Annotated in this window: 93 protein-coding genes and 2 tRNA genes (2 of these 95 running past the window's edge); 46 read left to right on the forward strand and 49 right to left on the reverse strand. The window is 71.4% G+C overall.

What is annotated here, in order from left to right; genetic code table 11:
• From FXF68_RS01995 to FXF68_RS02010, 4 genes are all read left to right on the forward strand, one after another.
• On the forward strand, positions 1–260 hold the 3' end of the coding sequence (locus FXF68_RS01995; protein ID WP_246178414.1) for an aminotransferase class V-fold PLP-dependent enzyme. The gene continues 1,012 nt to the left of window position 1, outside the view; only the last 260 of its 1,272 coding nucleotides appear in the window; the start codon falls outside the window, past its left edge; its stop codon occupies positions 258–260.
• Between the two features lie 101 nt (positions 261–361).
• Positions 362–4,156 carry an SseB family protein gene (locus tag FXF68_RS02000; protein ID WP_148757145.1) on the forward strand — a complete coding sequence of 1,265 codons (3,795 nt, stop codon included), beginning with the start codon at positions 362–364 and terminating at the stop codon, positions 4,154–4,156.
• Complete coding sequence (locus FXF68_RS02005; RefSeq protein ID WP_067898136.1) at positions 4,153–4,521, forward strand: hypothetical protein; 369 nt, start codon at positions 4,153–4,155, stop codon at positions 4,519–4,521. Before FXF68_RS02000 ends, FXF68_RS02005 begins: the two co-directional genes overlap by 4 nt.
• Before the next feature lie 132 nt (positions 4,522–4,653).
• Positions 4,654–5,676 carry a hypothetical protein gene (locus tag FXF68_RS02010; RefSeq protein WP_187437798.1) on the forward strand — a complete coding sequence of 341 codons (1,023 nt, stop codon included), beginning with the start codon at positions 4,654–4,656 and terminating at the stop codon, positions 5,674–5,676.
• A 25-nt stretch (positions 5,677–5,701) separates the two neighbouring features.
• On the opposite strand, the gene FXF68_RS02015 is transcribed toward FXF68_RS02010, so the two are convergent.
• Positions 5,702–6,526, reverse strand: coding sequence for a TrmH family RNA methyltransferase (locus FXF68_RS02015; RefSeq protein WP_148757148.1), 825 nt, complete (start codon positions 6,524–6,526; stop codon positions 5,702–5,704).
• Between the two features lie 685 nt (positions 6,527–7,211).
• Between FXF68_RS02015 and FXF68_RS02020 the strand changes: the two genes are divergently transcribed.
• The 3 genes from FXF68_RS02020 (at position 7,212) to FXF68_RS02030 (ending at position 13,240) form a co-directional block, all read left to right on the forward strand.
• Positions 7,212–9,656, forward strand: coding sequence for a substrate-binding domain-containing protein (locus FXF68_RS02020; RefSeq protein WP_148757150.1), 2,445 nt, complete (start codon positions 7,212–7,214; stop codon positions 9,654–9,656).
• Positions 9,657–10,050: 394 nt separating this feature from the next.
• Positions 10,051–11,562 (forward strand): RNA polymerase sigma factor, encoded by a 1,512-nt coding sequence (locus tag FXF68_RS44355; RefSeq protein WP_187437665.1) that lies wholly within the window; start codon positions 10,051–10,053, stop codon positions 11,560–11,562.
• A gap of 214 nt (positions 11,563–11,776) precedes the next feature.
• Positions 11,777–13,240 carry an RNA polymerase sigma factor gene (locus FXF68_RS02030; RefSeq protein WP_148757154.1) on the forward strand — a complete coding sequence of 488 codons (1,464 nt, stop codon included), beginning with the start codon at positions 11,777–11,779 and terminating at the stop codon, positions 13,238–13,240.
• A gap of 57 nt (positions 13,241–13,297) precedes the next feature.
• Here FXF68_RS02030 and FXF68_RS02035 read toward each other — a convergent pair whose 3' ends face one another.
• Positions 13,298–14,410 (reverse strand): phosphotransferase family protein, encoded by a 1,113-nt coding sequence (locus FXF68_RS02035; RefSeq protein ID WP_148757156.1) that lies wholly within the window; start codon positions 14,408–14,410, stop codon positions 13,298–13,300.
• 526 nt (positions 14,411–14,936) lie between these two features.
• Between FXF68_RS02035 and FXF68_RS02040 the strand changes: the two genes are divergently transcribed.
• Positions 14,937–15,521 (forward strand): hypothetical protein, encoded by a 585-nt coding sequence (locus FXF68_RS02040; protein WP_246178186.1) that lies wholly within the window; start codon positions 14,937–14,939, stop codon positions 15,519–15,521.
• 2 nt (positions 15,522–15,523) lie between these two features.
• On the opposite strand, the gene pdxR is transcribed toward FXF68_RS02040, so the two are convergent.
• Entirely contained in the window at positions 15,524–16,900 is a 1,377-nt protein-coding gene (pdxR, locus tag FXF68_RS02045; RefSeq protein ID WP_342787091.1) for a MocR-like pyridoxine biosynthesis transcription factor PdxR, read from the reverse strand.
• Positions 16,901–16,969: 69 nt separating this feature from the next.
• Between pdxR and FXF68_RS02050 the strand changes: the two genes are divergently transcribed.
• From FXF68_RS02050 to FXF68_RS02060, 3 genes are all read left to right on the forward strand, one after another.
• Positions 16,970–17,620: a pyridoxamine 5'-phosphate oxidase family protein gene (locus FXF68_RS02050; RefSeq protein ID WP_148757158.1), complete on the forward strand. Its 651-nt coding sequence runs from the start codon at positions 16,970–16,972 to the stop codon at positions 17,618–17,620.
• Between the two features lie 52 nt (positions 17,621–17,672).
• Positions 17,673–18,269 (forward strand): oligoribonuclease, encoded by a 597-nt coding sequence (orn, locus tag FXF68_RS02055; protein ID WP_148757160.1) that lies wholly within the window; start codon positions 17,673–17,675, stop codon positions 18,267–18,269.
• A 54-nt stretch (positions 18,270–18,323) separates the two neighbouring features.
• A tRNA-His gene (locus FXF68_RS02060) sits at positions 18,324–18,399 on the forward strand.
• 579 nt (positions 18,400–18,978) lie between these two features.
• Here the strand turns inward: FXF68_RS02060 and FXF68_RS02070 are convergent.
• Positions 18,979–19,524 (reverse strand): TetR/AcrR family transcriptional regulator, encoded by a 546-nt coding sequence (locus FXF68_RS02070; RefSeq protein WP_148757163.1) that lies wholly within the window; start codon positions 19,522–19,524, stop codon positions 18,979–18,981.
• 14 nt (positions 19,525–19,538) lie between these two features.
• Positions 19,539–20,039 (reverse strand): SRPBCC domain-containing protein, encoded by a 501-nt coding sequence (locus tag FXF68_RS02075; protein ID WP_246178190.1) that lies wholly within the window; start codon positions 20,037–20,039, stop codon positions 19,539–19,541.
• Between the two features lie 542 nt (positions 20,040–20,581).
• On the opposite strand from FXF68_RS02075, the gene FXF68_RS02080 reads away from it, so the two are divergent.
• From FXF68_RS02080 to FXF68_RS02095, 4 genes are all read left to right on the forward strand, one after another.
• The gene (locus FXF68_RS02080) at positions 20,582–21,916 is read left to right on the forward strand and encodes a sensor histidine kinase (RefSeq protein WP_187437666.1); all 1,335 of its coding nucleotides are present in this window, start codon (positions 20,582–20,584) and stop codon (positions 21,914–21,916) included.
• Positions 21,913–22,587, forward strand: coding sequence for a response regulator transcription factor (locus FXF68_RS02085; protein ID WP_187437667.1), 675 nt, complete (start codon positions 21,913–21,915; stop codon positions 22,585–22,587). Before FXF68_RS02080 ends, FXF68_RS02085 begins: the two co-directional genes overlap by 4 nt.
• 96 nt (positions 22,588–22,683) lie before the next feature.
• On the forward strand, positions 22,684–23,457 hold the full coding sequence (locus FXF68_RS02090; protein WP_148757168.1) for a hypothetical protein: 774 nt from the start codon (positions 22,684–22,686) through the stop codon (positions 23,455–23,457).
• 281 nt (positions 23,458–23,738) lie between these two features.
• Positions 23,739–24,737, forward strand: coding sequence for a hypothetical protein (locus FXF68_RS02095; RefSeq protein WP_148757170.1), 999 nt, complete (start codon positions 23,739–23,741; stop codon positions 24,735–24,737).
• Positions 24,738–24,941: 204 nt separating this feature from the next.
• On the opposite strand, the gene FXF68_RS02100 is transcribed toward FXF68_RS02095, so the two are convergent.
• The 7 genes from FXF68_RS02100 to FXF68_RS02130 all read right to left on the reverse strand — a co-directional run bounded on the left by FXF68_RS02100 (position 24,942) and on the right by FXF68_RS02130 (position 31,409).
• Positions 24,942–26,435, reverse strand: coding sequence for a CYTH and CHAD domain-containing protein (locus FXF68_RS02100; RefSeq protein ID WP_148757172.1), 1,494 nt, complete (start codon positions 26,433–26,435; stop codon positions 24,942–24,944).
• 395 nt (positions 26,436–26,830) lie between these two features.
• Positions 26,831–27,061 (reverse strand): hypothetical protein, encoded by a 231-nt coding sequence (locus tag FXF68_RS02105; RefSeq protein ID WP_148757174.1) that lies wholly within the window; start codon positions 27,059–27,061, stop codon positions 26,831–26,833.
• A gap of 12 nt (positions 27,062–27,073) precedes the next feature.
• Complete coding sequence (locus tag FXF68_RS02110) at positions 27,074–28,210, reverse strand: inorganic phosphate transporter (protein WP_148757175.1); 1,137 nt, start codon at positions 28,208–28,210, stop codon at positions 27,074–27,076.
• A gap of 709 nt (positions 28,211–28,919) precedes the next feature.
• On the reverse strand, positions 28,920–29,564 hold the full coding sequence (locus tag FXF68_RS02115) for a hypothetical protein (protein ID WP_187437668.1): 645 nt from the start codon (positions 29,562–29,564) through the stop codon (positions 28,920–28,922).
• Positions 29,565–29,937: 373 nt separating this feature from the next.
• On the reverse strand, positions 29,938–30,558 hold the full coding sequence (locus FXF68_RS02120) for a dihydrofolate reductase family protein (RefSeq protein ID WP_148757179.1): 621 nt from the start codon (positions 30,556–30,558) through the stop codon (positions 29,938–29,940).
• Entirely contained in the window at positions 30,558–31,064 is a 507-nt protein-coding gene (locus FXF68_RS02125) for an SRPBCC family protein (RefSeq protein WP_148757181.1), read from the reverse strand. The genes FXF68_RS02120 and FXF68_RS02125 overlap by 1 nt, the downstream gene beginning before the upstream one ends.
• Positions 31,065–31,067: 3 nt before the next feature.
• On the reverse strand, positions 31,068–31,409 hold the full coding sequence (locus FXF68_RS02130) for an ArsR/SmtB family transcription factor (protein ID WP_148348796.1): 342 nt from the start codon (positions 31,407–31,409) through the stop codon (positions 31,068–31,070).
• Positions 31,410–31,556: 147 nt separating this feature from the next.
• On the opposite strand from FXF68_RS02130, the gene FXF68_RS02135 reads away from it, so the two are divergent.
• Positions 31,557–32,387, forward strand: coding sequence for a hypothetical protein (locus FXF68_RS02135; protein WP_148757183.1), 831 nt, complete (start codon positions 31,557–31,559; stop codon positions 32,385–32,387).
• A 5-nt stretch (positions 32,388–32,392) separates the two neighbouring features.
• Here the strand turns inward: FXF68_RS02135 and FXF68_RS02140 are convergent, their stop codons facing one another.
• Positions 32,393–35,740, reverse strand: coding sequence for an ATP-binding protein (locus tag FXF68_RS02140; protein ID WP_148757185.1), 3,348 nt, complete (start codon positions 35,738–35,740; stop codon positions 32,393–32,395).
• A 216-nt stretch (positions 35,741–35,956) separates the two neighbouring features.
• On the opposite strand from FXF68_RS02140, the gene FXF68_RS02145 reads away from it, so the two are divergent.
• On the forward strand, positions 35,957–37,345 hold the full coding sequence (locus tag FXF68_RS02145; RefSeq protein WP_148758154.1) for an FAD-binding oxidoreductase: 1,389 nt from the start codon (positions 35,957–35,959) through the stop codon (positions 37,343–37,345).
• Positions 37,346–37,417: 72 nt separating this feature from the next.
• Here the strand turns inward: FXF68_RS02145 and cas2 are convergent, their stop codons facing one another.
• The 15 genes from cas2 to FXF68_RS02220 form a co-directional block, all read right to left on the reverse strand.
• A complete protein-coding gene (gene cas2 / locus FXF68_RS02150) occupies positions 37,418–37,681 on the reverse strand; it encodes a CRISPR-associated endonuclease Cas2 (protein ID WP_148757187.1) in 264 nt (87 codons plus the stop codon).
• 10 nt (positions 37,682–37,691) lie between these two features.
• Positions 37,692–38,672, reverse strand: coding sequence for a CRISPR-associated endonuclease Cas1 (gene cas1 / locus FXF68_RS02155; RefSeq protein WP_148757189.1), 981 nt, complete (start codon positions 38,670–38,672; stop codon positions 37,692–37,694).
• A 1-nt stretch (position 38,673) separates the two neighbouring features.
• Entirely contained in the window at positions 38,674–39,171 is a 498-nt protein-coding gene (locus FXF68_RS02160; protein ID WP_222869773.1) for a CRISPR-associated protein Cas4, read from the reverse strand.
• Entirely contained in the window at positions 39,168–41,582 is a 2,415-nt protein-coding gene (cas3, locus tag FXF68_RS02165; protein ID WP_222869774.1) for a CRISPR-associated helicase Cas3', read from the reverse strand. Before cas3 ends, FXF68_RS02160 begins: the two co-directional genes overlap by 4 nt.
• 16 nt (positions 41,583–41,598) lie before the next feature.
• Positions 41,599–42,252, reverse strand: a complete 654-nt coding sequence (cas5, locus tag FXF68_RS02170; protein ID WP_148757193.1) for a CRISPR-associated protein Cas5 — start codon at positions 42,250–42,252, stop codon at positions 41,599–41,601.
• Between the two features lie 55 nt (positions 42,253–42,307).
• Positions 42,308–43,363: a type I-B CRISPR-associated protein Cas7/Cst2/DevR gene (cas7i, locus tag FXF68_RS02175; RefSeq protein ID WP_148757195.1), complete on the reverse strand. Its 1,056-nt coding sequence runs from the start codon at positions 43,361–43,363 to the stop codon at positions 42,308–42,310.
• Entirely contained in the window at positions 43,360–44,781 is a 1,422-nt protein-coding gene (locus FXF68_RS02180; RefSeq protein ID WP_148757197.1) for a hypothetical protein, read from the reverse strand. Before FXF68_RS02180 ends, cas7i begins: the two co-directional genes overlap by 4 nt.
• Before the next feature lie 40 nt (positions 44,782–44,821).
• Positions 44,822–45,559, reverse strand: coding sequence for a CRISPR-associated endoribonuclease Cas6 (locus FXF68_RS02185; RefSeq protein WP_148757199.1), 738 nt, complete (start codon positions 45,557–45,559; stop codon positions 44,822–44,824).
• Between the two features lie 434 nt (positions 45,560–45,993).
• Positions 45,994–46,368, reverse strand: coding sequence for a hypothetical protein (locus tag FXF68_RS02190; RefSeq protein WP_148757201.1), 375 nt, complete (start codon positions 46,366–46,368; stop codon positions 45,994–45,996).
• Between the two features lie 19 nt (positions 46,369–46,387).
• A complete protein-coding gene (locus FXF68_RS02195) occupies positions 46,388–46,765 on the reverse strand; it encodes a hypothetical protein (protein ID WP_148757203.1) in 378 nt (125 codons plus the stop codon).
• 25 nt (positions 46,766–46,790) lie between these two features.
• The gene (locus FXF68_RS02200; RefSeq protein ID WP_148757205.1) at positions 46,791–47,216 is read right to left on the reverse strand and encodes a hypothetical protein; all 426 of its coding nucleotides are present in this window, start codon (positions 47,214–47,216) and stop codon (positions 46,791–46,793) included.
• Positions 47,217–47,520: 304 nt separating this feature from the next.
• Positions 47,521–47,931 (reverse strand): hypothetical protein, encoded by a 411-nt coding sequence (locus FXF68_RS02205; protein ID WP_148757206.1) that lies wholly within the window; start codon positions 47,929–47,931, stop codon positions 47,521–47,523.
• Positions 47,932–48,022: 91 nt separating this feature from the next.
• Entirely contained in the window at positions 48,023–48,334 is a 312-nt protein-coding gene (locus tag FXF68_RS02210) for a hypothetical protein (protein ID WP_148757207.1), read from the reverse strand.
• Positions 48,335–48,431: 97 nt separating this feature from the next.
• The gene (locus FXF68_RS02215) at positions 48,432–48,713 is read right to left on the reverse strand and encodes a hypothetical protein (RefSeq protein ID WP_148757208.1); all 282 of its coding nucleotides are present in this window, start codon (positions 48,711–48,713) and stop codon (positions 48,432–48,434) included.
• The gene (locus FXF68_RS02220) at positions 48,710–49,171 is read right to left on the reverse strand and encodes a hypothetical protein (RefSeq protein WP_148757209.1); all 462 of its coding nucleotides are present in this window, start codon (positions 49,169–49,171) and stop codon (positions 48,710–48,712) included. The genes FXF68_RS02215 and FXF68_RS02220 overlap by 4 nt, the downstream gene beginning before the upstream one ends.
• A 198-nt stretch (positions 49,172–49,369) precedes the next feature.
• Between FXF68_RS02220 and FXF68_RS02225 the strand changes: the two genes are divergently transcribed.
• A complete protein-coding gene (locus FXF68_RS02225) occupies positions 49,370–50,752 on the forward strand; it encodes an NsdA family TPR-like regulatory protein (RefSeq protein ID WP_148757210.1) in 1,383 nt (460 codons plus the stop codon).
• Between the two features lie 652 nt (positions 50,753–51,404).
• Here the strand turns inward: FXF68_RS02225 and FXF68_RS02230 are convergent.
• The gene (locus FXF68_RS02230) at positions 51,405–51,902 is read right to left on the reverse strand and encodes an AAA family ATPase (protein ID WP_148757211.1); all 498 of its coding nucleotides are present in this window, start codon (positions 51,900–51,902) and stop codon (positions 51,405–51,407) included.
• Positions 51,903–52,162: 260 nt separating this feature from the next.
• On the reverse strand, positions 52,163–53,233 hold the full coding sequence (locus FXF68_RS02235; RefSeq protein WP_148757212.1) for an SAVED domain-containing protein: 1,071 nt from the start codon (positions 53,231–53,233) through the stop codon (positions 52,163–52,165).
• 227 nt (positions 53,234–53,460) lie between these two features.
• Here FXF68_RS02235 and FXF68_RS02240 point away from each other — a divergent pair, with 227 nt between their 5' ends.
• The 7 genes from FXF68_RS02240 (at position 53,461) to FXF68_RS02270 (ending at position 65,380) form a co-directional block, all read left to right on the forward strand.
• Positions 53,461–55,077, forward strand: coding sequence for a Cas10/Cmr2 second palm domain-containing protein (locus FXF68_RS02240; RefSeq protein ID WP_148757213.1), 1,617 nt, complete (start codon positions 53,461–53,463; stop codon positions 55,075–55,077).
• Positions 55,074–57,404: an RAMP superfamily CRISPR-associated protein gene (locus FXF68_RS02245; RefSeq protein ID WP_187437669.1), complete on the forward strand. Its 2,331-nt coding sequence runs from the start codon at positions 55,074–55,076 to the stop codon at positions 57,402–57,404. The genes FXF68_RS02240 and FXF68_RS02245 overlap by 4 nt, the downstream gene beginning before the upstream one ends.
• A complete protein-coding gene (locus tag FXF68_RS02250; protein WP_148757215.1) occupies positions 57,401–59,044 on the forward strand; it encodes an RAMP superfamily CRISPR-associated protein in 1,644 nt (547 codons plus the stop codon). The genes FXF68_RS02245 and FXF68_RS02250 overlap by 4 nt, the downstream gene beginning before the upstream one ends.
• Positions 59,041–59,580 carry a type III-D CRISPR-associated protein Csx19 gene (gene csx19, locus FXF68_RS02255; protein ID WP_148757216.1) on the forward strand — a complete coding sequence of 180 codons (540 nt, stop codon included), beginning with the start codon at positions 59,041–59,043 and terminating at the stop codon, positions 59,578–59,580. Before FXF68_RS02250 ends, csx19 begins: the two co-directional genes overlap by 4 nt.
• Positions 59,577–61,769 carry a TIGR03986 family type III CRISPR-associated RAMP protein gene (locus FXF68_RS02260; protein WP_148757217.1) on the forward strand — a complete coding sequence of 731 codons (2,193 nt, stop codon included), beginning with the start codon at positions 59,577–59,579 and terminating at the stop codon, positions 61,767–61,769. Before csx19 ends, FXF68_RS02260 begins: the two co-directional genes overlap by 4 nt.
• Positions 61,738–64,056, forward strand: a complete 2,319-nt coding sequence (locus FXF68_RS02265; RefSeq protein ID WP_148757218.1) for a hypothetical protein — start codon at positions 61,738–61,740, stop codon at positions 64,054–64,056. The genes FXF68_RS02260 and FXF68_RS02265 overlap by 32 nt, the downstream gene beginning before the upstream one ends.
• Positions 64,057–64,306: 250 nt before the next feature.
• A complete protein-coding gene (locus FXF68_RS02270; RefSeq protein ID WP_148757219.1) occupies positions 64,307–65,380 on the forward strand; it encodes a hypothetical protein in 1,074 nt (357 codons plus the stop codon).
• Between the two features lie 13 nt (positions 65,381–65,393).
• Here FXF68_RS02270 and FXF68_RS02275 read toward each other — a convergent pair whose 3' ends face one another.
• Positions 65,394–65,822, reverse strand: a complete 429-nt coding sequence (locus FXF68_RS02275; RefSeq protein ID WP_187437670.1) for a hypothetical protein — start codon at positions 65,820–65,822, stop codon at positions 65,394–65,396.
• 1,157 nt (positions 65,823–66,979) lie between these two features.
• Between FXF68_RS02275 and FXF68_RS02280 the strand changes: the two genes are divergently transcribed.
• Positions 66,980–70,807, forward strand: a complete 3,828-nt coding sequence (locus tag FXF68_RS02280) for an NACHT domain-containing protein (protein WP_246178417.1) — start codon at positions 66,980–66,982, stop codon at positions 70,805–70,807.
• A gap of 25 nt (positions 70,808–70,832) precedes the next feature.
• On the opposite strand, the gene FXF68_RS02285 is transcribed toward FXF68_RS02280, so the two are convergent.
• Together FXF68_RS02285 and FXF68_RS02290 are read right to left on the reverse strand one after the other, a co-directional pair.
• Entirely contained in the window at positions 70,833–71,597 is a 765-nt protein-coding gene (locus FXF68_RS02285) for an ABC transporter permease (RefSeq protein ID WP_148757222.1), read from the reverse strand.
• The gene (locus FXF68_RS02290) at positions 71,594–72,310 is read right to left on the reverse strand and encodes an ABC transporter ATP-binding protein (protein ID WP_148757223.1); all 717 of its coding nucleotides are present in this window, start codon (positions 72,308–72,310) and stop codon (positions 71,594–71,596) included. The genes FXF68_RS02285 and FXF68_RS02290 overlap by 4 nt, the downstream gene beginning before the upstream one ends.
• A 164-nt stretch (positions 72,311–72,474) precedes the next feature.
• On the opposite strand from FXF68_RS02290, the gene FXF68_RS02295 reads away from it, so the two are divergent.
• Both FXF68_RS02295 and FXF68_RS02300 read left to right on the forward strand, forming a co-directional pair.
• Positions 72,475–73,632: a sensor histidine kinase gene (locus tag FXF68_RS02295; RefSeq protein ID WP_148757224.1), complete on the forward strand. Its 1,158-nt coding sequence runs from the start codon at positions 72,475–72,477 to the stop codon at positions 73,630–73,632.
• Positions 73,629–74,258 carry a response regulator gene (locus tag FXF68_RS02300; RefSeq protein ID WP_148757225.1) on the forward strand — a complete coding sequence of 210 codons (630 nt, stop codon included), beginning with the start codon at positions 73,629–73,631 and terminating at the stop codon, positions 74,256–74,258. Before FXF68_RS02295 ends, FXF68_RS02300 begins: the two co-directional genes overlap by 4 nt.
• A 29-nt stretch (positions 74,259–74,287) precedes the next feature.
• Here FXF68_RS02300 and FXF68_RS02305 read toward each other — a convergent pair whose 3' ends face one another.
• The gene (locus tag FXF68_RS02305) at positions 74,288–74,968 is read right to left on the reverse strand and encodes a hypothetical protein (RefSeq protein WP_187437672.1); all 681 of its coding nucleotides are present in this window, start codon (positions 74,966–74,968) and stop codon (positions 74,288–74,290) included.
• Positions 74,969–75,252: 284 nt separating this feature from the next.
• Here FXF68_RS02305 and FXF68_RS02310 point away from each other — a divergent pair, with 284 nt between their 5' ends.
• Positions 75,253–75,840, forward strand: a complete 588-nt coding sequence (locus FXF68_RS02310; protein WP_148758157.1) for an SAM-dependent methyltransferase — start codon at positions 75,253–75,255, stop codon at positions 75,838–75,840.
• 26 nt (positions 75,841–75,866) lie between these two features.
• Here the strand turns inward: FXF68_RS02310 and FXF68_RS02315 are convergent, their stop codons facing one another.
• Entirely contained in the window at positions 75,867–76,814 is a 948-nt protein-coding gene (locus FXF68_RS02315) for an RNA polymerase sigma-70 factor (protein WP_148757226.1), read from the reverse strand.
• 213 nt (positions 76,815–77,027) lie between these two features.
• On the opposite strand from FXF68_RS02315, the gene FXF68_RS02320 reads away from it, so the two are divergent.
• The 5 genes from FXF68_RS02320 to FXF68_RS02340 all read left to right on the forward strand — a co-directional run bounded on the left by FXF68_RS02320 (position 77,028) and on the right by FXF68_RS02340 (position 80,880).
• The gene (locus tag FXF68_RS02320) at positions 77,028–78,638 is read left to right on the forward strand and encodes an MFS transporter (protein ID WP_148757227.1); all 1,611 of its coding nucleotides are present in this window, start codon (positions 77,028–77,030) and stop codon (positions 78,636–78,638) included.
• A 285-nt stretch (positions 78,639–78,923) separates the two neighbouring features.
• The gene (locus tag FXF68_RS02325) at positions 78,924–79,709 is read left to right on the forward strand and encodes a GTPase family protein (RefSeq protein ID WP_148757228.1); all 786 of its coding nucleotides are present in this window, start codon (positions 78,924–78,926) and stop codon (positions 79,707–79,709) included.
• A 64-nt stretch (positions 79,710–79,773) separates the two neighbouring features.
• Positions 79,774–79,971: a hypothetical protein gene (locus FXF68_RS02330; protein ID WP_148757229.1), complete on the forward strand. Its 198-nt coding sequence runs from the start codon at positions 79,774–79,776 to the stop codon at positions 79,969–79,971.
• A gap of 192 nt (positions 79,972–80,163) precedes the next feature.
• The gene (locus tag FXF68_RS02335) at positions 80,164–80,733 is read left to right on the forward strand and encodes a response regulator transcription factor (protein WP_148757230.1); all 570 of its coding nucleotides are present in this window, start codon (positions 80,164–80,166) and stop codon (positions 80,731–80,733) included.
• A 74-nt stretch (positions 80,734–80,807) separates the two neighbouring features.
• Positions 80,808–80,880: transfer RNA gene (locus FXF68_RS02340), tRNA-Lys, on the forward strand.
• Positions 80,881–81,007: 127 nt separating this feature from the next.
• Here FXF68_RS02340 and FXF68_RS02345 read toward each other — a convergent pair.
• From FXF68_RS02345 to FXF68_RS02375, 7 genes are all read right to left on the reverse strand, one after another.
• The gene (locus FXF68_RS02345; RefSeq protein WP_148757231.1) at positions 81,008–81,532 is read right to left on the reverse strand and encodes an RICIN domain-containing protein; all 525 of its coding nucleotides are present in this window, start codon (positions 81,530–81,532) and stop codon (positions 81,008–81,010) included.
• A gap of 240 nt (positions 81,533–81,772) precedes the next feature.
• Positions 81,773–83,485, reverse strand: a complete 1,713-nt coding sequence (gene cydC / locus FXF68_RS02350) for a thiol reductant ABC exporter subunit CydC (protein WP_148757232.1) — start codon at positions 83,483–83,485, stop codon at positions 81,773–81,775.
• Positions 83,482–85,107 carry a thiol reductant ABC exporter subunit CydD gene (cydD, locus tag FXF68_RS02355; RefSeq protein ID WP_148757233.1) on the reverse strand — a complete coding sequence of 542 codons (1,626 nt, stop codon included), beginning with the start codon at positions 85,105–85,107 and terminating at the stop codon, positions 83,482–83,484. Before cydD ends, cydC begins: the two co-directional genes overlap by 4 nt.
• Positions 85,108–85,114: 7 nt before the next feature.
• Positions 85,115–86,227 (reverse strand): cytochrome d ubiquinol oxidase subunit II, encoded by a 1,113-nt coding sequence (gene cydB, locus FXF68_RS02360; RefSeq protein ID WP_148757234.1) that lies wholly within the window; start codon positions 86,225–86,227, stop codon positions 85,115–85,117.
• A gap of 21 nt (positions 86,228–86,248) precedes the next feature.
• Complete coding sequence (locus tag FXF68_RS02365) at positions 86,249–87,646, reverse strand: cytochrome ubiquinol oxidase subunit I (RefSeq protein ID WP_148757235.1); 1,398 nt, start codon at positions 87,644–87,646, stop codon at positions 86,249–86,251.
• Between the two features lie 209 nt (positions 87,647–87,855).
• Complete coding sequence (locus FXF68_RS02370) at positions 87,856–88,200, reverse strand: DUF1801 domain-containing protein (RefSeq protein WP_148757236.1); 345 nt, start codon at positions 88,198–88,200, stop codon at positions 87,856–87,858.
• A 10-nt stretch (positions 88,201–88,210) separates the two neighbouring features.
• Positions 88,211–89,479 carry an SGNH/GDSL hydrolase family protein gene (locus FXF68_RS02375; protein ID WP_148757237.1) on the reverse strand — a complete coding sequence of 423 codons (1,269 nt, stop codon included), beginning with the start codon at positions 89,477–89,479 and terminating at the stop codon, positions 88,211–88,213.
• Positions 89,480–89,584: 105 nt separating this feature from the next.
• Here FXF68_RS02375 and FXF68_RS02380 point away from each other — a divergent pair, with 105 nt between their 5' ends.
• From FXF68_RS02380 to FXF68_RS02390, 3 genes are all read left to right on the forward strand, one after another.
• Positions 89,585–92,833: an ATP-binding protein gene (locus tag FXF68_RS02380; RefSeq protein WP_148757238.1), complete on the forward strand. Its 3,249-nt coding sequence runs from the start codon at positions 89,585–89,587 to the stop codon at positions 92,831–92,833.
• Between the two features lie 64 nt (positions 92,834–92,897).
• Positions 92,898–93,323, forward strand: coding sequence for a VOC family protein (locus FXF68_RS02385; protein WP_148757239.1), 426 nt, complete (start codon positions 92,898–92,900; stop codon positions 93,321–93,323).
• A gap of 30 nt (positions 93,324–93,353) precedes the next feature.
• Positions 93,354–93,743 (forward strand): RidA family protein, encoded by a 390-nt coding sequence (locus FXF68_RS02390; RefSeq protein ID WP_148757240.1) that lies wholly within the window; start codon positions 93,354–93,356, stop codon positions 93,741–93,743.
• Positions 93,744–93,753: 10 nt separating this feature from the next.
• On the opposite strand, the gene FXF68_RS02395 is transcribed toward FXF68_RS02390, so the two are convergent.
• From FXF68_RS02395 to FXF68_RS02405, 4 genes are all read right to left on the reverse strand, one after another.
• Complete coding sequence (locus tag FXF68_RS02395) at positions 93,754–95,019, reverse strand: (R)-citramalate synthase (protein ID WP_148757241.1); 1,266 nt, start codon at positions 95,017–95,019, stop codon at positions 93,754–93,756.
• A 129-nt stretch (positions 95,020–95,148) separates the two neighbouring features.
• The gene (locus FXF68_RS02400) at positions 95,149–96,102 is read right to left on the reverse strand and encodes an LLM class flavin-dependent oxidoreductase (protein ID WP_187437673.1); all 954 of its coding nucleotides are present in this window, start codon (positions 96,100–96,102) and stop codon (positions 95,149–95,151) included.
• A 14-nt stretch (positions 96,103–96,116) separates the two neighbouring features.
• The gene (locus FXF68_RS42015; RefSeq protein ID WP_187437674.1) at positions 96,117–96,428 is read right to left on the reverse strand and encodes a hypothetical protein; all 312 of its coding nucleotides are present in this window, start codon (positions 96,426–96,428) and stop codon (positions 96,117–96,119) included.
• A 349-nt stretch (positions 96,429–96,777) separates the two neighbouring features.
• On the reverse strand, positions 96,778–97,410 hold the full coding sequence (locus FXF68_RS02405) for a hypothetical protein (RefSeq protein WP_148757243.1): 633 nt from the start codon (positions 97,408–97,410) through the stop codon (positions 96,778–96,780).
• A 197-nt stretch (positions 97,411–97,607) separates the two neighbouring features.
• Here FXF68_RS02405 and FXF68_RS02410 point away from each other — a divergent pair, with 197 nt between their 5' ends.
• The 3 genes from FXF68_RS02410 to FXF68_RS02420 are packed head-to-tail and all read left to right on the forward strand — an operon-like array spanning position 97,608 to position 100,806.
• A complete protein-coding gene (locus FXF68_RS02410; RefSeq protein WP_148757244.1) occupies positions 97,608–99,731 on the forward strand; it encodes a sensor histidine kinase in 2,124 nt (707 codons plus the stop codon).
• Entirely contained in the window at positions 99,728–100,375 is a 648-nt protein-coding gene (locus FXF68_RS02415) for a response regulator transcription factor (RefSeq protein ID WP_148757245.1), read from the forward strand. The genes FXF68_RS02410 and FXF68_RS02415 overlap by 4 nt, the downstream gene beginning before the upstream one ends.
• A gap of 59 nt (positions 100,376–100,434) precedes the next feature.
• Positions 100,435–100,806, forward strand: a complete 372-nt coding sequence (locus tag FXF68_RS02420) for a nuclear transport factor 2 family protein (RefSeq protein WP_148757246.1) — start codon at positions 100,435–100,437, stop codon at positions 100,804–100,806.
• 31 nt (positions 100,807–100,837) lie between these two features.
• On the opposite strand, the gene FXF68_RS02425 is transcribed toward FXF68_RS02420, so the two are convergent.
• Positions 100,838–101,815 carry a zinc-binding dehydrogenase gene (locus FXF68_RS02425; protein WP_148757247.1) on the reverse strand — a complete coding sequence of 326 codons (978 nt, stop codon included), beginning with the start codon at positions 101,813–101,815 and terminating at the stop codon, positions 100,838–100,840.
• A gap of 32 nt (positions 101,816–101,847) precedes the next feature.
• Between FXF68_RS02425 and FXF68_RS02430 the strand changes: the two genes are divergently transcribed.
• From FXF68_RS02430 to FXF68_RS02440, 3 genes are all read left to right on the forward strand, one after another.
• A complete protein-coding gene (locus FXF68_RS02430) occupies positions 101,848–102,318 on the forward strand; it encodes a hypothetical protein (RefSeq protein ID WP_148757248.1) in 471 nt (156 codons plus the stop codon).
• 202 nt (positions 102,319–102,520) lie between these two features.
• Entirely contained in the window at positions 102,521–103,348 is an 828-nt protein-coding gene (locus FXF68_RS02435; protein ID WP_246178193.1) for an SAM-dependent methyltransferase, read from the forward strand.
• A 119-nt stretch (positions 103,349–103,467) separates the two neighbouring features.
• Positions 103,468–103,899 (forward strand): universal stress protein, encoded by a 432-nt coding sequence (locus FXF68_RS02440; protein ID WP_187437675.1) that lies wholly within the window; start codon positions 103,468–103,470, stop codon positions 103,897–103,899.
• Here FXF68_RS02440 and FXF68_RS02445 read toward each other — a convergent pair.
• On the reverse strand, positions 103,896–104,540 hold the full coding sequence (locus tag FXF68_RS02445) for a LuxR C-terminal-related transcriptional regulator (protein ID WP_148757251.1): 645 nt from the start codon (positions 104,538–104,540) through the stop codon (positions 103,896–103,898). The two genes, FXF68_RS02440 and FXF68_RS02445, sit on opposite strands and share 4 nt — an antisense overlap.
• A gap of 199 nt (positions 104,541–104,739) precedes the next feature.
• On the opposite strand from FXF68_RS02445, the gene FXF68_RS02450 reads away from it, so the two are divergent.
• Together FXF68_RS02450 and FXF68_RS42020 are read left to right on the forward strand one after the other, a co-directional pair.
• Positions 104,740–107,340: a protein kinase domain-containing protein gene (locus tag FXF68_RS02450; protein ID WP_148757252.1), complete on the forward strand. Its 2,601-nt coding sequence runs from the start codon at positions 104,740–104,742 to the stop codon at positions 107,338–107,340.
• A gap of 38 nt (positions 107,341–107,378) precedes the next feature.
• A complete protein-coding gene (locus FXF68_RS42020; protein WP_187437676.1) occupies positions 107,379–108,761 on the forward strand; it encodes a serine/threonine-protein kinase in 1,383 nt (460 codons plus the stop codon).
• Here FXF68_RS42020 and FXF68_RS02460 read toward each other — a convergent pair.
• Entirely contained in the window at positions 108,743–110,584 is a 1,842-nt protein-coding gene (locus FXF68_RS02460) for a sensor histidine kinase (protein WP_148757253.1), read from the reverse strand. The genes FXF68_RS42020 and FXF68_RS02460 overlap by 19 nt on opposite strands.
• A gap of 519 nt (positions 110,585–111,103) precedes the next feature.
• On the opposite strand from FXF68_RS02460, the gene FXF68_RS02465 reads away from it, so the two are divergent.
• Positions 111,104–115,343, forward strand: partial view of a SpvB/TcaC N-terminal domain-containing protein gene (locus tag FXF68_RS02465; RefSeq protein WP_222869775.1) — the 5' portion only. Its footprint extends 3,518 nt past the window's final position; only the first 4,240 of its 7,758 coding nucleotides appear in the window; its start codon is at positions 111,104–111,106; its stop codon lies beyond the right edge, outside the window.

The raw sequence follows: 115,343 nt of genomic DNA on the forward strand, positions 1-115,343 counted from the left end.
TGTCGTTCATCGTGGACGGCTGGAACGCGTCGGACGTGGCGCTTACGCTGTCCGAGGAGTACGGCGTCGGCGTCCGGGACGGGAGGTTCTGCGCCCACCCCCTCGTCCGGCACCTGCTGGACGGGGACGGGCGGGGAGACCGGGCGGGGTGCTCGGCAGGGGGCCGGGACACCGCCGTCCGCGCCAGCCTCGGCATCGGCACGAGCGAGGAGCACGTCGATCGGCTCCTCGCCGCCCTCGCCGGACTGACGGGACGCTGACCAGCGCGCTCACCCGTACTGTCAGGTGATGGTGCGCTTTGGTGCTGTTCGCCCATGTAGCGTAGGCAGACGCGCGGGGACGAGCACGGAGGAAACAGGGGGTGGCGACCGTGGCCGACGCGTGGCGTCCCACGTCGGAACTGGAGCGCCGGCTCCAGGAGACCGTCCGGGCCGGGGACCAGGAGAGCTATTTCCGCCTCCTCGCGGACAGCGAGCTCGTCGTCCCCGTGCCCCCCGACATCGCGGAGGGGATGCTCGCGGGCGAGGCGCAGCCGTCCTGGCCGACCCAGGAGGAGGACGGCCGCGTCCACGTGCTCGCGTACACGTCGGCGTCGGCGATGCGCGCCTGCCTCGGGCCGTCCTACCGGCACTTCGTGACCGTCCGGTTCGGCGACATCGCTGAGACGTGGCCGGACGACCGCTGGTGGCTCGCCGTCGACGCGCCCGCCCGCGGCGCCACGGCGGCGCTGCCGATCGAGTCGCGGCTGCCCGCCTGGTTCGTCCGGCAGGTCGCGGCCGGCGACGGCCGCCCGCCGCAGGTCGGCCGCGCGTCCCCGCCCTGGGAGGAGCTGCGCGGCCAGCACCGCGGGCTCCCCCGCGAACCGGCCGCCGCACCCGCCGCACCCGCCGCCGAGCCCGGACCTGTTGTCGAGCCCGCACCCGAGCCCGCGCCCGAGGCGGCGTCCGAGCCGACGCTCGGGCAGGCTCCCGAGCCGGGGCCCCTGCCCGAGCAGGTGCCGGATCCGGTCGCCGAGCAGGCCGACGCGGCGCGGGGCGGAACGGCGCGGGCGGAGTTCCAGCCCGCCAACGACGTGGAGCGCGAGCTGCTCCGCGCCGCCGCCAACAACGACCACGACCTCTTCCTGCAGACGCTCGCGGCGACGGACGTGCTGCTGCCCATCCCGGACGACATCGACTACGCGCTGCGTCCGGGCCGTCCTGGGTTCCCCTGGCAGACGCGGGAGGTGGACGGTTCGACCGTCGTCCCCGTCTTCACCTCGCCCGAGCGCCTCATCGAGGCCGCCCACGCCGCCGGGACCGGCACCGAGTACATCAGGCTGCCGTTCACCGTCGTCCTGCGCTACTGGCCCGACCACGGCTGGCTGCTCGCCATCAACTCCGGGTCGCCGGCGGGCGGCACGGTCCTCGCGCAGCAGTTGCCCGGCCTCGCCGCCTGGGCCGACCAGCGCGCCGCGCAGCGCATGACCGCGGACTTCGAGCCGCAGAACGACATCGAGCAACGCCTGTTCGACGCGGCGCGCCGCCGCGACACCGACGCCTTCTACTCGATCCTGCTCGGCGCGCAGGTGCTCGTCCCCGCCGACCCGGACACCCCGTGGGGCATCGACCCGGCCGATCCCGGGTTCCCGTGGCGGCCGGTGTCCGTGCACGGGCGGACGTCCATCCAGATCTTCACGTCGTTGAAGTGGATGAACGAGGCGATCGGCTCGTCCCGGTTCGTGATGCCGACGCTGGTCGACGTCGTCGCGGCGTGGCCGGAGACGGGGTGGAACCTCGTCCTCAACCCGGGGACGCCGATCGACGCGACCCTGCCGGGCGACCAGGTCCGCGCGCTGCGCGGCCCGGACACCCCGGCCGCGTCGCCCGCCGCCGCTCCGGCCGCCGCGACTCCGCCGCCCCCGGAGGCGCCCGCGGTCCCGGTGGCGCCCCCCGTTCCGGCGACCGCCGCACCGTCGTCCGCCCCGTCGCCCGCCGTCCCGGCCGAGCCGGAGGCGGCCGTGCCGAGCGCGCCCGCCGAGGAGCCCGCGGGGGACGCTCCCGATCCCACCGCGCCGCGAACGCCCGGACGGCACGCCGCCGCCGTCCCGGCCGCCGACCCGGGTGAGACGTCGCAGGACGTCCCCGAGCCGTCCGCGCTGCCGAACGTGCCCGAACCGCACGACGAGCGCATCGAGCCGCGGGACGCGGAGAGCCCGGCGCCCGCCGTCTCCGAGGAGACCGCCGCCGCGCGGGACGACGTCCGGCCGCCGCCCCCCGTCCCGGAGCCCGAGCCCGCGTTCGAGCCCGGAAACCGGATCGACCAGGAGTTGTACGAGGCGGCGTCCGGCGGCGACTCCGACGGGTTCCTGCGGGTGCTGCTCAACGCCAACGTGCTGGTGCCGATCCCGGACGACGCCCCCCTCGAAGTCACGCCGATCCAGCGCGACTTCCGCTGGGACGCGGCGCTGCGCACCGAGTCGGCGGTGCAGGTGTTCACCTCGCTGGTGCGGCTGCGCGAGGTGCTGCCGCAGTCGCGGTTCGTGTACGCCGACTTCCGCGAGCTGATCAGCGGCTGGCCCCGCGACGACTGGACGATGCTCCTCAACCCGGGCACACACATCGGCGCGTCCCTGCGCGGCGACCAGGTGAGGGAACTCAGCCAATGGGCGGCCCGCGTGGGCCTCGCCATCACCCACCCAGAGGTCCCGCCCCACCCCGAGTCCGCCGGACGATCCGAGGTCCCGCCCCACCTCGACACTCCGGCACGCCCGGAGAGCCCGGCTCACCCCGAGACCCCCGCCCGATCCGACGCTCTGGTCCGACCAGAGGCCCCCGGCCCCTCCGGAGTCCCGTCCCTCTCCGAACTCCCGGCGAATCCCGAGGTCCCGACCCGGGCCGACGCTCTGGCCCGGCCGGAGGCCGCCGAGCACCCCGGGGTCTCGGCCCGATCCGATCTACCGGCCCAGCCGGAGGTTCCGGCCCGGCCCGAACTTCCGGCCCGGTCCGAAATCCCGAGCCACTCCGAGGCTCCGAGCGGACCGGAGGTTTCGGGCGGCTCCGAAGTCCCGACGCGACCGGAGGTCACCGGCCGACCCGAGCCTTTGGCGCGTCCGGAAGCCTTGGGCTCAGCATCCGGCGCGCAGCCGGACGTCTCGTCTCCGCAGCCCGAGGTCCCGACCCGACCCGAGGTCCCAGGTGGGCCGGAGGTTTCGGGCCGCTCCGAAGTCCCGACACGACCGGAGATCCCTGGCCAGTCCGAAACCTTGGCGCGTCCAGACGCCTCGGGCTCGGTGGCGGGCGCGGAGCCGGACGTCTCGTCTCCGCAGGCTGAGGTCCCGACCCGACCCGAGGTTCCGGAGAGTCCGCCCGAGGTCCAGAGCCGACCCGAGGTTCCGGGTAGGCCGGAGGTGGGCGGGCGGTCCGAGGTCCCGGCGCAAGCGGCGGACCATGGCCTTCCCGGGGTTTCGAGCGAGCCGGTGGTTCCGGATCGGCCGGACGTCCACGACCGGTCCGAGGCTTTGGCGCGTCCTGAGGTTCCGGCTCCGGCGCTGCCCGAGCCCGAACCCGAGTTCGTGTCCGAGCCGGGGTTCGCGTCCCAGCGTGGGCACGTTCCCGAGCCGCACCCGGCGGCCGATCTCGACGACCGGGTCGCGTCCCCGACGATCATGCAGAAGGTCGTGCCGCACGGGCACGTCGCCTGGTACCTGGAGCAGGGCTACGACAGGGTGGGCGGGTTCGTCCACTCGACGAACGACGTCGGCGAGTTGCAGACGCCCGTCCAGTTGTACGAGGCGCTGGGGCTGCTCTACGAGGGGTCGCCGTTCTCGCCCGGCGACGAGGGCGTGTACGTGATCCGCTGGCCCGCGTACTGCCCCGACCTCTACCGGATCCCCTTCGGCGGACGGAACGAGGAGGAGATGGCGTCCTGGGGCGAGGCGGGCTGGGTCATCGAACGGCCGCCGTTCCTCGGCACGGGTTTCGCGCCGGGCAGCGCCGGGTCCATCCGCGAGTACAAGGTGGACAGCGTTCGGCTCCCCTACGGTGCGGAGATGTACTACCTCGCGGGCGACCGGACCGAGCGGTTCGTGGCCATGTACGACCCGGACCGGCTCGCCTGGCTGCGGCCGGACGCGAACGCCCAGTCGTGGAACGGACGGACGGAGGCCGCGGAGTGATCCGGGACGGCTACGTCGCGCGCTGGCTCGGCCGCGACTTCGAGGCGGCGCCCGGCGCGGACGGCGAGGTCAGGCTGTACGCGCCCGCGCCGACCGACGGCTTCGAGGAGATCCGCGCCGGACGGTTCCGGCGGATCGTCCCCGCGTCCGAGGTGGAGGAGCTGCGCTACGTCCGCACCACGTGCCGCTGGCGCGGTGAGCGGTTCGTCATCGTCGGTGAGCACGAGACCTGGTTGCGCGTCGAATTCGCGGGCGGACGCGCCACGGTCGCCGAGGGCCTCGGGCTCGACCGAGTCGACCTGGGAGTCTGGCAATCCTGGGCGCCGAGGTCAGAAGTCGAAGACGTCCGGGAAGAGATGATCTAATCCTGAACGGGGTTGATTTGGTCCATTGATCCGTGTTCGCATGGCTCCCGAGGCGAACCCTCGACCGAGAACGGCGCATGCGTACAACGGCGACGCGACGGAGGTGCTGCGGCAGTGATCTGCCGACCAGCGGTGAAACCGATCTTTGTGGGGCTCGGCACGGCCGCCATCCTGGCCACGGGCGGCGCGTCCGCCATCGCCGTCACCGACTCCCCCACGACGTCGCCCCCCGCCACAGACCCGTCCTCGCTCCCCGCCCAGCCGACCACCCTCAAGGTGAAGGTCGACGTGGACGCCACGAGCGCCAAGGCGGGCGACTGGATAACCGTCACGACCACGGTCCAGACCGACGCGGGTGAGATGAGGGGCGTCAAGGTCACGGCGATCGACCTGACGGTGTCGCCGAAGACGGAGCTCGAATACAAGGGAGCATGCCCACCGCCGCCGAAGGCCGCGAGTTGCACGCTGGGGACCGTGGGCACGGAGCCCGAGGCGATCACCACGTTGGTCCGCGCCCCCCAGGAGACGAAGTCCAAGGTGACGCTGATCTACAAGGTGACCCTGTCGGGAACCGCCTCGGAGGGCAAGTCCCTGGCGGGCGTCAACGAGTCCCCTCTGCTCACGTTCACTCCCTCCGCGAAGACGCCGCCGCCGAAGACGCCGACGAAGAAACCCACGAAGAAGCCCCCGAAGCCGACCAAGAAGCCGACGAAGTCGCCGTCGCACAATGGGGGCGGCTCCGGGGGCGGCGGCTCCAGTGGCGGGTCGGGAGGGACCGGGGGCGGCGGGACCGGGAACAGCGGGTCCGGGACGGGGGGTGTGCTGCCGCCCGCGCCGAACTCGTCGTTCGACCCGCGGAACCCGCAGGTGGCGCTGCCGCCGATCGCGAGTCCCGTCCCGCAGAACCCGTCCGTGGCGCCGAGTCCGGCGCTGGCGCCGCAGAGCCGGTTGCAGGGCAACAACGCGCCCGTCGCGCAGGACCTCACGTTCGAGCGGATCGCGAGCACGCAGATCGCGTGGCTCGCGGCGCTGATGGTGGCGTTCTCGCTGCTGCTGACGCAGGTGCGGCTGGGCCGCCGGCGGCAGCCCGCCGAGGATCCGAAGCGCCTCAAGGGGACGCACCGCCGTCCGCGCAAGGGCGTCTTCGGCAAGTGACCGGCGCCTGAGCCCGGACGAGGGGTCAGGACGGAATGTCGCGGACGAGCGCGTGGCAGGCGATCGCGGCCGCCGCGGTGACGTTGAGCGAGTCGACGCCGTTCGCCATGGCCCGCGCGCTCATCGGGACGCACACGCGCTGGTCGGCCTCGTCCAGCCAGCGGGACGAGAGGCCGTCGCCCTCCGAGCCGAGCATGAGGGCGACGCGGCCGCCGGTCGCCGCGCCGTCCAGGGGCGTGGCCGCCTGGTCGGGGGTGAGCGCCAGCAGCGTGAACCCGGTGGCGCGCAGTTTGGCCAGGTCGCCGTGCCGGTCGGTCATGCGGGCGTAGGGGATCGCGAACACCGCTCCCATGGAGACCTTGATCGCGCGGCGGTACAGCGGGTCGGCGCACCTCGGGGACAGGACGATCGCGTCGATGCCGAGCGCGGCGGCGCACCGGTATATGGAGCCGACGTTGGCGTGGTCGACGAGGTCCTCCAGGACGAGGACGCGCCGAGCCTCCGCGACGACGGCGTCCACGCCCGGCAGCGGGAGCCGTTCGAGGGACGCGAGCGCGCCCCGGTGGACCTGGAAGCCGGTGATCGCCTCCAGGGCCGCGTCGTCGGCGACGTAGACGGGGGCGTCGACGCCGTCCAGGAGGTCGGCGAGCGGCTCGAACCAGCGGCGGGCCATCAGCACCGACCGGACGGGGTGCCCCGCGGCGACCGCGCGCCGGATGACCTTCTCGCCCTCGGCGATGAACAGGCCGTGCTCGGCCTCCAGGCTCTTGCGCAGGTTCACGTCGCGGAGCCGCACGTAGTCGGCGAGGCGCGGGTCTGCGGGGTCGGTGACGGGAACCAGGCTGGCCATCCCCCAAGTCTGCCAACCCGCGTCCGCCGGCCCCGCCTCGACCACCCGCAACAGCGGCCCCACTCGCACGACCGGATTTCGCCGCCGTCCGTTGTCGGAATCTGCGGGAAAGAGTGTCGCATTCCGTCGAATGTGATGGATGAGGCCCCTGATGCCTCCGCCTAGAGGTGCCCTCCTGGGGACGGGCCGACCGTCGCGGACGTGGCCGCGGCACAACGGATCGGCGCCGCGGCCGTACCCTCGCGAATGGCGTGACGGGCACGTTCCAGAACCAGAATCAGAAGGTCATCGAAGCGAATGGAACGCCATTACCAGAACGGCCGACGCCACGCGCCGCACGGCCGAGAATGGCCATTTCACGGCATGGCATTTCCATGGTCGCCGCCCAACCGGCCGTCACTCGTCCCATGTGATCGCACACGGACGGTATCGGCGCGCCGCCGCACACCTTATATATGTGGACCGTTGCGATCACCTCCGGACGGGCGGTGACCGTTCCGCGCGGCACGCCACCGTCCGCACCCCCGTGCTCGCGGACCGTCACCGCTCTGACCAGCAACGGGAACGTCGAGACAGGCGCTGATGACCTGCGTCATTATCACTTTTGAGTTCTTTGTAACCTCTGGTTCGTACTACTACAGTGCCGGGGAACATCGGCGGGTTTCTGGTGAATCGAGGGCAGGCCATGAGCGGACGTCATCGCAATGACTTCCCCGATGGGACGGGGGGCGGCGGGTACGACCCGTCCACCCCCGTCTTCGGGCCGGCCAACGACGGCTCTGCGGACTGGTTCGGAACCCGCGACAGCGGTCCGCTCGCCCAGCCGCCCCTTCAGCCGCCCGCGCAACCGCAAGCCGCCCCGCCCCCCGGCCCGCAGAGCCCGCAGAGTCCGCAGGGCCCGCCGCCGGGGGCGTCCGGCGAGACGCCCCAGTGGTTCACGCCGCGCCAGTCCGGCGAGCAGCCCGTGTACGGAACCGGTGAGCAGCCCGTCTACGGCTCCGGCGACTACGGAACGGGCGCGGGCGCGTCCCAAACCGGGCCGTACGGCCAACCGAGCGAGTACAACCAACCCAGCGAATACGGCCCATCCAGCGAGTACAGCCCGCCGAGCGAGTACAGCCCGCCGAGCGAGTACGGCTCGACGGGCGGGTACGGCTCGACGGGCGGGTACGGGGAGCCGGGCGCGCCGTCCGAGAGCTCCCGCTCGCCGCTCGCCGGGACCGGGTACAGCGAGTACGACTCGATCCGCAGCTCGGACGGGGGCCCGTCCGGCTACTTCGGCGGCGGGACGGGCGGCGGCGACTCCGGCGGGCCCGGCGACTCCGGCGGCTACGGAGGGCCGGGCGGGTCCGGCTCCTACGGCGGCGGGTCCGGCGGTCACGAGTACGGCAGGCGCAGGCGCAAACGCAGCGCGACCGCGCTGATCGGGCCGATGGCGGGCGCCGCGGGCCTCGCGCTCCTGCTCGGCGTCGGCGTGTACGCGTTCGCCGAGAGCGGCGGCTGCTCCGGCGACGGCGCGATGAACCTCACGGTCGCGGTCGCGCCGGACATCGCGCCGGTAGTGGAGAAGGCGGCCGGACGGTTCAACGACGCCAAGCACAAGTCCGGCGGCAAGTGCGTCCGGGCCACCGTGAAGAAGACGGAGCCCGCGTCGGTGTCGACGCTGCTGTCCGGGCAGGCGGTGACGGACCCGGCCAACGAGCGGCCGGACGTGTGGATCCCCGACTCGTCGCTGTGGACGGCCCTCGCCCAGTCCGCGAGCGGCGGCGGCATCGGCAGGGGCGGCATCACCCCCACGAAGACGTCCGTCGCGACGAGCCCGATCGTGGTCGGGCTGCCGCAGTCGCTCGCGCAGCAGCTCAAGCAGCAGGGCATCACGGCGGCCCCGTCCTGGGACAACCTGCTCAAGGCGGCGGGCGGCGTCGCGGGCGGCGCGGTGACCAAGAACCAGATGATCCCGGCGGGCACGGTGCGGCTGATCGTGCCGGACCCGACGAAGAACGCGGCGGGCATGGGCTCGCTGATGATCACCAGCACGCTGCTGGCGAACGACCCGAACCGCGACACGATCTTCACCGGCATCGTGCGGACGGTGCGGGAGAGCACCGTCCCGACCGTGGCGGCCGAGTTCGAGCAGTTCCGCAAGGGACGGGCGGGCAAGCAGCCGATCTCGCTGTCGTCCGAGCAGGCCCTCTGGCAGTACAACCAGACGAAGCCGGGCGAGCCCGCGGTCGCGCTGTACCCGCTCGAAGGCACGCTGTCGATGGACTACCCGTTCACCATCACCGCCAAGGACGACGCCAAGGCGGAGGGCGCGCGCCTGCTGGAGAAGGCGATGAGCACGGAGGCCACCCGCGGCGACGCCCTCGCGCTGGGCTTCCGCGCGCCGGACGGCAAGGCCCCCGGCGGGTTCGACCAGAAGGCGGGCGTCAGCCCGGCCCGGCCGCGCCAGCTCCCCGCGCCGCAGACCGAGGCCGTCGCGAAGACCATGCAGGCGTGGGCGAAGCTGACGCTCGGGCTGCGCATGCTGACGCTGATCGACGTGTCCGGCTCGATGGCGGAGCAGGTCGGGCCGAGCCTGAACCGGCTCCAGGCCATCGCGCAGGTGTCGCAGAGCGGGCTGAGCATGATGTCGAACGACACCGAGCTCGGCCAGTGGCTCTTCTCGACGGACATGAACGGCTCCACGCCGTACAAGGAGACGATCTCGATCGGTCCGCTCGGCGAGCGGGTCGGGTCGACCACGCGGCGCGGCCTGTTCCTCTCGGCGCTCAACCAGATGCAGCCGAAGCCGAACGGCGACACCGGCCTCTACCGGACGCTGCTCGCCGCCTACAAGACGATGAACAAGACCTACAAGCCCGAGTTCGGCAACTCGATCCTGCTGCTCACGGACGGCAAGAACGACGACCCGGGCGGCCCGTCGCTGCAGGACACACTGAAGCAGCTCAAGGGCATGCAGGACCCGAACAAGCCGATCCAGGTCAACATGATCGGGTTCGGCAAGGGCGTGGACCGGAACGAGCTCCAGCAGATCGCGAACGTCACGTACGGCAACGTGGAGATCGCGATGACCCCGGACGAGATCAAGAAGATCTTCCTGAAGATGCTCGCCAGGCGCATCGAGTGAGCGTCCCTCACCCTCGGCAGCGTCGCGCAGGTCAGGTCGCCGGGGCCGGGCCGGAGAGGATCCAATGAGAATTGCACGACTCTCCGCACTCGGTGATCATGTGAATGCGCCTGGTAGTTCCCGGTTTTTTCCGGCGATTCGTGTCAACCTGGCGCCTCCGTCGATCGTCAATTCATGTGGAGGCCCGACGGGGAGCGGGGCCGTCGGGCCTCCGACCCGCTCTCCCTCCCCGACCCGTGACGGGGGGCGGAGCCGCACCTGACGAGGCGGCTCAGGGGCCGCCGGCCGGGAGGCCGGGCCCAGGGAGAGCGCATTCGCTCCCCAAATGATCTTCAGTCCGGTCCGCGCGTCGCGGGCGCGGACTTTCGTATCCCCCAGCCCGCGGGAGGACCCTGTGTCCGGATGGCCCAATCTCGACCGCGCTGACGACGAACGTCTCGCCCGGTCGCTGGCGGCTGGCGATCCCAGCGCCCTCATCCAGGTCATGGATCGCTACGCGGCCCGCCTGTACGACTACTGCCACGCGCTGCTCCGCGACCAGGAGCAGGCGGCGGGCGCCCTGCACGACGCGCTCATCGCCGCGTACGCGCACGTGTCCGTCGTCCGCGAGCCGGACCGGTTCCGCGGCTGGCTGTACGCGCTGGTGCGCAACGAGTGCATGCGGCGGCTGCGCGATCCCGCCCGTCCGGCCGAGCGGCACGAGGCGCCCGAGGTCGAGGACGTCTTCCTCAACGGCGCCGACGTCGCGAACCGCGAGGAGGCCCGCCGCCTCATCCACAGCGCGCTCGCCGCGCTGCGCGGGCGCGAGCGCGAGGCGCTCGACCTCAACCTCCGGCACGGCCTGGACCCGGTGGAGGTCGGCGGCGTCCTCGGCCTGGACGCGCAGGAGGCCGCCGACGTGACCGGCGCCGCGCGCGCCCGCCTCGACGACGCGCTCGCCGCCGCCCACCTCGCCCGGCACGGGCGCGACTGCCCGAGCGTCGCCGCCCTCTCCGACGACGGCCCGCAGCCGCTGCCGCCGCCGGTCGTGCGGAAGCTCGTCCACCACATCGAGACGTGCCCGACCTGCATCCCGCGCCGCGACCGGACGATCTCCGCGGCCCGGCTCCTGCAGGTGCTGCCCGTCGCGATGATGCCGACCGACCTGCGCGGGCTCGTCATGGCGACGGCCACCGACCCGTCCCTCGCCCCCGACCTGGCCGAGATCGCGCACCGGGCCGAGCCGTTCGACGCCTGGGGCTGGCCCGTGACCGTCGACCGCGCGGAGCCGCCGTCCGGCGGGGGCCGGCGCGGCGCGCCCCGCGCGCTCTGGCCGGTGCTCGCCGCCGTCGCCGCCGTGGTCGTGATCGTCGCCGGGGCGTTCTTCATCATGCCGGGCCCGTCCGGCGGGTCGGCCGCGCAGGACAAGCCGACCGGGCAGGCCTCGGTCGCGCCGGACTCGGCCGAGCCGAGCGAGAGCGAGGAGCCGTCGGAGACCCCGACGCCCACCGAGACTGCGACCCCAACGCCCACGACGACGTCCCCCACGCCGACCCCGACGCGGACGCGCCGTCCGTCCCGCACCCCCACCCCGACTCCGACCCGCACCAAGCCCAGGACAGGGACGTTGCAGGTCGGCGGCGGCTGCACCATCAACGGGGTCGGGAACAGCTGCTCGATCCCGGTGCGCGCGGTCGGCGGCTCGGTGACCTGGTCCGTGTCGGGCGGGGGCCCGGTGAGCGGGGGCGGCGGCAGCACGCTCGCCCCGGGGCAGGGCAGCGCCGCCACGTTCACGCTGGGCTCCTGTGCCGATCCCTCAGGGTCCACCACGGTCACCTTCTCCCCCGGCGGCGAGAGCCGGCAGGTCTCCTGGGAGTGCGGAGGCGGCGGAGGCGGTGGGGGCGGTGGGGGCGGAGGGGGCAACTGACGTCAACGTGGCTCAGATCACATTTTTGTGGTCCAAGGGGCTATTCACTAGGCGAGACGGCCACGGGGCGTACCTAATCCGTCACTGAAATCCGCTCATAAGGGAGAAATCTCAGAGACTTGGTGGCAAGATCTGGCAACCAGAGTCGGCCGACGGACGTCGGGGCTCGCCGGGGGCACGATCAAGAACACCGAACTCGACTGGGAGGATTCCCGTGGCCGGTGAGCCAGGGCCCGGGCAGGAAGACGACCTCAGGCTGGCGAACTCGCTGCGAGCCGGGGACGTCATCGCCCTGACCGAGGTGTACGACACCTACGCGCCGTTCCTCTACGACTACTGCCACGGCCTGCTCCGTGACCGCGTCGAGGCCGCGGGGGCCCTGCGCAACGTCGTCATCCAGGCCCGCGAGCACATCGACCGGCTCACCGAGCCGGACCGGCTGCGCGGCTGGCTGTACGCGATCGCCCGCAAGGAGTGCATGCGGCGCCGCGACAGCCCGAACCGGCACACCGGCCAGGAGGCGCCGGAGGCCGACGACGACCTGACCGACGAGCAGCTCGCCCGCCGCGAGGAGCGCCGGCTGCTCGCGCACAGCGCGCTCGCCGCGCTGAACGGCCGCCAGCGCGAGGCGATCGACCTGTCGGTGCGGCACGAGCTGGACGAGGTCGACCTCTCCGGCATCTTCGGGATGCCGCTGGAGGAGACGCTCGCGCTCGTCGAGAAGTCCCGCGAGGACCTCGGCGCCGCGCTGCACGCCGCCCTCATCGCGCAGAACCACTGGAAGGAATGCCCGAGCGTCTCCGCGCTGACCGAGTCGTGGCCGCTGTCGCCGCAGGCGGCGACGTCGCTCGTCCGGCACGTCGCGAGCTGCCCGGTGTGCGGCGAGCGGGAGACGCCGCCGCTGCAGACCGACCGGCTGCTGTCGGTCCTGCCGATCGCGGCGATCCCCGGCGACCTGCGGCTGGACGTCCTCACCGCCGCCACCGCCGAGGACCGCAGCGCCAACCGCCGCGCCATCGCCGCCTGGACGGAGCCGTTCGACGAGTACGGCTGGCCGCTCCCCTACGAGCCGTCGCCCGCGCGGTCCCGCGACCGGTCGCCGCGCCGCCGCGGCCCGCTGATAGCCGCCGTCGCGGTGGCGGTCGGCGCGGTGGTGCTGCTGGTCGGCGCGATGTCCTGGCTCGGCGGCGGCGACGGCACCGGCGCGGCGGCGGGCGGTCCGGCGACCGGCGGCAGCGGCTCCCCGGGCGGCGAGTCGGGCGACCCCGACCCGTCGCCGAGCGGCCTCGACCCGTCGGTGACGTCGCCGTCCCCGACCGCGTCGAAGTCGCCGTCGAAGTCGCCTTCGCCGTCCAAGACCCCGGCGAAGACGCCCTCGAAGACGCCGTCCCCGCCGAACCGGCCGGAACCGCCGCGCGCCGGACGCCTGTCGGTGCAGGGCTGCAGCATGGGCGGCCAGGACTCCTGCGTCATCCGGATCACCGCCGTCGGCGGCCCGGTGAACTGGCGCGTGACCGGGACGTCCGGTCCCGTCGCGGCGGGCGGCGCGGGCCATCTCGAAGCGGGGCAGAGCGGCGGCGTGCGGGTGTCGCGCGACATCGGCCTCTGCCTGGGACGCCAGTCCGGCAGCGTCACCGTCTCGCCGGGCGGCACCGCGTCGGTGTCCTACTGGTGCTGACCGGAACGTCCTGTCGGCGCTGACCGGGATGCCCGCGCCCAGCGGGCGTCCCCGCCCCTACCAGGGTGAGCGTGTGTCGAGGACGCGGTGCGCGCGTTCCAGCAGGAGCGGGACGGCGTCCCCGATCTGGTCGAACCCCTGCCCGACCGTCGCCTTCTGCAGGTAGCGGGCGTGGATGCCCTCCAGGATGACGGCGAGCTTGAAGCACGCGAACGCCACGTAGAAGTCGAGGTCGGCGAGGTCGAAGCCGGTCAGCGCGGCGTACCGGTCGGTGAACTCGCGGCGGGTGAAGAACCCGGGCGCGGCGGTGATCGTGGCGCCGACGGGCAGTTCCTCGGCGTCCGCCGCCTCGGCCCAGTAGACGAGCGTCAGCCCGAGGTCGGACAGCGGGTCCCCGAGCGTCGACATCTCCCAGTCGACCACGGCCGCGATCTCCGGCCGCGGCTCCAGCCTGGCGAGCGCGTTGTCGAGCCGGAAGTCGCCGTGGACGAGCCGCGCCCGCTCCCCCCGCGCGGCGGCGTCCGCCGGGAGCCGCTCGGCGAGCCGCGCGGCGAGCCGGTCGTACTCGGGCAGGGCGCGGTCGGTGCCGGTCGCGCGGATCGCCTCCCGCGACCCGTCCCACTGCTTGCCCCACCGCTTGAGCTGGCGTTCCATGTAGCCGGCCGGGCGTCCGAAGTCGTCCAGGCCGACGGCCGCCACGTCGACGGTGTGGATCGCCCCGAGCGCGGCGGCCAGTGCCTCGCTGAGGCCGCGCGCCTGCTCCGGGGTGAGGCCGGCGGCGTCCTCGCGGGTGCGCAGGACGCGGCCGTCGACGAAGTCCATGAGGTAGAAGGGCGCGCCCAGCACGGACGGGTCGGCGCAGAACGCCAGCGTGCGCGGCACGGGCACGCCCGTCCCGCCGCCGAGCGCGGTCAGCACCCGGTGCTCGCGGCCCATGTCGTGGGCCGTCGGCTGGACGTGCCCGAGCGGCGGCCTGCGCAGCACGACGCGGCGGCCGCCGTCCAGGGTGATCCCGTAGGTGAGGTTGGAGCGCCCTCCGGCTATCAGGTCGATCGCCCCGATGCGGCCAGAGCCGGGCAGCTCGCGGGCCAGCCAGGCCGCGAGCCGGGGCACGTCGATGCCCGGGACGTCGGGCGGCGGCCCCGCCGGAGACTCTGCGTCAAGGGTCATGGCGCCCTATTAGAACGCGGCTCGGTTCGGCGCGCGAACCCGCCCCCCTACCAGTCCGCGGCCCTGCCTTCCCGGCCACTTCCGGCCGACTTCCAGCCAGGCTTCACCCAACCTTCAGCATGGCCTCTGACCTGCGATAACGCTAAGATGACCGATATCGGACGATTGTCCAACCAGCGGGACTACAGGAACTTGAGGGACGCAAGGTGGATTCATCGGACACCCGGGGTACGCATCTGCACCGACACCCGAGCAGAGTGGTCGCTACCCGGCGCGGAGGTCGATAGCCGCCATTTCCGGCCCATGGCGGCGGGTTGGACCACAGGTCCCGCCGGGCCATGAGACGAGGACTAGACCATTCGGGGGCTAGACCACCCGATTGGGGGGACGCACCGTGGCAGACGCATGGCTGCCGGGAGCCGGACGCATGCCGGCCCGTAAGGACGGCGGGGCTCTGCGAGGGGGGGCGCCGAGGGCCGTGTGGTGCGCCGGCGAGCACGACCCGCGCACCGTCTCAGCCCGTTCGGTGGCCGCGGACCTCATCAAGGAGGACCGGCCGCCGCACCTGGTGTGGCATCCCGGCACCGGCGAGATCGTCCAGCTGGTGCCGGTCACCCGCGCCGCCCGGCTGCTCGGCGACCGCATCGGCCACGAGGGCCGCGTCTGCGTGCAGATCATGGTGATCGGGCAGTCCAGGGCGCCGTTCACCGGCGCGCTGCTCGCCGGGCTGGACGCGATCGTCCAGTGGCTCGACTCGTGGGGCGTCGCGCGGCGCTGGCCCGCCGGGCCGCCGCTCCCGTCGCCGCAGTCCTACCACGCGCGGCGCAGCCGCCGGGACTGGGCGCACGGCGGGCACTACGGGGCGTCCCAGGTGCCGATGGCCGAGCGCCCCGACCCGGGCGGCATCGACATCCGGCGCATCACCGGGCCCGACACCCCGGTCGCGCCGATCCCGCGCCCGCGCGCCCCGCTCGGCGACGCCGGGCCGCCGCGGCGGGTGCCGCGGAACGCGCGGTCGGCCGAGCCCGTCCTGCCGCCGCAGAGCGACCCGGCGCGGCCGCGTCCGACGTCCGAACCGGTGCGGGTGGGCCAGTCGGCCATGTCCAACTGACGTCATCGGCGGGTGGTGACCAGCTCCCGGACGATCTCGCAGCCCGCGCGCAGCTCCGCCGGGTTCGCCGCGGCGCCGTAGCCGATCACCAGGCCGGGCGCGCCGAGCGGTCCCGCGTGGTGGTGCCGCAGCGTCTCCACGAGGACGCCGCGCTCCGCCGCCGCCCGCTCCACCCCGGCGGCCACGGGCGCCGGGACGTCCACGACGAGGTGCATCCCCGCCGTGTCGCCGCGCAGGACCAGGCCGTCCAGGGCGCGGACGACCACGTCCCGCCGCCGCGCGTACTCACCGCGCATCCGCCGGACGTGCCGGTCGAGGTCGCCGCGTTCCAGCAGCAGGCGCAGCGCGTCCTGCGGGACGACGGCCGTCCGGTCGTTCAGCTCCTCCCGGCGCAGCGCGATCTCCCGGACCAGCGCGGGACGCCCCGCGAGCCAGCCCACCCCCATGTCCGCCGTGAGGATCTTCGCGGTCGTGCCGAGGTAGACGACCACGTCCGGGTCGAGGCCGTAGAGGGCGGGCAGCGGCGCGACGTCGTAGCGGAACTCGCCGTCGTAGTCGTCCTCGGCGACGAGCGCGCCGTTCCGCCGCGCCCACGCGAGCAGCGCCTGCCGCCGCGGCACGGGCAGCACCCCGCCCATCGGGAACTGGTGCGACGGCGTCGTGTGGACGAGCCGGAGACCGTCCGGGAGGCCGTCCACGATCAGGCCGTGCTCGTCGACCGGGCACGGCACCACCTCGGCGCCGCGCCCGGCGAGGACGGCGCGGGCGCGCCGGTAGCCGGGCTCCTCGACCCCGACGCGGTCCCCCGGCCGCAGCACGGTCGCGGCGAGCAGGTCGAGCCCGTTCGTCGCGCCGCGCGTGATCAGGAGGCCGTCCACCGGGCACGCGACGCCGCGGCTGCGCCGGACGTAGTCGGCGAGGGCGGCGCGCAGCCCCGGCAGGCCGTGCGGATCCTGCCGCTGCTGCGGCGCCATCCCGGACGCGAGCCGCCAGGCCCGCCGCCACGCGGGCGTGTCCAGCGCCCCGACCCAGGGCAGCCCAGCCCGGAGGTCGATCTCGTGCGGGGCGGCGGCCCGCTTCACCGACCTCGCCTCCACCGGGCGCGGTTTCGGCATGGGCGGCGCGGCGACGCCCTCCGTGACGTACGTCCCGGACCCGTGCCGCCCTTCGAGCCAGCCCTCCGCGTAGAGCTGCTCGTACGCCTCCGTCACGACGGTCCGGCTCACGCCGAGCAGGGCCGCGAGAGCCCTGCTGGCCGGGAGCCGCTCCCCCGCCGCGAGCCGTCCCTCCCCCATGGCCGTCCGCAGCTGGCCGACGAGCTGGGCGCTCATCGGCTCGGCCGCGTCCCGGTCCACGGCGAGAGGCAGGTCGATCGACAAAGTGGTCTCCCGCTTTACGCTTCGAGTGGCACTACCGACCAGGCCACTCGACTTCTAGCGTAAACGGCCATGAACCCACTCTCGTCGACCGCCCGGACACGCCTCGGCAGGCTTCCGGAGCGTTCCACCGAGGACCGCTCCGTCCTCCACGAGATCCTCGACGCCGGCATGATCTGCCACCTCGGCGTCGTCGTGGACGGCTCGCCCCGCGTCATCCCCACCGCCTACGGTCGCCTCGGCGACACCCTCTACGTCCACGGGTCCAGTGGCGCGAGCAGCCTCCGGGCGGGGCCGTCCCAGGAGGTCTGCGTAACGGTGACCCACCTGGACGGGCTCGTCATCGCCCGGTCCCTGTTCCACCACTCCATCAATTACCGCAGCGCCGTCATCTACGGGACGCCACGCCTCGTCACCGATCCCGACGAGAAACTCACCGGACTCCGCGTCGTCACCGAGAACCTGACCACCGGCCAATGGGACGTGGCCCGCAAGCCCACCCGCAAGGAAATGGCCGCCGTCTCCGTACTGGCCCTTTCCCTGGACGAGGCGTCCGTCAAGGTCCGCGAGGGCGGCCCCAGCGACGACGACGAGGACTACGCCCTGGGCGTCTGGGCGGGCGTCGTCCCGATCTACCAGACGTTCGGTTCTCCCGACCCCGATCCTGCGCTGCGTGCGGGAATCCCCGTCCCAGCTCACATCACGCGGCGCGTGACCTCCTAATTCGTTCCAACTCAATGCCCCGCGCAGTCGCTCATGGTCGTAGGGTGAATCCATGAACGAGCGGCTTGTGTGGGTGGATTGCGAGATGACGGGCCTCGACCTGCGGAACGACGCGCTGATCGAGATAGCCGCACTGGTCACCGACAGCGAGCTGAACATCCTCGACCGCGGCGTCGACGTCGTGATCAAACCCCCGCCCGAGTCGCTCACCCAGATGAAGCAGGTCGTCCGCGACATGCACACCGTGTCCGGCCTGCTGGAGGCCCTCCCGTCCGGCGTCACCCTCGCCGAGGCCGAGGACATCGTCCTCAAGTACGTCAAGAGCCACGTCAAGGAGCCGAACAAGGCCCCCCTCTGCGGCAACTCCATCGCCACCGACCGCTCGTTCCTCGCCCGCGACATGCCGGCCCTCGACGGTCACCTCCACTACCGAATGGTGGACGTCTCGTCCATCAAGGAACTGGCCCGCCGCTGGTACCCGCGCGTCTACTTCGCCAGCCCGGAGAAGAAGGGCGGCCACCGCGCCCTCGCCGACATCACCGAGAGCATCCAGGAACTGCGCTACTACCGCGCGGCGGTCTTCGTCCCGCAGCCCGGCCCCGACTCCGAGACGGCCCGCGCCGTCGCCGCCCGCGTGGCCGCGGGCTGACCCACACCACGGGAACCGCTACACTACTGGGAGCCGGGCACGTTCCCGGCCACGGTGGGTGTAGCTCAGCTGGCAGAGCACTTGGTTGTGGTCCAAGATGTCGGGGGTTCAAGTCCCCTCACTCACCCCAAGGTCAGGCCCCCTTTCGGGGCTTGGCATGAAGGGCAGAGACACTCTCTGTGGGAATTCCGTGGGACGATCTTCGGATCGTCCCTTTTCCTTTGCCCGCCCGACGGGCCGGAGGGCTTCGTCCAGAGCGGCCACCGGCGATCGCGGCGACAACGCGAGTGCCGAAGCCCGTGCGGAGCAAGGCCCCGCGCGATCGGTGTCCAGGACGCCCGCGCGCGGCCTTGCGAGTTACGTCCCGCAACGAGCGTCCGGGGTCGTTGAGGACGTTGGACACAGTGCCGATGCCCACGCAGGCGCGCCTGGCAACGTCCGCCGCCTTCACCTCGCCACGCACGGCAGCCGAGTCCCGGGTGGTGTTGTTGTGGGACTCGGTCCGCGGTCGGGTGGTGTGAGCGACGGCGCATGGCGGCGCGGTCGGTCATTGCGATCACCTGCTCCTGCCTCCCACCTGCCGCAGCACCCGTAGCGGCTGGTCGGGGCCGCTCGGGGGCGACGTGATGTGCGCGGTCGTCCGGCCCGGCCGACGTCGCGGGCTCCGCCGCGCCGGGCCCTCCGGCCGGCGCGCCGCCTGCCTGGCTCGTCATCGGCGGGTCCGGACGAGCTCGAAGGCGCGGGCGGCCTCCGCCCAGGTCCGGTCGAGGTCGGAGCCCGGCGGGTAGCGTCCGTCCAGTTCCAGGATCGTGATGCCGTGCGCGGTCGAGAAGAGTGCCTGCGCGGTGTACGGCTCGCCCATCACCAGGAAGAACGGGGTGCCCGCCCAGTCCTCCAGGCCCGGCGCGAGACTTGCCCGGTCCAGCGGGCCCTGCGTCGCGAGCCGGTACAGGTGCGGGCCGGCCAGAGCCGCGGTGCGGTAGGCCCGCAGCAGCGCCGACACCGGCTCCGGCTCCTCGACGGCCCGGTACAGCTCGGTGCCGAGCTCGGCCATGCCCAGCTCGATCAGCGCCGATTCGACGGCGGCCTTGCTGGTGAAGTGCTTGTAGAGCGAGGGCGCGCGGATGTTCAGCCGCGCGGCCAGGGCTCGCATCGTGAGGGCGTCGCGGCCCTCTTCTTCGAGCAGTTCCCGCGCGACCGAGACGATCTGGGTCGCGCGGGAGCTCAGGACACTGAGTTCAGGCCGGCCGCTCACGGTGAGATCTTCTCTCAGTACGCGGCCTCGGCGCGCTTTTTGAGCGCGGCGTTCATGGCGGCGAAGTTGTCCTGGACGTCGATCACGCTGCCGACGAAGGGCACCAGGAAGCCGGTGAAGTTCTCCCCCTGGGTCAGCTTGACGCGCCCGGGGCCCGTCTCCTCGATGAGGAAGTAGTGCTCGCCGTCGACCACGCCCGGGACGCCGAACCGGCCGATCCAGCGCAGTTCGTGCCCGGGGTCGGCGACCAGGACGGTCGGCTTGAAGGTCATCGTCTTCCCGCCGTCCTTGCCGGCCAGCTTGTTGACCAGCTTGGCGCCCTTCTTCGGCTCCCCGACGGCGCTGAGGATGAACGGGTTCCACTCGGGATAGGCCTGGAAGTCGGTGAGCACCTGCCAGACCCGGGCGGCGGAGGCGTTGACCTCGATCTCGGCGCGAAGCTTGTGCGGGTGGATCCGGGTCCAGCCGTACAGGCTCCCGGCGACGACGACGAGTGCGACGACCAAGATCCCCACAATACGCACGATGCGGACAACCATGACGGCCTCTTCCCTCTCGGCTAACGCTGTTAGCCACACCATAAGCTAACTAAGTTAGCCGCGCAACCCCGCTTGCCGTCCCTCCGCTCCAGGGCTCAAGCAGCGATACGCGGCCGAGAGCGCCGCCAGGACCTCCGTGCATCGGCCGGGAGGACGCGTCCAAGACGTCTGGCGGGGACGTCTTGGGCCCTCACAACCGTCATCAAGGACGTCCTGAGGGACGGCACCAGCCATCTCACGGGCGTCCAAGACATCCTCGATCGCGTCGAACAACCTGTTCAGCTCGCGAAAATATGGTGGGCGTGATGATCGGCGCACTGCCGCTATGAGCCAGCCCGGCCCCTGCGTCGCCCCTGTGAGATCGAGGCCCCAAGCCGAACTGCGGGATGGCTTGTCAGCGTTCGGCTGTTGACCGGTTCGGCGGTCGTCGCGTAGACAGGGCCGGACGGCCCGGCGTGCCGGGGACTGCCATACCTTCAGTGGACGGCGGCGATGCGTCTCTCGGTACCGGTTCGGTCATGAGGGGTACGTGCGCGTTGGCGGCGCTGGTGGTCGCGGCCTCGGTGGCGCTGGTGCTCGGTGTGCCGGTCGCGATGGCCGCGCGTGATCTGGCCGCCGATGGTGAGATGGTCGCCGCGCAGCGGGAGATGGCCGCGGTGGCGTTCGTGGTGGCGAGGGCTCCCGATCCGGTCGCCGTGGATGCGGCGTTCGCGCCCGGCGGCGGGCTGGCCGAGAGCGCGAGCGGCCGCCGGATCGTCGTGATCATGCCGGACGGGCGCAGGTCGGGGCCCCGCTCGGCGGTGCTGTCCGCCCCACGCGTCCGGGACGGTGATCTGGCGCGGGCCCGGGCGCAGACCGCGGCCGTGGAGACCGTGGGCGACGGCGTGGCGATCGTCTTGCAGCCGGCACCGGCGGCGGACGGCAGAACGGCGGTGATCGAGCATTGGGCGCCGGCGACCCGGGTCCTGCCGGATGCGCGGACCCTCTGGTCGTGGCTCGCGCTGGCCGCGGTCGCGGTCGCGGCGCTGGCCGGTCACCGTTTCGGCGCCCGTGGCGCCCGGCTCATCGGACGGTTCGGGCGCGCCGCCGCCGCGGTTCGCACCGGGGATGTGGCGGTGCGGATCGAGCCGGACGGGCCGAAGGAGCTTCGGGATGCCGCCAAGGCCTTCAACGCGATGTCGGAGCGGGTGGCCGAAAGGTTGCGCGCCGAGCGTCGTCTGGCGGGGGACCTGCCCCACCGGCTGCGGACGCCGCTGGCCGCGCTGCGGCTGCGTCTCGACCGGCTTGCGACCGGGCCGCGGGAGGACGCGGCGCGGGCGGCGCTGGTCCGGCTGGAGCAGGAGGTCGACGTGCTGATCCAGGTGTCCAGGCTGCCCGGCGGCGGTGTGCTGGAGGACGGGCGGGCCGGCTGTGACGCGGCGGAGGTGGTGGCGGAGCGGGGCAGGTTCTGGTCCGCGCTGGCCGAGGACCAGGGCAGGCGGTGGCGGCTGTCGTACCCGGAACGCCCGGTCCCCGTGCGGGTGGACCGCGACCAGCTCGCGACCGCGCTGGACGCGCTGATCGGCAACGTCTTCCACCACACGCCCGAAGGCACCGCGTTCGACGTCGCGCTCGAACCCGGCGCGGACGGCGCGGTGATCGTGATCTCCGATGCCGGGCCCGGCATCGCCGACCCGGACGCGGCCGTCCGGCGTGGTGGCAGTGACGGCGGCTCTACCGGGCTGGGCTTGGACATCGCCCGCCGCGTCGCCGAGTCCGGCGGCGGCGGGCTGCGGATCGGACGGTCCGCGCTCGGCGGCGCCAGGATCGTGTTATGGGCTCGCATCGATGATGTCGCGGATGAGGGCTCATGATCCGGGTGCTGGTCGTGGAGGACGACGCGGACGTGCGTTCGGCGCTGGTCGAGGAGCTGACGGACCGCGGGTACTCGGTGCGCGCGACCGGGGAGGCGTGGGCGGCGCTGCGTGAGGTGGCCGACGCCTGTCCGCGGGTCGTGGTGCTCGACCTGGGCCTCCCGGACATGGACGGCCGTGAGCTGCTGAAGCTGATCCGGGCGGTGTCGGACGCGGCGATCGTGGTGATCACCGCCCGGGACGCGGAGGAGGAGATCGTCGCGATCTTGCGCGGCGGGGCCGACGACTACATGGTCAAGCCGTTCCGGGCGGGCGAGTTGGACGCGCGGATCGGTGCGGTGCTGCGCCGGATGGCCGGCCGGCCGACCGCGGTGATCGAGGTGGGCGGGCTGCGGCTGGACCTGCGGCGACACGAAGCGTGGCTGGACGGCGCCGTCCTGGATCTCACACCGCGCGAGTTCGAGCTGCTGGCCTATCTGGCGTCCCGTCCCGGCGAGGTGATCTCGCGGGCTGAACTGCGCCGGGAGGTGTGGCGGCAGCCCTACGGCGGCGACCAGACCGTCGATGTGCATCTGTCGTGGCTGCGCCGCAAACTCGGGGAGACCGCCGCCGCGCCCCGTTTCCTGAGCACCGTCCGGGGCGTCGGCGTGCGTTTCGACGTTCCCATCTGACTTCCTGCCGTCCACCACGGCGAAGTGAACCGTACGGCGCACAGGCGTTTACTTGCCCGCCACCGCGAATTCGACTGATGGTGTCAAGATCGTCTGGTGAGCGATGAGAACCGTGGCCCGTTCGAAGGGAGCCGTCCACCCGTGCGCATCTCGGGCCCGGCGCATCGCCGCGTCCGCGCGCCGTGGTGGACGGTCTTGCGATTAAGGCGAAGGCACCTCGCGGCGTGGGTCGTCGTCGGGGCGGCGCTGATCGCTGTGGTCGGCCAGTGGGTCGCCTCCGGCATCCTGGACCGCCCCGCCAGGAACTCCGGCGAATGGGCCGGCCCGCCGCCGTATTCGTTGCCGTCCGGCCCGACCGTGAAGGGCGGATCGCCGTCGCCCACACCCTCGCCCACACCGTCGCCGTCCAAGGTCACGGCGCCGAAGCCGCAGCGCCGCTCCCCGGCGCAGGCCGAACCCCGGAGTTCGCGCAGGAGTCCGGCCGGGCCGCCCACCGCGCGGATCACCGCCCCGTCGCAGGGTGCCAGGGTGACGGGCATGATCGGTGTCCTGATGCGAGGAACCGCCGCCGACCTGGGGGGCCGGCAACTGCGGATCTTCGATTTCGCCCCCAACGGGGCCTATTACCTGTCCGACGAGGGGCCGATCCCCGTGTCCGGGGGGCAGTGGTCGTTCCGCAACGGAACGATCGGCGACGGCACGCGGGACGTGGGCAAGTCCTTCGTGCTCACCGTCGTGATCGCTGACCAGAGCTGCCAGGCGTTGATCGGCTCGACTCCCCGTGACGCCCAGAACAACATCTCGTTCCGGACGCTCCCGGCCGGTTGCCGCGAGGCCGACGGCGTGCGGATCACCAAGACCGCCCCCTGAGAAGCGCGACGCGGGAACGGATCCGCCGCGGGAACGGACCCGCCGTACCGCGCGGCATATGACGATCGGTTCGCGGACGCGGTGGGCCGAGACCGGCGTCTGAGTGCGGGCCGTCGAACCCGCTGGAAAAAACGGTCGCATCCCATCCCGAATCGGCCGAATATCGTCGCTCAGCGAAACGAAGCCTAACAATCATTATTGTCACCTTTATGTTCTCTTAATAAATCGGGGTGCTTTCCTTCTCCTGCGTCCGCGTTCCATGTCCGGACGAGAGGAGAAAAATGATCAAGATAGGTAGGCATCAGGTGGTGGCGGTGGCGGTGGCCGCGGCGCTGCTGGGCACCATGGGCTCGCCTGTTCTGGCGGATGATCCGAGCGCGTTGGTGCACCAGCAGACCGAGGAGTCGGCGAAGATACCGGCTGACGCCGTCTCGCTCACCCGTGAGCAGAATCCGAAGACCGGCGACGTCACCATCACCTTCGATACGGGCGTCGCCCTCGACCAGGAGAAGCTGCGCAGCCTGGTTGACGAGACCCAGGCGCGGAACGACCGCCTGAGCGACACCTTCAAGCAGGATTTCGAAGCCCACCAGGTGGACATTCCGCACAACGGGACCGATCAATGGGTGGACTTCGACGGCACACTGGCCGCCACACCCACCGGCATCAGCATCACGATCCCGGGCTCCGACGTACGGGCCGAGGCCTCCTGGTGGCAGTCCATCGTCGCGACCGTCGCGGGCGTCGCCACCAACCTTGTCGTCCGCACGCTGTGCATCGGCCTTCAACCGGAATGGGTCGTCGCCTGCGCGGCCATCGGCGCGTTCACGGGCGGCATGGTGCGCGGCACGATCCTGCAGGGCTTCGATGGCACGCTCAGAGACGGGAAGGCCTGGGCGAACACCCTGGTCAGCTCGCTTGCCATGGCGGTCGGCGCGGCCGCCTGGGAAGCGGGCGTCAACGTCTGGGCACGCGACACGTTGCCCGGCATCCTCCAGTCGATCGGCAACGCGGTGGTGAACCTCTCGCGCTCGATGGCCAACTGGCTTGGCGACCAGTGGTCGGCCCTCGTCCGCGAGACCGGGGAAGCCATCCGCAACTTCGCCCAATACGTTGCTGACGCGGCACGCAACCTCGTGAACGTCCCCAACAACGAAGCGCCGCCCAAGAACCCGGGTGAGATGTCCGCGGCACAACAACAACAGCAGGCGCAGCAGCAGCAACAGCAGGCAAAGCCGGAGGCGACGATCAGGCTGCAAGGGCTTGCGCCGACCGGCTAGAGGGCCGCGCCCAGCCCCCCGACCGGAAGCAGACCTTTCCGCCCACGGAAAGGCGCAGACACGAATCCCGGTCAAGGGACCGTGAACTGGATGAGGGCTTTCTGACCCGGTGTGAACCGCCACACCGGCACCAGAAAGCCCTCACCCGCGCCTGAATCCCAGATTCCGCCCGTCATGCTCCGGCGACTGCACCGGGATATCGAGCTACAGCTTTTTGATCAGCTTGGGGTCGGCTGCCTTGCGCCAGGTCTTGGCCAGGTCGGTCAGGGGGTCGCCGCACCGCTGGAGGGTGGTCAGTGCGCCCAGGGCGTAGGCGTCGGATGTCGCGCCGGGTTCGGGGACGATCTGTTCCAGGCGGCTGGCGGCGACGATTCTGTCCTGGTTGTCGCCCAGGACGTCCTGGAGCCGCTCGGCGCGGTCGGCGATCTTGCTCGCCTGCTTGCCGAGCACGGGCTCGGCCGCCTCGGCGGTGTAGCGGAGTCGCTTGGCCGCCTTGCGGGTCTCGTGCAGGGCGGCGTTGCGGTCGGTGTCCCGCGTCGCTTTCTCCGCCTCGGCGTAGGCGTCGGTCATCTCGCGCCGGGCCTTGGTCACGATCTTGGGCAGCTGCTTGCGCGCCGCCTTGTGCGCCCGCTCGCGGACGGGCGGATCGGTCACCATCGCATCGATGCGGTCCAGCAGGGCGAGATAGCGCTGGCTGCGCAGAACTTTGCGCAGCCGTTCGCGGGCCTGGAGTTCCTGGTGCCTCATCCTGAGCAACCAGCCGGGCTCGCTGGACGGGCCGGGAAGGTCGGCGAGCTGGGCGCGGAGACGGGCCTGCAACACCTCCAGGTCGCGGACCTCGCCGAGCGCATCGGCCAGCCATTTGAGCTCCGTCCGCAGCGGCTTGGTCCGGGCCCGATCGAGCACCTTGCGATGAGTGCGCAGAATACTCCGGAACCGGCGAACCGAAGTGCGCATCTTGTGCACGGAATCGTCGTCATGGTCGGCGAGCCGCACCCGCGGGTCATAGGACAGGATGCGCGCGGCCTGCGCGCCGAGATAAGCGGACATCGCCTGGGCGGTGGTACGCATCTTGGCGGAACGGCGGCCGGGAAGGGCATCGGCGCCGAGCACGACCGACAGCTTGTTCGGCGTGTCGCTGGCCTGCGCTCCGGAATCGATCAGGCGGTCACCGATGGCGTCGAGCACCTCCTGGGCACCGTCGACGAGCTCCACCTCCAGCTCCCGCCAGGTGGTCACGCCATTGTCACGGGGTTCCAGCCGGATGCCGGTGACACTGTCGTCGACGACTTCGGCCAGCACCTTGCCCTTCCGGCCGGGCAGGGCGTGCTCGGTACGGTCCGTGCGGATCTCGGCCACCGCTACCAGTGGACGACCGCGGGTGACGGCCAGAACCAGGTCGGCGAGTTCGGGGGGCGGAGGATCGCCGGGCGCTCCGGCGGGCCGCTGGATCTCGTCCCGCACGCCCTTGGCCTTGGGAAGCTTGAGGTGCCAGCCGTCATCGGACCCGCCGGTGCGGCGCCGCAGTGTGATGCCGCGGCGAGCCAGTCGCAGGTCGAGAGTGTCGTAGTAGACGGCGATGAGGGTGTGGGTTCGGGACTCGGCGGCGGCGCTCAGACCGGGTATCTCTCGCAGATCCGGAAGGCTGAATCCGCTGTCGACCTCGTACTTGCGCTCGACCTCCACATGGGCCGCCACGTCGATCCTCTCCTTTCAAGAACTGTCTGTCTCCTGCACCCCTACCCGCCTCACAAGCTCTACGCGCCCCCACCCAGGAATCCCGTCCCCACCCGGGCAGACCTCGAATAAGTGCTCGGCCAGCACCTAAGAGCCTGCTCTATTCGGTGAGCCTGATGAGCCGTTTGTGACAGATGGGAGCGGAGTAGTTCCAGAAAAGACCGGCTGACTGAGGAGACGAGCGCAAGGCACGGCAAGAAACCTCGAACAAACCGTTTCCCACCCCGGGACGCATCCGTCCTTGGGATATTCGCGCTGAATTGGCTCATGGTCGTCGACTGCGGGAGCGCCTTAGCAGCGCGTGTCCCGTAACGGTGAGCGCGGAAGCCCGGCGTGCCTGGGCGGGGACGGGCAGGTCAGTGGAACTGAGGAACGATGAGGTAGATGCCGTAGACGACGATGGCGGCGCAGGCGGAGAAGCACAGGGCGGCCGTGGCCGTCGGGATGGTGGTGGACCGTGCCCGCTCTCCGGCGTCCTGGCGTGCCGATGCCGCCAGCAGCCCGAGCGTGAAGATCACCACGACGGCGACGGTCGCGCCGAGCGCGACCACGAAGACCTGGCCCAGCGGGCCCCATTTGATGTCCATGGCCCTCGCCCCCTATACGGCCGTCGAGACCTGGTCGGTCGCTCGTCCCGGCGTCTGGTTGACGTTGTCGGGATGGACGCGGTCGCGGCGGGACACCACGTAGATGCCGCTGGCGAACGCCAGCGCCACCACCCCGGCGATCAGCACGCCGGTGTCGCCGTGGGTGGCGACCGAGGCGGCCAGCGCGCCGACCGCCGCCGCTGCCGGCAGTGTCAGCATCCAGGCCACCGCCATCCGACCGGCCATCCCCCAGCGCACCTTGGCCAGCCTGCGCCCCAGTCCCGTGCCGAGAATGGCGCCCGAGCACACCTGCGTCGTCGACAGCGCGAACCCCAGATGGGAGGAGGCCAGGATGACCGCCGTCGAGCCGGATTCGGCCGCGAAGCCCTGCGGCGACTCGATCTCGGTGATGCCCTTGCCCATCGTGCGGATGATCCGCCAGCCCCCGATATAGGTGCCCAGTGCGATCGCCAGGCCCGCCGACGCGATCACCCACAGCGGCGGATCGGACCCGCTGTCCAGAACGCCCGCCGAGATCAGCGTCAGCGTGATGACACCCATCGTCTTCTGCGCGTCATTGGTCCCGTGCGCGAGGGAGACCAAGGACGCCGAGGCGATCTGCCCGATCCGGAAACCCTCACGGACGGTGCCCTGCCGTCCCCGCGCGGTGATCCGATAGGCCAGGTAGGTCGCCGTCATCGCCACGAAGCCCGCGACCAGCGGGGCCGCCACCGCCGGGACGAGGATCTTCTCCACCACGGTGTCGAAGTGCACCCCGGAGGACCCGGCGCTGAACCACACCGCACCGATCAGCCCGCCGAACAGGGCGTGCGAGGAGCTCGACGGCAGGCCCAGCAGCCAGGTGACCAGGTTCCAGATGATCGCGCCGACCAACCCGGCGAAGACCATCGCCGGACTGACCAGCCGGTCGTCCACGATCCCACCCGAGATCGTCTTGGCGACCTCCACCGACAGGAACGCCCCGACCAGATTGAGCACCCCCGAGATCGCGACGGCGACCCGGGGACGCAACGCACCGGTCGCGATCGAGGTGGCCATCGCGTTGGCGGTGTCGTGGAAACCGTTGGTGAAGTCGAATAGCAGCGCGGTGACGATCACGACGACGACCAAGAACGTGACATGTTCCACCAGTCCGCACCTTTCGGCCGGGTATTCCGCACCATAGCTCGCTCGGATGAACCGGCCGTGAACCGTTACAGCGATTTACAATGCGATGGGACGACACCCATGCCGCGCCCCCGGCAACCTTGAGGGCCCAGCCACCTGATGTGAAATCGACGGGCGCGTCGGTCTCCTTCGGCGGCCTCCTTGGCAATTTCACCGTCCGCGCATCGACGGCGGCTCTCCGTCCGATAACCGCACGCCAGAAACTCGCGTAATCCCATCGTTTGCTTGACAAGGCGAGATGTCGCCGCCACCCATGGTGACGACCACATCCGCGAACGGGACGGCTTCGTCCGCGAGCGGCTTGGCAACTGCTTCGACAGGTCGAGCCCGACTTCGGCCATCACCTCGGCGACGGCGGGATTGACGGTGGCGAGGGACACCGGCCCAGCCGAGCGGCCCCTCCGGCGGATGGTCCGGCGGGGCGGCGACCATCTGGGAGCGTTCGACATTGTGAGACGCACACGAACAGCACCACAGGCACGTCGGCGGCTCGATCACCGGGTCTCCCGCGGGGTGAGGCGTCGCAGCCCCAACGAGACCGGCTCCGCAGCGGGAGCGGGAGCGGGACGACGATCCCGACGGCGTCGAACAGCTCCGCCGCTTCGGCCTGACCGCCGCCGGGGACGTCGAGGAGCCCCGGGCGGAGGCGCGGTCCGCCCGGGGCAGGTGATCAGTGCGAGACCATTCCCAGGCAGTCGTCGGCGATCTTGGCGTTGATCGCCGCGATCTCGTTCCGCTTGTGCTCTGTGACCCCGGTGAGGTGGCCGAACTCGTGGAGCAGGATCAGTCGCTGGGTGTCCAGCCGGGTGGGCGTCCGGTTGAGCTTCGCCCCGCCGAACAGCCCAGGATCGTTCACGGTGAGGAACGGCTCGAAGATCCGGATCGTGCCGCCGGCGCGGATCCCCTGTTCGGACGCGGCTGCGTAGGCGAAGTCACCGCTGAGGGGGTCCAGGACCCCGGGCAGGCCGGTGTCCTCGATCCGGGTGAAGAGAAAGTCGGTATACGCGGTCCGCCGGGTTCCGTCCGGGTACACGAACGGGTTCGGCCCGGTGAGGAGATCGACGCACTTCTGGTTGCTGAAGAGCATCTGGTTGACACTGTCGTAGGCGGCGAGTACGGGTTGCCGGGGTGGCTTCGGCGGCTTGGGCGGGCCGAAGAGGAAGGCGCCGATCGAGCCGAAGAACCCGAGATCGATCTCCGGTCCGAAGGGGTTCGGCCGCTTGGCGGTGACGAGGACATCCTCCACGCACAGGCTCGTGAGGTACTCGGTGTAGCAGTATTCGTCGGCGCTGGCGGGCGCCGCGCCGACACCCACTCCGACGCCGGTGATGGAGACGGCCAGCGCCAGGGTCGCACCGATGCGAGTGCCACGACGGCGACCCGCCCGGGGCATTGCGGCGCTGGGGACGGACCGCCGGCGGCGGCCGGAACGGATGAAGGGCAAGCGCATCGCGGATCCTCCGGTCGACACATGACCGGGCCGCTGCCCGATCACCCGTGGTTCGCTCGCCGACCGCCGCCGGATGCCTGCCGTGCCGGACAATTTTCGCCTGCGCGCCTGCCCCACTCGCTCCAATCAGGCACAGCGCGGGAGAACCTGGGCCTGGATCGTGCTACGAGCGGTCGTAAGCCCCGGGCCCGGTCGCTTGGACGATTGCCGTGTGCAGCCGGACGTCCGCATTGCTGGGCTATCGCTTTTGGACGGTGTAGGTCAGGTGGGTCGTCCTCGGGGAGGGCTCCGCGCGGAGCGGGTCCAGGGCTACGCGGGCCGCGTCCACGCCCTCGAAGAGGCGGACTCCGGAGCCGAACAGCACGGGTGACAGCGCGATCGAGAACTCGTCGATCAGGCCGGCGTTCAGGTACTCCAGGATCGTCGTGCCGCCGCCCGCGATGCGGACGTCGCGGTCGCCGGCGGCCTCGCGGGCCTGGTCGAGCGCGGTCTCGATGCCGTCGTTGACGAAGTGGAAGGTGGTCCCGCCCGGACGCTCCCAGGGGTCGCGCTTCTCGTGCGTCACGACGAAGACGGGCGTGTGGAACGGCGCCTCCTCCGGCCACGCCTGCTCCCCGGCGTCGAACATGCGCTTGCCCATCACGCTCGCGCCGGTGCGCTCGAACGTCTCCCGCAGGATGTCGTTGTCGCGCCCTTCCTCGCCGCCTTCGCCGAGTTTCAGGTTCTCCCGGAAGAACCGCTGCGGAAAGACCCACCGCTGCAGTTCCATCCACTGCTGCCCCATCAGGTCGTCGATGGACGACGGCGCGATGAACCCGTCCAGTGACATCGACACGCTGAAGAACACTTTTCCGGCCATCAGTCCTCATCTCCGTTCTGGACGAACTCGCTGACGTAGGCGGCAAGGTTGCCGAGGGTCTGCTGCCCGGCCTCGACCGCGTGGTACTTCTCGGCTGCCTCGTCCCGCAATTCCTTGGTGGGGAAAACGGTGCTCATCTCGATCCGGGTCGCCGCGCCCTCGGGCTCGAACGTCAGGACCGACTCGAAGGCGTTCGGGTCGTCGCTGGACTCGCCGTGCACGAACGCGATCCGCTCCGGACGGGCGATCTCGGTCCACGAGATCCATTCGCTGTAGTCGGTGCCGTCCGGTCCGTGCATCACGAAGGCCCACTCTCCGCCGACGCGGAATTCGAAAGAGCGTGTTGTCGTGGTGAAGCCGTCCGGTCCCCACCACCGCGACAAATGCCGGACCTCGGTGAACGCCTCGAACACCAGCTCTGGCGCGGCGTCGATGACCCGGGAGATGACGATCTCGCGGTCGGCCGTCGCGGACCGGCCCGGCGCTCCTCGTCTCGTCGCACTCATCAGCTATTCCTCCTGCCTTTCCTGCTTCAAGTCCTGCACGTACGCGTCCAGCCGGTCGAAGCTCTCGTTCCAGAACCGCTCGAACCCGCCGGTCCACTCGTGGACCGGTCGCAGCCCCCGGGCGTCCAGGCCGTACAAGCGCTGCTTACCCGCCCTGCGGTCCCTGACCAGCCCGACCTCCCGGAGCACCCGCAGGTGCTTGGACGCCCCCGGCTGAGTCATGCCCAACTCCCGGGCCAACTCGGTCACCGGCCGCTCCCCGGCCCGCAGCAGCACCAGGATCTGGCGGCGCTGCGGCTCGGCGATCGCGTTGAAGACGTCCGACGTCGTCGCTGCTCGTGCCATAGCCTCATCATATGCCCATATCGGCATGCGTCAAGCCCGGCGGGACCGGCCCAGCCCGTCGAGCCGTGCCCGCCTCGGGCCGGCGTCAATAATTAACGGCTATTCGTATTCCGAACAAGGACCCCGCGCCCCTGACATACTCGCTTTATGCGCGGGGGCAACCGAGAAAGATCTCGTTATGGAACACGCGACCTGGCTCACTTACGCCTGCTTGAGCGGCAGCGAACCCGACAGGCAAATGATCCACCGCAGGGCTGGACGACCAAGGACGTCGCGGGCTATGTCTGGGTGCTGATCCCTTTCGTGCTCGCCGGGCTGCAGCTATTCCGCATGGCCGACGGGAACAGCGAGATCATCTATGCGCTCACCTCCAGCGCGGACACCCGCGCGCTCCTGTTCGGCGTCCTGGTTCCGCAAATTCCCGGCCTGCTGATCCTGATGATGGCCTGGTCGGGCCCGGGAGTCTTCAAGCGCGCCACGAGTGGAATGGACGCCGACGACCGAGGCGTCATCGGCTTCGGCTACGTCGTGGCCTTCGCCTTGCTCTTGGTCTTCACCAGCCCGCTCATGGCGGCCCTGGCGTCGATGGCGCTGATCGGGAACCTCTCTCCCCCGGCGTCGGACGGCGACGGGCGGCGACACCACAGCAACCTGCTCCGGTTCTCGCTGCTCGGCGTGGCGCTCCACGTGATGCTGTCCCCCGTCCTCGCGCCGCAGTGGCTTCCGGCCGAAGCGATAAAGCTGAGGAACAACGACACATTCGCCGGATACGTCGTCAATGCCGATCAGGGCGGCTGGACCACGATTCTCGTCGACGAGCCGAAGCAGGTACGCCGCGTACGGGCCGACGAGATCCAGCAGCGGACGGCTTGCAGGATCGGATCAAAGCAATCCAACTCCGTGTGGTCGATCCTCAGACGGCCGATCATGCGCAACTTCACGGACTACAAAGTCCCGCCCACCTGCCCGAAGCCCTGAAGACGTTACGGCCTGGTGGTGGCGGGGCCCGGTGCGGCGGCGGCGCGTGCGAGGTGCTCGGCCGCCGCGTCCGGACGGTCGAGCCGCCGGGCGAGCCTCGCAAGGACCAGGTGGGTCGAACCGGCGCAGGCCAGCGCCGAGCCGACGACCTGGAGCCGGTCCCGGTACGGGTACAGCATCCGGTACATGGCGTCCGGGTCCGGGGTCCCGAGAACGGCGGCGATCTCCCCGAGTTGCCCATGTTCGAAGTCCGAGGCCCAGGTCTGCTCGCGCGGCACCCGGTCCAGGCCCCAGCGGCGGAGCAGGCTCCGGGCGCGCTCCGGCTCCCCCGCGTCCAGCAGCGCCAGGACGGTGGTCGGACGCAGCCCCGCGTTCTCCGCGTGCGGCGCCGCCGCGAGAAGCTCGTCGAGCCGGGAGGGGACCCGGCCCCTGAGCCGGTCCAGCACGGTGAGCTGCATGAGGCGGGCCCATTGCGCGCCCCACACGCTGATCCGGCCGTGCTGCCGGTGCGCCTGCTCGATCAGCTCGACGGCCGTGTCGTCGTCCCCCCGGAAGATCGCGTACCCGGCCTCCTGGTAGGTCAGCTGGACCTCCAGCTCGGGGATGCCGAGGGCCCGCACCATGTCCCGGGACCGTTCGAGGCCGTCCTCGTACTCGGTGATCCGGCCGAACTTCAGATGCGCCGACAGCAGGTGCATGCGCGCGATCACCTCGGTGAAGGCGGGCAGGCCGGCGCCCGCCAGCGCGAGCGACTCCTCCAGCGCGGCGATCCGCGCGGGCTCCCGCTCGGGAACCCATGAGGCCATGACGTAGTTGTTCAGCGTCCGGCCGCGCAGCTCCGGGTCGCCGATCCGCCGGGCGATCTCGACCGCCTCCTCGGCCAGCCGCTCGCCCTCCGGACGGTCGGGGCCGTAGTACAGCTCGACGGCGAGGGTGCCCAGCAGTTCCGCGCGGCGGCGCGGATCGCGGGTCCCGGCGATCAGGTCCCGCAGCAGCGCGACGAAGCCCGGGTCGACGGTGCCGTAGGAGCGCCAGTTCCACAGCGCCACGCCGCCGAGGACGGACACGGCCTCCGCGAGCCGCTCCCGGTCCCCGGCCCGCCGGGCGATCTCCACCGCCTCGTTCAGCACGGACGCGGCGCGGCGCACGTCGCCCGCCAGCCGCAGTTCCTTGACGAGGGTCAGCAGCGTCCGGTAGCGGCGGTCCTCGCCGTCCCCGCCCGGCGGCAGCACCGCCAGGGCCCGCTCGCGGTGCCGGGCCGCCTGGTCGAACGCGAGCCGCCGGCGGGCCTCGTCGGCCGCCCGGGAGCAGGTGCGGAAGGCGGGTTCGGACGCGGTGCCCCCGGCGGCGTGGAACCGGTGCCGCGCCAGGTCGTCCAGGTGGGCGTCCTCGCCGTGGACGGCCTCGATGGCGTCGGCGAGGAGCGCGTGCAGTTGCGTCCGCTCGCCTGGGGCGAGCCGTGCCGACAGGGCGTCCCGGGAGATGTCGTGGGCGAACCGCCATCGCCACGTCTCCTCGTCGTGGCGGAGGAGTCCGCTGTCCAGCGCCGGTTCCAGCGCGGTGACGACCCGCGCCGCGTCGAGCCGGACGGCGTGGGCGAGGATCGCGACGTCGATCTCCGCGCCCGCGAGCGCCGCCAGCCGCACGAGGACGCGGGTGCGTTCGGGCAGCCGCTCGAAGCGGCGCTCCACGACGTCCCGGACGGTGGCGGGCACCTGCGGCCGGGAGCGCGAGTCCGCGTCGTGGTGGAAGCGGAGCAGCTCGGCGAGGAAGAACGGGTTGCCGCCGGTGCGCTCCCGCATCGCCGCCGCGTCCGGCAGGCCGTCGCCGTGCCCGCTGAGCAGCGCCTCGATCTCGGGGACGGACAGTCCGGACAGCGGGAGCCGCTGGACGGCGCGCTCGCGTCCCAGCAGCGCCAGCGTGTGCTCCAGCGCCGCCGCGTCGAGCGCGTCGGCGGACCTGCACGTCGCGACGATGCCGCACGGCAGGCCGCGCAACCGGCCGATGAGCAGCCGCAACGCCTGCAGTGAACCCGCGTCGGCCCATTGCAGGTCGTCCAGGACGAGAAGGAGCGGGCCGGTGCGAGCGACGTCGACGACGGCGCGGGCGATGGCCTCCAGCAGCCGGAAGCGTTCGATCGCCGGGTCCTGGGCGGGGTCGGCCGGGTCGTCCACGGCCATACCGCCCACGAAGGCGGGCCGTTCCGCGCCCAGTTCCTGGAGCACCTGTTCCCAGAGCCAGAAGGGCGGGGCGCCGAGGTCCTCCACCGCCCGCGCCCAGACGACGTTCATGCCCTGGTCGCGGGCGATCCAGGCGGCCGCCTCGGCGAGCGTCGTCTTGCCGATCCCCGCCTCGCCTTCGAGCAGGACCATCGTCGCGGTGCCCCGGCGGGCGGCCTCGATCCCGGCCCGCAGCTCGGCGAGCTCGCGGTCGCGTCCGACGAGCCCCGGCACGGAGTCGGCGGCGGGTTCGGACGGCGGAGTCGTCGAGCCTCCGGACGGCTCCGGCGCGTCCGGGACGAGGGTCGCGGCGGTGGCGACCTCGCCGAGCGAGGGATCGCGGCGCAGGATCGCCCCCTGCAAGGCGACCAGTTCCGGGCCCGGGACCAGCCCCAGCTCCTCGTCCAGCAGGTTCCGGCAGTCCTGGTAGGCGTTCAGCGCGTCCGCCTGCCGCCCGGCGCGGTAGGCGGCGAGCATGAGCCGCGCCCAGTACCGCTCCCGGAGCGGCTGTTCGCGGACGAGCGTCTCGGCGGTCGCGGCGGCCAGGTCGGGACGGCCGCGGCCGAGCTGCGCGGCGGCCTTGCAGTCCAGCGCGCGCAGCCGGAGCTCCATCATGGCCTCGGCGTGACCGGCGAGGTCGGGGTCCTCGGCGACGTCGGAGAACGGGCGCCCGCGCCACAGCGCCAGGGCGCGGTCGACGGCCTCCAGCGCGGCGGCGTGGGCGGCCTGTTCGACCCGGCGCTCGCCGTCCGCTACCAGGGCGGCGAACAGTGCGGTGTCGACCTCGCCGTCCGCCGCGTCCAGCAGGTATCCGGGCGGACGGGTCACGATCGCGCCCGCGTCCGTGCGGGCGCGGCGGGACGGGTCGAGCAGCCGCCGCGCCTGCGAGACGTAGACCTGGAGCGTTCCCACCGCGGAGGCCGGAGGATCGCCGGACCACAGCCGGTCTACCAGCCGGTCGACCGACACGACCCGGCCCGCGTCCGCGATCAGCAGGGTCAGCAGCGCGCGCAGCCTGCCCGATCCGACGACGACGGGCGCGCCCGCGGCGTCCGTCACCTCCAGCGGCCCCAGCACCCGGAACCGCGGCGCTCCGGCGGCAGCACCGGACCCGCGTTCGAATTCGCCTTCCACCCGTCCCGCCGTGGTCCCCCCGGTGTCCCTGCGCCGGCCGCCCGGCCACCCGGCCGCCACTTTAGGACGGCTTGTGTCCGGCCTTAACGGTGCCGAACAGGCCAAATGTAACTCACGTCGAACCGTGCCCCAAGTGTCGCCTGCGAGAAAGGACGTGCCGCCCGCCGCTCGGCCCCGCCGAGAAGACCACAGTCAGGAGAGAACACCGTGACCCTCATGTCCCCGCCGGACCTCGACGGCCTTCGCGAGCAGGTCTCCGGCCCCGTCCTCGCCCCCGGCGACCCCGGCCTCGACGGGGAGGTGGCGACGTTCAACCTGACGGTCCGGCACCGTCCGGCGGTCGTCGTCGGCGCGACCGGCGCGGCCGACGTCGCGGCGGCGGTCGGGTTCGCCCGGCGGAACGGGCTGCCCGTCGCCGTCCACGCCACCGGGCACGGCTCCGCGGCCCCCGTGGAAGGGGCCCTGGTCGTCAACACCAGCCGAATGCGCGGCCTCGCCGTCGACCCGGCCGCCCGGACCGCCCGGGTCGAGGCGGGCGTCCGCTGGGCCGAGGTGGTCGAGGCCGCCGCGCCGTTCGGGCTCGCGCCGCTCTGCGGGTCAGCGCCCGCCGTCGGCGCCGTCGGCTACACGCTCGGCGGGGGCTGCGGACCGGTCGCCCGGACGTACGGCTTCGCCGCCGACCACGTCCGGTCCCTTGAGGTCGTGACCGCGGACGGCCGGACGCGGACCGTGGACACCGGCACCGAGCCAGACCTGTTCTGGGCGCTGCGCGGCGGAAAGGGCGACTTCGGCATCGTCACCGCGATGACGATCGACCTGTTCCCGATCGCGATGCTGTATGGCGGCGGGATCTTCTACCCCGGCGAGCACTCGGCGCAGGTCCTGCACGCCTACCGCGAGTGGTCGCGGGACCTGCCCGAGTCGATCACCACGTCCGTCGCGCTGCTGCGGCTGCCGCCCGCGGACGAGCTGCCGCCGCCGCTGCGCGGACGGTTCGTCGTCCACCTGCGCGTCGCCCACGTCGGCGACCAGGCCGAGGGCGAGCGGCTGCTCGCGCCGATGCGGTCGGCCGCCCCGGCGATCATCGACATGGTCGGCATGATGCCGTACACGGCGATCGGCGCCGTTCACAACGACCCGACCGACCCGATGCCCTACTGGGAGGGCGGCGGGCTGTTCCACGAGCTGACCGGGGACGCCGTCCAAGCCCTGCTGGACGCGGCCGGGCCGGGCGCGGAGGCCCCGCCGCACGTGGTCGAGCTGCGCCAGCTCGGCGGCGCGATGGCCCGCGCGCCGCGGGTGCCCAACGCGGTCGGCGGACGGGACGCCGCGTACTCCCTGCTCGTGCTCGCCCCGCCGCCCCCGCAGGACATGGCGGGGCTGGTGCGGGCCCTCGGCGAGCGTGTCCTCGACGCCGTCCGTCCGTGGACGACGGGCGGCGCGCTGCTCAACTTCCAGGGCGCGGCCACCGCGCCCGCGCAGGTCGCGGAGGCGTGGCCAGCCGACGTCCACCTGCGGCTCATGGAGTTGAAGGCCGTGTACGACCCGGCCGGAATGTTCCGGTTCGGCCATTCGATCGGCGTCCCGGACTCCGCCGCCGGGTAGCGGCGGCGTCGGGGTAGTCACGGGGGACGGCGGGGCCGTGCTGGCACGGCCCCGCCGCGTGCTACGCCGGGGTCACAGAATGTCGGTGGGAGCCGGTTCAGCGGCGCCCCAGGTTAGGCGAACGGGCGTTGTGCCAGGCGGGAAAGTGTAAACGATGACGTTGTCGTAGCTGAGGTCCAGAAGGGTTTCGACCTCTGAGCGGAAACGGCGCAGTTGGGCCTCGCTGATCTGGCCCTCGAAGACGCTTCGCTGGACGTGGTGCAGGTACTTCCGGCATGTCCGCAGGATGCGCGGGTTTCGTTCGGCCGCGGTGTCGTAGACGACGATGACGTGCACGGTGCTTCTTTCACCACCAGATCCTGAAGGGTCTGTACGGCGTGCCTTCGAGGCATCTCCGGGTCAGCGCGAGTGCGTCGAGGTAGAGGAGTTCGTCGTAGGCGACGGGACGCCCGAGCGAGCGATGCGCGACGGTGACGGCTAGTTCGTCGCGGACGGACTGGACCACCAGTTTCCGGCCGCTTTCGCTGAGCATGGCCTGGTTGGCCTCACCGTCGAAATGATGTTCCTTGATCTGGTTGCGGCCGGACATCCGCAGAAGGAGACGTTCGGCGAACAGCGGTTTGAACATCTCCGAGAGATCGAGGACGAGGGAGTGGCGCTGGCGCTCCATGCTGCTGTGCAGGAAGGAGATGCCGGTGTGCAGGGGCGTCAGGCGCACAGCCGTGAGGGTTCGGGCGTAGATGATGCCGTTCACGTAGCTGATGAAGGCATTGCCGGCGTTCTTCGGAGGGCGGCGGCTGCGGCCACCGAGTTGGAGCCATCCGGGAAGTTTGGTGTCCAGGACTTCCCAGGCCGAGCGGCGGAAGGTCCCCTCGATGCCCATGAGGTGGGCCGCGGTTTCAGCGGTTTCGATGTTCTTCTGCAGAACGGTGTATGGACGCGAGAGGAGTTTCCGGTCGATGACGCGGCGGACGTTGAACGCGGCGGCGTCGACGATGCTCCGAGCGACCTTGAGCGCGGCTTCGGGATCTTCGGCGAGCCGGGCCTGCGCGAGGACGGTCTCGCCGGACGTGCTGATGTCGGAGGTCAGGAGCGACCCGGCGTAGTCACCGTAGTGGCTGAGGAGATGGACGTTGATCCGGTGCCGGTTGAGGAGCGCGACGACGGCGGTGTTGATGTCGGTTTCGGCGCAGGCGACGATGTCCCGGACGTCGGTGACCGGGATGTGAACCTTCCCGGCGGATTCGCGTTCGATGACGAGCGACTCGTCTTTGCGGCGGATCCGGCAGGGGGTGGTGAGCCAGTAAGTGCGTGCGGCGGCGGGCATGTCATTCCGTCCAGCAGTAGTCGGTGAAGCTGCATCCACGGCAGGCGGAGCGCGCCAGCCGGGCGGGCGAAATGGGCGAGGCGGCGACTCCGATGACTTCGGCGATGTCGGCCTGAGCCTGGTCCGCGGCTTCTGGCGTGTAGGGATAGCGATGGGTGCGGCGGGTCTTGGGGTAGTGCAGAATCGCGCCCTTGGCGTCGATGCCGATCTTTTCAAGCCGGTAGCAGTAATGCCGTCCTTGGGCCTGGTCGGCGGGCGTGGGCCGCGCTGACGATTTGACTTCGTGGACCCAGTGCCGGCCGTCGATGAAGTCAAGCTTGGCCGCACCGAGGTCTATGGGACTGCTGCGGGCATAAGAGGTCTCATGGACGGCCTCACCGAGCTGAACGGCGCCGCTCAGGTGTTCGGGCCGAACTCCGCGCAGGTAGAGCCAGAGTTGGCGCGGGCAGTGGTAGAGGTATTTGACGTGGACGCCGCCGACGTCCTCAGCATCGATCACAGGATTTCACCGGGTTCGTATTTCTGCCGCGCATCGCGGTGTATGGCGCGCAGCCCGAGGCGCGGGTCGTACTCGGCGTCGATGACGCGGACCTTGAGGCGTTTGTCGTACGCGCCGATGCCTATGCACCACGCTGGCAGGGGGATGAGGTACTGGTCGGCGTGCAGGCGGCCGGCGATGGAGTTGCCCGCCAAGTTCAAGGCGGATTCATAGTCATCGTGGTCCTCCGCGAGTATCGCTTCGGTTCCCTCGAATTGCTCGTCGAACGCCTCGGTGAGCTCAGAGCGGTCGCCAAAGGGTTGCGAGAAGTTCAGGAAGGCGTCTTCGAAGGCGGACCGGTGCTCAGCGACTCTCCGGGCCCATTTCTGACCCCACGGGCTGGTGTAGATCTCATCGAGCCACCCGGTGACGACCTGTTCGTTGATGGTTTGGCTGTCATGGCGGGTGAGGATGTCCCAGCCGAGGAGGGTGGGTTCGGCCTCGTAGACGCCGTCGGCCCAGAGGTCGTCTCCCCCGCCGCGTCTGGTGCTGTAGGCGGGTTCGTGAACGACGACGGGTGATGGGGCGAGCGTCCCCAGCCTGTTCACCCGGCCGAACCGCTGGACAAGGGCTTCGAGGTCCGCGGCCGAGGTGTGGCAGGCGTCGAGGTCCAGGTCGAGGGACACCTCCACGGCCTGCGTCCCGACCAGCAGACCTGGCAGGCGGGGCTTTCCGCTTGCGAAGCGCTCCTGGACGGCTGTTTCGATGGCGGTCCGGTCAATCCGGCGATAGCGCGAATGCAGCAGATGGGCGGAGTCTTCGCCGTGTAGTTCGATGCAGTAGGGCCCGAGGGTCTCGTAAAGGGTGATCGCGTCGCGGACATTGTTGGCGACGACGAGAACGGAGCGGCCCTCAGCGAGTCGCTCGCGCATCTCGTCAAGGGAGGGTTCGTCGGTGAGGTGGGCCTGGCGGATGTGGAGCCGGTGGCGGATCGGCGCACGGCTCTCTGGCGGGGGTTCGACCAGGGCCGTTCGCCCGTCGAGGGCCTGGGTCACCAGGTCGGCCAGTGCGGTCGGCATGGTCGCGGAGAGGACCGCGACGCGTCCGCCGAGCCGGTGCCAGAAGCCCATGATGGCGAGGATCATGCCGAGGCGGCGGACGTCATAGGCGTGCAGCTCGTCCAGGATGAATATCGAGTTGGCGCCGTCGATCAGGATGCTGGAATGGACGGGCCCGGCAAGGGCGCCGCGCAGGACTTGATACGGGGTCCCGACGCGCAGGAGTTCGCGGAAGTTCTTGGTCGCCTCCGCGCGGGAGTGGGCTTTGATCGCGGCGTCGGCCGGGTCGGCGTCGTCACCGCCGCATCCGTCGGCGAGCGACTGCGCGAGATGGTACGAGGCCGCCTTGGAATGAGCGACGCCGATTCCGCCCGGCGAATTCAGCTCGTTGCCGAGGCGGAGGGTCATGGCGTTGATGCTGGCCAGATAGGGCAGCAGGTAGAAGACGCGAGGATTGCCCTTCGTCCGGGACGCCAGGTCACCGATCTGGGCTGCGGCCCACAGAAGGACGGCCTCGGTCTTGCCGCTTCCCGTCCAGGAGCGCAGGAGGAGATTGCCGATGGTCGTGGAGGCTTCCCACTGCTGCGGACGAAGCGCGTGGCCGCGAGCGGAGAGCCGTTCGACCAGGCGGGTTGCGTAGGTTTCGTCCAGTGGGTGCCGGGTTTCCAGGGGTGCATGGGCCGAGGAAAGGTGATCGGCCATGGTCACGGCGCCCAGCAGCAGGACGGCCGTCACACCGCGCCCCTCATCGGCAGTCGGCAGCGGCCATTCCCACTGGTCCATGACGCGCTGGAAGAGCTGATGGGCAGCGTCCGTCAGTTGCCGGACGTTTGCCTGGGGAGCGCTTTCCGGGAAAGGCAGCCCGTGACGCCGACCTGTGGCATGCAACCATTCCATGAGGTCGGCAAGCCGCTCCGGGTCGGCGGGCGTGAACTTGGCGGCGAAGTCCCGAGGCTGATCGTCGCCGTACTGCGTGAGCAGCGGCAGCTTGGACGAGCCGTCGAGGCCGGAGGTGAACGGCCGGTGGTGCCCGGCCACCGCGGCCGCGACCCACTCGCGCTGGCCGGTCGGCAGGTCCGCGAGCAGCAACTGCACGAAGCCAAGGGAAAGCACCTCGTGCCGTTCGCCCCAGACGGTCGGCTTCTGCCGGGGAGGGTTGCCGATCATCCGCTGGAACCCGTCCGGCAGCTTCCCGGCGTCGTGGAGGAGTGCGGCGGTCGCCGCCCACGTCCAGAAGTCGGAGGGCATGCCCGGGATGTCGCCGATCCGGCCGTGGATCGTCCGGACGGCTTCCAGGGTGTTGAGCAAATGGTCGGTCAGCAGCTCGCCGGGTATTCCGGGTGCGGAGGAGCTTTTCGCGCGCAGATCCTTCACGACCACGCTCCGCGTTTCAGGTGACAAGGATCAATTGGTTCGGATGGACGGGCGGGAGCATCGCGACGGCCTGCCCGTCCCGTGTGGCGAGGCCGGTGTCGATTTCGGCGCGGGTACCGGCCGCGGCGTACCGGTAGCTGTCCCAGGCGAATCGGGAACGGTCGTCGGAGACGACGGTCGTCAGCCGCATCGCCGTTCCCGCCGCGTCCGGGACGTCGAAGGGAACGACGGCACGGCCCTGCCGGCCGCGGGACTCCTCCAGCTCGACGCGGCGGCTGGTAATGGCGACCAGGTCCTGGCTGCGGCCGAGCCGCAACGGCCAGATCGGACGGCGAAACGCACGCAACCAAACGGCGATGTCGTCGACGAGCCAAACCGTCAGGGTGACCAGGGCGAGGAATTCGCGTTCCTTGATGGTGGCGTTGGCCTGGGAACCCGGAATGCCGAGCGGGTGGTAGGTCTCCAGGTCTCGGCCCGATCCGGCGGCGTAGAAGGCCATGCCGAAACGGGTGCGGAGGGGGACGCGGTTCCATCCCCCGGCCGCGGCGGCGAGCATTCCGCCGACGGTGGACGGCGGCGGGCAGGGCAGCGCAACCTGCAGCCCGTCGTAAAGGGGATTGCGAAAGCTGACGACCGGGGCGGTGACGGTCAACTCCAATGCCTCGGGCATGGCGATGCTCCTTGCGGATGGCGCAGACGGCGGAATGCTCCCCTTAGGGGCGGCGTTACCGGGGGTCGTCGAACCAGGAGTCGTGATCGCCGGATTCGATCTCGCGGGCCAGCGTGTTCAGCACGGTCCGGGGATGGCCGAGGACGAGCCGCTCCTCCTTGATCAGGTCGGTGAGGTCGCCGCTCGCCCGGTCGCGCTGGCTGCCGAGGTAACCGGGCGCCCATCCGATTCGGACCGGCCCGTCCAGTTCGTCGGCCCACGCCTCGATCTCCTCACGGAGGACGTCGGCGTCGAAGTGCGTCGCCTTCTCGCGCTCCCGGACGACCCTGGTGAACGGGTTGGTCCCGCCCTTGATCGGCGCGAGGATGACGAGGCCGGGCGTGCGGTCGCCGTAGTGGGCGGACTGCTTGGCGCCGCCCTTGACCATGGCCATCGTCCGCAGCAGGACCGCGACCCGGCGGCGCCGCTCATCGATCGGCAACCGCACGCACTGCACGTCCCGCAGGACGACCTCACGACCGCCCTTCGCGACGACCTCCTCGGCCAGGGTGCCGGGAAGCGCGGTCTTGGTCGTCCTGCCGCCGGTCTCGAAGGTGCCGACGCGGGGCAGGTCCAGGAGCAGGTCACCGGCCAGGTCAGCGGTGTACATCTCGTGCTCGTGGATGACGGGGTGGGTTCCGGGCTCGAAGTCGCGGCTCATCGTCCCGAAGTCCATGACGGGTTTGCTGGGCACGACCGAGACCAGCGTGCCGGTCGCGAGGACCGTGTCGCGCATGAACGTCTTCGACTCGCCCTTCTTCGCTCCCGCCTCGTCCGCCTTGACCGCGATCATGTAGCCGAACAGGTCGTCGTCCAGGTAGAGGTCGGGACGGCCGCGGGTGTAGGCCTGCTGCTTCTTGCCCTCGCCGCTGCGGATCACCGGCGAGGTCGGCTCGCCGGGCGGCAGGCTGTCCCGCAGCCACCGCCGTCCCGCCTGCGCGGATACGTACGGGTATTTCTCGCCCCGGCCCACTGTGAACTGCTTGACCATGCCGCGGTTGTCCTCGCCCCGTCCATTGTTGGGCGCCCCGGCCTTGATCTGCAGGATCTGCTGTCCCACGAGGAACGTCATTGTTCCGCCCTTTCCTCCTGGTCGCCGCCGGCGGCGTCGGCCAGGTCCTTGATCTCTTGGAGTTCCTCCTGCGAGCCCTTGGGCTCCCAGCCCGCCTCGGCCAGCGCCTCCAGGACGGCGAAGACGAGCAGCCGACGCCACGACCAGGACCGCTCGTCCTCGAACAGCAACCGGTATTCGGGCACCGGCAGCAGGACCGGCGGGGTGTCCTTGGGACGCGGGAAAAGCAGCCAGTCGACGCCTTTGGAGCGGAACCAGCCGTACAGGTTCCCGCCTTTTCCATTGGCGCGGATGAAATCGCGGAATGGTCCGGGACGGCTGTCCTGCCCGAGCAGCGCGGCCAACCGCCCCGCCAGTTCCCTGATGCGTTCGACGTCCTTGTCGTCCATGGTCAGCACCTCGCGGCAGTAGGAGTACAGGAGCGGGGCCAGCGCCGTCGTCTCGGCGGGGACGGGCACGGCCGCGGAGATCCGGCTCAGGACGTGACCGATCGCGATGTCGAGGACCTGCGGCGGCCGGGTGAACGCCCGCTTGGCCAAGAACGCCTCTCCCGGAACCTGCTTGGTCTCCTGAGTCGCGACCAGCACCGGATATCCGGCGCGGCGTTCGGAGTCCTTGTTGGTGGTCCGGAGCCATTCGGCGACGGGACGGCTCAATTCCTGCGCGGCGTACAGTTGCTCCTTGTTGGAGTTGGACAGCACAATCAACTCCACGCCGGAGGTGATCCGTCGGCTGTAGCCGCGTACCGCGTGCAGCACCCACAGTTCACGCGCGTACGGGCCGGGTTTGGCTCCCTTGGACGTCCCGGCGGAGGCGCGTCGCAACGTCTCGTCCACCGTCGCCGCGGTCATCTTCGCCAGGAATTCGTCGTCCCAGGAATGCATCAGCGCTGCCCTGCCGCCTGCCAGCGACGACCCGTACGGAAAGGCCCAAAGGCTGGCGACGCAGGGGTAACACAACGGCGTTCCCTCATGGCCCGGCGCGGTGGTGTTGCGGTGCGCGACGCTCGCCCCGAGCGGGATGTCGACCTTGCCGTACCAGCCGCACGCCGCACGCCCGCAGTACGCACACGGCACCTCGGGCCAATCCTTGGGCTCCGGCCGTGTACGCCATTCGCGGATCAGCCGCTCCCGCTCCGAGGGAGACTGCTTACCGCGCGCGGTGGGATTGAGCTTGGAATTCGGCCAGAGCAGGTAACTGGCCCCGAGCCAGAACCCGCCCGGATCAGCGGCCTTCGCCACCCCTACCGTCTCCACGAGATGGCTCGTCATCCGCTCGACGGTTCGGTGCAGCGCCTCTCCTGACACTTCAGAGGGGTGATCGACCTTGGCCAGAGCAGCCAATGCAAACGCCCCCACGCGCTGCAAGGGACTGGCGGTCAGCACCAGATTTTGCGGATGTTCCGTGTCCTCGCCCACGCCTTCCCGGCTTTTGGACGGCGGGACGCGCGCTCCGGCGTCAAGCACTAATCCAGCCCATCCCCGCGCTGTTGTCCTGCCCCAGACCCCAGGAGTGCAGCGCCGAAAGCGTCTCCGGTGCGCCGGACACCATGACCTCGACGCGGGCACCCGGCTTCTTCCCGCCTCCGGCACTCCCCACCGCGAATGAACGCTTGTGCCCGATCCACCCGACGTTCTCCAAGGTGACCTCGGGATCCAAGCCCAGGGCCGCCGCCTTGCGTTGAAGATTGCGTTGCACGTAGAAGTCCCACTCTGGCTCACCCGGAAGGCACCACGCCTCGCGACGTTCACGAGCCCCGGACTCGTCACGTCCCGAGCCCTTCATCACCACCGGCGTCTCCGTCCGGAAGACGGCTTTTCCGGTCTCGAATTTCGGGGCTTCCACCGGCTCGACCCGGTCGACGATGAACGCGGTCGCTCCCCACGCCAGCACGGGAATGGACGCCAGCGCCGCCGCCCACCCCTCGACCACCGCGATCAGCGGGCTTCCGAACTCCAGCACGCCGCGGCCGTCTGCGGCATACACGCCCCGGCGCCGCCGCGCCGCCGGAAAGACGGGCGCGCCGTAACCGAAGGGACGGAGCTTGTGCGGCCCCCAACCAGCGTCGTGGAGAGCCTGCCCCAACTCGGGTGCGCCTCGCCCCAGCAGCGCATATGCCAGCGCCCGCCCAGGAGCCAAGACGTCCTCCCAGGGCAACTCGCGGGCCCCCGTGTGGAAGGTCAATCGCAAACGCATCGACCCGGTCCTCCCTCTCAGCCATCGGTTCCGGCCAACGCCACAGGCCGTCGTCAGCGAATACAGATGGACGGCCGCCGGCAGACCATCCCGAGAGCGCAGGGCCTCACCCCCGGCCTTACGCCTGCGTCCCGGCACATTACGCACCCGGTAATCCACAGGAAGGGCTCTTCGTAAAGTCGATCAAGGACATGTCCTGTCCGAATGTGGCCGCAGGGACATGACAGCCATGTGGCGAGGAAGAACGTCGCAACTGAACACGATATTCGGCGCAAGCAACTGATCGAATTCCTCGCAGATACCATCGCAGACCAGCCCGAATCGCCACAAAGAGGACTAGAATCCGCTGCCTCGCCATCAAAGGCCGAGACTTGACGGCAAACGAAAAACCGGGCGGGAAACCCCCACCCGGTTTTCGCTTTTTTCAGGAACGGTCAGGCGATGCCTTCCCTCCAACGGTCGCACGGGTCGATGCCGATCGGGACGTCTACGCAGGAGCGGAATTGCACGGGACGCCCCTCGCCGAAATCGTGATCGAAGGTCGCGCAGTCACCCCGGCCGCCGGGATTGTAGTGCTTTCCCTTCTGGACGGAGCCGTCCTTCCGGATGTACGAGTAGTCGACGTACGCCGTGAACAGGTCGTAGTCGGTGTCGCAGTTGTAGAACTTGTCGCCGTTGCTGTGGAACTCCGTGTAGGAGCCTTCGATGGTGGACTTCGCGTCCCGCCCGGCGTAGGCGGCCGTCGACGAGCCCAGCAGGACAGCGACGGCGACGGCCCCGACCGACAGTGCTTTTCCGTACTTCTTCATGGAACGCCTTCCGGGCCGGCTAGGCCACGCCGGTGGCCCACTCGCGGGCGCACATGTCGTTGTTGCTCCAGATGTCCACGCACGCCACGAACTGGACAGAACGTCCGGCCGTGAACTTGTGGCTGAACGTGTCGCAGGTGCCGTCGCCGGAGTGGACGTAGTGCTCGCCCTTCTGGAGGGTTCCGTCCTTGCGGATGTACTCGTACTTGACGTACGGGTCCCAGCCGTCCCAGGAGGTGTCGCAGACGGTGAACTTGTCGCCGTTGGGGTCGAAGGTGACCCGTGATCCGGTCATCGACGAGGTCGCGCCGCGTCCGGCATGGGCGGCGGTGGCGAATGTGAGCGTGGTGGCGACCCCGGTGACGGCGATGATCAGTGCCCGTACTGGTTTGTTCATGTCGGTCTCCTGTCGTGGTCGCCGGTCACTTGGTGATCTGGTGGCACTGCTCGGTGAGCTTGCGGCCGTGCGAGTAGATCACCGCGCAGGCCAGGCCCGCCTTGAGCGTGGCCTTGCCGACCGTCCGCACCCCGGTCCGCGAGCAGGAGCCGTGCGTGGCGCCCTTACTGGTCTTGTACCGCTTCCCCTTGCTGGTGTAGTAGAAGTCGATCCGCCATTCGCTTATACACGCGATCGAGCGGAAAGTGCCCTTCTCGTAATTGATCTTCAGGCCGGAACCGCTGATGTCGTGCCCCAGCACACCGGCGGGGATCGTTACCCCACCAGCGGACTGCTCACCCCACGGAGAGGCGCCGGAGGCGTCGGCATAAGCGGGAGAGGTGAAGGCCAGCGGGAGCGCGATCCCGGCGGAAGCCATGGCGAGGGTGGCCATTGCCGTTCGTGAACGCATCTGTACTCCTCCGTTGACGGCGTTCCGATTCGCCGTCCAGCGATGGGAGGAAGTTATGCGGCCGCCCCCGCACCCGTTAGGGCCCTAGGGCCCCATCGACACCTTTAGGGGGCCCTGTTTTCCACGACGGTGGCGGTCGCACGCGCCCATGGGACGACCTTCGCGCCGCGAGCGTGTGCGTCACCATCGACGGGCCAGGAGAGAAGCGAGCCGCCGGGAGTCGCCGAACGCCGGGTCCGGCCGATCACCCGCCAGCCCGACGATTGCCTTCCGGGTGCGCGCCTGTTGACCGGGCTGCGGAACTCTAGGGCCGCTGTTCGGCGGTCTGGATCCGGGCGCCGAGCATTTCAGCAGCGCGGCGGGCGGCGTTGTCGGGGTCGGCCGGGAGCATCGCGCCGTAGCCGTTGCCGGACGACACGCGTCGGTAGGTCTGCCCGTCCCAGCCGAGCACCAGCGGCCCTCGGTTCCGGTAGGTGACGTGGACGCGGGTCAGCCCGGTCTCCTCGTCGCGGACGAGGGCGACCGAGCTCTGCGGGGCGATGCGGCGGACGGCCGCGTCGAGCCGCTCAGCCGGGCCGAACACCATGGTCACGCCTCCGGCGGCGGCGAGCCGGGCGACGTGGTTGCCGTCGCAGCAGCAGGCGCAGTCGCAGTCGCAGCCCGCCGGGCAGTAGCACTGGGGGTAGCTCGGGGTGGAGCTGCAGCAGCCAGCCATGAGCAAGCCTCCTTTCTCGAAGTTGGAAGGTCTGGGATGGGGCGGCGCGGCCGGGGACCAGGGGGTGTCGACCGGCGGTGCCGCCCCTGCCTCACTCCGTGGCGGGGGCCGGGTCGAACGGCGCGCCCAGCGCCTGGGCGATCCGGTCAGCCGCCTGTTCGGGGTCGCGGCCGAGTTGCACGCCCGCGTTCGGGCCGCTGTCCCACCGGTACACGCCGAGGCCGTCGTCCCACACGACGCGGCGGGGCCCATTCGTCCGGTAGCTGACGCGAATGAACAGCAGCGGCTCGCCTCCCTGCGCCTGGGTGGTGATGCCGCGGTGGACGCGGGCTGCTTCGACCTGCGGTGCGCGGACTCGAACGGCTTCATACAGCGGGTCCAACCGCCCGTAGGGCTGTGTCATCGGTCTTCCTCGTCTCGTTGAATCTCTCGGGGTGCGCTGGGGAAGGGCGGCGCGGCCGGGACCCGGGGGCGGTGTCGACCGGCAGCGCCGCCCTGGCTCAGTGACGCGGTTTCGGCGCGACGTCTTCGAGCGGTTGGGACTCGGTGCGCCAAGCGCGACCCGGTTCGGCCATCCGTGCGGCCAACTCCTCACCCGCGACGCGCAACTCGTCAGCGATGCGCGACGAGACGCACGTCCAGGCCAGTTCGCACCATCGCTCGTGCTCGACCCGTGCGCCGTCCTGCTGGGAGACCGCGCGCCACGAGCCGTCCGGCAGTTCGTACACCGCGAACCCGGCGATCTGCCGCTCGGCCTCACGCGCCCGGCGCGGTCCCCTCACCGCTCACCCTCCCGGCCCGTGTCCACACCGGCCTCGACCTTCGGGAGCCGCAACAGCAGCAACGCCAACTCCCTCGGGTCGTTGCCGCGCACCTCGGTGATCGCGGCGGCGCGCTCGGCGTAGTCGACGTAGTTGCGCTGCCCGTGCCAGACCGGCTGGCTCTCGCACACCTCGAACGCCCACTCCGGGAACCACTTACGCAGGGACGTCAGGTGCTCCATGCGCTCGACGTACGGGAACGCCTCCTTGCCAGACGTCAAAGCCGCCAGGTCGATGGCCTGGGCCATCAGGCGGCCCAGGTAACCAGGGAGTTGGGCTTCGACCGCCGAGTGCCCACCGATCCACTTCTCGGACGGCTCACGAACGGCCAGCCACGGCACGGGCCTGCTCTCGTCGTACTCGATCTGCCAGCCCGGATTCTCGTCGCGAAGCCGGGTCACCCTCTCAGATATCGTCATCGCCAGCCGGACCTCATCTCCGGTCAGGCCCCGGAACCCCTGGCGTTCGCGCGCCAGCCGGGGCCGCCCTGCTTTGTGGGTATCGCTGCGGTCACCTTCAGTGAACCTGTGGCGAGCGTCACAGGTCAGCGTGATAATCGCTGGTGAGCGCGGATGCGCCCCCGCATCCGCGGACATCCCTGGCCAAGGTGCTTCGCAGTGACCAACGTCGAGAACGAGCGCACGGGGACCGGACGCATCGGCACACGCCTGCGCGCCGCCCGCAAGGCGGCCGGGCTGACCGTCGCAGACCTCGCCGAACAGTGGCGCGACCGCGCACCCGAACAGGTCCGCCGCAGACTCCCCGCGCTGAAGGACCTGGAGCGCACCATCCGCGGCCACGAAGCCGGCACGCACGCCCCTGGTCCCCGCTATCGGCTCCTATGGGCCCATGCCCTCCGAATGCCGGAGAGTGAACTGTTCCCCGAGCCGCTACCTCACGAAAATGCGTCCGCAGTCGGCAACCAGGGCATATCCCCCACAGCGGAAAGTACCGTGGTGGCAAAGCCAGCGCCCCATCGTCTAGAGACTGACGAGGAAGACGTGAAGCGGCGACAACTCATCCGAGACGCCGGCGCCCTCGCGGCCGGGGCCGCTATCGCGCCTATCCTGACGACTCTTACCGACGCATGGCAGGCGAGCCATCCCCGCCTGCCTGGGGCGACCGTGTCGCGCGCCATGCTCGACGATTGGACGGACGCCTACAGGACACACGTCCGCAGCTACGTCAACGCGCCACCAGAGCAGGTCCTCGCGAAGCTGACTCGCGACTGGGCTGAGATGGCCCCTCATCTCGCGCACGTTCAGCCCAAGGACGTGGAGCGTGACCTCGCTCATGCAGCAGCACAGCACGCCTACCTGATCGCGGGCACCGCGATCCAGATCGGAGATCCGCGGCTCGCCACTCGCTGGTGGACCACGTCCCGCCTCATGGCCGACAGATCGGGCGACAGCCTTCTCTCCGCCTACACGCGAAGCTGGGAAGTCACCAATCGCGTCACTGACCCCCATGAGGACCTGGGGGAGCTCCTGATCCTCGCCCGCGAGGCCCGGCGGCTCTCGGGACGCCACCCCAGCGGAACGATGATCTACGCCACCACGGTCGAGGCTGAGGTTCTCGCTTTCATGGGTCACAAGCGAGCGGCCGTGGACGCGCTACGCCACGCCGAGGACATCTTCGAGCGCATACCGTCCACCGAGCCCGATCGCGAAGAACTTCTACGCTTCGATCAATGCTGCGTCTACTCGCTCGCCGGACTCCGAGACCGCGCCCTTGAAGCTCACCGGGCCGCGCGGGAGTTCTATCGCCCCGAAACTCACCTCTACAACACGATCCAGCTCGACCTGTACGAGACCGTCCTCGAAGCACACAGGGACCCGGGCGAGGCCAGCAGGCAGGCGGTGAGCATCCTGGAGGCCGTCCCGGAGGATCGCCGAATCAGGCGCGTGACCCTCACCGCACGCCGCGTCCTCGATGCTCTTCCCGAGCAAGCCCTCACTCTTCCCGCCGCACGGGAACTGCGGGCCCTGACCACCCGCTAGTCGATCTCTGCGAGCCAGTCACGACGGCCTTACGGTCAAGGCACACCGGACCAAATCCCCAAATCCTTCCCGGCAGACCACGTCGAGTACCCATGCGGGAAGGAGGTGATCTTTTGTGAAAATGGGCACCCATACCCAACCCTGCCGACGCTGCGACAATCAACTCCAGGTGGCCCCGTTCAGCAAGCCCTCAGGGTCGACAGCGCAATCGGAGGTTGGTTGAAGAATCAACCGACAACACTCGGGAGAAGCCAGGCCTCACCTGCGCCTTTACCTTCGCGTCTTCATCGCCCCTACGAGGGTTCGCAACAGCTGGAGCTTGCCCTTGATCTTGTGATCGGTGACCAGTCCTCATCGCCCCTACGAAGGTTCGCAACGTCTGCGCCTCGATCGCCGCCGCCAGCCGGTCCATGTCGTCCTCATCGCCCCTACGAGGGTTCGCAACATCCAGCCGCCTACCGCTGCCGCCCGTACTGTCTAGGGCCTCATCGCCCCCTACGAGGGTTCACAACCGGCTCCGGGCTGTGCGGATCCTCGTTGGCGGCCGGTTAGCGGGATTCACCTCGCCGCTAATGTGACAGTGCGTGACTGAAGGCAGCGCCAGCCGGATAAATGAGTTGGCCGAAGTGAGAGCAGGCGCTTGGGTGTGGAGTCAGTTGGTTGAGGCGGGAGGGGCGGCCATTTGGGCCATGCGCTCTATCGTTTCGGCGAGTGGGGCGCGTGTGTCGATCTCGGTGGTGGCGGACGAGCGGAGCAGAGGCTCTATCTCGGCTGTGTCTTTAATGATTTGGTCTCGTTGGTCGCGAGTCTTCCCGAAGGGGTTAGTGTCGCGGGTGGCGATCCGTTCGAGCATCACGTCGAGCGGCGCGCTGAGCAGGACGATCTGGTCGAAGCGAGGGTAGAACCTCGCCTGGTTCCATACTGTTCCGGCGATGAACAGCGGTGCCCCGGTGCGCTCGTGCTCGGTGAGCAAGTCGTTGATCCAGTCCTCACGCCAGTGGCGCTCGGTACCAGCGCCATCCGACCGGGGAACCTCTTCGATCCAGCCTCCGACGTCGGTGTCCACCACCCGGTATCCACGCCGCGCCAGCCCGTCCAGGACGGTCGACTTCCCCGTGCCGGACATGCCCGTTACGAAGATCACCGCCATGTGCCCCAGCCTAGAGGGCGCCGGTCGCGACGACTACTTGGCGTAATCGATCTGACTCGATGTCTTCCGGGAATTGCCGGTGGCGCTGTCACTGGGCGGAGCAGGCTCCTAAGACCTGCCGGTTCTCACCGCGCCCCCCGCGAGCGGTTTGCGACAGCTCCTACCGATCCCGCATGTGTCGGGGAGAGCATGGCGTCGCAGTGGTTCGGACGTCTTCGGCGGCCTTGCCAGCGTTGGGAGGTCTGCGAGGAGAGAAGTTGTTAGGTGATTTCGGCGGGGAAGGGCTCGTAGGCGTTGGAGGCGTTGTCGAAGGTGAAGGCCGTCCAGCGGTCGGGCTGGATGTGGGCCAGGCGGGCGCCGAGAGCTATGGAGATGGCCACTGGGCCGGTTAGGAAGGCGGCATGGCGTCCGGTGCGGGCGGCGGCTGGCAAAGGAGCGTCGCGCCACGCTCGGCAGATCTGTTCGACGATCGCTGTGTAGGTTTCCGCGTTCTCGTCCAGGGGTCCAGAGGTCATTCTGCTGAAGATCAGCAGGTTGCCGATTCGGTGTGCGCGGCAGGCGGCGCGGACGGGTTCGGCGAGGTCGGAGCGGAGGTTCTGCAAGTCGATGGCGAGTGCCGTGCGCGTTGGGTCTCCCCCATCGACCACCTCGACTTGTTCCATGGTGAGGAGTTCGGCGGTGAGGGGGTTTTCCCGGAGGCTGGTCGCCGGGAAGTGGGACGGGCTTCCGTCTCGCTGGCGAACTGCGTGAACGGTGATCTCGCGAGGGTGCGTGTGTCCGATTCTGGCGCCGAACCGGAAGCCGACCGGCAGGGGCATCGTCGGGATCACGTTGATGCGGGCGGCGCCGCTGACCAGCCGTTCCGCGAGCCCGGCCGCCGCGATCGTCTCGTCCGCGAGGGCGTCGACGCCCTCCTTCGGCCAGGGATGGGTCTCGGGGAGCGCTAGGTGGGTTCGCACTGTGACCGCGCAGGTGTTCTTGCTGTACTCCACGGCCTTGGACTCCAGCAGCTCGGCTCGCGGGGCACCGCGTCCGGTATCGGACGCGGTGACGACGAGCCCGATCCGAGTCCTGGCCGAGGCGCGGACGCGTAGCCGGGCACCGACCGCCATGCCAGCGAGTCCGGCGAGGCAGCCGAAGACGAGCCACCAGCGTCCGGTCGGAGAGTGCGTCATCGCCGACTTCACCGCCTCGATGCCGAACCCGCCCGCGGCGACGCCGCCGAGTCCGCTCCAGGCCGCGCCGTCCGTGATCACACGCCGGGCTTTCGACGGTGTCGCGGACGGGCCGCCGATGACCGTCATCGTCGGCGCGTTCCGGGTCTCGGTCATGTCGGGCCTCGCTTCGTCGTCGTGAGCACTACCTACTGATGGACGCTGCCTGCCGCGAGGCGGCTCGACCGGTGGTGTCATGCCTGGGGCCGGAGGCGGCCACCGGTTGTGTGACGTTCGCTCCCAGGGCGGCAGGTCCACGCCCCTAACATGCCGCTTTGGACGACCGTGGGGGTTCGTCCATCAGTACCCAGCAGTGGTGCTGTGGGCGAGAACAGGGGGCCGGTGTGCGCGTGTATGCGGTCGTATTGAGCACGGCGGGCAACCAGAACTACATCTTCGGGTCCAACAAGCGGAGAGAGAACGTCGGCGCATCGCATCTGATCACCTGTGTTGAGGGCGAATGGCTCGCCAAGGCTTTGGCGGAGATCGGCGTGGACGGCCGCCGACAGCGCGTTGAAGAGCACGGCATCGAGGTGGTGACCGCGAACGCGGGCGGCGTGACGATGCTCGTCAGAGACCGGAAGATAGGTAGGCGGATCGTCGGGAGTATCACCGAGTCCGCCCTGCGGGAAGCGCCCGGGCTGGATGTGTGCGGCGCAGTCGGTGAGGCCATTGAATGGGGGAACGCGAAAGAGGTCGCTGACGGTATCGCGGACACCAGAGAGCTTCTCACGGTCGCGCGGGCCAGGAGGCGCGGGCCGAGGTTGCGGTTTCCGGGAGTGCCGATCGCAGCACGATGCACGTCGAGTGGCCTGCCCGCTCATGGTGTCGTCAAGCTCCATGAGGAACGGTCGCCGGAGGCCCGCTCGGCACCGAGTCTGGCGAAGTTGAACGCCTTTGATTCGGCGCTGCTGCGGCTGGCCGTCAAGATGGGGCTCTGCGCCGAGAACGACGAAAGCCAGGAGGCGGCGGCCCGACGCACGCTCCGCCAGATCGTCGACCATCTGAACCACAAAGCGGAATGGGTCGCGGTCGTCCATGTCGACGGTAATGGCCTGGGGAAGGTGTTCCAGCACTTCGCGTCCATCATGGGCGGCCCGGGAGACATTCCCGCGGACGAATACACCGAGGGGTTGCGCAGCCTTTCTGATGGCGTGGACGAATGCGCTCGGGAGGCTTTCCGGTCGGTGTTCGCGAAGTTGCGCCGCGGCAGGTGGACGGCGGATACGGCCGAGCCTCCGGTTCTCCCGCTCATCCTCGGGGGCGACGACCTGACGGTTGTCTGTGACGGTGAACTGGCCCTGCCATTCGCTCGCGATTACCTGGAGGAGTTCACCCGGCTGGCCAACGAGCATGGGGCGGTCGGCGGCGTCCTCAAGCAGGTGGAGGAACTGCGAGGGTTGGGCGCCTGCGCGGGTGTCGCCATCGTGAAGCGCCAGTATCCGTTCCACAGTGCCGTCCACCTGGCCGAACAACTAACCTCCGAGGCGAAGGCGGTAAAGAGGGAACTGGGGCAGGACAAGAGCGCTCTGTCGTTCCACGTCCTCTACGAAAGCGCGTTCGCCGATCTGCGGCGTCTGCGCGACCAGCAGACTCTCTCCGAAGAGGACACCTGCTTGACGGGGCAGCCCTACGTTGTGGGCGAGGCAAGCGACGCGGAGTGGGCCCGACACCGGCGCTGGGCCGACCTCGAGAGGCAGGTCGCCGCCCTGACCGCCAAGAACGACGGGACGCTTGTCATCTCGGGCGGCCAGGCGCATGAACTACGGTCCGCCCTGTTCCGTGGGCGCGAGGCCGCAGAGTCTCGGTTCGCGACGGTCTCCACCTGGCTGGGTGTAGAGGCGGTCCAAGGGCTCGCCAGCGACGGCTCGCTGTTCTGGCACGACGGGCACGTCCATCGCACCGGCCTTCTGGACGCGCTGAACGCCGCTCCCTTTCTCTCCTCGAAGGCCGACTCATGAGCCATACCATTTCGCTGACCGTTCGCATGCTGAGTGATTGGCACATCGGCGCGGGCACCGGACAGCACGGCCGAATCAGCCGGAAGGTGCTGCGCGACGAGGAGCACCACCTACCGTTCATACCGGCGAAATCCCTCAACGGCGTTTGGCGGGACGGCTGCGAGATCGCCGCACGCGCCCTCGATGCCGACGCGGATCCCGATGGCCCAGGCGTCTGGCATTCCTGGGTGGAATACCTGTTCGGCTATCAGCCGACTTTCCCCGGCGCCGAGGCGAGCGATGCGCCGGCGGCGCCCGCGCGGCATCCGCGTCCGGCCGCGCTGCGCTATCTCGGACCTCTTCGCTTTCCCGGTGATCTCGGCCAGGCCATCGCGGGGAATCCACGGCTCCGTGACGCGGTGACGTTCGTGAAGCCGGGCGTCGCGCACGACCCGGTGACCGGCGCGGCCAGGGACGACATGCTGCGCTTCGACGAGATGGCGCGTGGCGGCATGACCTTGGAAGGTACGGCGGAACTGTCCGACGAATTGTCGGAGGAGCAGCTCGGCTGTGCCCGTGCCCTGCTGTGGGCGGGCGCGCGGCTGGTGGAGGGCATCGGCGCGAAGCGGCGGCGAGGGTCGGGGCGGTGTCGTCTCGATCTCGGCGGCGCGGGACTGCCTCCGAGCAGTGGCGACCTGGCGCACTGGACGGCGAATCCGGTGTCACCTCCCGCCCCCGAACGGCCGCCCACACCCGATTCCTCCGAACGGCGAGAAGCGGGCGACGGCTGGGAAAGTGCCGTCCTACACATGACACTCGAGACGCCATTGCTCGCCTATGAGCGAACCGTCGGGAATCTCGTCCAGGGCCGTGATCATGCGCCGGGCTGGATGCTGCTGGGGCCGGTGCTGCGCCGCCTCGACTCGTCGGCCGCCGCCGCGGCGGCCCGCTGCGGGGACCTGGTGGTGACGCCCGCGACCCCGCAGGTGGACGGGGTACGAGGACACCCGGTCCCCCGCGTCTTCGACCGGAAAAAGGACGAGACGGAGAACGTCTATCTCAACCGCATGGTGGAGGGAATCCCGAACGGTGACGCATTCAAGCGGGTCCGGAAAGGATATGTCTCGGGTTCGGCGAACGTGGCGGTGGAGACGCCCGGCTTCGTCCTGAGGATGCACAACACGATCGAAGACGAATTGCAGCGTCCGACCGAGGCGCTCGGCGGCGTCTACGTGTACCAGGCGCTCGCGCCCGGGACCGTGCTCGTGGCCGAGGTCAGGATCCGGCGCGGCATCCTCGAAACCGGGTGGTGGAAGCGCCTGAACGGCCGATGGCGGCTGGGGCGCTCCCGCAAGGACGACTACGGCCTGGTGTCCGTCACCGCCGAGCCCAGCGAGCCCGCCCCTCAGTCGGCGTCGGTCATGAGCGGTGACCGGTTGCGCGTCTGGCTGCTGTCGGACGTCCTGGTCCGCGATGACCGGCTCGCCCCGAGCGACGACCCTGCCGATTTCGCCCGTCTCCTGGAAAGGGCGTTCGCCACCGCCGGAGCGGACGGCGTGGAACTCAAGCCGATCATGCAAGAGCGCGATCGGAGACCGTCAAGCTACGAGATCGCCCGGACCGACTCGTGGCACCGCGGATGGCGGCTGCCTCGCCCCGTCCTCCTCGGGTTCGCGGCCGGTGGCTGCCTGACCTTCGAGATGACGGCGGGTCGCGTCGGCGCGGACGTCCTGGCGGAGGTCGAACGATCGGGCATCGGCGAACGGCGCGGCGAGGGCTTCGGCCAGATCCGCGTCAACGACCCGATCCTTGTGAACAGGTTGCCCGGGAACGCGAGCGAGTCGGTGGAGAGACCGCCCCGTCCGACCGTGCGTCGGCTGGCGACGGTCGACCCCGGCCACGCCGGTGCGCGCCTGATCGAGGCGGCCGCGTGGCGTGCGGAGATCTGGCGGCTCGCCGAGGAGCGGGCGGCTCAGCCGGACGAGGTGCTCGGCCCACTCGAAGAACTCTCGGCGACGCGGTTGAACGCGCTACGCCGCCTGTTCGTCCATCTGGACGAAGAGAGCGAGCAACTCAAGGCCCGCATCACCAGGCTCACGAAGCGATGGAAGGCGCCGAAGGCCACGGCCGCGATCTGCGCCCTGCTGGCGGACGGCGACGTCTGGGAGAAGCTCAAGTTCAGCGACCAGGACGGGTTGTGCCTGACGGTCGACGGCCCGGAAGTCCTCCCCCGCGAACTGCGGGCCGAGGCGCTGCGGTCACTGCTCACGGCTTGCCTCGCCGCCCACACTCGCAGCCTCGCCGCCCGCACTCGCAGCAAGGCCCACTCCGAGGAGGCCGACGGATGACCCGCAGGAGAGGACGTCCGATGGACCGGCGGCTCCGGGTACGCGGGTGGCTGCGCATCCAAACGCCGCTGCACGTGGGCGGTGTGGCGCTCGACCCGGCCGAGGCGCTGCCCGTCGCGGTGGACGGGCAGGACCGCGTCTACGTGCCCGGCACGAGCCTCGCCGGGACACTGCGCGCCTGGATGCGCGGTGCCGATCCCCGAACCGCTCGTCTGAACGACATGTGGGGCTACGAGGAGGAGGGGAAATCAGATCCCGGCGGCCAGGCCAGCCGAGTTGTGGTGAGGGACGCGGTCGTCACCACCACGACCGGAACGGACGGCGACGGAATACCGAACGAGCCGCTCAGATCGCGGGCCCTCCCCGTCCTCCACGGCGTCGGCATCGACCGTGTCACCGGCGCCGCCGCATCGGCCTTCCTGTACGCCCGCACCGTCGTCCCGCCCGGTCACTACCTGTCGTTCGAGGTCGACGTCGAGACGACCGACGTCCTCCTCGCCCGTGACCGCGCCCGCCTGCACGCGCTGCTGACGGCCTTGAAGTCGGAGGAGATCGGGATCGGCGCCGCCAACGGCAAGGGCCTCGGTGTCGTGACGCTGATGCCGTCCCCGCTCGACGTGCACGAACACGACCTGACCAGCCGCGAGGGGCTGCTCGCCTTCCTCTGCGGCGAGCCCGAGCGGTTCGAGGAGGCGGCGGTGGACGCGGGCGCCGCCGACCTTCCCGCCCGCCGGGACCGGCTGACCGTCCATCTGCGTTGGAAGCCCGACGCGCCCGTCATGGTCCGCGCCGCGGGTGAGGGCGCGACGATCAAGACCCTGCCGCTGACCACGGAGATCGGGGCGGGCACGCTCAAGCTCACGCTGAGCGGCAGCTCGCTCAAGGGGGCCCTCCGCAGCCATGCCGAACTCATCGAGCGCACCGCCCGCGGGCTCGACGCCCCGCCCCCTCCGATCCAGGACGCGGTGAACGGCACTGAAGGCAGCACGGCCACCGCACCCGCACGCGCACGTCGGCATGCCGAAGCCTTCCTCAAGCAGCTCGACGGGCTGGACGCCGTACGCATGCTCTTCGGCGCGGCCCGTCGCACGGCGACCGACGACGCGCCGACCGCCTACCCGTGGGGCGCGGGCGCGTTGACCGTCCATGAATGCGTGAGCGAGACCGCCATTCCGTCGGACGTGTGGGACATCGTGGTGAACGGCGCACCGGACAACGGCGACGACACTGACCGTCCGGCACCACCGCCGTCGGTACGCGACGCCCTGGCCGCCCGCGGACTCGACCAGGCCGACCACGTCGCCATCGACCGCTGGACCGGCGGCGCCGCCGACCAGTTGCTGTTCAGCGTGCTCGAACCGCACGGCGTCGACTGGGAGCCGATCCGGCTGACCGTCGACCTCACCCGGCTCGGCGGTCATCGGGACGTGGCGCTCGCGCTGCTCCTGCTCGTCCTGCGCGACCTAGAGCAGCGCCGACTCCCGCTCGGAGGCATGGTCAACCGGGGATTCGGCGACGTCACGATCGAGTCCATCGAGTTCTCCGGCAACGGCTGGACGGCGGAGACGACACTCGCGGACGCCCTCCGGCACGGGAACCTCGCGACCGCGTGGCGCGAATACGCAGGGGGAACGCGATGACCGGCACGACCTTGCACGTCGCGACCCGCGACGGGCTCACGTTCACCGAAGCCATGGAGAGCGCACCGGACGGGTTCGCGCTGCTCACCACACCGTGGCGCTACGAGATCGTCACCACCGATGGAGCGCGTCGCTCGACTCCGGACGGAGTGTTCGAGGCGCGCGTGTTCAACGAGCACACCGAATTGCGCTGGCTCAACGACGCCGACAGCGGACGCACCGTCCTGCTCAGCGAAAATCCTGCTGCTCTCCCGCCTGCGTTCGCGAGGTCCGAGCCATTGGAGGCCATCGGCACGCTGAGGGGCGGCTACCTGTTGTGGGGAAAGGCCGTCCAGGCGTCGGACGGTTGGACGACTCTCAGCACTGAGCACATCGGCAGCCTGCGTGTTCCGGGCGTATTCGGCAGGGGTCATCACGTGGCGTTGGCGACCTGTGAGTACATCGCACGCGACCCGGAGCACGGCAACGCCTACATCGCGGAAGAACGCCTGCTGTCCTTCGAGCTCTCCGAGCCACTGCGCAGGGAGAACGCATGAACGAGAAAAAGCCGCCGACTCCACACATGGTTGCGAAGAACATCCGCAACAAAATCGTTCCCGTCGAGACGCGGCGGAAGCCGAGGACGCCGCCCGCTCCGGCCAAACAGAGACAGCCGCGTGCGGAGAACGGTCGAAAGGGGCGCAGGGAGCCGTTCCTCAACCCGTATACCTTCGTTCCCGCTTTTCCCCGTGAGGGAATGACGGGTGCCTTCGCCGACGCCGTCCCCCAGGGCGCCGATCGGCTGCATGAAGAGAACTGGACAGGCACGATCGGGGTCCGGCTCACTGTCCAGACGCCTCTTCTACTGCTCGACACCGCCCGCGCTTACAACGCACCGGACATCGAAGAAGGGCACCTCACCTACCCGGTGCTGCTGCGCGACAGCCGTCCCCATCTTCCGGCAACCGCGCTCAAGGGGATGCTGCGCGCCTCATACGAGGCGATCACCAACAGCCGGTTCGGTGTTTTCACCGGCCATGGCGAGCGCCTCGGCTGGCGGCGCGTCGCCGATGACGCGCGCGATGTGAAGCCCGTCCGCGTCGGGAAGGACGGCAAGACGCTGGAGTACTGGATCGCCGCCAAGCTCCCCTTCTATCCGGACAAGTCCCGCCTCCCGTATTCGAAGAACGGGCCGCCGAAGCACGGCGAGCGTGTCTGGGTGAGAACGAGACGTGGCAACAACGCCGAGGAGGTCACCGGCATCAAGCCGTACTCCCAAGGCCGCCCCTCGTCCGATTGGAAAGAGGGCCATGTCTTCATCACTGGTCGGAACGTGGAGACGAAGCACGATGAGCGCGTCTTCATCCAGCAGCGCCGTCCCGTCACGACGAAACTGACCGACGATCTCCGGGAGCGCTGGGACGCTCTCATGGAGCACCACCGCAAGCACCAACAGGACATCGAGACCGACGGCGAATTCGACATCAGCCCGCACCGGAACAACGAAGAACAGCGCAAGCTCACCCCGGGAACGTTCTGCTGGGCATACGAGAAGAACGGATGCGTCGAGGCGCTGTATCCGGTCATGATCCCGCGCGAGCTCGCCATCGCGAGTCCGGCCGAGATGGTGCCGCCGATGGTCGAACCCGCGTCCCGCTACCGCGAACTCTCCCCGGCCGACCGCGTGTTCGGCTGGGTCGCCCAGGACGGCTCCGGGACTCGTCCGGCTGCGTACCGGGGACGGCTGCGCATCAGCGACGTCAGCTGCGTCACCGCCACCGACAAGGCCGTCAAGAAATTCCGGGACGGCCTGCCGCTGTCGATCCTCGCGCAGCCGAAACCGACGCAGGGCCGGTTCTATCTTTCTGAAAGCGCCGCCGAGCCGCACCGCCCGATCAAGAACGGCACGCCCAAGAACGACGTGCACCGCGCCCCGGACAGAGCCCTGCGAGGCCGCAAGGTCTACTGGCATCACAAGCGAGCGGCCGCGAACGACTCCTACTGGAAACCAGAGCCGACCAACGGCGATCCTACGCAGCACCTCATCGACGGCTTGTTGTACCGGGAGTACCGGCGACCGAACGCGCCGCCCGGCGAAGACAACCCGCTGACTCGCGACAAGACATCCTTCGCGACGACCGGCGCTCCGCAGCGCGACAAGCAGAACCGCTCCGTGCTCGGCTGGATCACCCACGGAACCGAATTCACCTTCAGCATCGGCGTCCGCGACATTCCCGAGGTTGAACTCGGAGCCCTGCTCTGGCTGCTGACGCTGGACGGCGATCACCACCACCGCCTCGGCCTCGGCAAGCCGCTCGGTTTCGGCAGCGTCCGCATCTCCCTGGAACCTGAGAGGACGCGGCTCCACAATGGAGCGCAATGGTCGGAGTACTACCGCGACCTCACCGGAGAGCTTCCCGATTCGTCGACCGAAGCCGTCGTACGCACCTGCATTCGGGCCTTCACCGAGGCGGCAGAGCAGCAGCCCGGATTCACAGAGATCACGGACGCCTTCCTAGCGGCGGCCCACGGCAGCGACGACCTCCCCGTCCATTACCCGCGCGCCCGGCCCAAGGAGATGCGAGCGCAGCGCACACCGCCGAATCCCTCCGGGGAGTCGTACGCCTGGTTCACCGCCAACGAGAAAATCGACAAAAGGACCGTCGCGCCGGGCCGGGGCCGCTCCCTCCCGTCCCCCGGCGCTCCGCGAGACCATGACCTTGACGTCTACGACGAAGAGAACTGAAAAGGCCGACGCACCGCCGCTGCTGATCCACCCGATCGGTGGCGGCGACCTCGGCTGGCCACCGCTCGCGACCTCGCCCGCGCCGATCGACTTCCACGGCGGCCCCGACGATCGCAGGCCCCTGCGCAAGGTCTTCGACGGTCTCACCGAGACCGGAACCGAAATCAGCGGACTGCTGCTGATCGGAACGACAAACGTCCACGGACCGTCCCAGCGGCCTTTCGTCGAACACGCGCAGGCAATGAAGGAACTGTTGTCCTCTGAGGAAGGTCTCTGCGGCCGGACGTTCCCGAAGGACGACGTCCATATCGCTCAGGTCAGCGAACCGACGGTCCGCCACAGCGTCAAGGCGATGAAACCGGAGCTCACAGCACTCGCGCCCGGCGAATGCCTGCTGACATCCGGGGCCGGCTCCTATGCCCTCGGCGCGGGCGTGCTGCTCGCCGGTATCGAGACCGGCGTGCCGATGACGCTGCTGCCGGTCGACGAACCGTCCGCCGCCTACCGGCTGCGCGACCTGATCGACCCGCATGACACACTCCGCAACTGGCTGCTACGGCACCGCTTCTGGGACGAGCTCGCCGCCGTCGACCCGCCGAACGCCGATCTCTGGCGGCTGCTCGCCGCCCGCCAGCGCGCCGACATCAGCCTCGCCGAGGCCACCGCCCCCTCCCCCAGGTTCAACCAAGGGAGACTCACCAAATTCGCCGAGCTGTGGCCGACCGTCCAGGCCGCCTTTTACGAGCGCCTCGCACGGGGCGAGGCCATAGACAACTCGCTGCTGCGCGCCTGGTTCACACAACGGATCAGCAAGCCGTCCAAGAAAGAGGCCGCCACGGTCTCCGCGTCGGCGGAAAGGGTGCTGGACGACCTCGCGAGAAAACTCAGTGACCCCGAGCAGCGCGGCGGCGCCGCCCTGATCAAGGACGCCCGCCGCCGGCTCTCACCCGTCCCGCAGGCCCGCCACGCGGCGCTCGTCGGCGACGCCGAGTTCATCGACTTCTTCGAGAAGAGCGCCTCGCACGAGGCCCATCTCGTCCCGCCGGGAGCCCGCCGCCTGCCCGGCTCCCTCCTCGCGAACGCCGACCAGTGGGAACAGGGCGATCTGGTGCCCGCCCTCGTGGAACAGTGCGGCCTGACGGCGTGGCCCGTCCTGGGGACCGGGGACGTCCTCGTCCTGATGTGCGTCGGGATGGTCACCAAGGACGACCCGAATGACAAGGAGGGTCACGCGGCCGTCCGGCAGGTGATCGACTGGGCGTCCCGGCGCCGTAGCGCCCTCGCCCGCCCCGGCAGGATCAGGCTGCGCCTGCTCGCCAGCGGCGAGACGATGGAGCGGGCCGGCTCGTGGGTCACCCTGGCCAAGTCGACCGCTCCCGCCGGGAGCCTCGACGCCGCCGTCCTCGGCCCCTTCTCCACCGAACCGGGCGACGCCGCCGACATCAACGCCGCGCTTCTCGCCGAACTCGCCAAAGCCGAGCCGACCGGCCTGTACGGCTCGACCAGCCTCCGCGACGTGGACGAAGTCCTCCTCGTCATCAATTCCGGAAAGCCGGTCACGGTGAACGGCATGGTCGCGGCCGGGGTCCAGTGGTCGCTGAACGCCGCCTGCCCGCTGCGCGTCGCCGAACTCGGCCGCGACCGGGCGCTGCGGACCGTGATCAACGAAGCCGGTCTGACGCTGTGCCGCCTCGGCATGGACGCCCGCCTCGCCCGCCTCGCGTCGTCGGCCGTCCGGCGCCTCGACACCCGCACCGCCTGGCAACTGCTCGCCAACGGCTCACCGGCCCTCACCGACGCCCGCGACGCCGCCGCCCGCCTCCATCGAGACCTGTACGGCCACGCGAATGCGACCACAAGCATGGACGCCCGCTGCAAGGCGGCCTGCCGACGCCTCGAACTGATCGCCCATGTCTTGGCGGACGAACCGTGGCCCGCCTGCTACACAGCCGTCGAAGTGCTCCGTCCCGGCCTTTTCGGCTGGGCTGAGTGGACGGCCCTCAGGCAGCGTTTCGCACCGCTCCGGAAACTGAACGCCTACCGTAACGAAACCCCTTACGCCCATCTGCTCGACAGGCTCCGCGAGGGGCGGGCCGGACAGGCGGCGAAAGCAAGGAAACGGCCGCCCGCCTCGCAGGTGATCCTCGAAGAACTCCGCGGCTGCGTCGGCGCTTTCCAAGAACTTCGTTCTCCGCGCAGCCGCCAAAGCGAGCCGGACCGCGAACTCGTCACCCGTCACACACGCCTCTGCGAACAGCTCGAAAAGCTGGGCGAGGATGCCCGATGAACAGGAATTCCAGCCCGCACCGTTGCCGCACGCCCGACCACTAGCGCAGCCTTTCCGGGATCGCCCGACCGATTACCGGGCTGTAAGCGAGTAACCACTTGACGTGAGTTGAGGGACTCCCGATACTGGTGACCGTTCGACGGCTGCGGCCGAAGAGCATTTCGAGGCCCTGTGCCTCCTGAGGAAGACCGGGTCCCCGGGTTTCACACCCACGGGACGACGGTCTATTCGGACTACCTCAGGGGGTTCTGTGCGGCCCATCTCTCATCTGGCCGACCGTGACGACGCGATCGCTTACGCGGCGTTCCACACCTTCGTCTCTCCGGCAATGCGCGCCGCCGCGCGCGTGCCGCTACGTCGGGCCAGGCACGCCGGACGCGCCTGCCTCGCGCCGACCGGTGACGGCTGGTGCGCCGAGTGCGAGGAGACGGTCGACGATCTCCTCATGGAGAGCTCCGCCAAGCTGCGACGCGCGCTGGGTGGGGAGATGCCGAAGACCCGTGCGGGGCAGCCCGTCCGCGAAATGGTTCTGGTGTGCGAGCACCTGACCTCGGCAGACGCACGGAACGAGGACGCCGCCACCTGGGCGATGAAACTGCGCCGTGCGGAAGGCGGTGACGAGCCGTGGTTGCGGGCGGCCTGGGCCCAACTCGTCCATTACCCGCTGCTGCACCTGGAAGAGCGGACAAGGCGCGCGGACGCCGTTCGCCGGGGTGCGTCGGCGCGTCCAGATCGAGATCTGCGCCAAGCCGCTTGGGCGGCTCCGCTACGAGGCGACCCGGCGGCCCTTGAACTGCTCATTGTGCTGGTGTTCCGGGTGCGTCGTAGGGTCCCCGATCCATTCCACGTGCCGGACGATCTGCGAGAGCGTCACCGTTTGACACGGACGGAAGCGTCCCGACGTTTGGGAACGGCGCTGGTGGCGCTGCGTGCGGCCAATCCCGGATTCTTCGCCGCCAATATCGGTGAGCCGGTGACCGGCCACGCTGCCAAGCCGCCGGTGGACCCGCAGGACAGCATCACGACGGTCGTCGAACAGGCACGGGCTCGCGCGACGTTGACCCGCCTGCTCACGGCCCGCGCGGACGAACCCATGCGTCGTGCGGCGCGCCGCAGGTCATACCGACATCTCATCGCGGCCATTTGCGCTCTAGGCACCGGGCGGCGCGCGGCCCCGGTCGCCATGGCCGTCCGGGAACTCGGCGTGACCCCTACGCAGGCCGCTCGCATGGTTCGCCGTCTGGCGATCCTGGTCGCCGCGGCGGGCCTCGAGTGGACGGACCAAGCGGTGGAAGCGGAGCCTGTCGGTGCAGGCGCTCTGTGAGCCCGCGCGATGGTCACTCTGCGCCCACCCACCGTCGAATCTCGGCGGCAAGCCGCCCGGCGTCACGCATGCTGAGCATCACGTCCACCACCAGGTCGGCCGTGCCCAAAATGAGCGACACGCCCTCGCCTCCCGGGCGCACCGCGAGGCGCCGAACAACGACGGGGACGTCGTCGCCGATCACCTGTTCTCCGACCGTCCGCTCGGGCTGCGGGAGGCATGCGATCTCCCCCTTCTCAGCAGCGGTGAACAAATGAAGAAGGTCGGCACCAAGCGAGGGCGTGTCCAAGTCCGCCCGGACGGTCCGGCTCGTCTCCCCTTCGGCCAACGTCAGTACGGCGAACGGCCCATGGAACCAGGCGACAACACCGTCCACCGTCACCTCGCGCGGGCCGTAAGGTCGGGCGCGAACGCGCTGCGCATAACACTCGGAACGGCTCATAGGAGTGGGTGCTCACGCAGGAACACCGCCAACACCATCAGCCCGACCCGCCCTCACGGCCGAGCACCGAGGCCGTGCCTTCGTCCGCCCCTGCCACGCTTCCGCCAGCAACCTGGGCTCGCCCGTCCAGCAACACTCGATCGACGACCATCAACTCGACCAGACATGGCGTTCGTCTCTCGCCGTGCATTCCCACACCCCCAACAGATGGACGAAAGCCAGCACCCGCCGTCCCAGGAGCAGAATCGAAACAGAGTTGATCAAGCAGTTTCAGCGACATGCCGGAGTCAACAGCACAACCGACGGATCGCTGCACAATCCGCTTCCAACGAACTCAGCTTCCTCCACCGCACCTGCAGCTTTACCATGGGGTCCTCATCGCCCCTACGAGGGTTCGCAACGCGAGGCCACCATGTTGATGGCTCGTCCCATCGCGTCCTCATCGCCCCTACGAGGGTTCGCAACGCGCGGTCGGCGCCGCATGAGGTTCAGGGCGGCAGTCCTCATCGCCCCTACGAGGGTTCGCAACTCGTTGCAGCATGGGACGATGCTAAGGAACTCCCGGGTCCTCATCGCCCCTACGAAGGTTCGCAACCTGGGGCGGTGTCCCGGCCGCGCTTGCGGGCCTCGGTCCTCATCGCCTCTATGAGGGGGTCAGGCCAGGACATGCCTCGAGAGGGGCCCCTCATGCGCCTGTTCCGGCCTCGTGGGAATGCCGCCTCGGATTCGGGGGCGTAATTCCACGTGCTTTTGATCTCCCTTTGTGCGGGGCGGGTCCGGGTCGAGGCTGATTGGCCGGTAGTGGTGTTTGGTCGTGTTCGGGGAGGAATTCCTGCGAGCATGACGGGATGAACCGGTCGTTGCGGCTCGCCCTGGAAGTGGGAGGGACTCTCCTCGCTGGGGGAGGTGCCGTCGTATACCTGATGACGGACACTTTCTCACGCGAGAACGCGGACAAGGTGTCCAGCATCGTGGGTGTGGTGGCCGTGGTGGCATCGCTCGTCGTAGCCCTGGTGTGGACCCGAGATCTGCAGCGGGAGCCGGGGGATCCGGCTGCGGCGCTGGAGGCGCTGGGGCAAGCCGTCCAGGCGCAGTGGAGGGCGGAGCTGGCCAGGTCAGGGGTGGGCGGCAGTGAGGCGTTGGCGATTTCGCTGACAATGCTCGGAGCAAATGAAGCAGCCGAACAGGAAAGCCGGGCTGCAATCATCGGGCAGTTAGCGCATATCGGCGAGATCTTCCGCCGTTTGAGGCCGCGGCGGCTCTTGCTCACCGGGCCGCCGGGGGCCGGGAAGACGACGGCCGCGTTCCTTCTGGTGCGGGACCTCTCGGCTCATCGGGCGCCCGGTGAGCCGGTCCCGGTCTTGGTTCCCATGGCGACCTGGGATCCCGCTCGACGGCCCTTCGAAGACTGGCTGGCCGACCAGATAGCCGAGACCTACGCGCTTTCCTCCGCGGCCGCCCGCGAGCTCGTCGGGCGACGGCAGGTCATCCCGATCCTGGACGGCTTCGACGAACTGCCCGTCCAGAAGGCCGGGCAGGCGCTGCGACGGATGAACGCGGTACTGCACGGGGACGACCCCCTGGTCGTTGTCGCTCGGTACGCGGCCCTCGAACTGGCCGTCCGCAGCAGGCAGGGCGAGAACCTTCAGCGTGCCACCGTCCTGCGGCTGGAACCGGTCGCTCCCGCGCAGGTCGTCCGCTACCTGGAGCGCATCCTCCCGCAAGCGGACTACCCCGGTTGGGATCGGTGGCGCGAACAGCTTGTCCACGAACCGGACCCAGCGCTCGGACGGGCGCTGAGCCGACCGGCGGCCATCGGTCTCGTCCGCGCGGCGTACCTGGACGCGCGGCTTCCGCTGCCCGATCTCGGCTCCCTGACCGTGCCGCAGATCATCGAGCGTTTGTACGCCGACTGGATCGAGCGGCTGTATCCGGGCGGAGGGAGGGAGCGGCTCTGGTTGAGCAGGGTGGCCCGTCTGACCGAACGGGAAAACGCCGGATTCAGGTGGTGGCGCCTGTCCCGGCTACTACCTCGCTGGGCCCGAGTCCTGTCGGTCGGGATTCTCGATGCCGTCGTGGGATCGGTCCTGATGGCGGCGTTCTTCGGGGCGGGCGGACCTAGCGACGTCGTCTCGGACGTGGCGGGGGCGAGGTGGCTGGCCCTGATCGCCATGGCCGGTCTCTGGGACGAGTTCGCCAAGATCAGAAACCCGGTGCCGCGGCGGAACGCCGAGCCGCGTGCGTGGCTGCGCCGCAGGGTCCTCGTGCGAGGCGGTATCGCGGTCGTCGCCGGTGTCGCCGCGGGGCTCACGTCCGGCTTCCTGGGGCCGGAGGCCGGGCCCCGAACCGGCCTCTTCCTGGGCGTGTGGACCGCCTGGGGCGTCATGTCGGTCTCGGCCGTCTGGTTCTACGCGATGACGGTCGCGGTCCTCGCCGTCCGGGGCGCGCTGCCGTTCCGGCCGCTGTGGTTCCTGGAGAAAGCGCGACGGCAGGGCGTGATGCGCGCCGCGGGCGGCGCCTACCAGTTCCGGTTCCGGGAGATCCAGGACCTGCTCGCCGCGGACGAGCCCGATCGTCGCGTATGGACGCCTCCCGGACCCGGACGACCCCAGACCGGGGACGGTGCGACACGGCCGGACGGCCCCGCGGTCTTCGAATGGTCCGTGCGCGAGTCGGAGCCTTCGGACCGGCGGACGCCCCGGCCCCCACCCGTTTCCTTTGCGCCGGACGGCGACGCCCCCGTGTCCCGGCCTGAGCGGCTCGACGTGTTCGCGCGCGAGGCCGTGTTGCGTGAGGTTCTCGTCCTGCCGGAGGTGTTGCGGCGGGTCGACCAGCGCACCCCCGTGGAGTCCCGCGCGCGGCTGCGGACGCTGGCCGCCGAGCTGCTCGATCACGACCCGCTCGCCGTGGAGTCCCCCGCCCGCGACCGGGGGCAGCGGTTCGACGAGGCCCTGCAGGCGTTCGAGAAGGCGGCGGACCTGCCGTTCCTGAGCCGGTTCGGCACCGCCTACCTCCTCGCCGCCGGATCGGCGGGCGCCGCGCTCGTCGGGCTGTTCGCCGCCCGGAGCCTATGGCCGTGGACGCCCGACGCGATCTTCGCCACGTCGGTGGCTCTGCTTCTGTCGGTGTTCCTGTGGGTGTCGTTCCGCAGGCACGCGGCACAGCGCCGGGCGCTGCGGTCGCGCGATCCGGCCCAGTGGCTCCAGCTGGACGAGCTTCCGCACCTGCGGCTCGTCCTGGACCGCACCTATCGCGACTGGATCAGGGCCATGGCCCGGGACGGTCTCCTGCCCCTGCTGACCGCGCGTCTGGGCGAGGATCCGCCCACGTACACGACCGAGCTTCACGGGCTGGAGCTCGAACCGCTCAGCGGGACGGACGATCGCGACGACCATTTCGTCGAGACCGCCGCCAGCCGCCATGTCGCCCTCCTCATCGAGGAGCTGAGCAGCGCCAGCATCGGGATCAGCGGCGCTCGCGGCGCGGGCAAGAGCACCGTCCTGCGGCAGCTCTGCGACCCGGAGCGGCACCCGGACGACGACCTACGGCTGCTCGTCCACGCCCCGACCGCCTACGATTCGCGCGAGTTCCTGACGCACCTGTTCGTCCGCGTCTGCGAGCGGATCGTGGGGGACCAGGCGCCCAAGCCGCCACCGGCCCGGCGCATCAGGATGCTGACGATGAAGGTGCTCCCGTGGGCCTCCATCGCCGCCGGGCTCGCCCTGATCGTCGGGACGCTCTACCGGGGCAGGATCCGCGATCTGGTGCGTCACCTGCCGGACGAGGCGCGGGTCTACCTGCTCGTCACCGGCGGTGTGCTGATCGTGGCGGGACTCGCGGTCGCGCTGCTGCTGAACCGCAGGCCGCAGTTGCGGAGCATGACACGCGCGCAGGTCTCCGCGTACGCCCACCTGCGGCGGCTGAGGTACCAGCAGGCGGTGACCCGGACCTCGCTCGGGGAGGTGGGGCTTCCGGGCGGCGCCAAGGTCGGCGGGCAGCTCGCCGTCCAGCAGACCGAGCAGGGTCAGAGCCTGCCCGGCATGGTGTCCGATCTCAAGGAGCTGCTCACGCTGGTCGGGACCGAGCGGCGCGCGGACCGCAACAAGGTCGTCATCGGGGTGGACGAGCTGGACAAGATCGCGACGGCGGGCGAGGCGGAGCAGTTCCTCAACGACCTCAAGGTGATCTTCGGGGTGCCCGGCTGCTACTTCCTCGTGACCGTCTCCGAGGACGCCCTCGCCGCGTTCGGACGGCGCACCCTCTCGGTCCGCGACACCTTCGACAGCGCCTTCGACACGGTCGTGGAGATCCCGCCGCTGCGCGGGAACGAAGCCCTCGCCCTGCTGGGCCGGCGCGGCGTGCCCCTCCCGGCGCCGTACGTGTGGCTCTGCCACGTGATGACCGCGGGCCTGGCCCGCGACCTCATCCGGTCGGTGCGCGGGCTCGCCGCCGCGTCGGCCGAGGGCGACCGGCGGCCGCGTCCGGACGGGACGTCCGGCGAAGCCCGCCGCGAGCTCACGCACCTCGCCCACAAGATGATCGCCCGGGACGTGGCCGAGGTCATGGAGGCCCAGCTGCGCGGGGCGGCCGCCGCCGAGGAGGAGGGGACGGCCGTCCTGCTGGAATGGCTGGCCGCGTGCGCCGACGTCCCCATCACCTCGGTGGAACTCGAGGCGATCATCGCCGACATGCCGGAGCACCGCCTCAGCCTCCACGCGCGGACCCTCGCCGTGCAGGCCAGGGCCTATCTCGCGATCACCGCGATCCTCGTGCGGTTGTTCGTCGAGCATCCGCGGGAGTCCGCGGACTGGCTGCGCGACCTGGCCGGACGGCCCGGCGAGCGGCATCCGCTCGACCGGCTCGCCGAGATCAGGGGGCTGCTCGCGAACCATCCGCAACTGGCGTGGCACGCGGTGCTCAGACTCCGCCGCGAGGCCACGTGGCCCGTGCCTCTTCCGCCACTCGTGACATCGCCAGGGGGCTGAACCGAAATCCACGAAACACGTGTCCTTACCTGCGGCCGTTTCTGAATCTCCAGTAGGCGGTCGTCAGGAAGAGGACGGTGTAGCCGAGCAGGGTTGCCGCGGCCAGGGCGGTGGACGGGGTGCGGGCGGCGGGCGGGCCGGTGATCGGGCGGATCGTGGTGAGGGCCTCGGCCGCGTTGACCAGGAGCAGTTTGCTCGGGAGGGTCGAGATTCCCTCGACCGCCCGTGCGACCGGCCAGGCCAGGAAGACGAGTCCGAACATGACGGCCATCGCCCCGGCGGTGTGCCGGATCAGCGCGCCGACCGCGAACCCGACCAGCGTCACCACGGTCATGTAGACGGCGGCGCACACGACGGCCCGCAGCACGCCGGGATCGTCCAGCGAGACCGAGGCGTGGTGCCCGGACAGGACGGCCTGGCCGAGCAGGAACGCGGTGAACGCGGTGACCGTGCAGATCGCCAGCGTGAAGGCCGCGAGGACGGCGATCTTGGCGGCGTACACGGTGCGTCGTCGCGGCACGGCCAGGAAGGTGGTGTCGATCAGCCCCGTCCCGTACTCGGAGCTGATCGCCAGCACGCCGAGCGCCGCGAACGCCAGCTCGGCGAACTGGAACCCGGCGAACGACTCGCTCACCGGGTCGAGCGAGGCCGGATCGGTGGCCGTCCAGTCGATGGAGGAGACGTCCAGGAGCCCGATGCCGAGGCCCAGCAGGATCGCGACGCCGGGGACGAGGACGGTCGAGCGGACCGTCCGGAACTTGGCCCATTCGGCCCGGAGCGCGGCCTTCACCGGTCACCCGCCCGGTACTCGACGGCCTGGTCGGTCAGCCGCAGGTAGGCGTCTTCGAGCGACCCCTCGCCCAGCGCGTCCGGTGGCGCGTCGGCCAGCAGCCGGCCGCGGCCGATCACCACCACGTGGTCGGCGGTCAGGGCCATCTCGCTGATCAGGTGGCTGGAGACCAGGACCGTCCGGCCTCGCGCGGCCAGGTCCCGCAGCAGGTCGCGGGTCCAGCGGACGCCCTCGGGGTCCAGGCCGTTGACCGGTTCGTCCAGGATCAGGATCGGCGGGTCGGCCAGCAGCGCCGAGGCCAGGCCGAGCCGCTGCCGCATGCCCAGCGAGAAGCCGCCGACGCGGCGGCCCGCGACCCCGGCCAGCCCGGTGAGCTCCAGGACCTCGGCGATCCGCGACCGCTCCAGCCCGGCCGCGGCCGCCAGCCAGCCCAGGTGGGCCCGCGCGGTCCGTCCCGGATGGACGGCGCCCGCGTCCAGCAGGGCCCCGACCTCCTGGAGGGGACGGGCGAGCGTGGGGTAGGGACGGCCGTTGACCAGCGCGGCCCCGGAGTCCGGACGTTCGAGGCCGAGCAGAAGCCGCATCGTGGTGGTTTTGCCCGCGCCGTTCGGGCCGAGGAAGCCCGTGACCCGGCCGGGGTGGATCGTGACGGACAGCCGGTCGACGGCGGTGGTCCGCCCGTAGGTCTTGGTGACCTCGCGCAGTTCGAGCACCCGTACCTCCTTCGTAGGTGCCTCCACCGTGTCGGCCGGGGTGCGGCTCGCGCGTCGGCCCTCGGAGCGGTCTCCGGACCCTGCCCACGGGCCCGGTCCTGTGCCTGCGGGCATAGACCTCCGGAGGGATGTGGACGCGGCGAGAGCCCGCTTACGCTGGGGCGATGAACGATCGCCCGGAGGCCGCGCACGAAGCGACCCCGGTCGTGCGCTCGGCGGATCGGGTGAAGGCCGCCGTCAGGGCCGTCCTCGCACCGCCCGTACGAGACCGGGTGGCGGCGGTCGCGTTCGCGGCGCCCGCGACGCTGATGATGGGCAACCACGCCGACCAGGGCGTGATCAGGGCGCTCGCGCTCGCCGCCGGGGTCGTGCTGTTCTCGCTGCCCATCGCGCTCGGACGCCGCCGTCCGCTGCTCGCGCTCGGGCTGCTGCTGACCGGGCTCTGCCTGGTCGGCGCGGCCGACCCGCCCTCGACGGTGGCCGGGTTGACGGCGCTCGGCTACGTCCTGTGGCCCCTGGCGGCGGGCCGCTACGCCTACGCCGCCCTCGCCCTCGCGGTGGCCTGCGCCTGGACGACGGCGCTGCCCGACTTCCGGCACCGGGGCGGCGCGGTCGTGTTCACCCTGCTCTACCTGGTGATCTGGACGGCCGGGCACGCGCTGGGCATCCAGCGCCGCCAGGCTCGGAACCGCGCGGAGCGGGCGGCGACCGACGAACGGCTCCGGATCGCCCGGGAGATGCACGACCTGCTCGCGCACGGCATGAGCGTCATCACCGTCCAGGCCGGGTACGGCGCGCTGATCGCCCTCGACCAGCCCGACAAGGCCCAAGCGGCGCTGACCACGATCGAGACGACGGGACGGCAGACGCTCACGGAGCTGCGCGCGCTCCTGCACGTCCTGCGTCCCACCGACACGGGTACCGATGTCGGTCTCGAACCCGCGCCTGGCCTGGGCGAGCTCCAACGACTGGTCGACCGGACGGCCGAGGCCGGCGTCCGAACGGCGCTCGAACTGGACGGCCCGCTCGCCGGCCTGCCTCCGGCCCTCGACCTGTCGGCCTACCGGATCGCGCAGGAGGCCCTCACCAACGTCGTCAGGCACGCCGGGATCGATCACGCCCACCTCCTGATCCGGCGCACGCCCGACGCCCTCACCGTCCAGGTCACCGACCGCGGCGGCGGGGCGGGGCGCGGGTACCGTCCCGGACACGGCCTGCTCGGCATGCGCGAACGCGCGCTCGTCCACGGCGGCACGCTCGACGCGGCCCCGCTCCCCGAGGGCGGCTTCCGGGTCAGGGCCGTCCTCCCGCTCACCGCATGATCAGGGTCCTCGTGGCCGACGACCAGGCGCTCGTGCGGGCGGGCCTGGCCGGGATCATCGGCACCGCGCCCGATCTCCAGGTCGTCGGCGAGGCGGCCGACGGGGCGCGGGCCGTCGCACTGGCGGGTGAGCTGCGTCCCGACGTCGTGCTCATGGACATCCGGATGCCCGGTATGGACGGCCTGGAGGCCACCCGGCGGATCACCGGCTCCCGCGTCCTGATCCTCACCACCTTCGACCTGGACCAGTACGTCTACGCGGCCCTTCGCGGGGGAGCCAGCGGCTTCCTGCTCAAGGACGCCCCGCCCCGCGAGCTGCTCGACGCGATCAGGATCATCGACCGCGGCGACGCGCTGCTGTCCCCGTCCATCACCCGACGCCTCATCAGCGCGTTCGCCGCCCGGCCGTCGCCGCCCGATCCGGGCTCCCTCCCCCACCTCACCGCGCGGGAACGCGACGTCCTCCTCCTGGTGGCGGACGGCCTGTCGAACGCCGAGATCGCCACCGAACTCGGCATCGCCCCGGGCACGGTCCGCGCCCACGTCGCCGCCCTGCTCAGCAAACTCAAGGCCCGCGACCGCATCCAACTGGTGATCCTCACCCACCGCGCGGGTCTGATCTCCTGAGCGCTCCCCCGACGGGATGGCCGTGCCGGTCAGGCGTTGTGGTCTTCTGGCGGCGGCAGGTAGGGGCCGAAGTGGTCGGCGACGATGGCGGCGACGGCGGCGGCGTCCTGGGTTCCGTCGACCTCGATCACCCGGATGCCGAGGCGTCGCGCGGAACGGACGGCGTCCTCGGCGACGAGGCGGTCCCGCTCCAAGCGGTTGCTCTGCGCCCGTTCGGGGTCGCTGACGCCATGGCTGACGGTCGCGGTCCGTGGGAGTTCGCGGAGCTGGCGCTCGCGGAACGCCTGGGTGGGCACCATGACGACCATCCGCCGGGGCGAGTCGATGATCGGGGCGACCAGTTCGGGGCGGAGGCCCCAGCCTTCGGCGATGACGGGACGTCCGGAGACCAGGCAGCGCAGGTCGTCCAAGGCCCATTCGAACCGGACCGGGAAACCTTCTAGGGTTTCGGCAGCCATTTCCTGCGGGGTGGTGTTCACCCATGTCTGGTCAGGGTCCGGGTCGGCGGGTGACTGGCCGAGTTTGACGCGGCGGGCGATCCGGCGGTCGTTGTGGCCGCGGGCGTCGTGGTGGTCGTAGTGGTAGGCGGTCAGCCCGTAACGGTGGGCCAGCAGCCGGGCGACGGTGGACTTGCCCGCCCATTGCCCGCCGCTGATCCACCGGACCCGGCGAAGGGTGCCGAACGGATCCCACAAGTCGTTTCTGGTCACAGGTCTCCTCGGGTGCGGCCGCCGACGTCTGCCGCGTAGATCATCCAGCCTCCGGGCGCGGACGTCACAGGGTGATGCCCTGGTCGGTCCGTGCGCGCCACTTACGCGGTCCTCGGGGACGGAGCCGAAGGCGTCCAGGAGTCGTGCGCAGGGTGACGACACGTAGGTTTGCGTAGCCGTCGCATTCTGCTGGCCCCTAAGGTCTGTGCTGCGTAGTGGCGGACATCGCCCGTCGGGAGCCGCATGCGGCTCACAAGATCACCTGGACGGATCGGTATGGTCGCATGACGTCGAATAAGGTTGACACAACGCTCCCCCACTCGGCGCGCGCCTACGGGTGGATGTTGGGATTAAAGGACAACTTCTCCGCCGACCGGGAGTTCCTGCTCAATCTGCTGCCGAACTTCCCCGAGTGCTTGGACATCTCTCGCCAGAACCGGCAGTTTCTGTATCGGGCCGTGAGCAGTCAGCCGGTGGCGGTGCTGTACCTCTCGGTCGGGCACCACCTCAAGGACGATCCTGGCGGCGGTCTGGCGGGAGCGCGCGACACCTTGCACGCCGTCATCGACCATGCCGCGACCGGCAGCCACATCGCCGCGTCCCAGGTCGTCTGCGACGACCCGGTCCGGGGCCTGGCATTCGGCTCCGCCATCGACGCCGCCGGTATTCCCTGGCAGTCCCGAACTCCCGAGGAGTTCACGGCCCTGCTGGACGGCCTCACCCCTCTCGACCCCGGACTGGTGAATCTCAAGGAATGGCGGCCCGACCCCGCCCAACCGCAACTCCCCTCCGTCGACCCCGCCCTCAAGCCATTCGAGGGCCGCGCCCAAGGCTCCAACCTCTACGAATACAGTGGCGTTCTGATGCTGTAGCCTCGCCTGCTCTCGGACGTTCGGATTCAGCGGCTCAGGGTGGTCTCCTGCCCCACGCGCGACAGTTTCTCGGGATTGCGGACGTGGTAGGCGCCGGTGACATAGCTGTTCTCGACCCGTACCGCCACCACGCCGTCGATCTCCCCATCGGCGCGGACGAGCAGCCCCGGGCCGCCATTGACCTGCACCAGTTCGACCGACCTTTCGACGTCGTCCTTCCACCAACCGGCGGCCAATAGGCGAGCCACTTTGTCGGCGCCCACGATGGGACGCGGCAGGGCATGCCTGACGCCGCCGCCGTCGCTCAGGGCGACGACATCCGGCGCGAGGATGTCGAGCAGGCTTTGCAGCTCGCCCGTCTCGACCGCTCGCTGGAATGCCTGGAGCGCGGCTCTCGTCTCGGCCGGGGAGGCGACGCCGCGGGGTCGGCGCTCGGCGACGTGTCCCCGCGCCCGGTAGGCGAGCTGGCGGACCGCGGCCGGGCTCTTGCCGACGGCCTCGGCGATCTCCTCATAGGCCAGATCGAACACCTCGCGCAACACGAACACCGCCCGCTCGGTCGGCGCCAGCGTCTCCAGCACCAGCAGCATCGCCATGGAGACGCTGTCGGCGAGTTCGACGTCCTCGGCCACGTCCGGCGCCGTCAGCAACGGCTCGGGCAACCACGGACCGACGTAGGACTCCTTCCGCCGCCCGAGCGCGCGCAGACGGTCCAGAGCCTGCCGGGTGACGATCCGCACCAGGTAGGCCCGCTGCTCCCGGACGGCGGCCAGGTCGACGTCCACCCAGCGCAACCAGGTCTCCTGGAGGACGTCCTCGGCGTCGGCGGCCGAACCGAGCATCTCGTAGGCGACGGTGAAGAGCAGGTTCCGGTGGGCGACGAACACCTCGGTCGCCGCGTCCGCCGCGTTCGCTGAGCCCGCCCGGTCGGGCGGCTCGGCCGTGCCCGGGGTCCGTTCGCTGCGCTGGCTCATACCCGGCTCCCACCTGCTGGTTCTCAGCCCTTTCCACACACTGGACGCCGTTCCCCGCCATTTCGTAACACGCGCGACCGGTGGCCTACGTCACACGTCCTCGACCGTTACGGGGGCCGGGGCACCGCCGTCTCGTGTTCGTCAGGACCCTGCGCGCAACACCCGAACCGCGAGTTCGGCGCGCCGCCGTACAACGGAGAAGGTAAGACGAACATGGCCGATGCAGCCTCGCCCGAGAACGTCCCCGGCAGTCAGGTCAGCCCCGATGGCCCCGTCCCCGAAGGAGGAGGAGGAGGAGGGGACGGCTCGCCGCGGCCCGATCCCCGCCGCTGGTGGGCCCTGGCGGTCATCGCGCTCGCCCAGTTGGTCGTGATGCTGGACATGACCGTCGTCAACATCGCCCTGCCGTCCGCCCAGCGGGACCTCGGCATGACCGACGGCAACCGGCAGTGGGCGATCACCGCCTACACCCTCGCCTTCGGCGGCCTGCTGCTGGTCGGCGGCCGCGCCGGCGACCTGTTCGGCCGGAGGCGCGCCTTCATCGTCGGTCTGACCGGGTTCGCCGCGGCGTCCGCGCTGGGAGGCGCCGCCACCGGCCCCGGCATGCTCTTCGCGGCCCGCGCGCTGCAGGGCGTCTTCGCCGCGCTGCTGGCCCCCGCCGCGCTGTCCCTGATGACCACGACGTTCACCGACCCGCGCGACCGCGGCAAGGCGTTCGGCGTGTTCGGCGCCGTCGCCGGCGCCGGGAGCGCCGTCGGCATGCTGGTCGGCGGCTCCCTGACCGAGTACCTGGACTGGCGCTGGTGCCTGTACGTCAACGTCCCGGTGGCCGCCCTCGCGGTGCTGGGCGCGGTCGTGATGCTCAAGGAGCCGGGCCGCGAGTCCGGGTCCCGGCTGGACGTCCTCGGCGCCGTGCTGGGCTCCGCCGGTGTGCTGTCCGTCGTGTACGGCTTCAGCGAGGCCGAGTCGCGCGACTGGGACGACCCCAGGGTCCTGGCCCTGCTCGTCGGCGGCGTCGCGATCCTCGGGATCTTCTCCCTGTGGCAGACCCGCGCCCGGACGCCGCTGCTCCCCCTGCACATCGTCAAGGACCGCCAGCGGGCGGGCGCCTACCTGACGATGGGTCTGGTGACCATCGCCATGTTCGGCGTCTTCCTGTTCCTGACCTATTACCTGCAGGGCATCAAGGGCTGGTCGCCGCTGAAGACCGGCGTGGCCTACCTGCCGATGACCGCCTGCATGATCATCGGGTCCACCCAGATCTCGGCGCGGCTCCTGCGGCGGGCGCCGGCGCGGGCGCTGATCGTGCCGGGCCTGGCGCTGGGCGTCGGCGGGCTCGCCTTCCTGGCCTCGATGGACGCCGACAGCACCTACCTCGGCCGCGTCCTGCCCGGCATCTGCCTGACGGGCCTCGGCATGGGCACCACCTTCATGGCGGCCATCGCCACGGCCACCGGGCGGGTCGCCCCGCACGAGCAGGGCGCGGCCTCCGCCACCCTCAACACCATGCAGCAGGTGGGCGGGTCGGTCGGCACCGCGCTGCTCAACGCGATCGCCGCCGGGGCAACCACGGACTGGCTGACAAGCCACAGGATCGTCCCCGTCGAGCGGACGCCGCAGGTGGAGGCGGCGCTGGCGGAGGCGACGGTGCACGGCTACTCGGTGGCGACGTGGACTTCCGCGGGCATCATGCTGCTGGCGGCGGTGATCGCGGGCGTCCTCGTCAACGCCAAGGCACCGGGACGGCAGGCCGACGCGGCGGCCGACCGGACGGGCGCCGACCGCGAGGCCGGGGTCCTCGACGCGCCGGTCAGCGCGGGATAGCGGTCGACGCGAACTGCGGAGTCGAGCCCCTGCCCCAGGACCCGCGTCTTGGGGCAGGGGTCCCCTTATCGGTACGACCGAAATTGATGAACAATCGGAAGTCGCAAGGGGGACCCACTTGATCAATTTCGAGCGGCGGCGGTCGCTCATATCCGAAGATCGCCGGAAAGCAGTGGCCGCATAAGGTCAATAGGGTCGGTTGTGCGGGTGCGCGGGGGGTTGGTAATTTTTGCCTCCAACGGGGCCGGGGTCATTATCGACTCACCAGAGTCGTTCGGGGGGAAGATGGCGGACGACGAAAACGAACGAGTTCTCGCCGAACTGCACAAGGAGCTGTCCGCCAGACCGCTGACGATCGGGGTCGTCGGCGTCTCCGGGGTGGGAAAGTCGACCCTGGTGAACACCATTTGCAATACGGACCTGCCGACGAGCGCCACCGTCGCCTGCACGAAGGAGTTCGAGGCGCAGGACGTCGTCCTGAACGCGCAGGACGGCACGGTCCGGGATTATCGCGCGAAGCTCAGGATCGTCGACGCGCCGGGGCTCGGGGAGAGCGTCGACAAGGATCCCGAGTACCTCGCGATGTACCGGTCGGAGCTGCCGAAATGCGACGTCGTCCTCTGGCTCAGCGCGGCCCGGAACCGCGCCGTCGCGCTGGAGCAGCGGTATCTCCAGGAGCTGGCCGAGTTCGGTGACCGTACGGTGTTCGGGCTGAGCCAGGCCGATCTCGTGGATCCGCTCGACTGGGACTCCACGGTGAATCTCCCTTCCGAGACGCAGGAACGGAACATCCGGGAGATCTGCCAGGACCGCGCCGCGAAGTTCTCCGACGCTCTCGGAAAAGACGTCACCTTCATCCCGGTCTCATCGGGGAAGCGGTACAACCTACAGCCCCTCTTCACGGAGCTACTGGAAAGGTCCCCGGACGAGCGAGCCTGGATGATCGCCCTCCTGAAAGCCTTCACCGTGGACGACTGGATCCCCGAGGGCTTTCGCGAAGACCGGTCCGAATCCTCCCGGAGCGCGGGCCAGAGCGGATTCTCCGGGCTGTTCCGCAAGAAGCGCGACTGACGAAGCGCGCGACGATTCACCGCAACGATCGAGTTTCACCGAGTGGACGAGCAGGGGGCAGTTCATGGACGCCGCCGACCGGGCGAAGATTCAACGGCAGATGAGCATGTACAGCCAGAGCGAGCAGCAGCAGCTCGCCCGCACGGAGTCCTCCCTGGAGAAATGGGCGAGGACGATCAAGGAGATCACCGGAGTCGTGGTCAACATCGCCAAGATCATGAAGGAGATCCTGGAGATGCTGGACCGGCACAACCGCCGGTAACGGCTCCGCGCACGCCGGAACCACGACGAGCCCTGGCCACCGCAAGACGGCCAGGGCTCGTCCCGTCCCTGCCCGCGGCGGGCGCATCCGTCCAGCCTGGGAGTTGTCCCATCGGCGCGGTCCATCGACTCGGGAAGACCGGCCGGTTATGCTCCGACCCTATAAATGCCAACGACACCCCAAGGGCAACGGATGAGTGTCGACGAGACGGCCCCACTTCGCGTCCTCGTGGTGGACGGCGACCCCAATGTCCGAGCTGACGTGACCTCCCTGCTCGACTCCAGCGACGAGCTCCAGGTCGTCGCCGAGACGCCCGATCCCGGCGCGGTCCGCTCCCTCGCGGGTCGGCTGCGGCCCGACATCGTCCTGCTGGACACCGCGTCCGCCGACCACGCGGGCCCGCTCAGCCACACCTCGCGGGTCTTCGTCCTCGCCCGGAGTGACGGCCCCGCCGTCCAGGACGCCCTCCGCGCCGGCGCGTGCGGGCACCTCGTGCCCGGCGACTTCACCGTCCCCGACCTGATGCGCGGCGTCCGGGACGCGTCCCGGACCTCGCTCGGCCTGTCCGCCCGCGAGTCGGAGGTCATGGACCTCATCGCCACCGGCCGCTCCAACGGCGAGATCGCCCGCCAGCTGTTCCTCAGCGAGAAGACGGTCAAGAACCACGTCAACCGCATCTACGCCAAGCTCGGCGTCAGCTCCCGCGCCACCGCCATCGCCCTCTGGCGCGGCATGGTCAGCGTCCTCCCCGCGCGGGACTAAACCGATTCGCACTAGGTCCGCAGCTCCTGATACTGTTCCTCCTGTCGCAAGGGCCCCCGGAGGCCCACCGACAGGCGCCGTTAGCTCAATTGGCAGAGCAGCGGACTCTTAATCCGCGGGTTCGGGGTTCAAGTCCCTGACGGCGCACCCGTGACTCTTCTTGACAGGGCGTTCTTCATTAATGGAGAGCGCCCTTCGTCGTCTCCGTCGTCCTCCCGCGAGGGCCTGGACCCTCCCCTGCCGTGAGTCAGGCCCTCGCGGATCGCGGGTTCTGTCAGGGCGTCGTGGCGACCGTGGACTCGGGAATGAGCAGGAACGCGTGGTAGAGGTTGAATTCCCCGTCCCATGCGCGGTCCAGGTGGATCTCGGCGTCCCGGTTGGGGAGGTTTCCGGCCGTGGCCATCGCGAAGTTCGTGCCGCGCAGCCGCAGCGCGCGCGCCAGCGGGTGGCCGGTGGCGTCGGGCAGGCCGGGGATGGGAGTCGGCTCCCACAGGCTCGCGTCGGTCTCGTTCATCCGCAGGATCACCACCGCGTCGGCCTTCGCCACGTTTCCCCGGATGCCGAGGTACCGCCCGTTGGGCTGGGACCGGATGTGATAGGCCCCGGGTCGGCCGGAGGCGGGCTCGAACTTCCAGTAGACCGAGGCGTTGTTGGGCCAGGGGTCGGCGAAGAAGGTCTGGAGTTCGTCGTTGTCGGACGTCTCGGCATCGCTGATGCCGTCCGGCATGAGGTAGGCGTTGATCACCTTGTGCACGATCAAGACCTTGCCGGTCGGGATGTCACCGGTGTTCTCGGGCACGGGGTCCGTCTCCTGGGGGGTTGAGGGTGCTTATCTCCTTCATCCCCGCACTGAACGTAATTGACTGATCGCACTAGGTAGATACTTGGGAGATTAGGGCGGCGCGTCGAGTCGTCGTCGAACGTCGTCAGTATCGGGACGCCGTCGACCTGCCGGTGGCGCGGTGTCGCCGAGCGGGCTGAGCGGCGGCGTCGGACGGGCATCCGGGCTGCTCCGATGGGTCCCTTGTCTGCCGTCGCTCTACCCACGTCGGTCTCGGCTGGGCGTCGCGTCGGCTGTGTCGGGGGCCAGGTGCACGACTTCGTCCACGGTGCCGGGTGGTGGAGGCGTGTGGGTGATCAGGAGGATGCCGGGTCCGTCGGCGTCGCCGAGGACGTCGGTGAGGAGGTCGTGGGCGGTGCCGGGATCCAGGTGGGCGGTGGGCTCGTCCAGCACGAGGATCCGCGCGCCGGTCAGGAACGCGCGGGCGAGCGCGATGCGCTGCCGCTGGCCGCCGGAGACGCGGACGCCGTGCTCGCCCACCTCGGTGTCCAGGCCCTCGGGCAGGCTCGCGATCCAGTCCCAGACGCGGGCGCGGCGCAGCGCGGCGACGATCTCGGGTTCGGTGGCGTCCGGCCTGGCCAGCTGGACGTTGGCGCGGATGGTGGTGGCGAACAGGTGCGCGTCCTGGTCGACCAGGACGACGACCCGGCGGACGTCGTCCTGCGCGTAGTCCCGGAGGTCGTGGCCGTCGAGGGTGACGCGGCCGTGGTCCGGGTCGCGGAAGCGGACGAGCAGGTGGGCCAGGGTCGTCTTCCCGCTGCCGCTCGGCCCGAGCAGCGCGACCCGGCGGCCGGGACGCAGGTCGAGATCGAGGCCGGTGAGCACCCAGGGCGAGTCGGGGCCGTAGCGAACGTGGACGTCCCTGACCTGGATCAGGTCGCCGCGCGGCGCGGGCAACGGGGACGGCGGATCGGCGGCGGGCGGTGCTGGGGCGGTGAGCGCGGCCAGCCGGACGGCCGCGCGGTGCGCGGTGAGGAGGTCGCGGGCCGCGTCGGGCAGCGGGCGGACGGCGTCGAACGCGGCCATGGCGACCAGCGCGAGCGCCGCGAGGAGCACGCCCGGCAGCGCGCCCCGCTGAACGGCGGACAGCCCGGCGACCAGCACGGCGAGGGTGGTGGCCGAGGTGAGCAGGACCGTCGCGGCGGCGCCGGACGCGGCGACGCGGGCGTCCCGGCGCGCGACCCGCTCCAGGACGGCGTCGGCGGCGGCGATCCGGGCGAGCTGGCCGTCCGCCTCGTCGAACGCGACCAGGTCGGGCGCGGCGTGGACGAGTTCGACGGTCTCGGCGTCGAGCGCGCCTCGGGCTTCCGCGCGGCGGTGGGCGGTGGCGCGGGTGAGCGCGACGGTCGCGGCGGGGATCAGCAGCGCGGCGGGCAGCAGTCCGAGCGCGAGCCAGAGCCCGGCGGCGGGGAGGATCGTGGCCAGCGCGGCGGCCGAGCCCGCGCCGACGGCGAGCGCGATCAGCGGTGGGACGAGGCCGCGCAGGTAGAGGTGCTGTGTCGCGTCGACGTCGGCGACGAATCCGGTGAGCAGGTCGCCGCTGCGCGCCCCCGGCAGCCCGGCCGGGACGAGCGGCTCCAGCCGCCGGAACCAGCGCACCCGCAGCGCGGCGAGCAGCCGCAGGCTCGCGTCGTGCGCGACGAGCCGCTCGGCGTAGCGGAACACGGCGCGCGCCAGGCTGAGCGCCCGCACCGCCGTGATCACCATGGCGAGCGTGCCGAGTTCCGGGCGCAGCGCCGCCCGCGAGATGAGGTAGCCGGACGTCCCCATCAGCGCGACACCCGCGCCGAGGGCGAGCGCGCCGCACAGCGCGGCGACGGCGAAGCGATGCGCCGACGGCCGAGCCGCCGCGATCAGCGCGACCAGCGGACGCCCAGGCGGCGGGCGTCCGGTCATGTCACGGTCGGTCATGTCAGCACGTCCGCGGCTCGCCGGGGGCGGGGCGCCGTCAGTTCGACCACCTGGTCGGCGCCCTCCGCCAGCCGGGCGTCGTGGGTGGCGACGACGACCGTCCGGCCGGGGAGGGTGCGGACGGCGTCGATCACGAGCCGCGCGGCGGCCGCGTCGAGATGGGCGGTGGGCTCGTCCAGGAGCAGGAGCGGTGCCGGACGGGCCAGCGCCCGCGCCAGCGCGAGGCGGCGCACCTCCCCGGCGGAGAGCCCGGCGCCGTTCTCCCCCACCGTCCGGTGAAGGAGTGCCCCGGCCCCGACCGACTCGGCGGCGGCGACCGGGCTGCGGGAGTCGGCGGAGCCGATGGCTTGGAGCGCCGGGCCGGGACGCAGCCGGGGACGTTGCGGCAGCCACGCGACGAGCCGCCGCCATTCGTCCGGGTCGACGGCGGAGAGGTCGGTCCCGTCCACGGTGACCAGCCCGGACGTCGGCGCGACGAACCGCAGCAGCACGGCCAGGAGGGTGCTCTTGCCCGCGCCGCTCTCCCCGAGGACGACCGTGCGCTCCCCCGGCCGGATCTCCAGCGAGACGCCCTCCAGCACGGGCGGGCCGCCGTCGTAGCGGACGGTGACGTCCTCCAATCGAACGATGCCGAATCCCGCCGGGTGAGGCGGGCCGGGCGGCGGTGGGACTGCGGGCGGCAGCGCGAGCAGTTCGTCGATCCGCCGGGCCGCGGCCATCCCGTCCGCGCCCGCGTGGTATTCGGCCGCGAGGCCGCGCAGCGGCCCGTACAGCTCCGGGGCGAGGACGAGGATCGCGAGGCCCGCGTCCAGTCCGAGGCCGCCGGTGACGAGCCGGAGCCCGATCCCGACCGCGACCAGGGCCGTCCCGAGTGTGGCGGCCAGTTCGAGGACGAACGCCGACAGGAACGCGACCCGCAGCACCCCCATCGTCTCCCGGCGGTAGCGCTCGGTGTTGTCGGCGACCGCGTCGGCCTGGGCGCGTCCCCGGCGATAGGCGCGCAGGGTGGGCAGACCGGTGACGACGTCCAGGAAATGTCCGCTCATCCGGGTGAGGGCCCGCAGGCGGGCTCGCGTGCGGGCCTGGGTGGCGCGTCCGATCAGCGCCCCGAACAGCGGGATCAGCGGCAGCGTCACCAGCATGACCAGCGCCGACAGGACGTCGTGGAACGCGACCCAGCCGAGGATCGCGGGCGGCGCCAGCACCGCCGTCATCACCTGCGGCAGAAACCGGGCGAGGTGGATCTCCAGCGCCTCACCGCCGTCGACCACCGCGGTCACGGCCTCGGCGGCGGGCACCCGTCCCGGCCGGACGCGGACCAGCCGCCGCAGCACCCGTCCGCGCAGTTCACGCATGATGCGGTTCGCCATGACGCGGCATCCGGCGTCCCGGGCCCAGCCGACCGCCGCGCGGGCGACGGCCACGGCGGCGAGGCACAGCAGCGACGGCGCCAGCTCCCGGACGCCGCGATGCTGGAGGAATCCCGCGACCACGACGTGCGCGAACAGGACCACCTGGACGATCGTGAGCGCCGCCGCGCACGCCGCCGCCAGTCCCGCCGCCGCCAGGAGGCGGTGGACGCCCGGGACGTGCCGGGGCAGCCACGAGTCGGTCCCGCGCATCGGCCGGCTACTCCGTCTCCCCGGCCTGCGGCCCGTCGCCGTCCCGCCGCTTGGCGCCGCCTCGGGTGATCGCGTGCAGCGGGCTGGGCGGTCGCGCGAAGTCGTCCCGCGACAGCCGGGCGCGGAACACCCAGAGCGCCCAGAACTGGTAGGCGAGGACGACGGGCAGGAAGACCGCCGTGATGATCGTCATCGCGACCAGCGAGTAGTGGTTGGACGCGGTGCCGTAGATCGTCAGGCTGGGCGAGCCCGCCGTGGACGACACGAGGACACGCGGGTACAGGCGCGCGAACAGGGCCGCGACCAGCAGCACCGTCGCCGCCGAGGTGCCCGCGAACGCGGCCGGGACACGTCCGGCCAGGGCCAGCGGGCCGGACGCCGCGGCAGCGGCCAGGCTCAGCCCGATCAGCACGAGCGCCGGTGTCCGGTACGGGGCGGACGACCACGTCTGGACGGCCGTCCACACCACGAACGCGATCAGCAGCGCGGCCGCGGCGGGCCACAGCGCGAGCGCGGTCCGCCGCGCCCGGCGGGCCAGGCCGTCCTTCGTGCGGAACGCCAGGAACAGCGCCCCGTGCAGCGCGAACGCCACGACGAGGGCGAGCCCGGCGAGCACCGAGTAGAGGTCGAACATCCCGAGTTCGCCGCCGGTCAGCTCGCCGCGCGCGTCCATCGGCACGCCGCGGGTGATCTTGGCGAAGACGACGCCGAGCAGGAACGGGATCGCCGCGCTCGACGCGGGCAGCGCGACGTCCCAGCGGCGCCGCCAGCCCGGATCGCTGTGCTTGTTGCGGTACTCGATCGCGACGCCGCGCACGATCAGCGCGACCAGCACCGCGAAGAAGACCAGGTAGAAGCCGGAGAACATGCTCGCGTACCAGCCGGGGAAGGCGGCGAACGTGGCCCCGCCCGCGACGATGATCCACACCTCGTAGCTGTCCCAGACGGGCAGGATCGTGGCGAGCAGCGCGTGCCGCTCCGGGTCGTCGCGGCCGAGGAACGGGTAGAGCATGCCGACGCCGAAGTCGATGCCGTCCAGCAGGAAGAACCCGATCCACAGCACCGCTATCAACGCGAACCACAACGTCTGGAGGTCGAGGTGCCCTGACGTGGTGCCCATGGACGGTGCGCCTTTCGACGGTCAGTACAGCATCGGCGGGAGCGCGTCCTCGCGGGTGATCTCGGGGGCGGGGCGCTCCGGGCCCGTCCGGACGGCGCGCAGCATCAGCCACCCCTCGATGACCGCGAGAATCCCGTAGACGACGGCGAACCCGCTCAGCGTCGCGATCACCTCGCCGGTGCCGACGAGCGGGGAGATGCCGTCGTGCGTCCGCAGCAGCCCTTGGACGATCCACGGCTGGCGTCCCATTTCGGTGAACAGCCATCCGGCGGTGTTGGCGAGGAACGGCAGCAGCAGGAACAGGTACGCCGACCACGCGAACCAGCGGGACCGGTCGAGGCCGCGCCCCCGCCACCGTCCGAGCCACAACCACACGAGGCCGTACAGGAGGGCCAGGAAGCCGATCGTGACCATCACGCGCCACGACCAGTAGACGCTCCCCACGATCGGCGTGTATCCGCCCGGTCCGTAGCGCCGCTCGTACTCCCGCTGGACGTCGTAGATGCCGCGGATCTCGCCGTTCCAACTGTTGGTGGCCAGGACCGAGAGGCCGTGCGGCAGGACGATGTCGACGTCCGTCCGCTCGGGGTGCTTCTCCCACGGGCCGATCGCCAGCAGAGACAGCGGCGCGGGCGATTTCGTCTCGTACAGCGCCTCCGCCGCGGCCATCTTCATCGGCTGGACCCGCGCGATGATCTGCGCCTGGTAGTGCCCCACGCCGATCACCACGACGGCCGCCGCGACCGTCACCCACAGCGCGCCCCGGACGGCCGCCCGGAACAGTACGACGTTCTCCCCCTTGCGCAGCCAGTACGCGGACACGGCGATGACGAGCAGCCCGGTCGTGACCAGCGACGCCGCGATCGTGTGAAAGAAGTGCGTGAGCTGCAACGGTTGCAGAAGGACATCCCCCAGCGAATCCATCTCGGCGCGCCCGTCCTTCAGGACGTGCCCGACCGGATGCTGCATCCACGAGTTCGCCGCGAGAATGAAGTAGGCGGACGCCGTCGTCCCCGCCACCACCATCCAGATCATGGCCAGATGGACGCGCGGTCGGAGCCGGTCCCACCCGAAGAGCCAAAGCCCGAGAAACGTGGACTCCAGGAAGAACGCCACCACGCCCTCGATCGCGAGCGGCGCCCCGAACACCGAGCCCACGAACCGCGAATACACCGACCAGTTCATTCCAAACTGGAACTCCTGCACGATCCCCGTCACCACACCCAACGCGAAGTTGATCAGGAAGAGCTTCCCGAAGAACCGCGTCATCCGCAGATAGTGCTCTTTCCCGGTACGATGCCACGCGGTCTGCATCCCCGCCACGAACCACGCCAGACCAATCGTGACCGGGACAAAAAGAAAGTGATACACAATGGTGACCGCGAACTGCCATCGATCCAGCGCAGCGGTCGCCCCCACGAACACCCCTCCGAACAACCCGGCCCCGCACCGGTCCACTCAGGATTCCCCACCCCCCGCCCCACCAAAAGAACCACCCGTCAAATCTCAACCAAGCCCCCACCCCAAAACCCGCTCATCCCCCCGAACCCCTTACTCACCCGCCCAGCTAGGAGCATAAAGGGATGAGCCACGAATTCGCTCCCATGCTGCGCCTCGTGGGCGAGGGTTTACTCGTGGTCCAAGGTCAGAGCCTGGTGGATGTAGGTGCGTAGGGCTTCTTTGTCTATTTTGGCGGGGTCTTTTAGGCGGACGTGTCTGGTTGTTTTGCCCTTGCCTTCCAGGAGGCCGTGGGGGTCGGTGAACTCGGCGCCCCGGGTGAAGGCGAGGGTGATGTGGGTCTTGCTGCGGCTGATGATGGCCAGGAGTTTGTCGGCCTTCCAGGCCGGGGAGCCCCGGCTGATCGTCTCCTCGGCGTTCGGGGCCTCCTCGCGCATCAGGGTTCGGACGATCGTCACGATCTCCTGGTGTTGCGGGGAGAGGTACTTCTTCATGTACTCGTCGATCTCGTTCATGGGTGTCCCCTCAGAGGGTTGTGAGGTCGATGGCGGCGGCCAGGGCGGCGGCGCCCGCGTCGTTCGGGTGGAGGTGGTCGCCGGAGTCGAAGGCGGGACGGAGCGCGTCGGGGACGCGCGGGTCGGCCAGCGCGCGGTCGAAGTCGGCCACGGCGTCGTAGGCGCCGCTGGTGCGGATCCAGTGGTTCACCGCGTCGCGGATCCGCTCGTTGGCCGGTGTGTCGTAGCCCTGGGCGCCCTTCATCGGCGTGATGGTGGCGCCGACGATCCGGACGCCGCGGGCGTGCGCGGCGCGGATCAGCGTGCGGTGCGCGTCGATGACCTGCCGCGCCGTCACCTTCGGCGAGGCGCCGCAGCCGAAGTCGGGGAACCCGCCTCCGCCGATGTCGTTGAGCCCTTCGAGGACGATCACGGTCCGCACGCCGGGCCGGTCGAGGGCGTCGCGCCGGAAGCGGCCGAGGCCCTTCTCGCCGTAGCAGGGCGAGTCGGCGAGGAGTTTGTTGCCGTTGATCCCGGCGTTGACGACGGTTAGGCGCCGGCCGGAGGAGGTGAGGCGTTCGGCGAGCCGGTCCGGGTAGCGGCGGTCCGTGTCGGGGGTGGAGCCGTAGCCGTCGGTGATGGAGTCGCCGAACGCGACCACCGTCCCGCGCAGGGGCGGCGCGGTCCCGGCGACGTCGACGCCGGTCAGGAAGTACCGCGAATGGCTGGTCTCGCCCGCGAACGCGCCCGGCCCGGTGTCGGAGAGGTGGTCTCCGGCGGCGCGGTAGGTGGTGGTGAGGCCGCCCTCGTGGAACGTCGCGGGGCCGGTCGGCCCGGCGAAGTAGAGCGTCACGGTCAGGGATTCCAGGGGCGCGACGGGCAGCGCGGCCGGGTCAGAGGCGGTGGAGCCGCCCGCCGGGACGACGGTCGCCGCGCGGTGTCCGAAGCGCAGCGTCCGCAGGGTGCCGGGGCGGAGCGCCGCGCCGCCGCCGCTCTCGGCGACGGTCGCGCCGGTCACGCGGAGCGGGGACGTCCCGTAGGCGTTGGACAGGCGGATCCGCACGCGCGAGCCGCCCGCGCTGATCCGGACCACCTGCCGGACGGACTGCGCGGCGAACCCGTCGAGCGACCAGTTCGGCCCGTCCCACTCGTTGCCCGGCACGGGATGGTGCGGCGCGGCGCCCCACGCCCCGTGCCAGGTGCCGGGCGGACGCTCGGACGCCGAGGCGGCTCCAGGCGGGACGGCGAGCGCGCCCACCAGGGCGACGGCGAGCAGGCGGCGGGTCGGGCGACGGAACATGGAGAACCTTCCGGGGAGTCGGACTGACCCCGAAGACTCTCCAGCGACCCCCTTACATTTTGTTTACGCCCGTTTCGCGTCGGCCCCCGGTCCTATAGTTCCGCCATGCGTTTCGGGGTGCTCGGGACGGTCTCCGTGTGGACGGACGACGGCCGGACCGTCAAGGTCCCGGGCGTGAAGGTCCGCGCGCTGCTGGCGGCGCTGCTCGTCCACGAGGGCGATCCGGTGTCCGGCGACCGGCTGATCGACTGGCTGTGGGGCGACGCGCCGCCCGCCGGACCCGCCGCCGCGCTGGCGGTGAAGGTGTCCCAGCTCCGCCGCGCGCTGGCGGACGCCGAGCCGGGCGGCCGGGCGCTCGTCCGGTCGCCGCCGCCCGGCTACCGGCTGGACGCCGACGCCGTCGACGCCCGCGAGTTCGCGCGGCTCGTCGACGAAGCGGGGCGGGCCGCCGGACCGGAGCCGAAGGCGGCCCTGCTGTCCGACGCGCTGGCCCTGTGGCGGGGCCCGGCCTACGCCGACGTCGCCGACGAGCCCTTCGCCGGGCCGGTGATCGCGAAGCTGACCGAGCAGCGGCTCACCGCCGTGGAGGATCTCGCGGAGGCGCGGCTCGCGCTGGGCGAGCACGCCGCGGCCGCGGCCGAGCTGGACGCCCTGCTCGCCGGGCATCCGCTGCGCGAGCGCGCCCGCGCGCTGCACATGCTGGCGCTCTACCGGTCCGGACGGCAGGCGGACGCGCTGGCCGGGTTCGACGCGACCCGCGCGCGGCTCGCCGACGAGCTGGGCCTGGACCCGGGCGCGGAGCTCACGGCCCTGCGCGCGGCGATCCTGCGGCAGGACGCCGCGCTCGACCCGCCACCGCCGCGGGCCGTCGGAGTGGCGCCGCCGACGACGAACCTCCCGGCGGCGGTCACCCCCCTGATCGGCAGGGACGAGGCCGTCGCCGAGGTCGGCGCCCTGGTGGAGGCCGGGCGGCTCGTCACGCTGACCGGCGTCGGCGGGGTCGGCAAGACCCGGCTGGCGGAGGCCGTGGCCGCGGGCCGGACCGGCGCGTTCGCGGACGGCGTGTGGCTCGTCGAGCTGGCCTCGTTCGACCGGGCGGACGACCCGGACGCGGCCGACTGCCTGGCCGACACGATCATGGCGGTGCTCGGGATCCGGGACGCCGCCGCGCCCGGTGACGCCGCGTCGGCCGCGGACCGGCTCGCGCGGGCGCTGCGCGTGCGCCGGCTGCTGCTCGTCCTGGACAACTGCGAGCACGTGGTCGAGCCGGTCGCCGAGCTGGTGAGCGGGCTGCTGGCCGCCGTGCCGGGGCTGAGCGTCCTCGCGACGGGGCGGGAGCCGCTCGGGCTGGCGGGCGAGGTCGTGTGGTCGGTTCCGCCGCTGGACGTCCCCGAGACCGGGGCCGGTGCCGCAGAGCTGGAGCGGTACGGCGCGGTCCGGCTGTTCGCGGCGCGGGCGTCGGCGGCGATGCGCGGTTTCGCGCTGTCCGAGGAGAACGCGGACACGGTCGCCGAGTTGTGCAGGCGGCTCGACGGGCTGCCGCTGGCGCTGGAACTTGCCGCGACCCGCGTCCGGACCCTCGGCGTGCGCGGTCTGGTCGCGGGTCTCGACGACCGGTTCCGCACGCTCGGCCACGGCTACCGGGACGCCCCGCCCCGCCAGCAGACCCTCCTCGCCGTGATCGACTGGAGCTGGCGGCTGCTCACCGGCCCCGAGCGGATCGTGCTGCGCCGCCTCGCGGCCCACGCCGACGGCTGCACCCCGGAGGCCGCCACTGCGGTCTGCGCGACGGACGGCGACGTGCTCGACGTCCTGTCCCGGCTGGTGGACCGGTCGCTCGTCGTCGCCGACCACGGACCGGACGGGCCCCGCTTCCGGCTGCTGGAGTCGGTGGCGGCGTTCTGCGTCGAGCGCATGGCGGACGCCGGTGAGCTGGACGCGGTCCGCCGCCGCCACCGCGAGTACTACGCCGATCTCGCCGAAAAGGCCGATCTCTACGGGCACGGGCAGCGCGACTGGCTGGCCCGCCTCGACGCGGAGGGCGCGAACCTGCGCGCCGCGCTCGACGGCTCCGTCCAGGAGGGCGCGGCGGCGACGGCCCTCCGGATGGTCAACGCGCTGGCCAGGTACTGGTTCCTGCGCGGACGCCTCGGCGAGCTGGACCGTTCGGCGCAGGCTGCGCTGGGCCTGCCGGGGGACGTCCCGCCATCCGCCCGCGCGACGGCCCTGGCCTGGCGGACGGCCGCCTCCTTCCTGCTCGGCGACGTCGGCGGATGGTGCGACCGGCACGCCGCCGTCATGAGCGCTTTCGACGCCGCGAGCGACACCGATCCGGTGCGCCGTGTCCGGGCCGAGTGGCTGCTCGCCTACGCGGAGATCGACCTCGGCGACGTCGCCGTGGTCGGAGAGCGGATCGACCGCGTCCTCGCCGCCGCCGAGACGGCCGGGGACGCCTGGACGCAGGCCGCCGCGCTCTCCCTCCGCGCCAAGCACGCCCACATCGTCGGGGACTTCCCGGCCCTGGACGAGGCGGGCGAACGCGCCGCCGCCCTGTTCCGCCGCCTCGGCGACCGGTGGGGCCTGCTCCAGGCGACGGAATGGCTCGCCGCGTCGGCCGCCCTGCACGGCGACCACGACCGGGCCGCCGCGATCCACCGCGAGTCGCTCGCGATCGCCGAGGAGCTCGGCCTGTGGACGGAGGCGGCCGGCCAGTTCGCCTGGCTCGGCTGGAACGCCATGCAGCGCGGCGACCACGCGGCGGCGCTCGACCTCAGCGGGCGGGGGCTGCGGCTCGCCGTCCGGCAGGACGCGCCGCTGACCGTGGTGTTCGCGCGGCTCGGCGTGGCGTTCGCGGCACGCCGCCGGGGCGATCTCGACACCGCCGAGCGCGAGCTGCGGGCCGTCCTCGCCACCGCCGACCGGCCGGACGACGGCCCCGGCCTCCCGCTCTACCTGCCCGGCGCGCTGGTCGAGCTGGGGCGGATCGCGCTGGGGCGCGGCGACGCGGCGGCGGCCGGGCGGCGGCTCCGCGAGGCGTTCGCCGCGGCGGCGCGGCTCGGCGCCGTCCGCGACACGGCCGCCGCGCTGGACGGGCTGGCCGCCGTCGCCATCGCGGCAGGACGCCCGGACGACGCGGCGCTCCTGCTCGGCGCCGCCGCGAGCGCCCGCGAGTCGACGGACACGCTCGTCGCCCCGTCCGACCGGAGCGAGATCGACGGGACGGCGGCGGCCGTCCGGACGGCGCTCGGCGGCGAGGCGTTCGACAAGGCGTCCGCGCGGGGCCGCGCGCTGGGCCCGGCCGAGCTGAACGCCCTGGTCGAGGGGCAGGACGGCGCGGAGATAAGCATTCGGTAATCGCGCCCCGGCATGATCGTCCGGGCGACGCGGGCGCGCACGACGCCCTTGACCCGGGAGAGCGATGAGACAGCGGCTGAGCGTGATCACCCTCGGCGTGGCGGACGTCCGCCGCGCGACCGCCTTCTACGAGGCGCTCGGCTGGCGGGTGGACGCCGCCGTGGACGACGAGTCCGACCAGATCACCTTCTTCCAGGCCGGAGGGGTGATCGTCTCGCTGTGGGACCGCGCGAAGCTCGCCGCCGACGGCGGTGTCGCCGACGGCGGCGGCTGGGGCGGCGCGACGCTGGGCCACAACCTCGGCTCGCCCGAGGAGGTGGACGCGGTCCTCGCGGCGGCGGAGGCGGCCGGGGCGACCATCACCCGTCCGGCGCGGGCCATGTTCTGGGGCGGCTACTCCGGCGTGTTCGTCGATCCGGACGGCCATCCGTGGGAGATCGCCCACAACCCGGCCTGGACCGTCAACGACGACGGCTCGGTCACCCTCTGACTCGGTCACCCTCTAAAAGGAGCAGCGAAAATGAGCGTTCGTCATATCAATCCCGAGGGGCTCTCCCGCAATCCGGCGTTCAGCCAGGCGGTGGTGGTCGAGCATCCGGCGAAGACGATCTACGTCGGCGGGCAGAACGGCGTGAACGCCGAAGGGAAGGTCGTCGGGCCCACGGTCAGCGAGCAGACCGCCCAGGCGCTAAGCAACCTCGCGACCATTCTCGAAAGCGAAGGGGCGACCCTCGCCAACATCGTCCACTGGAGGATCGCGGTCGTGGACGGCCACGCCTTCAACGAGGGTCTCGCCGCGTTCCAGCAGGCATGGGACCCGGCCGACGCGCCCCCGGCCATCACCGTCCACGTCGTCGCCGGTCTCGGCCCCGGATTCCTGGTGGAGATCGACGCCGTCGCCGTCGTGTGAATTCGCGGCGTCAGCCCGCCAGTACAGACCGGGCGAGAGCCCGGATCTCCTCATCGGTGAGCGGACGTCCCAGCCGGGACAGTTCCGCGTGGCACACGTCCACGACGGCCGGGATCGACGAAGGGTCGACGCTGACGCCGAGCCGCCGCAGGATGTCCGCCATGACGAGCGGCCCGCTCTGCGCGGTCAGCGGAATCCGGCGCTCGTTGCCGAACAGGGCGGGTTCGACGCAGTTGTGGATCAACGGGTCCACGTCGCGCTCGGCGACGACCCAGTCGCCGCCGCCCCAGGAGAACGCGTCCCGGCCGGTGATCGGCTGGTTCGCCGCCGCCGGGTGGCCGGTCAGCTCGGCCCCCTCGCGAGCGAGCCCGGTCAGCGCGTCCAGCCGCAGCCCCGTGCGGACCCCGTACAGCGCCTCGAAGGCGGCGGCCGTGGCGGCGAGGTCGGCGTTCCCCGGACCGCCGCAGTAGCCGTTCACCGACGACTCGACGACGACCGCGCCCGCCCGCACCGCCGCGACGGCGCACGCGACGCCGAGCCCGAACGTGTTGTGCGGGTGGATCCCGACCTCGACGCCGGGCGCGGCCGACACCGTCGCCTCGACCAGCCGGGCGAACGCCTCGGGCCCGACCGCGCCCGGCCCGTCGAACAGGACGATCTCGTCAGCGCCCGCGCGGGCCACCGCCGCCGCCGTCCCGGCCAGGTCCTCGTCCGTCAGGTAGGACACCAGCGTCAGCGCGGCGGCCACCCGGAGGCCCCTCGCCCGCGCGTGGCCAACAACAGCGGCGGCCCGCACGACGACCTCGTCCCGGGACGCGGGGACGGGCCCGCCGAACATCCCGGACGCGGGCCCGAACCCGGGCACGGCCACCTGCACGGCGTCGTATCCGAGGTCCCGCGCGAGGTCGGCGGCCTCGGCGGTCGACACGAACGGGCAGGACACCACGCAGTCCGGCCGCTCCGCCCTGATCAGCGCCAGCTCGGCGCGGACGGCGTCCGGGTCGCGGCCGCCGGGCCCGGCGGTCACGATCTCCGGTACGCCCGAGCGGGCGAGCGAGCGCAGGAACCCCGCCTTCGCCTCCCGCGCGGCCGCCACGCCGGGCATGGACTCGATCGCGCGCATCGACGTGTCGCGCAGCCGGACGTGTTCGGGCAGCACCCCGGTCACGGCGGCGTCGCGGTTCGCGGGAGCCACCGACCAGCGGCCCGGGACGTAGGCGCCAGGCGCCCGCCCCCGGCCGATGTCGGCGCGGAACCGTTCGATGCGGTCGTCCACGGTCAGGCTCCTCCCGAGACGGCGAGCGCGGCGATCGCCTCGTGCCCGTCGACGTCGTGCAGGCGGGCGCCCGCCGCGCGTTCCACGGTCAGCGGCACGGGCGGCGTGCGGGGGACGTCCCCGACGGTGTCACGGGCGGGAGGCCCCCGCCAGCGCCGGGACCAGCTCGCCGAACGCCTCCAGCTGCTCCGCCGGGTCGTACAGCGGGTAGAGGATCAGCTCGTCCGCGCCCGCGTCGAACAGCTTGGCCAGTTGCTCGGCGCAGCGGTCCGGCGGGCCGAACACGGCGACCCGGTCGGTCATGCTCGCCGCGTCGTAGACCGGGTTGCCGCCGAACGCGCGCTCGAACGCGGGGATCAGGCGCCGCCGCGCCTCCTCCTCGTCCCTCTCGACCGCGACGTAGACGCTCTTGGAGATCGTGAAACCGGCCGGGTCGCGGCCCTGCTCGTCCATCTCCCGCTGGACGAACGCGAGCTGCTGGAGGAAGTCGTCGGTCGCGACCGGAGCGGCGCCGGTCCACCCGTCGGCGATGCGGACGGCGCGGCGCAGCGCGGGCTCGGCCCGCGCCCCGATCCAGATCGGCGGGCCGGGACGCTGCACCGGCGCCGGCTGCACCCCGATGCCGGAGAACGAGTAGATCTCGCCGTCGTAGGACGCCGCCTGGGACTGGCTCCACAGCGCCCGCATCACGCCGATCCCCTCGATCAGCCGCTGGACCGGCCGGTCCGTCCGGATGCCCAGCGCGGCGAGGTTCTCCCGGTGGTAGGCCAGGCCGACGCCGATGCCGACGGTGAGCCGCCCGCCGGAGAGCTGGTCGATGGTGGCGAGTTCGCGGGCCTGGACGGCCGGGTTCCGCCGCCCGGAGTACAGCACGCCGATGCCGAGCCGGAGCCGCTCGGTGACGGCGGCCAGGTACGACAGGACGTGCAGCCCGTCGAGCGAGAAGTTCGCGGCGCTGAGCGTGTCCTGCGTCCAGATCCCGCCGAAGCCGAGCTCCTCGGCGCGGCGGGCGAACGGGACGAGCATGTCCGGGGCGTTCGGCGCCCCGACCGACAGCCTGGACGGCGGCGGCGTGGAAGACATCGAAACCATCCCGGTCAGGCGATCTCGCTGCCGAACACGGTGATCGCCGACTCGCGGTCGACCATCTTGCGGAAGCCCGCGACGACGTCGGCCATCTCGGGCGTCGTCAGGCACTCCTGCCAGGCGTTCCAGGACTCGACCTCGATGTCCTCGACGACGTCCCACGGGGACGGGCCGCCGCGGGACCCGCCGAGCTGGAACACGCGGAAGCTGCGCACGCAGGGCTGCCGCCGGGTGATCTCCTGGTCGACGGTCTTCGACCACTCGACGTACTCCTCGGCCGTCACACCGGGCTTCAGCTTGTACAGGGCGTAGACCTTCTGCACGCGTTCTCTCCGTTTCGCCTCGCCACCGGGACCGGCTCCGGAGGCGCACCGCCCCTCCGGAGCGGCTCCAAGCATGAAGAGTTCTGTTGTCCTTGTCAACACAAGCAATGGCCGGACGGCCTGGCATATCCTGCAGATAGCGCTTCTGAACTGCGCTTTCTCGGAAAGTCACTTACCAAGCCTCGCAGGCCGAGACGGATAGGTCCCCGAAAGTGTTGACAACCTCAACACTTGGCGGGGCGCCGGTGGGTTCGGGGCCCCCGCTCCCGTCGAAGACCGTCCGTCCCCGTGCGGACGGGCTTCGATACAACCCACCGGCGAGCTCATCGGCGTCCCCGCCCGGCGCCGGTCAGCGGTCGGCGGCGGGCAGGGCGACACGGGGCGTCACCGCGAGGCGCAGGCCGAGGACCCCGTAGGAGAGGCCGAGCCAGACCGTCCCCGGGTAGGTGCCGCCGTCGTCGCCGAGCACGCCCTGCCCGACCCCCGCGACGAGCAGCCACAGCCCGCAGAGCAGGAACTGCCAGCGCAGCAGGCCGCGGAAGCGGCCGACCCTGGCGACGGCGATGCCGGTGACGAGCATGCCGAGCATCGACAGCGGCCAGCACATGTCGAACGGCGTCACCCAGCCCGGGGTGTCGTCGGGGTAGGCGATGACGAGCGGGCACCAGATGATCGCGGGCACGTTCAGCGCCATCTCCACGATGGGGATGTAGCGGCCCTTGCGGCGCCCCGTGGCGTTCGTCGACAGCACGAACACGGCCAGGGACATGACCCCCAGCATGAACGCCATGCCGCCCCAGATCTCGACGGGGACGACCTCGTCCTGGACGCGGTTCCCCGCGATGAGCAGGCCGGTGATCCAGGCGGCGGTCCCGGCGACGACGGCGAGGCCGGTGAGCCGGGCGCGGAGCAGGAGGCCGCCGGGCGCGGAGTCGTGGGGATCCGGCGAGTAGATGGAGCCGGGCTGGGCGTGCGTGGTCATCGGTGTCTCCCGTGACGGGGCGGCGCAGGGGCGCGCCGCCGATGACCCCGACGCTCCGTGCCCGATGTCCCGGGCGCCCAGTGACAGGTCCGGCGGGTGCGCCCCGTCCGGCGCCCTTCTCTCCGGTGACCGGTGTCCCAGCGCGCCGGGACACCGGCCCCAGGCAGGCGGGACGTCCCACGGGTCAAGCTGGGCCGATGAGGAGCGCCCGCCCGGCGCCTCGGGGCGAGCGGCTCCTGAGGCCGCCCGCCATCGCGGTCGCCGTGCTGTGCGCGGCGGCGAGCGTCGCGACCGTCTGGCTGGACGTCCTGCTGGCGGGCGGCGCCAGGGCGCCCTACCCGCTGGACTGGGCGCACTGGGGGTCGTCGCTGTCCGGCCTGCCGGTGGCGGTCGCGGGCGGCGTCCTCGCGACGCGGCTGCCGCGGCATCCGCTGACGTGGCTGATGCTGGCGGGCGGGTCCATCGCGGTCCTGGACGGGGTCGCCGCCGCGTACGCGTCGCTGTCGGTGCTGGAGCACGACGGCGACCTGCCGCTGACGGCGTTCGCGGTGTACGCGGGCGGCCGCTTCGGGCCCATGATCAACATGATCGTGCCGCTGACGCTGATGTTCTTCCCGGACGGCCGGCTGCCCTCGCCCCGCTGGCGGTGGCCGGTCGGCGTGGCGATCACCGCGCAGACCATCGGGGTCGTGGCGCTGCTGATGGTGCCGTGGGAGGTCTTCTCCCAGGGCGAGCCGCTCGCGCCCGGGCTGGGGGACGTCCCGCTCGACCCGCTGACTCCGCCGCTGCCCGACGGCTTCTGGCCGGTGTCGGGCGCCGCGTTCTGGGTCGGCTTCATCATCTCCTTCGGGGTGTCGATCTCGGCGTTCACCGTCCGGTTCCGCCGGTCGGACCCGGCGCGGCGGGCGCAGTTGCGATGGATGCTGCTGGCGCTGGTCGCCAACGTCGTCCTCTTCGCGGCGGGCATGGTGCTGACGGAGGTGACGCCGCCGTCCGTGGACTGGTGGGTCGGCGACATCTCCCTCGTCCTCATGCACGCGGCGATCGCGGCGGCCGTGCTGGTCGCGGTCGCCCGCTACCGCCTCTACGACGTGGAGCTCCTGCTCGGCTGGACGCTCCTGTACGCCGCCCTCGCGGCCGCCGTGATCGGCATCGACGTCGCGGTGTTCGTCGGCGTCGGGACGTTCATCGACGAGCCGCTCGCCGCCGTGGCCGCCGCCGGGGTGGTGGCCGTCCTGTACGCGCCGCTGCGGCTGCGGCTCCAGCGGTGGGTGAACCGGATCCTGACGGGACGCGCCGAGCCCTACGACGTGGTGTCCGCGCTGGCGCGCCGTTTGGAGCGGTCCATGGAGCCGGACGAGCTGCTGCTCGAAGTGGCGCGCGTGGTGGCGGAGTCGTTCCGGTCCCCCTACGTGCGGGTGGAGCTCGACCGCGCCGACGGCCGCACCTCCGTGGTCGAGCACGGGACGCCCCGCGACGACGTCGTCGTCCTCCCGTTCGGCTACCGGGGCGCCGCGATCGGGCGGCTGGCGCTGGTGCCGCGGACGGGCTCACGGCTCCCGGCGGCCGACCAGCGCCTCCTCGCGGACGTGGTCCGGCAGGCGGCCGCCGCCGCCCGCGCCACCGCGCTCACCGAGGAGCTGCAGCGCAGCCGGGAGCAGCTCGTGACGGGCATCGCCGAGGAGCGCCGCCGGCTGCGCCGCGACCTGCACGACGGCCTCGGCCCCTCGCTCGCGGCGGCGGCGCTGAAGATCGAGGCGGCCCGCAACCTCGCGCCGCGCGACGGCGACGCGGCCGACGCGACGCTCCAGTCGGTCCGCGCCGACCTGTCGGCGGTGCTGTCGGACGTGCGGCGCCTCGTGCACGACCTGCGCCCGCCGTCCCTGGACCAGTTCGGCCTGGTCGGCGCGGTGGAGCAGCTCACCGAGCGGTTCCAGGGCCGGACGCTGCGGGTACGGTTGCGCTGCGCGGGCGAGCTCGCGGCGCTGCCCGCCGCCGCCGAGGAGGCGGCGTACCGGATCGTGGGCGAGGCCCTCGCGAACGTCTCGCGGCACGCGGCGGCCGCGCGCTGCGACGTCCGGCTGGAGGCGGCCGGGGACACGCTGGAGGTGGAGGTCATCGACGACGGGCGGGGCGTCCCGCCGGGCGCGCTCGCGGGGGTCGGCCTGGTCGGGATGCGGGAACGGGCCGAGGAGCTCGGCGGGCACTGCGCGGTGACGCCGCGGACCGGCGGCGGGACGCGCGTCCACGCCGTCCTGCCGCTGGAGCCGCGCCCGGCCGCCGGTCCGGAGCCGCTGCCGCTCGCGCGGAGCGCGCCGTGACGCCCCGGGTGCTGCTCGCCGACGACCATCCCGTGTACCGGGACGGCCTGCGGCTGATGCTGGAGTCCACCGGCGAGATCGAGGTCGTGGGGACCGCCCCGGACGGCGCGGTCGCCGTCGAGATGGCGGGACGCCTGCACCCCGACGTCGTCGTCATGGACCTGCAGATGCCCCGGCTCGGCGGCGTCGACGCGACCCGCCGGATCCTCGCGGCCCGCCCGGAGACCGGCGTCCTCGTGCTGACCATGCACGAGGACGACGAGAGCGTGTTCGCCGCGATGCTCGCCGGAGCCCGCGGCTACCTGGTGAAGGGCGCCGACCAGGACGAGATCATGCGCGCGGTGTCCGCGGTCGCGGGCGGCGAGGTGATCTTCGGCCCGGCGCTGGCCGGGCGCGTCACGGACTACTTCGCGCGGATCGCGGCGGCCCGTCCGGCCGGGGAGCCGTTCCCGCAGCTCACGGCGCGGGAGCGGGACGTCCTCGAACTGGTCGCGCTGGGCCTGTCGAACCCGGCGATCGCCAAACGGCTCGGGCTGTCGCCGAAGACCGTCCGCAACAACGTGTCGAACGTGTTCGCCAAGCTGCAGGTCGCCGACCGCGCGGAGGCGATCGTCCGCGCCCGCGACGCGGGCCTCGGCCGCTGACCGGGACGGCGGCGCCGGGATTGTCCGCACGGCCCGCCGCGCTTTTGTAGGCTGCGACGATGAGGGACGATCTGCACACTCGCGCCGTCGACGCCTTCATCGAAGCGGCCAACGAGGGCGACGGCGACCGGCGGGCGGGCCTGCTCGACCGCGCGCTCACGGCCGACGTCGTGTTCTGGGGCCCGCTCGGCCGGAGGGTCGGCCGCAAGGCGGTCGAGGGCTTCCTCACCGAGGTGGTGCAGCGGCACCCGGCGGCGCCGTGCCGGCTCGTCCGCACGACGCGGGTGGACGCCCCGGAGGAATGGGCCCGGTTCGGCTGGCGCTACGAGGCGAGCGACGGCCGCAGCCTGCTGTCCGGCGTGGACATGGTGCACGTCACCCCCGGCGGCTGCATCGACCACTTCGTGGTCTTCGCGGGCTCCCTCGAATAGCCGCCGCCGTCCCGCGTCGCGGTGCCGCCGGTCAGGGGATCATGACGAGTTTCCCGGTGGCCTGGTCGTTCTCCATGTACCGGTGCGCGGCGACGACGTCGGCGAGGGCGAAGACGCGGTCGACGTTGGGCCGGTAGACACCGGCCTCGACCTCCTGGACGACCCGCTGCAACACGTCCGCGCCGCCCTTGGCGTCGTCGCTGTGGAAGGCGGTGAGCCTGGTTCCGGACGGGATCATCGCGATCGGCTGGAAGTCCTGGAGAATCCAGCCGCTGAGCGAGCCCGCCATGCAGACCGTCCCGCCGCGGCGGACGAGGCGGAGCGACTCCGGCACCGTGCTCGCGCCGACGAGGTCCAGGACGTGGTCCGGGCCGTCCGGCCAGATCGCGTGGACGCTCTCCGCCAGCGGCGAGCCGTCGTCGATGAGCACGTGGTCGACGCCCGCGGCGGACAGGGCGGCGGCCTTGTCCGGGCTGCGGGTCGTCGCGGCGGTCTGCACGCCGTGGCCGGACGCGATCGACGCGGCCGCCATCCCGACTGACGATGTCCCGCCCCGGATCAGGAGCCGCCCGCCCGGCGCGAGGCCCAGCGTGTCGAGCGAGCCTTGCGCGGTCAGGTAGGTCTCGGGCAGCGCGGCCAGGACGTCCCAGGGGAGCGTCGTGGTGACCGGCATGAGCAGCGGGTTCGGCAGCAGGGCGAATTCCGCGTATCCGCCATCGAACTCCCGTCCCATCTCGCCCATCACGGCGGCGACGGTCGTCCCCTCCGGCAAGGCGGGATCGGTCGAGGCGGCGACGACTCCGACGCATTCGATCCCGAGCACGCGGGGGAACTTCACGCTCGGGGAATGCCCTTGGCGCGTCCTGAGTTCCGACCGGTTCAGACCGGTGCCCTTCACTTGCACCAGGCTCCAGCCGTCCCGGACTTCCGGGACAGGGACGTCACGGACCTCCAGCACGTCCGGGCCGCCCGCCTTGACGCAGACCGCCGCGCGCATCGTCCTGCCCATCTCAGCTCTCCTCAGCATCGCGAATTCCCCCGATGACGCTAACGGAGCCCCACGACCTCGCCGCCGCGGACAAGGCAGTGGAGGGATCCTCGAGCCGCTCCGGTTCGTGCAAACGCATCGTCGAAGCGTTTTCGCAGGAACTGCACGCCGCTTACCACAAGGCCGGAATCCGCGGTTACAAAGCTTTTGCTGCCCGGTCGGAAAAAATCAACCGAGCGATGCACTCGGACACCGGGAAGCATACTTATGTGAGCCGGTCGGCGGCCTATGAGCCTCTCACCGGCAAGCGCGAGCGGCTGCCGTCCTGGGATCAGGTCGCCCAGTTCGTCCGAGTTTTCCGGGCGGAGGCGGCGGACCGGGGAATCGCCCCCGACTCGGTCGACACCATGGCGGAGTGGAAAGAGAAGTACGAGGCCGCGTCGGCGGCATTCTGGGCCGCGAAGCCAGTTCCGGGATCTCGTGTTCCTCGAACATGCGGACAGCGCTCTGTATCCGTCCAGTGAAGAAGATCTGGCGCATTATCTGCACGCGGTCCAGAAGCTCGGGCTCGCCGCGCTGATGCCGGGGCCTTCCAGGGCGCTCCTGCGTCGCCTCGAAGCCGAAATCTGAAAATTCCGCATGCACCGTTCGAACGGGGTTGCCCGGCCCTTCGGGAAAACACAGTATGGGGGCAGACCGCGTCCGTGCCGAACCGGGGGAGTCCACGTGAGCAGCGACGAAGAGTTCTTCGACATCGCCGAGCGGGAGCACGCCGCCGGTATCGACACGTCCGTCCCGCATTCGGCGCGCATTTGGAACTACTGGCTCGGCGGCAAGGACAATTTCCCGGTCGACCGGGCGGCGGGCGATCAATACGTGCAGACGTTCCCCGGCATCGTCGACGTCGCGCGCCTCACCCGGCACTTCCTCAAGCGCTCCATCCGGTTCCTCGCCGACGCCGGGATACGCCAGTTCCTCGATGTCGGGACCGGCCTCCCCACCGTCGACAACACCCACGAGGTCGCGCAGGGAACCGTGCCCGCCGCCCGCGTCGTCTACGTCGACAACGACCCTCTCGTCCTGCTGCACGCCCACGTCCTGCTCACCAGCACGCCGCAGGGCGCGACCGACTACGTCGAGGCCGACATGCACGACCCGGCGGCGATCCTCGAAGGCGCCGCGCGCACCCTGAACCTCGCCGAGCCGGTCGGCCTGACCTTCATGGGCGTGCTCGGCCACGTCCAGGACGACGACGAGGCCGCCTCCACCGTCACCCGGCTGATGGACGGCCTCGCCCCGGGCAGCTACCTCGCCATCGCGGACGGCGCCAACACCATCTCGGACGAGTTCGCCGAAGCGCAGCGCAATTACGACGAGGGCGGATCGGTGCCCTACAAGCTCCGCTCGGCGGGCCAGGTCCGCCGGTTCTTCGCGGGCCTGGAACTCCTTGAGCCGGGGGTGGTGCCCTGCCTCGAATGGCGTCCCGAGGTCACGCCCGTCGGCCCCCCGCCCGGCATCCAGCCCTTGGCCGGAATAGCTCGCAAGAACGGCTGACAAGCCCCACGACTCCTCTTTCGTGAGAAAGGGCCGAAGGTCCCCTCATGGCGGGACGCTCGGCTCTGACCGGCCGGGCCTTCCGATCGCCAAGGTGGAAGGGAGCAAGGAGGCCACCGATGTGGATCACGCCCGAGCACCGTTCCGTCGTCGTCGGGGTGGACGGTTCCCCCAACTCCATGGCCGCGCTGCGGCGCGCGGCGCGGGAGGCCGTCGAGCGCCACGCCCGGCTGGACGTGGTGCGCGTCCTGGAGCCGGGCGCCGCGCCCCGGCCGATGGGCACGGCCCGGGAATGGCTGCGGCTCCGCCGCCTGGTGGCGGACGCGATCCCCCGCGTCCAGCACCTCACGACCCGGCTGCGCGTCGTGCGCGGAACGCCCAGCGAGGCGCTCCCCCGCGCCGCCGAACACGCCGAACTCCTGGTCATCGGCGCCCGGTTCCACTCCGGGCGCGGCAACCCCCTCGGCGGCGACACCGTCCCCGCCGTCCGCGAACGCGCCCGCTGCCCCCTGGTGATCTGCGCCGACCAGACCACCGACGCGCCCTCCTAGTGCTGGAGGTAGGTGAGGATCGCTCTCACTCGCCTGTTGTCGAGGGAGCTGCGGGGTAGGTCGAGTTTGTCGAAGACGTGGCTGACGTGGGTGCTCACGGTGTTCTTCGAGACGTGGAGGCGCTCGGCTATGCCGCGGTCGGTCAGGCCCTCGGCGAGGAGGCGGAGCACCTCGCGTTCGCTGGCGCTGAGGGCGGCGAGCCGTTCGTCGCGGCCGCGGGCCTTCATCAGGTCGCCGATCAGCTCCGGCTCCATGACGGTGCCGCCGGCGGCCAGGTGCCGGAGCGCGCGGGTGAGCTGGAGCGGCACCATGATGCGTTCCTTGAGCAGATAGCCGGTGCCCTTTTCGCCGCCCTTGAGGAGCCGTTCCGCGCATTCCGGAATGGCGTGCTCGGAGAGGACCAGAATTCCGAGGCCGGCGTGGTCCCTGCGCAGGGCCAGCGCTACCTGGACGCCCTCGTCGCTGAAATCCGGGGGCATGACGAGATCGAGGATCACCGCGTCCGGACGGAGGGCGGCGACGGCCGGGGCGACCTCGTCCGGGTGCTCCAGCGCGCCGACCACCTGGTGCCCTTCCTCGGTGAGCAGCTGCCGCAGGCCCGCACGGGTGATGAGCTGGTCGTCGACCACGAGCACGCGCATGACGCCTCCCCCTCGGCGCCCGGCGTTGGCGCACCGACATCCTAGGCCGGGGAATGCCGCCGATCTTCCCGCGCTCGCGATTTCATTATTTCTCACTAGGGACTGTTCCTGACAATCGACGATGTGTGATCAAGAACGGCCGCCATAGATTGAACCGCCTCACCGATGCGGAATCGGTGCTCGACTGGGGGAGCCGAGGATGAGCGGTTGGCGGGTGCCCGGATACACCGAGCTGGGAGAGCTCGGCGCGGGCGCGCACGGGCGGGTCGTGCTGGCCCGGCACGGCGACGCGGGCGCGCTCGTCGCGATCAAGTACGTCGGCACCGGGGAGCGGACGGCGCCGCGCGTGCCGTCCGAGCGCGAGGCGCGGATCATGGCGTCGGTGCGGCACCCGAACGTCGTCCGGCTGCACGAGCTGGTCCGCGGGGACACGGGCGTCGCGCTGGTCATGGAGGCCGTCCGGGGCGTCCCGCTGAACCGGCTGCTGCGCGGGCTCGGCCTCCTCGAACCGGAGGCGGCGCTGACCGTCCTCAAGGGGTCGCTGCTCGGGCTGGCCGCCGCGCACGACGCCGGGATGGTGCACCGCGACTACAAGCCCGACAACGTCATCGTCGGGGACGACGGCGTCAGCAAGCTCATCGACTTCGGGGTGGCGTCGGTGTCGGGCGAGAGCTCCGTCGCGGGCACCGCCGCGTACATGGCGCCGGAGCAGTGCAACGGCGACCCCGCCGGGCCCGCCGCCGACGTCTACGCCGCCACCTGCGTGTTCGTGGAGTGCGTGGCCGGACGTCCGCCCTACCTGGGCGACCGGGACGCGGTGCTGATGGCCCAGCACCTGCACGGGCCGATCCCGGCGGGGCTGGTGCCCGCGCCGCTGCGCGGGCTGGTCACGCACGGGATGGCCAAGAGCGCGGCCGAGCGTCCGCCGGGCGCGGCCGAGTTCGTCGCGGAGCTGGAGGCCGTGGCCGCCGAGGAGTACGGCGAGGACTGGGAGAGCCGCGGGCTGGTCGCGCTGGCCGCCGCCGCGCTGGCGCTGATGCCGCGCGGGGGCGGGCCCGCGCAGGCCGGGACGAGCACCGCCGACTCGACGGTCGGCACCGGTCACGCGGCAGGCGCGGCAGGCGCGGCGGCCGTGCCCGCCGCCGCGTCGTCCGCCGCCGCGGCGTCCGCCAAGGACGTCGTGAAGGATCAGGCCCGGCGTTCGACGCGGGTCGGGCTGCTCGTCCTGTGCGCCGCCCTGCTGCTCCTGATCGGGACGAGCCTCTACATCCTGCGCGACCACGCGACCACGCGGGACGTGGCGGGACACGACACGCCGCCGCCGGGGACGTCCGCGCCCGTACGGCCGTCCCCGACTCCGAGCCACGGCAAGAAGGGCGGGGACGGAGGGTCGGACGGCGGTGGCGGGTCCAGGAAGGTCGCCACCGAGGATCATCCCGGCCTGCCGTTCGACCGGCCTTCCGAGCGGGCGGGGACGCCGTGCCCGGCCCACGCCATCGCGCCCTACAGCTTCGGCTCCGTCCAGGTCGGCCAGGTGGTGACGCGAGACTTCGCGTTCCCGCACCGGACGTGCGACGACGTGGGAGCGATGTCCGTCCGGGGGCCGGGAGCCGGAGGGTTCGGGGCTCTCGTCTCCTGCCCGCCGCCGGGTACGCAGTGCCGGTTCCGGGTGACGTTCCGTCCGGCCGAGCGCGGGCGGCTCTACAGCGCGTCAGTCGTGGTGCCCTCGACCGAGGGCGGGACGGCCGTGGCCCTGCGGGTGTCCGGCACGGCCGCCACTCCCGTCCAGACGTGCCCGCGGCAGGCCCTGCCCGCGCGGAACCTGGGCTCGGTCGAGGCCGGACAGACCGTCAGCCGCGTGCTCGACGTTCCGCTGAACGCCTGCTACGACACCTCGGCGGTCCGGCTGGACGGCGATCCGTCGTTCGCCCTGGCCGGGACGCGATGCGGTGGCACGTCCTGCCAAGTCACGGTCGCCTTCTCCCCCACGGACGCGGGCGCCAGGTCGGCGACGCTGGTCGTCCCGGACCGGACGGGCGAGGCCGCGGTGACGGTCCCGGTCACGGCGGCCGGAACGCGGACGGTCCCGTCCTGCAAGAGGGGCGTGAACGGCCCGGACTACCGGTTCAGCCAGGAACTCGAAGGCGATGGACGGATCAAGGAGCCCGTTCCGATCCCCTGGGACTGGTGCTACGACGCCGGGACGATGAGCCTGACCGACACGTCCGCGTTCCGGCTGCTGCGCACGTCCTGCCCGCCGCCGGAGGGCTCGTCCTGCGCCGCACTGGTGATCTTCGAGCCCGGGGAGACCGGGACCTACGTCACGACCCTGGTGGTGCGCGACCGCGACGGCGGGCCGGGCGTCAGCGTCCGCGTCACGGCGACGGCCGTCGAGGAGCCCTGCGATCCCGACCCGGACGGCTGCCCCTCCGGGTTCGGGGCCACACCCTCGGAGCCGTCGAGCGGTACGCCGTCCGGGCGGTCCTCCGGGCCGTCGTCGACGCCGCCGAGTATCAGGGCGGTTCCGCGCCTTGTGAGGCCCGCGGTGAGCCCGAGCACGTCCGGGGAGCCGGCCGGCGGTCCGAAGACCGTGACGCCGTCCGCGAAGCCCGGCCCGGACGTCCCCGAGAAGCCGGAGGAATCGGCGCAGCCGAGGAAGAAGCAGCCCGAGAAGAAGGAGCCCGAGAAGAAGCCGGGGACGCCGGACACGCCCGCGCTGCCGCATCCGGAGCCGTCCACCGCGCCGCCCGCCACCGGACCGACCGGCTCGGGGCGGACCCGCGCCGTCCCCGCCCGCTAGCGCCCGACCGACCGACCCGACCGAACCGAGGAGCCCCGATGACGGTCCCCCTGAACACGGACGGTCCGCCGGGCCGCGCCACGCCGCTCGCGCCGCGCGACCCGCGCTGGTTCGGCGAGTTCCGCACCACCGGCGTCCTCGGCGAGGGCGGCATGGGACGGGTCTACTCCGGCCGCGCCCGCGACGGGCGGCCGGTCGCGATCAAGGCGATCCGCGCGGAGCTGGCGCGGGACGAGGGCTTCCGCACCCGGTTCCGGCGCGAGGCGGAGAGCGCCCTGCGGGTCCCCGCGTACGCGACCGCCGAGGTGCTCGCCGCCGACCCGGACGCGCCCGTCCCCTACCTGGTCACCGAGTACATCGACGGCCCCACCCTGCACGCGCTCGTGGCGGAGGGCGGCCCGCTGCGCGGCGCCGAGCTGCACCAGCTGGCGGTCGCGGTGGCGACGGCGCTGAAGGGCGTGCACGGGGCGGGGATCATGCACCGCGACCTCAAGCCCGGCAACGTGCTGCTGTCCAGGTTCGGGCCGCGGGTGATCGACTTCGGCATCGCGCGGACGCCGGACGCCACCCGCATGACCGGCGACGGCCAGGCCGTCGGCACGCCGTCCTACATGGCCCCGGAGCAGCTCCTCAACGACCCGCGCCCGGCGTCCGACGTCTTCGCCTGGGGCGGCGTGATCGTGTTCGCGGCGACCGGGCACCGGCCGTTCGACGGCGGCACCATGCAGCGCATGGTCGCGCAGATCATGAACGAGGAGCCCGATCTCGGCGGGCTGCCCGGCAACCTGCGCGCGGCGGTGTCCGCCGCGATGCGCAAGGACCCGGGCGCCCGTCCGACCGCCGCGCGCCTCCTGGAGATGCTGGACGCCGCCGACGACACGGCCCCCGCCCCTCCCCCGGCCCGCGCTCCGGCCGGCCGTGCCGCCGAGCAGACCACGACCGACGCGACCGCCGTCTCGCAAGTCCCGGACGAGTACCGGACGTCGACCTACGTCCCGCCGGAGCGGCGGCGAAGGCGGCGCGGAAGCGCCCGTCTCCTGTGGGCGCTGCTAATGCCCCTCGTGCTGGTGGGCGGCCTGCTCGCCTGGACCCACCGGCCCGCCGGGGACCCGGTCGTGACCGCCGTGGACGTCAAGGTCGACCATCCTCGTCCCGGCTGCGGGGACGAGGTCGACGTCACCGGCACGCTCACCACCGACGGCAAGCCGGGCCGGATCCCCTACCAGTGGTGGCGCAGCGACGAGGACGCCCCCGAGCCGCCCCTCCGCCAGTCCGTGGACGAGGGCCGCACCCGGACGACCGTCCACCTCCTCTGGAAGGTCCACGGGAAGGGGCGGCACCGTTTCACCGCGACGCTGACCGTCCTCGGCGACCACGCGATGCAGGACACCGCGTCCTTCACCTACTCCTGCGCGAGCTGATCACGGCCCTGGTCCGGGCGGCGCGCGAAGCGGCCGGGACAGGGGATCACGACCGTCAGGACGGTCCCCTCCCCCGGCTCGGAGCGCAGGTCCAGGACGCCGTCGACGGCGGCCACCCGATCGCGGAGCCCGGCGAGGCCCGAGCCGGGGCGGGCGGCGGCCCCGCCCGTCCCGTCGTCGGCGACGCGGACGGTCACCCGCCCGTCCGCGAGGTCGGCGGTGACGTCCACCCGTTCCGCGCCGGCGTGCCGCAGCGCGTTGGTGAGCGCCTCGCTGACGACGAAGTACGCGGTCAGCGCGATCGGCTGGGGCAGGTCGCGCAGCGCGCGGTCCATGTGCAGCCGGACGGGCCCGTCCGCGCGCCGGACCAGCTCGCGCAGCGCGGCCCGCAGGCCGCCGGCGGTCAGCACCGCCGGGTGGATGCCCCGGGCCAGCTCGCGCAGCGAGCGGAGCGCGGCGCGCAGCCGCGCCTCCGCCTCGTCGATCGCCTTGTCGAGGTCGGCGCGGCACCCGGCCGGGACGGTCCGGGCGGCGGCCTCGCGCACCCGGGCGAGCTCCAGCCCGACCCAGACGAGCTGCGGCTGCGCCCCGTCGTGCAGGTCGCGCTGGAGCCGGTGGCGGGCGGCGTCCTCGGCCGCGACGATCCGCGCGAGCAGCGCCCGGACCTGGGCGAGGTGCGCCCGCGCGGTCACCTGCAGCCGCGTGTTCTCCAGGACGAGCCGGGTCGCCTCGGTCACCGCCTCCAGCAGCCGGGGCTCGGCGTGCAGCGACGGGTCGTGGCTCAGCACGGCGACCGGGTCGGCCGGGTCCCCGATGACCGTGATCGCGGCGCCGGCGCCCGGGGCCGGCGGTTCGGCGGGCGTGCCGTCGGCGCTGACGTAGCCGCCGTCCAGCGGGAACGCGATCCGCAGGCCGGGATCGTGCAGCGTCGCGGCGAGCTTGGCCTCCAGGCCGTCCGGCGGCAGCTCGGCGATCTCCCGGACGAGGTCGGACACGCGCGCCTCGTCCAGCCGCTCGCGCAGCAGGCCCAGGAAGAACGCCGCCGGAATGGACGCGACCGCGACGAACTGCGCCACCGCGAGCGTCCCGTCGAACACCGGGTAGGAGAACCACGGCAGCAGCGCGCCCTGGACGCTCACCAGCGTCCACAGCCCGGCCGTGACGATCATCGCGACGGTGGGGAACGCGAGCACCCGCCGCTCCCGCCAGCCCGCGGGCCGGTACCGCCGGACGATCACCGCCCCGCCGACCACCGCCAGCACGCCGCCGCCCGCCGACAGCGCGAGCCCGGCGACGTCGGCCAGGCCGGGGTCGTGGACGGGGGTGATGGGCGCGCACACGTCCCGGCAGGCGCCGTCCGGCCGCGGCATGCCGAACAGGGCGATGACGACGGCGTTGACCGCGCCGAACGCGTAGCCCCCGGCGACGACGCGCCGTCCGGCGGCGTCCCGCACCCGGCCGGTCGGGTAGGCGAGGAAGACGTGCGCGCCCAGCGGGAGCTGGAACGCGTTCAGCCAGGACGACACCACCGCGAGCAGCCTCAGCGCCGCGGATCCGGAGACGAGCGCGAACGCGGCGGGCGCGGTGCAGCCGAGCAGCAGCCCGAGCGAGAGCATCAGGGTGCCCATGGGACGCCCCGGACGCACCCGCACGACCAGGAATCCGGCCAGCAGCCACGCCCCGATCTGCGCCAGCTCCTTGGTGTAGAAGAGCGGGCCGAACGTCCCCCACCGGACGGCGAGCCCGAGATCGAACGCGAAAAGGGCCGCGCCCGCCGCGAACAGGGCCCGGTGGCCGGGGCGTACGGAGTCGTGTTCGTCCACGCCGCACCATTCTGGACAGCACGATGTCGGAACAGCCGAATTCCGGGCGAAATCCATTGATATCGCCACGGGAGCCGCGTCCAGCGTAACAGTCCGGAGAACTCGGCGTTATGCGATTCCTCCGGTTCTCAGAGGCCGGATTCGGCAACCCGGCAAAGGGTCGGAGCCGGTCCGCCGTTCGGCCGCGTCCTGGATCTTCGGTGCACTGACCAGCGCCGGTCGCACCGGTCCGGCCAGCTCGGACAAACCGGTTATTCATCCCAAACAAGGCGCGACAGAGCTGATCGATCATCCTTTAACCGATCTACCTGCACTTTGCCGCGTCCTGATTCTTTCCTGGAACGGCCATATGCGGACACGAGCCGACCCGAAAATCCCGGTCACAAATTACAGCCGCTCTGCTTTGCTGTTACACGGACGGTCAAGGGGTCGGTCGGCCAGCAGATCGTTATTGGTGCGCGCTGACACGTCGGCCTAGCACGCCGCCGCGCAGCGCCCTGTCCGCGCAGGGGGCCGGCGATGATGCCGTGGCAGACCAGTCCGAACGGGGCCGATCCGAGGGAATCCAGCACGGGCCGCACCGGCGGGGCCCCGTCCGGAGCCGGCGCGGCCGCGCCGTCCACCACACCGCCTACCGCCCCCTCGACCTCGGCGTCCGGCGCGCCGGAGGGGGCGACCGGGCGGGGCGGCGCGCCGCAGGCGCCGGTGCTCTCCGTGCCGAAGGGCGGCGGGGCCGTCCGCGACATGGGCGAGATGTTCGGCGCCAACCCCGCCAACGGGACCGGGACGCTGACGGTGCCCGTCCCGGCCAGCCCGGGGCGGCAGGGCTTCGGTCCGTCGCTCGCGCTCGGCTACGACTCGGGCGCCGGCGGCGGCGTGTTCGGGCTCGGCTGGCACCTCGACGTCCCGGCCGTCACCCGGCGGACCGACCGGGGCGTCCCCCGCTACCGCGACCACGGCCCGCCCGCCGACGAGGACACCTTCCACCTGGTCGGCGGCGACGACCTGGTCCCCGTCCCCGGGACGCGGCGGGCGCGGCGCGCGGGCCGCCGCTACACCGTCCGCCGCTACCGCCCCCGGACCGACCACGCCTTCTCCCGGATCGAGCGCTGGACGGACGAGACCCCCGGCGCGCACGGCGACACCCACTGGCGCATCACCGACCGCGAGAACGTCACCACCGTCCTCGGCCGCGCGCCCGCCGACCGGATCGCCGACCCCGGCGACCCGTCCCGCGTGTTCACCTGGCTGGCGGACGCGAGCTTCGACGGGCGCGGCAACGCGATCCGCTACGAGTACAAGCCCGAGGACGCGGCGGGCGTCGACCTGGCCGCGCCGCACGAGCACGGCCGCGCCCCCGCCGCCCGGACGGCGGCGCGCCACCTCAAGCGCGTCCGGTACGGCAACCTGGCGCCGCAGGGCCCGGACGACGCGCCGCCCCCCTCCGGATGGATGTTCGAGCTGGTCCTCGACTACGGGGAGCACGGCGACGGAGGCGCGGAGGAGCGCCCCTGGACGTGCCGCTCCGACCCGTTCTCGACGTACCGCTCCGGGTTCGAGGTCCGCACGTACCGGCTCTGCCGCCGCATCATGCTGCTCCACCACTTCCCGGACGAGCCCGGGACCGGCGCCGACTGCCTCGTCCAGTCGCTCGACCTGGCGTACGACGTGCAGCGGCCGTCCGGGCTGTCCACGCTGGCGGCGGTGACGAAGCGCGGGTTCCGCCGCGCGCCCGGCGGGGCCCTGACGTCCCGCGCCATGCCCCCGATCGAGTTCGGCTACGCGCCCGCGCTGGTCGACCGCGAGGTGCGCCGCCTGGACGACGTCGAGAACCTCCCCGCCGGGCTCACCTCCCCCGCCTACCGCTTCACCGACCTCGACGGCGAGGGGCTGCCGGGCGTCCTCACCGAGCAGGCCGGGGAGCTGTTCTACAAGCCCAACCTCGGCTCCGGCCGGTTCGGCCCGGCCCGCCTCGTCGGGACGCGGCCGGTGCCGTCCGGGCTGGGCGGCGAGGGCGGGCGGCGCGAGCTGCTCGACCTCGACGGCGACGGCAACCTCGACCTGGTCGCCTTCGACGGCCCGGTCCCGGGGTTCAGCGAGCGGGCCGACGGCGCCTGGACGTCATGGCGGACGTTCAGGTCCCGTCCCGTCATCGACTGGCAGGACGCGCGCACCCGGCTGGTCGACCTCTCCGGCGACGGCCTCGCCGACGTCCTCGTCCTCGGCGACGACGACCTCACCTGGTACCGGTCGCTGGGCGAGGACGGCTTCGACGAGGCGACCCGCCCCGCGCCGCCTCCGCTCGGCCCGTCCCGCGCGGACGCGTGGATCCGGACGGGCGACCCCGCCGAGAGCGTCCAGTTCGCCGACATGACCGGCGACGGCCTGGCCGACCTGGTCCGCGTCAGGCGGGGCGAGGTCAGCTACTGGCCGAGCCTCGGGCACGGACGCTTCGGCCGCCGGGTCGTGATGGACGGCGGCCCCCTCCCGGCGGGCCCCGACGAGTTCGACGTCCGCCGGGTGATCCTCGCCGACGTGGACGGGTCCGGCACGAGCGACCTGATCTACCTCGGCGCGGACGGCGTGACCGTGTACGCGAACCGGTCGGGCAACGGGTGGGCGCCCGCCGGGGAACTGCCCGTCCGGTTCCCGCACGTCGACTCGGCGATCCAGGTGAGCGCGATCGACCTGCTCGGCACCGGGACGCTGTGCCTCGTCTGGTCGTCGCCCCTCCCGGACGACGCCTCCTCCCCGCTGCGGTACGTCGACCTGATGCGCGCGGGCAAGCCGTACCTGCTCACCCGGATGCGCAACAACCTGGGGGCGGAGACGTCGGTCCGCTACACGACGTCCACGAAGTTCTACGCGGCCGACCGGGCGGCCGGGCGGCCGTGGCCCACGAAGATCCCCTTCCCCGTCCACGTCGTGGAGGAGGTGGAGGCCCGCGACGCCGTCTCGCGGAACGTGTTCACCACCCGGTACGCCTACCACGACGGCCACTACGACGGCGTCGAGCGCGAGTTCGGCGGGTTCGGCGTGGTCGAGCAGTGGGACACTCAGGAGATCGGGGCGCTGGCCGCGTCCGCCGCGAACCACGACCCGGCGACGTTCCTCGCGCCCGTGCTCAGCCGCTCGTGGTTCCACACCGGGGCGCCGGGCGGGGAAGCCGCGCGGTTGGTGGCGCGCGACCCCGGGCGCGCCGACACGCGCCCGGCGCGGCTCACCGCCGACGAGGAGCGGCAGGCCGCCCGCGTCCTGCGCGGAAGCCTGCTGCGCCAGGAGACCTACGGGCTCGACGGCACCCCCGAGAGCGCGCGGCCGTACGCCGTCACCGAGCACTCGTACACGGTGGAGCTGCGGCAGCCGGGCCACGGCTCCCCGCGCGAGGACGGCTTCCTTCCCGCCGTCTTCACGTCCTACCGGTCCGGGTCGCACGAGGAGCACCACGAGCGGACCCTCTACGACGTGGACGGGCGCGAGGTCCCCGACCCGCGCGTCACGGACGACTTCGTCCTCGACGTCGACGAGTTCGGCGACGTCCTGCGGACGGTCGACATCGCGTACGGGCGGCGGTTCCCCGACCCCGATCCGGTGCTGACCGCCGCCGACCGCGCCGAGCAGGCGCGCGAGCGCGTCGTGGTCACCGAGAGCCGGTACACGCAAGCGGTCGACACCGACACCGCGTACCGGACGCCGATGCAGTGCGAGAAGCGCACCACAGAGGTCGTCGGCCTGCGACCCGCCGGGCTCCGGTTCGGCGCGGACGAGGTCCGGGACGCGCTCGCCCGCGTCACCGCCGACCTGCCCGTCACGGCCTGGGACGACGAGGGCGCGTCCGGTCCGGCCCGGCGGCTGCTGGAGCTGGAGCGGTCGGTGTTCCTGCGCGACGACCTGAGCGGCCCGCTGCCGTTCGGCGCGCTGGAACCGCTCGCCCTGCCGTACGAGACGGTCCGGCAGGCGCTCACCGACGAGCTGATCGCCGCCGAGTACGGCGGCCTGGTGGACGCGGCCCGGCTGGCGTCCGCCGGGTACGTGCGCGAGGACGGGGCCTGGTGGTCGCCGTCCGGACGGGTCGTGTTCGCGCCCGAGGACGGGAGCCCGGCCGCGGCGCACTTCTACGTCCCGCACGGCTTCGTCGATCCGTTCGGCGCGAGGACCCGGCTCCGCTACGACCGGTACGACCTGCTCGTCCTGTCCTCCACGGACGCGGTCGGCAACGTCGTCAGCGTCGGCGCGCGCGTCGGCGACCGGGTCCTGCCGGGCGGCTACGACTACCGGGTGCTCCAGCCCGCGGTCACCTGCGACGCCAACGGCAACCTGTCCGAGGCGGCCTACGACGCGCTCGGACGGCTCACCGCGATCGCCGTCCGCGGCAAACCGGGCGACGCCCGCGACGACCTCGGCGACACGGTCGACGGCCTCGACCCCGACCCGGACGACGCCGACCTCCTCGCCTACTTCGCCGACCCGCACGCGCCCGGCCTCGCGGAGCGGCTGCTCGGCCGGGCGACCACCCGCACCCTCTACGACCCGGGCGCGTTCCACCGCACGCGCGGCGACGCGGAGCCGCGCCCGCCCGCGACGGCGCTCCTCACCCGGACCGACCACGTCGCGACGGGCCGTCCCGCCGACCCGCAGCAGCTGATCACCTACTCGGACGGCAGCGGGCGCGAGGCCCAGCACAAGGCGCAGGCCGAGCCGGACGCCGACGGCGACCCGCGCTGGAGCGGCACCGGCTGGACGATCTACAACAACAAGG

Source organism: Actinomadura decatromicini, assembly GCF_008121305.1.
Lineage (GTDB): Bacteria > Actinomycetota > Actinomycetes > Streptosporangiales > Streptosporangiaceae > Spirillospora > Spirillospora syzygii.

Excerpts from the sequence above, each read along its gene's own strand:
- FXF68_RS02120 (WP_148757179.1), bottom strand. The coding sequence starts at position 30,558 with ATGGCCGGAAAAGTGTTCTTCAGCGTGTCGATGTCACTGGACGGGTTC.
- FXF68_RS02320 (WP_148757227.1), top strand. The coding sequence starts at position 77,028 with ATGGCCGATGCAGCCTCGCCCGAGAACGTCCCCGGCAGTCAGGTCAGC.
- FXF68_RS02220 (WP_148757209.1), bottom strand. The coding sequence starts at position 49,171 with ATGACGATATCTGAGAGGGTGACCCGGCTTCGCGACGAGAATCCGGGC.
- FXF68_RS02330 (WP_148757229.1), top strand. The coding sequence starts at position 79,774 with ATGGACGCCGCCGACCGGGCGAAGATTCAACGGCAGATGAGCATGTAC.
- FXF68_RS02035 (WP_148757156.1), bottom strand. The coding sequence starts at position 14,410 with ATGACCCTTGACGCAGAGTCTCCGGCGGGGCCGCCGCCCGACGTCCCG.
- FXF68_RS02095 (WP_148757170.1), top strand. The coding sequence starts at position 23,739 with ATGATCAAGATAGGTAGGCATCAGGTGGTGGCGGTGGCGGTGGCCGCG.
- FXF68_RS02135 (WP_148757183.1), top strand. The coding sequence starts at position 31,557 with ATGCGCGGGGGCAACCGAGAAAGATCTCGTTATGGAACACGCGACCTG.
- FXF68_RS02390 (WP_148757240.1), top strand. The coding sequence starts at position 93,354 with ATGAGCGTTCGTCATATCAATCCCGAGGGGCTCTCCCGCAATCCGGCG.
- FXF68_RS02235 (WP_148757212.1), bottom strand. The coding sequence starts at position 53,233 with ATGACCGAGACCCGGAACGCGCCGACGATGACGGTCATCGGCGGCCCG.
- cas5 (WP_148757193.1), bottom strand. The coding sequence starts at position 42,252 with ATGCCCGAGGCATTGGAGTTGACCGTCACCGCCCCGGTCGTCAGCTTT.
- FXF68_RS02380 (WP_148757238.1), top strand. The coding sequence starts at position 89,585 with ATGCGTTTCGGGGTGCTCGGGACGGTCTCCGTGTGGACGGACGACGGC.
- FXF68_RS02445 (WP_148757251.1), bottom strand. The coding sequence starts at position 104,540 with ATGCGCGTGCTCGTGGTCGACGACCAGCTCATCACCCGTGCGGGCCTG.
- FXF68_RS02145 (WP_148758154.1), top strand. The coding sequence starts at position 35,957 with ATGTCCCCGCCGGACCTCGACGGCCTTCGCGAGCAGGTCTCCGGCCCC.
- FXF68_RS02130 (WP_148348796.1), bottom strand. The coding sequence starts at position 31,409 with ATGGCACGAGCAGCGACGACGTCGGACGTCTTCAACGCGATCGCCGAG.
- FXF68_RS02450 (WP_148757252.1), top strand. The coding sequence starts at position 104,740 with ATGAGCGGTTGGCGGGTGCCCGGATACACCGAGCTGGGAGAGCTCGGC.
- cydC (WP_148757232.1), bottom strand. The coding sequence starts at position 83,485 with ATGACCGACCGTGACATGACCGGACGCCCGCCGCCTGGGCGTCCGCTG.
- FXF68_RS02385 (WP_148757239.1), top strand. The coding sequence starts at position 92,898 with ATGAGACAGCGGCTGAGCGTGATCACCCTCGGCGTGGCGGACGTCCGC.
- FXF68_RS02015 (WP_148757148.1), bottom strand. The coding sequence starts at position 6,526 with ATGGCCAGCCTGGTTCCCGTCACCGACCCCGCAGACCCGCGCCTCGCC.
- FXF68_RS02265 (WP_148757218.1), top strand. The coding sequence starts at position 61,738 with ATGACCTTGACGTCTACGACGAAGAGAACTGAAAAGGCCGACGCACCG.
- csx19 (WP_148757216.1), top strand. The coding sequence starts at position 59,041 with ATGACCGGCACGACCTTGCACGTCGCGACCCGCGACGGGCTCACGTTC.
- FXF68_RS02050 (WP_148757158.1), top strand. The coding sequence starts at position 16,970 with ATGAACCCACTCTCGTCGACCGCCCGGACACGCCTCGGCAGGCTTCCG.
- FXF68_RS02210 (WP_148757207.1), bottom strand. The coding sequence starts at position 48,334 with ATGACACAGCCCTACGGGCGGTTGGACCCGCTGTATGAAGCCGTTCGA.
- FXF68_RS02080 (WP_187437666.1), top strand. The coding sequence starts at position 20,582 with ATGAGGGGTACGTGCGCGTTGGCGGCGCTGGTGGTCGCGGCCTCGGTG.
- orn (WP_148757160.1), top strand. The coding sequence starts at position 17,673 with ATGAACGAGCGGCTTGTGTGGGTGGATTGCGAGATGACGGGCCTCGAC.
- FXF68_RS02335 (WP_148757230.1), top strand. The coding sequence starts at position 80,164 with ATGAGTGTCGACGAGACGGCCCCACTTCGCGTCCTCGTGGTGGACGGC.
- FXF68_RS02405 (WP_148757243.1), bottom strand. The coding sequence starts at position 97,410 with ATGACCACGCACGCCCAGCCCGGCTCCATCTACTCGCCGGATCCCCAC.
- FXF68_RS02190 (WP_148757201.1), bottom strand. The coding sequence starts at position 46,368 with ATGAAGAAGTACGGAAAAGCACTGTCGGTCGGGGCCGTCGCCGTCGCT.
- FXF68_RS02295 (WP_148757224.1), top strand. The coding sequence starts at position 72,475 with ATGAACGATCGCCCGGAGGCCGCGCACGAAGCGACCCCGGTCGTGCGC.
- cydD (WP_148757233.1), bottom strand. The coding sequence starts at position 85,107 with ATGCGCGGGACCGACTCGTGGCTGCCCCGGCACGTCCCGGGCGTCCAC.
- FXF68_RS02020 (WP_148757150.1), top strand. The coding sequence starts at position 7,212 with ATGAGCGGACGTCATCGCAATGACTTCCCCGATGGGACGGGGGGCGGC.
- cas7i (WP_148757195.1), bottom strand. The coding sequence starts at position 43,363 with ATGACGTTCCTCGTGGGACAGCAGATCCTGCAGATCAAGGCCGGGGCG.
- FXF68_RS42020 (WP_187437676.1), top strand. The coding sequence starts at position 107,379 with ATGACGGTCCCCCTGAACACGGACGGTCCGCCGGGCCGCGCCACGCCG.
- FXF68_RS02425 (WP_148757247.1), bottom strand. The coding sequence starts at position 101,815 with ATGGGCAGGACGATGCGCGCGGCGGTCTGCGTCAAGGCGGGCGGCCCG.
- FXF68_RS02440 (WP_187437675.1), top strand. The coding sequence starts at position 103,468 with ATGTGGATCACGCCCGAGCACCGTTCCGTCGTCGTCGGGGTGGACGGT.
- FXF68_RS02230 (WP_148757211.1), bottom strand. The coding sequence starts at position 51,902 with ATGGCGGTGATCTTCGTAACGGGCATGTCCGGCACGGGGAAGTCGACC.
- FXF68_RS02200 (WP_148757205.1), bottom strand. The coding sequence starts at position 47,216 with ATGCGTTCACGAACGGCAATGGCCACCCTCGCCATGGCTTCCGCCGGG.
- FXF68_RS02300 (WP_148757225.1), top strand. The coding sequence starts at position 73,629 with ATGATCAGGGTCCTCGTGGCCGACGACCAGGCGCTCGTGCGGGCGGGC.
- FXF68_RS02185 (WP_148757199.1), bottom strand. The coding sequence starts at position 45,559 with ATGCGTTTGCGATTGACCTTCCACACGGGGGCCCGCGAGTTGCCCTGG.
- cydB (WP_148757234.1), bottom strand. The coding sequence starts at position 86,227 with ATGGGCACCACGTCAGGGCACCTCGACCTCCAGACGTTGTGGTTCGCG.
- FXF68_RS02195 (WP_148757203.1), bottom strand. The coding sequence starts at position 46,765 with ATGAACAAACCAGTACGGGCACTGATCATCGCCGTCACCGGGGTCGCC.
- FXF68_RS02310 (WP_148758157.1), top strand. The coding sequence starts at position 75,253 with ATGACGTCGAATAAGGTTGACACAACGCTCCCCCACTCGGCGCGCGCC.
- FXF68_RS02250 (WP_148757215.1), top strand. The coding sequence starts at position 57,401 with ATGACCCGCAGGAGAGGACGTCCGATGGACCGGCGGCTCCGGGTACGC.
- FXF68_RS02400 (WP_187437673.1), bottom strand. The coding sequence starts at position 96,102 with ATGTCTTCCACGCCGCCGCCGTCCAGGCTGTCGGTCGGGGCGCCGAAC.
- FXF68_RS02410 (WP_148757244.1), top strand. The coding sequence starts at position 97,608 with ATGAGGAGCGCCCGCCCGGCGCCTCGGGGCGAGCGGCTCCTGAGGCCG.
- FXF68_RS02085 (WP_187437667.1), top strand. The coding sequence starts at position 21,913 with ATGATCCGGGTGCTGGTCGTGGAGGACGACGCGGACGTGCGTTCGGCG.
- FXF68_RS02280 (WP_246178417.1), top strand. The coding sequence starts at position 66,980 with ATGCTCGGAGCAAATGAAGCAGCCGAACAGGAAAGCCGGGCTGCAATC.
- FXF68_RS02205 (WP_148757206.1), bottom strand. The coding sequence starts at position 47,931 with ATGGCTGGCTGCTGCAGCTCCACCCCGAGCTACCCCCAGTGCTACTGC.
- FXF68_RS02430 (WP_148757248.1), top strand. The coding sequence starts at position 101,848 with ATGACGCTAACGGAGCCCCACGACCTCGCCGCCGCGGACAAGGCAGTG.
- FXF68_RS02370 (WP_148757236.1), bottom strand. The coding sequence starts at position 88,200 with ATGAACGAGATCGACGAGTACATGAAGAAGTACCTCTCCCCGCAACAC.
- FXF68_RS02275 (WP_187437670.1), bottom strand. The coding sequence starts at position 65,822 with ATGAGCCGTTCCGAGTGTTATGCGCAGCGCGTTCGCGCCCGACCTTAC.
- FXF68_RS02245 (WP_187437669.1), top strand. The coding sequence starts at position 55,074 with ATGAGCCATACCATTTCGCTGACCGTTCGCATGCTGAGTGATTGGCAC.
- FXF68_RS02420 (WP_148757246.1), top strand. The coding sequence starts at position 100,435 with ATGAGGGACGATCTGCACACTCGCGCCGTCGACGCCTTCATCGAAGCG.
- FXF68_RS02325 (WP_148757228.1), top strand. The coding sequence starts at position 78,924 with ATGGCGGACGACGAAAACGAACGAGTTCTCGCCGAACTGCACAAGGAG.
- FXF68_RS02105 (WP_148757174.1), bottom strand. The coding sequence starts at position 27,061 with ATGGACATCAAATGGGGCCCGCTGGGCCAGGTCTTCGTGGTCGCGCTC.
- cas1 (WP_148757189.1), bottom strand. The coding sequence starts at position 38,672 with ATGCCCGCCGCCGCACGCACTTACTGGCTCACCACCCCCTGCCGGATC.
- FXF68_RS02315 (WP_148757226.1), bottom strand. The coding sequence starts at position 76,814 with ATGAGCCAGCGCAGCGAACGGACCCCGGGCACGGCCGAGCCGCCCGAC.
- FXF68_RS02260 (WP_148757217.1), top strand. The coding sequence starts at position 59,577 with ATGAACGAGAAAAAGCCGCCGACTCCACACATGGTTGCGAAGAACATC.
- FXF68_RS02125 (WP_148757181.1), bottom strand. The coding sequence starts at position 31,064 with ATGAGTGCGACGAGACGAGGAGCGCCGGGCCGGTCCGCGACGGCCGAC.
- FXF68_RS02375 (WP_148757237.1), bottom strand. The coding sequence starts at position 89,479 with ATGTTCCGTCGCCCGACCCGCCGCCTGCTCGCCGTCGCCCTGGTGGGC.